This window comes from Litoreibacter janthinus (assembly GCF_900111945.1).
Classification (GTDB): Bacteria; Pseudomonadota; Alphaproteobacteria; order Rhodobacterales; family Rhodobacteraceae; genus Litoreibacter; species Litoreibacter janthinus.
Genome location: NZ_FOYO01000001.1, coordinates 1272359 through 1384657, shown reverse-complemented (window position 1 = coordinate 1384657; position 112299 = coordinate 1272359). Strand labels below are relative to the sequence as shown.

Genomic DNA, 112299 nt, shown 5'->3' with positions numbered 1-112299 from the left:
TGCTATTGCGCGACATCGACGGTTGCAGCATGATCTGCCCCGTGGAGGGCTTTGGCCATGCGTAAGTTTCTTGTTGTCCTTGATGACAGCCGCGAATGTCTGAATGCGATGCGTTTCGCAGCCATGCGCGCGGCGCGCACTGGCGGCGGGGTCGAAATTCTGGCGGTGATCCCTCCGGATGAGTTCAACCACTGGGTCGGTGTTGGCGAAATCATGCGCCAAGAGGCACGTGACCGGATCATTGCGCATTTCGAAGTCTTCGCCAAATGGATGCGCGACAAGCAGGGCGTTGATCCCGAACTGGTCATCCGAGAAGGCGAAGCTGTGCCGGAAATTCTGGCTCAGGTGAAAGAGGATCCCGAAGTCGGCGTGCTGGTTCTTGGGGCGGGCACAGGCAACAAGGGCCCTGGCCCTCTTGTGACAGAACTGACCCGGCGCTCTGGCACCTTGCCGATGCCGGTGACAATTGTGCCCGGTGAGATGACGAAAGAGCAGCTTGAAGCTGTGAGCTAGGCTCAGCGGCGAGCCACTTTAGAATTATTCCAATCTATTGACTTCGCGGCGGCGGAGTCTCATATCTAGACTCTGCACAAAAGAGGCCCAGTCATGTTTATTCAGACAGAATCCACTCCTAACCCAGCAACGTTGAAATTCCTTCCCGGACAGACCGTTCTGGAAATGGGAACCGCGGATTTCCCATCGGCGGACACTGCTGGAAAATCGCCCCTCGCCAATCGTATTTTCGCGGTAGATGGCGTGACAGGCGTATTCCTTGGCAATGATTTCGTGACCGTGACCAAGGCCGACGCAATGGATTGGGATCACATCAAACCTGCCATTCTTGGCGCGGTGATGGAGCATTTCCAATCCGGCCAACCCGCCCTTGAAGGTGACGGCGCAGGCAATGGCGGCCATGCCGAACACACCGGCGAAGACGGCGCGATTGTGAACCAAATCAAAGAGCTTCTCGACACCCGTGTGCGCCCTGCTGTAGCGCAAGACGGCGGCGACATCACGTTCCACGGGTTCGAGCGTGGTGTTGTCTATCTGCACATGCAAGGCGCGTGTGCCGGTTGCCCGTCCTCGACCCTGACGCTGAAGATGGGCATCGAGAACCTGCTGCGCCACTACATCCCCGAAGTGGTTGAGGTTCGCCCCGTCGCGGCCTAAAGCTGCCAATATGGCTGACCAACTGACATTGGCATTCGACACATCGGCCGCGCATTGCGCGGCCGCTTTGCTGTTGGGCGACACCTTGCTCGGATCGCGGGTTGAGGAGATGCAGAAAGGGCAGGCCGAGCGGCTTATGCCCTTGCTGGATGAGCTTTTGGCACAGGCAGGCAAAACGTGGGTCGACCTTGACCGAATTGGCGTCGGTATCGGACCGGGCAATTTCACTGGTATCCGCATTTCCGTTAGCGCGGCACGGGGTCTGGCTTTGTCCCTTGGCATTCCGGCAATCGGTGTCAGCGCGTTAGAGGCAATGGCATCTGGCCCTGCGCAGTCCGGTGAAACGCTCGCCCTGATCGACGCACGACAGGGCAATGTTTACACACAAAGTTTTGCCAAGGGTGGCGCGGCATTGGGCGCTCCGTGCTTGTGCCCAAAGGACGAAGTTGCCCAGCGTTCCCCACGGGGAACCCATAGCATCGTGGGGCATCACAGCGACGACTTGGCGGCGCAGATGGGCGCGGTTTCAGTTATGTGCAGTGCGGGTAATACGGTTCGCGCGATTGCATTTATTGCGTCCCGTCGCGCTACCGACGGCGCACGCCCTGCCCCGCTTTACCTGCGCCCCGCCGACGCGGCCCCGCCCCGCGACCCGGCCCCTGTCATCCTATGACTGCTGACGATCTTGCCAAACTTCATGCCAAATGCTTCGAGACCCCGCGCCCTTGGTCGGCGGCGGAGTTTTCCAGCTTTGAAGACAGTGCTTTTCTTCTGACCTCGCCGAACGGCTTTCTGCTGGGCCGTGTCGTCGCGGACGAGGCGGAATTGTTGACCCTCGCGGTTGATCCCGTTGCACGGCGACAAGGCGCTGCACGTGGGCTCGTTGATCAGTTCAAAGGTCGCGCCTACGCCGAAGGTGCGACTGTGGCCTTTCTCGAAGTCGCTGCTGATAACACGGCTGCACTCGCGCTCTATCACAACTGCGGGTTTGAAGACGCAGGCCGCAGGCGCGGCTATTACAGGCGTCCAGATGGGTCGGGGCTGGATGCTTTGGTGATGCGCTGCCTGCTTGATCACCAATGACCTTGGGTAAGCGACTGAAATCACGCCATTTGCGCGGAAACCTGACAAGAATCGGTTGACCCCTCCCCCACGCTAGGGCGTTAATATGCGATGATCTGCGGGCGAGCCTCGCCCGATCACTGCTTTTATGCTCCCGAGGGTAACGGCCTCGGGCAAAACAAAAACATCTGGGAGACCATCATGACCATCATGCAAAAATTCCTTGGCGCGGCAGCGACCATCGCGCTGTCCGCAGGCGCTGCGCTGGCCGATCCGGCGATCATCTTCGATCTGGGTGGCAAGTTCGACAAATCCTTCAACGAGGCTGCTTACAACGGTGCGACCCGTTGGGCCGAAGAAACCGGCGGCAAGTTTGCCGAGGTTGAGCTGCAATCCGACGCTCAGCGCGAGCAAGCCCTGCGCCGCTTCGCTGAGGCCGGTTCCAACCCGATCGTCATGGCTGGCTTTGCGTTCGGCAACGCTTTGGGTGAAGTCGCCGGAGACTACCCTGACACCTCTTTCGTCATCATCGACATGGTCGTTGACGCACCAAACGTGCGTTCGGTGGTCTTCAACGAGCATGAAGGCTCCTATCTTGTGGGCTATATGGCGGCGCAGACCTCCAAAACCAACACTGTCGGCTTCATCGGCGGCATGGACATCCCGCTGATCCGCAAATTTGCCTGTGGCTATGCCCAAGGCGCCAAAGCGGCGAACCCTGACACCAAAGTGATCTCCAACATGACCGGCACCACCGGCGCGGCTTGGAACGATCCGGTTAAAGGCGGCGAGCTGACCCGTGCGCAAATCAGCCAAGGCGCTGACGTTGTGTACGCGGCTGCTGGCGGCACCGGTTTGGGTGTTTTGCAAACGGCTGCTGACGAGGGCATCCTGTCCATCGGCGTCGACAGCAACCAGAACTACCTGCACCCGGGCAAAGTTCTGACCTCCATGATGAAGCGCGTCGACAACGCTGTTTACAACGCGATGAAAGACGGCCCCGGTCTGGAAACTGGCTTCAATGTCATGGGCTTGGCCAATGAAGGTGTCGGCTACTCGATGGACGAGAACAACGCCGAACTCGTCTCCGACGATCTGAAAGCAACCGTTGATGCGGTCGCGGCCAAGATCATCTCGGGCGACATCACAGTGCACGATTATATGTCCGACGAAACCTGCCCGTCCCTGACATTCTAAACTGACCAGAGGGGCCGCCCCATTTGAGGGCGGCCCTTTGCTATTTTCTGGGGGCATGGCATGAGCGAACCGGCGATTGAGCTAAAGGGCATCTCGAAGGCTTTCGGGCCTGTGCAGGCCAACAAGGACATCTCCATTCGCGTGATGCCCGGAACGATCCACGGGATCATCGGCGAGAACGGAGCAGGAAAATCCACGCTCATGTCGATCCTTTACGGCTTCTACAAAGCCGATAAGGGCGAGATTTTCATCGCTGGCAAAAAGGTCGCTATCCCTGACAGCCAAGCCGCGATTGCCGCGGGCATCGGGATGGTATTCCAGCATTTCAAGCTGGTCGAGAATTTCACTGTGCTCGAAAACGTCATTCTGGGCGCCGAGGATGGCGCTCTTTTGGCGCCGTCTTTGCGCAAGGCCCGCAAAGAGCTGACCGAGCTGGCCGCCGAGTATGAATTGAACGTCGACCCAGATGCGTTGATCGAGGAGATCGGCGTGGGCATGCAGCAGCGGGTCGAAATCCTCAAGGCGCTGTATCGGCAAGCCGATATTCTAATTCTGGACGAACCGACGGGGGTGTTGACCCCCGCCGAAGCTGACCAGTTGTTCCGCATTCTTCACCGCCTGAAGGATGAAGGAAAAACCATCATCCTGATCACCCACAAACTCCGCGAGATCATGGACGCTACCGACACGGTATCCGTCATGCGGCGCGGAGAGATGACTGCAACGGTGAAAACCTCCGAGACCTCCCCACAGGAGCTGGCGGAACTGATGGTCGGTCGTAAGGTTTTGTTAAGGGTTGATAAAACCCCTGCCCAACCCGGCAAGAAGGTACTGGAAGTCGAGAACCTTCGCGTCATCGACAGCAAGGGCGTGGAGCGGATCAAAGGAATTTCCTTCGAGGTGCGTGCAGGTGAAATCCTTGGTATCGCTGGCGTGGCCGGAAACGGCCAGTCAGAGCTTTTGGAAGTTCTGGGCGGCATGGAAAACGGCACGGGCACCATCCGCGTGAATGGGCAGGAGTTGGACCTGACTGGTAAGTTCTCCGACGCGCGGTCCCGCCGCAAGCGTGGCATCGCCCATGTGCCGGAAGACCGGCAGCGCGAGGGTCTGATCATGGATTTCAAGGCGTGGGAAAACACCGCCTTCGGGTATGACGATGACGACGCTTACCAATCAGGCATCTTGATGGACAACACCGCAATCCGGCAGGATGCCGAGGGCAAGATCGAACGCTTTGACGTGCGCCCTGCCAATTGCGATCTGGAGGCCAAAAGCTTCTCGGGCGGCAACCAGCAGAAGCTCGTTTTGGCCCGCGAGATCGAACGCGACCCCGATTTGCTGCTGATCGGCCAACCCACGCGTGGCGTCGACATCGGCGCTATTGAGTTTATTCACCAGCAAATCGTCGCCTTGCGCGACAAGGGCAAAGCGATCCTGTTGGTCTCGGTCGAGCTTGAGGAAATCCTATCCTTATCGGACCGCATTGCAGTGATCTTTGACGGCAAGCTGATGGGCGAACGCCTGCCCGCAAACACGGACGAAAAAGAGCTGGGCCTGATGATGGCCGGTATGACTGGGGAGGACGCCTGAGATGGAGCAATTGCCAAAATGGGCTGACTTGATCGTCGTTCCCCTCGTGGGACTGATTATGGCGTTTGTGCTGTCCATGCTGATGGTTCTGGTGACGGGTCATGACCCGATGCAGGCGTTGAAGCTGATGGTTTCGGGCGCGCTCGGGTCCACCTATGGGTGGGGCTACACGTTGTATTATGCCACCAACTTCATTTTCACCGGGCTCGCTGTTGCGGTGGCATTCCACGCGTCGCTGTTCAATATCGGCGGCGAGGGTCAAGCCGCCCTTGGCGGGCTTGGCGTCGCTATAGTCTGCTTGTTCATCCCGTGGCCGCATTGGAGCATCGCACTGGTCGCGGCCTCCCTTGCCGCTGGGCTGTTCGGGGCGCTTTGGGCGTTGATACCGGCCTATCTGCAAGCCAAACGCGGCAGCCATATCGTGATCACCACGATCATGTTCAACTTCATCGCAGCCTCATTGTTGAACTACGTGTTGGTCAACCAGTTGCGCCCGAAAGGGTCGATGGATCCGGCCACCGCCAAGTTTCCTGAACCTTCGCATCTTCCGTCTTTAGGAGACATGTTGAACGCCGTCGGGATTCCTTTCGCAAAGGGCACCCCTGCCAATGTCACGCTGATCGTGGCCCTGCTGGCATGCGTGTTCGTCTATTACCTGATCTGGCGCACGCGGCTTGGCTATCAGTTGCGTGCCTTCGGCAAGTCGCAACCAGCGGCTGTTTATGCAGGGATCAACCCTGTGAAAATCACCATCATTACGATGATGATCTCGGGCGCTCTGGCCGGTCTTATGGCGATCAACAACGTGATGGGAGAGGCCGAACGGCTGATCTTAGGCTCGGTCGAAGGGGCGGGGTTCATCGGGATCGCGGTGGCGCTGATGGGGCGGTCCCACCCGATTGGAATTCTATTCGCGGCATTGCTGTTTGGTGCGCTTTATCAGGGTGGCGCGGAGCTTGGCCTGTGGACGTCGATCCCACGTGAACTGGTGATCGTTATTCAGGCGCTGGTCATCCTGTTTACTGGCGCGCTGGACAATATGGTGCGCTCGCTTGTGGCCAAGGTGCTGGTGCGGCCCAAGAAAGTGGAGGTGTAAGATATGGATTATCTGACCGTCCTCCAAATTCTCGACAGTGCGTTGCGCCTTGCGACGCCGTTGTTGTTTGCCTGCCTCGCGGGACTGTTTTCCGAACGCGCGGGCATTTTTGACATTGGCCTTGAAGGTAAAATGCTCATTGCTGCGTTCTTCTCGGCGGCGACAGCGTTTTCCACCGGTTCTGTCTGGCTTGGGCTTTTGGCGGGTGTTGCCGCGTCTTTGGCGCTGTCTGCCATCCACGGGCTGGCGTCGATAACTTTCCGTGGCAACCAGCTGATCTCCGGCGTCGCGATCAACTTCCTTGCCTCCGGCCTGACGGTTCTGATCGGGTTGAGCTGGTTCAAACTTGGCGGGCAGACCCCCGCCCTGCAAGGTGACGCCCGTTTCCAAGGGATTGACCTGCCGCTCGCCGAAACGCTGTCCGGTGTGCCCGTGCTTGGCCCGCTCTATGCGGAGGTCCTTTCCGGCCACACCTTCCTTGTCTATGTCGCCCTGCTTTGCGTGCCAGCAACGTGGTACATTCTGTACCGCACCCGATTTGGTCTGCGTCTTCGTGCCGTCGGTGAAAACCCTGCGGCGGTGGATACGGCCGGGATTTCTGTCGTTGGCTTGCGTTATGCCGCAGTGGCGATTTGTGGTGTGCTTTGTGGGTTGGCTGGAGCGTATCTGGCAACCGGTCTTGGGGCCAGCTTCGTCAAAGAGATGACCGCCGGGCGCGGATACATCGCGCTGGCGGCGCTGATCTTTGCCAAATGGCGGCCTTGGTATGCACTTTATGCGACGTTCCTGTTTGGCTTGCTGGAGGCAATTTCCAACCGTTACCCAAGTCTGGACCTTGGGGTTGTTACCTTGCCCTCGCAATTCATGCAGGCTTTGCCCTATATTCTGACTGTGGTGATCTTGGCGGGCTTCGTTGGCAAAGCGACTCCTCCGCGTGCAGGGGGGGAGCCTTACGTTAAAGAGCGTTGATGTTGGACGTCCAACCCCTGAATTCGACGTCACGGAGAGCGAATAGTTTGTTTTTGTAACTGGATCTATCTTTTTGATTTGCTCAGTCCAGTTGGCGGGGTCTAAGGAACGTTTATGCAGATCTACCTTCCCATAGCCGAGGTTTCGGTCAACGCCTTCCTCTTGCTGGGACTGGGTGGGATTGTGGGCATTTTGTCAGGCATGTTCGGCGTTGGCGGCGGGTTCCTGATGACGCCGCTGTTGTTCTTTATCGGTATCCCACCCGCTGTGGCCGTCGCGACCGAGGCCAACCAAATTGTGGCGTCTTCCTTTTCCGGCGTGCTGGCACATTTTCGAAGGCGCACGGTCGATCTGAAGATGGGGCTTGTACTGCTGGTCGGCGGGCTTATCGGCGCGGCGATCGGTGTTCAGGTCTTCGCCATGCTGCGCGAAATCGGCCAAGTCGACCTGCTTGTGAAGCTTTGCTATGTGCTGTTTCTGGGCATCATCGGAAGCTTGATGTTCTTCGAGAGCCTGCGCGCCATCCGCAGATCCAAAAACCCGACCGCTGTGCCTGAGCGCAAGAAGCATGGCTTGGTCCACGCGCTTCCGTTTAAGATGAAGTTTCGCACCTCGGGGCTGTATATCTCTGTCATCCCCCCGATCATCGTCGGGCTGCTGGTTGGCATTTTGGCGGCGATCATGGGTGTGGGCGGCGGCTTCGTCATGGTTCCTGCGATGATTTACATCTTGGGAATGCCCACCAAGGTTGTCGTGGGCACCTCGCTTTTTCAGATTATTTTCGTCACAGCCTTCACGACGCTTCTGCATGCGACCACGAACTACACGGTCGACATGGCGCTCGCGGTGCTACTGCTTATCGGCGGTGTCGTCGGAGCGCAAATTGGCACGCGTATCGGGGTGAAGCTGAAGGCCGAGCAACTGCGCATCTTGCTATCTTTGATAGTTATCGCGGTCTGTGCCAAGCTGGCGCTGGACCTGCTGATCGAGCCGTCGGAGCTGTTCACCTTGGGAAGCGGTGGGCACTCATGATCCGTGCCCTTGCCTTCCTGTTTTGCCTTGTCGCGATGCCGCTTGCCGCCGAGGAAGTTGTTGCGGGCCTGTCGCGCGACGAGGTTGCGATCACCGCGAATTTCGACGGCTCCGACATCCTGATCTACGGCGCTGTCAAACGCACGTCCCCGATTGCGGACGGGCCGTTGGATGTGATCATAACGGTCGCGGGCCCGGAGCAGTCCGTGAGTGTGCGAAAGAAGGCCCGGCGGCTTGGCATCTGGGTCAACACCAGCGCTGTCGAAGTTGATAAGGCCCCAAGCTTTTATGCCGTCGCCTCCAGCGGCGTGTTGACCGAGGTGATGACCCGCACCGAGGACTTGCGCCACAAAATCTCTATCCCGCGCGCAATCCGGTCTGTTGGCGCCCCCTCTACGGTCGCCAATTCGATGGATTTCACCAACGCTCTGATCCGCATTCGGACCGCCAACAATCTGTATCAGCGGCTCGACAGCACGGTGAAGCTCTATGATCAAACGCTGTTTTCGACGACCATCGACCTGCCAGCCAATCTGGTAGAAGGCCCGTATAACACTCGCATTTTCTTGGTGCGCGACGGTGTAATCGTGGATGACTACCAAACCGTGATTAACGTCAACAAAGTCGGGCTGGAGCGCTGGATTTACGATCTGGCGCACCAAAAGCCGCTAATCTACGGCCTGTTGTCCTTGTTTATTGCGATTGCCGCTGGTTGGGTTGCGTCCGCCGTGTTCCGCTACATCCGCTTCTAAACAAGGCTAATCCTGTGTCTCTGGGGCTGTGAGCTCCAGACGAGACGGGCCTTTGGGCAGATCGTCGGTGCGCAAGGCACCGGTCGGGCGGGCGAGCATGCTTCGGGTCACCCACATCAGTCTGTTTTCCGCCCGTGTGATTGCCACATATGCCAGCCGTTTCCACAAGGGTTGGCCCGCCTCCTCGCGCCCTGCGCGTGCGGCGGCATAGAGATCGGGTGCGAAGACCTGAACCGTGTCCCATTGGGAACCTTGCGCCTTGTGGATCGTCACCGCTGCCCCATGTAGGAAGGCCGCCCCCATTCGGGCCGCGAAGGGTATAAATGGTTCTTCCTCGCCCGGAGCCTCGATCTTGATAATGGACGCAGCGGAGACTTGCGGGTCTTCTGCGCCGATGACATGCAAGCGCGAGAAGCCCGGCTTGTTGCCCGGCCCCATATAGACCACCTGCGCGCCCTTGATCAGGCCGCGCGCCTCTAGATCAATCCGCTTCTTTCGGTGTTTCAGCGGCAGCTCGATCCCGTCGCAGATCAGCGGCTCGCCCGGAAGAAGTGTATCCACCGTTGCGCCGTAAGCGCCGCGAAAGGCTTGGATCAACCGGATGCGCGTGGCGTTGCGCCAGACCAAGACAGGGGAGCGGGCCATCAAATCGGCCTCGACCCGCTCGGCATAGACGACGCGGTCGTCCTTCGCAGCGGCTTCGCGCACGAGGGTTTCGAATTGGCTGAAGTTCACGTCGGGGTCTGCCAGCGCGTGGGCAAGGTCAAGGATCGGGTTGTCCTGAGTTTGCCGGTGCACGCGAGACAGCTCCAGCTTGCGCCCTTCCTTCAGCGTGTCGAACACCATCGCACCGGACTGCCCGACTGGGGCCAGCTGCGCCGGATCACCAAAAAGCACGAGGGTCGGAAAAATCTCGCGCAGGTCGTCGTATTGCTTTTCATCCAGCATCGAGGATTCATCGATGAAGCCGATATCAAGCGGGTCTTCGCGCCTCTTCCAGCCTTGGATGAAGTCAGAGCCTTTAAGCCCCGCAGCAGCCAAAGCGCCGGGAATGGACTTGTTGATCTCGTAAAACAAGCGGGCCCGTTCAAGTGCGATCTCGGTCAGGCCCTCAATCTCGGGCTTGTCTCCCTGCCCCGCAAGCCAGTCTGCGATCCGTTCGTATTCAGGATCATACATCGGCGTATAAAGTATCCGATGAATGGTGGTCGCAGGGACGCCGCGGTTGCGCAGAACGCTCGCGGCTTTGTTCGTTGGCGCCAGCACGGCAATGGTGCGACGGTCTTTGCGCGGCTTGCCGTCATAGTCGCCGGAAATCAGGTCAACGCCCGCTTCCTGCACAGCCTCGACCATCTTCGCGAGCAGCAAGGTCTTACCAGAACCGGCCTTGCCCACGATGGCCATCACTTGGCTTTTGGCCTCGTTCAGCGGCGTCGTATGACCTTCCACTAGGTCGACGCCCGCCTTCGCCATCATCTCGGTGATCGCGTCAAAGGCCTCTGCCTGATCTTCGGAAAATGTGACGGTGGTAGGGGCTCTCGACATGCGGCGGACCCTACCTTGCGGCCCAGGACTTTGCCAGAGAGATCAGGCAGCAATCCCCGTTGCCGGATGCCCGAACGCGCGGTGAAACCAATGCGCAGACAGTTCGCGGGAGACACCTGCCTTTGCGGCCATTCGGGGCAGGTTTTCCGGGCTGAACTTCCACAGCCCGGCACTGATCATTTTGCGCCCCTGCCCCTCCGTGCCAAGGATCTCTGGTAGCCATCCGAGCTTACGGTAGATGTGAATCATCCGTGTGTCGAATACGCCGACGGCATGGGTCAGGCCGAAGCCGACCCCGATCTGCGCGCCCGCCAACATCAAAAGCGCTGCAATCCGTCCGCTATTTGGAGCGGTGGGAGACACACAAAAGCGCGTTGTTTCCCAAATGCGAGGTGATGTGACACGTATGCCTGTCACATGGGAAAAGAAGTCGTTCACCATAGTTGCGCCGGTTGTCGGAAGAAACCGCATGGAACCACCATGGCTTCCGTCCGGGTTTTCCCAAATGGCGTAAAGCGGGTTCAGCGCGTCATATTGATCCGTTTCGAAACCGTTTGCGTCAACGGACACCTCCCATTTCAGCCTGTCATGGAACTGGGCGGCCCTGTCCTTAAGCATGGTGTGGTGTAACTTTCGACAGGCAGAAAGCTGGTCGGCATAGGCATATCTGATCATGTTGAACTCCATCCGCTTTGGGATGGTGGTTCTTACAATCCGGTTAATTCCACGTCAGAGCGCCGCTCGCCTTTCACTCAAAAGACGCAACAAACTACACCACGATCAGCCCGTGAGTCAGCGCCAAAGCAACCGCATGGGTGGTGTTGGACGCGCCCAGTTTGAAACGCGCGCCCTCGATATAGACCCTCAATGTGCTTTCAGAAATCTTCAGCACATCTGCTATATTGGCGCGGTTGGCACCTGTCGCAAGCAGCGTGAGGGTGTCTTTCTCGCGCGGCGACAGTGCACGAATGGGCCCCCTGTCCGGGCGCCCTTCAATCTGAAGCGCCTTTTCGTTCAGGTAATGGGAAATCAGGATCAAGTCTTCAATCCGCTCGTTTGTGAAAGCGGACCAAGTATCGTCACTGCACTTATGATTGATCGTGAATAGGGCAAACTGGCCACTAGGTCCGCGGATGGGAACGCTAAAGCCCTGATTGCCAAGCCCTGCCTCTGTTGCTTCCCCTAGAAGCGCGCGCGCCGATTTGGAAGACCAATCGAGCGCTTTCCAATCGATTGGATGAAACTGCTGGTAGCACCCCTGAATGACGGGGTCGATGCGGGCGTAGTCATTCTCGATATACCGATCAACCCAATCCTGGCTGTAGGTTAGCGCCGCATATTGCCCGCCTACACAGTTTACTGAATGGTAGACCAAGTGTTCCAAGTCGTAGACATCGCGTAGGCCTTCGACAAATCTCTGGACCTCCTCAAGCGTTTTCGCCTGTGAAAGCACCTCCTGCATGTCCACCAGCTTGTTCACGCTCACCTACCACACGGCGTCTCACTGGAGCGGGCGACGCGAGCTCGGTTGATGCAACCATGATCGTGTCATCAAGATGCTCGGCCAAATAATTGAAGTTATTCTTGGCGGAGAATTTCTTGAGATCCATTAAAACGTCGATAATCCAGTCATTCTTCATTAGCACTATCCTCTTGAAGGGGTTAACCAACCATTAACAAAAGGCTAGCAGCGGATATTTGCCTAAAATATTCGCCAATTATTCCTCCTCAAAAAGAGCGAGGGCAGCTGATGTAACTGTCTGTTTTTCCATTCTACTGACGTCCTGAAAACAGAAAAGCCCGCGAACCATTGCGATTCGCGAGCTTTCCGGATGGTCTTAGAACGCGTTAGGCTTGACGGGTTGCCTCAAGCGTATCTTCGAATGTGGTCAGGCCCGTGCGCGGTGCTGTGACCAGCACTGCCATGTTGCCAGGCTTGTGCTCGTTGCGCAGCATCTTGGTGTGGGCCTGAGGCAGCTCGTCCCATGGGAACACTTCGGACATGCAAGGGTCGAGGCGGCGTTCGCACATCAGCTTGTTCGCAGCCGACGCTTGCTTGAGGTGGGCGAAGTGGGAGCCTTGGACGCGCTTCTGGTGCATCCACAGGTAGCGGGCGTCCATCGTCAGGTTGAACCCGGAGGTGCCTGCACAGATGACGACCATGCCGCCTTTTTTGCACACGAACACCGACACTGGCATTGTGGCCTCGCCCGGGTGCTCGAACACCATGTCGACATTGTTGCCTTTGCCGGTGATGTCCCAGATGGCCTTGCCGAATTTGCGCACTTCACCGAACCATTTTTTGTATTCCTCGGAATTCACTGTCGGCATCTGACCCCAGCAGTTGAAGTCCTTGCGGTTGATGACGCCTTTTGCGCCAAGGCCCATAACGAAATCGCGCTTGTCTTCATCGGAGATGACGCCGATGGCGTTCGCGCCAGCGGTGTTTGCCAACTGGATCGCGTAGGAACCAAGACCGCCCGATGCGCCCCAGATCAACACGTTCTGGCCTGGCTTCAATTCATGCGGGTGGTGGCCGAACAGCATCCGGTACGCAGTTGCGAGGGTGAGCGTATAGCAAGCGGACTCTTCCCAGCTCAAGTGCTGCGGGCGCGGCATAAGCTGCTGCGACTGCACCGTGGTGAAGGACGCGAAAGAGCCGTCGGGCGTTTCGTAGCCCCAAATGCGCTGAGATGTGGAGAACATCGGATCGCCGCCGTTGCATTCTTCGTCATCACCATCGTCTTGGTTGCAGTGGATGACCACCTCGTCGCCGACCTTCCAGCGGGTGACTTTGTCGCCCACAGCCCAGACGATGCCGGACGCGTCAGAGCCAGCGATGTGATAGGGCTCGCCATGCACGTCGAACGGGCTGATTGGAACACCAAGGCCTGCCCACACGCCATTATAGTTTACACCAGCGGCCATCACGAGCACGAGAACCTCGTTGCTGTCCGGCTTTTTGACGTCGACGACTTCGCGCAGGAAGCTCTGCTCTGGCTCGCCGTGACGTTCGCGACGGATCGCCCACGCATACATCTGTGTCGGCACGTGGCCCAATGGTGGAATTTCTCCGACCTCATAGAGGTCTTTCTTCTCGGCGGTGTAGTCCATCAGTTTGTCCTGCGTATCTAGAGCCATTACCGGCGCTCCCCATCTTAGTCAGTGCCGCGACGCAGAATCAAATGCTGCACCGCCAATAAAGAAGGGATACAAACGCAAAAGCAACAATACAACCCGAAAGTTGGTTTTTTTGTAATTTTATGTCGCGACGAAATGAGCCAAAGACGCGGCGTAGTAAGAAATGACTTCTGGTGCCTTGTCGGTGACCTGCACCTCGCCAGAGACCAAACGCACAAGTCCACGCACTTCCAACATGCGCAAGGCTTCTTTCACCGCACGTATCAACGGATCCCCGTCGCGGGCCGACGGAAGACACACCTCTCGGTGCGCGGCTCGGAATGCGGCGATGTCTTCAGCAAAACGCGCCTCAAGCTCGGACAGGGCCAGCTTACCGCCCGCAACCTCCAGATGGCGGCACACCAAGGGCACGGGCAGAACTGGCACAACCATTCCCACGCGCTCCATAAGCTCTGCGCCCAAACGCTCCGTTGCGGAATCAGCCGATTGGGCCAGAAAATCTTTCAATGACACGGGACGCCCGAATGCCACCGCCGCAAATCCCAACCTATGAAACTTGCCGGTAAGGCGTTGCCAAAGATGGCGCCCCACATAGCGCGTTACATGGCTGATGCGGAATTTGAAGCGCTTGGATTTGTCGCCAGCTGCGGCAACAAGAACGCGGTCCTCCAAAACACGGTCGTAGTTCAGCCCGACCGGCACGAACACGACATCCCGTGCGCCTTTCGGATCGAAGCCGTCGATAATATAGCTGATCAAACCAAGTTTCGGTGCACCAAGCCCGCCAGTGCGCGACAAGCCACCTTCGGGGAAAACCGCCTGAGCCACGCCTTCTTTGGTTGAAAGCTGCACATAGCGGGCAAGCACCTTGCGGTAGAGCGGATTCAGAGATCTACGCCGAATGAAGTAGCCGCCCATCATTTTGATGAGCGGGCGCAAGGGCCAGACGCGCGCCCATTCTCCAACGGCGTAGGACAACGCGCTTTCACGGGCGGCCAGATAGGTCACAAGGACGTAATCCATGTTGGACCGATGGTTCATGATGAAAACCACAGTTGCATCGGGATCGATTGCGGCCATCGCGTCACTGCGTGGGTTCACCACCCGCACGCGATAAAGCGAGCGCGATACCCATTTGGCAAGCCGCGTCCCTAGCCCAAAATAGACCGACGCACTGAACGACGGCACAATCTCACGGGCATATCGCTGCGCGGTCTCAAAGGCCACGTTGTCGGGAATGGCCATTTCATCAGCATAGTCGTTCACCGCGCGGATGACGTCTGGGTCATACAACACGTTCTGGATCATGTCGTGACGCCGCGCCAGTTTGAACGGCTGGATCGGGCGCGCCAGTTTGGAATTTAGTCGCGCTACGACCCGTTCTGCCCGTCGCCGGAAAAACCACCGCACGGACGGAAATAGAAAATGCGAAGCTGCTGTCACTGCGGCCAGCAACCCGATTAGTACCAGCGCCCATACGGGCAGTTCGACGGTGTTGAACATTACGACACCTTCAATTTACTGCACGGATCATACTCTCTGACACCACTCGCAAAGGATCTTGATCGACAGAAATAATGCCACGGCGAGGCCTGTCGAGATCAATGATAACAAAGACCAGCGCCACAATCAGGAACATCATCGCGTAAATCGGAAAACCCGCCTTCACCGATGTCAGCCCCGAGCTGTAACCAAGGATGCACCCCAACAAGACAAAGGTTGCAAACATCAGAAATAACACGGGTTCCGGCACATGGCGTTTGATCGCGGCGTCGCGGGCGCCCAAAGAATCTATCATATCGTTCAAAGACGTTGCAAAGCTGACAGCTGCCGGACCACCGACGTCTTGCACCTCGGCGCCTGCGATGTCCCATATCTTCGCGAAAATCTCCTCAGCGGCCAGTACCAAGCCGTCACGGCGCTCTAGCTCGCTGGCAGGAACGCGGCCAGCCTCGAACCGCGTCAGGCCGTAGCGACTCAACAGTGACTTGGCCTCGCCCCGCCGCTGCTCGCTTAACAGGTCAGTTCGAAGCCACACCGTACCAATTGCGTTCGCTTCATCGACCACGGCCCGCGAACGATCATCGAAACGGCTCAAAGCCAGCGAAAAAGTGAAGCCGAGCAAAAGCGCCAACATGCCCAAAAGCGAACCCTGTACGGCGCTGATTTGCGACTTGCTTTCGTCGGTATGATGTCCGGCACCGCGCTTCCCTACGACCCGCCCCAGTCTCATGGCGGCGCCCATTGCGACTAAAAGCAGCACCGCGATTACAATTGAATTAATGTCGTACATAATTTCCGTCTGCCCCATACACTGCGGCTCCTTCTTCTAGACAGGGCCAGTTCCCGAACTTATGCCACAGATCGCGACGGAGGTAGATGAAAAGCGTGGCGAAGCTGCAGGGGTGCGCGAAATTTCTGCATTGCAGCGAATTGACAGTGGTATAAAATTCCACGTATCAATCGCTACGCGCAAGAAAATTACCAACCACGATTCAAACGAGGCCGCCATGTCAGACCTGCCCAACACGCCGCAAAAAGATCGCCCTTGGCTGTTCCGCACCTACGCGGGTCACTCGACCGCCAAAGCGTCGAACGCCCTGTACCGCGGAAACTTGGCAAAGGGTCAGACGGGCCTTTCCGTGGCTTTCGATCTACCGACTCAAACCGGTTATGACAGCGATCATATCTTGTCCAAGGGTGAGGTTGGCAAGGTCGGTGTGCCAGTGGCGCATCTCGGGGATATGCGGACATTGTTCAACGACATCCCGCTGGACCAGATGAATACCTCCATGACAATCAATGCGACGGCCCCTTGGCTTTTGGCTCTCTATATCGCGGTGGCGGAGGAGCAAGGTGCGGATGTGTCCGCGCTGCAAGGCACAGTGCAAAACGACATCATCAAGGAATACCTGTCGCGCGGCACCTATATTTGCCCGCCCAAACCATCCTTGCGCATGATCACCGACATCGCCGCCTATACGCGCGAGCATCTGCCCAAATGGAACCCGATGAACGTCTGTTCATATCATCTGCAGGAAGCTGGTGCGACGCCAGAGCAGGAACTGGCCTTCGCGCTTGCCACCGCCACAGCGGTGCTGGACGACCTCAAGGGCAAGGTGCCGGCCAAGGACTTCCCGCAGATGGTCGGCCGCATCTCGTTCTTCGTAAATGCAGGCATCCGCTTCGTGACCGAGATGTGCAAAATGCGCGCCTTCGTGGACCTGTGGGACGAAATCTGTCTCGAACGCTACGGCGTCGAAGACCCCAAATTCCGGCGCTTCCGCTACGGCGTTCAGGTGAACTCCCTTGGCCTGACGGAGCAGCAGCCCGAAAACAACGTCTACCGCATCCTGATCGAAATGCTGGCCGTGACCCTGTCCAAGAACGCCCGTGCGCGTGCCGTGCAATTGCCCGCGTGGAACGAGGCCCTTGGCCTGCCCCGCCCTTGGGACCAACAATGGTCGCTTCGGATGCAGCAAATCATGGCGTTTGAGACCGACTTGTTGGAATATGATGACCTGTTCGACGGCAACCCTGCCGTGGACCGCAAGGTTGAAGCCTTGAAAGAAGGCGCCCGTGCCGAACTGGCGACCATCGACAGCATGGGCGGCGCCAATGAGGCCATCGAATACATGAAGTCGCGGCTGGTAGAGGCCAATGCTGAACGCCTGGGCGGCATTGAGACCGGTGAGACGACCGTGGTTGGCGTGAACAAATTCCAGCAGCACGAAGAAAGCCCACTGACCGCAGGCGACGAGGCGATAATGGTGGCCGACAAAGACGCCGAAGCCGACCAGATTGCACGGCTTGAGGCATGGCGTGCATCTCGCGATTCAGGCGCGGTTGAGGCCGCACTGGCGAGGGTCCGTGCCGCTGCGCAGGACGGAACCAATATAATGGAAGCGACGATTGAAGCCGCCAAGGCAGGCGCCACGACCGGCGAGTGGGGCGATGTGATCCGGCAAGCCTTTGGCCAATATCGCGGCCCAACCGGCGTGTCGCGCAACCCGTCCAACCGCACCGAAGGGTTAGACGAAATTCGCGAACGTGTGGACGCTGTTTCCACCAAACTGGGGCGCCGCTTGAAGTTCCTCGTTGGCAAGCCGGGCCTAGACGGTCACTCCAACGGGGCCGAGCAAATCGCTGCCCGCGCCCGCGACTGCGGCATGGATATCAGCTACGAGGGTATCCGCCTGACTCCCGACGAAATCGTCGAAGCCGCTGTAAAAGACGAGGCGCATGTCGTGGGCCTTTCAATCCTGTCCGGCTCGCACATTCCGTTGATCGAGGACTTGATGGGCAAAATGCATATTGCCGGCCTCGGACACATCCCAGTCGTTGTCGGCGGGATCATCCCCGAGGATGACGCGCAGCGTCTGCGTGCGATGGGTGTAGCCAAGGTCTACACCCCCAAGGATTTCGAGCTGAACCGTATCATGATGGATTTGGTGGCGCTGGTGGAGCCTTCAGGCATCGCAGCGGAGTAATCCACTACTTGATCATGGCGGCGGGCTGGGCCAAAGTCCGCGCTCAAGGAATTGCGACCAAAGGTATTTCCAATGAGCAATGCTGCTGCGAAACCGCGCCGTCCGGCGCGGGAATGGGTCCCTATTCTTAAAGAGTATCGTGAACCGTCGTTCACACGTTCGATGTTTGAACTGCTGACGACTTTTGTTCCTTATGTTTTCCTATGGGCCACCGCTTGGTGGTCCCTTGCCGCCGAGCTGTATTGGGTCACCGTCCCATCGGTGATCCTGATTGGTATGCTGATGATGCGGATGTTCGCAATCCAGCATGACTGTGGCCACGGGGCGATCTTCAAATCATGGGCGGCGAACCGTTGGCTGGGCCGTTGTCTTGGCGTAATCTGCATCGCGCCGGCGGCGGTTTGGGCGAAGAAGCACGATGTCCACCACGCGACCCATGGTAATTTGGACCGGCGCGAGATGGGCGACTTGCTGACGCTCACCGTTGCCGAATACAACGCCAAGAGCCCTTTCGTGAAGGCCGCTTATCGTCTGTATCGAAACCCTTATTTCCTGCTGGCGTTCGGGCCGTTTTATTCGTTTTTCCTCGAATACAGGCTGCCTGTGCGTCTGATGGATCGGACCGAATACTGGATTAGTGCGATGGGCACCAACTTTTCCATCGCTATCGTGCTTGGCGCTATCTACTCTTTCGGAGGCTGGGATCCGATACTGTACATCTTCGTGCCCTCGACCTTAATCGGAGCGTTCTGCGGGGTCTGGGTGTTCTACATCCAACACCAGTTCGAAGGCGTGGAATGGGACCATCAAGGCAACTGGTCGGTGCATGATTCAGCGCTGTATGGCTCCAGCTATTACGTCCTGCCCGGGTGGCTGAACTGGTTCAGCTGCAACGTGGGCATCCACCATGTTCATCACCTCTATTCGCGTATCGCGTTTTACCGTTTGCCTGAAGTTCTGCGCGACCACCCAGAATTGGCGGCCACCAACCGAGTGACCTTCCGCGATAGCCTTCAATGCATGAAGCTGAAGCTCTGGGACGAGGACACCCGCCGCATGGTTAATTTCGCGACAGCGGATCAAATCGCCAATCAAGGGACGCTCGCCCCTGCCGAGTAGTCCTGATATAAATCCGCGTAATCTGGCGCAGAGGAGCTTTGCCAAATGACCATCCACATCGGTGCCAAACCGGGCGACATCGCTGAAACCGTTCTGCTTCCGGGCGACCCCTACCGCGCCAAATGGGCGGCTGAGACCTTTCTTGAGGATGTCAAACTGATCAACGAGGTGAGGGGCATGTTGGGCTTCACCGGCACATGGAAGGGACACCGCGTCACCATCCAAGGGTCTGGCATGGGAATGCCATCCCTGTCGATCTACGCAAACGAACTGATCAAGGAATACAACGCGCAAACGCTAATCCGCATCGGCTCTTGCGGGGGGATGCAAAACAAGGTCGCCTTGCGTGACGTTATCCTAGCGACCACATCCTCAACCTTGTCGACGCCATCGCGCGGCATCTTCAAGGAACTGCAATTCGCGCCAACATGCGATTTCGACCTGTTGCATAAGGCCTATCACGCCGCCGAGGCGCGAGGTGTGCCCACCCATGTGGGCGGCATCTATTCCGCCGATGTCTTCTACGACGAACGCCCGGATCTGAACGAGCAAATGACGCGCCACGGTATTCTTGCTGTGGAGATGGAAGCGGCAGAGCTTTACACCCTCGCTTCCCGCTACGACCGTCGCGCATTAGCTGTTCTGACCGTGTCAGACCATCTTATCACCGGCGAGGCGCTCCCGTCTGAAGATCGCGAAAAGAGCTTCGGGGATATGGTAGAAATAGCTCTGGAAGCGGCGTTCACATGAAGCAGCGGCAGCTTGGAAATGGCGGGCCACTGGTCGGGGCCGTTGGCCTTGGTTGCATGAGCTTTGCCGGCTTTTACGGCGAAACCGACATTGCGACCTCTCATGACACGCTTGACGCCTGCCGTGATCACGGGGTCGATTTTCTCGACACCGCGTTGATCTATGGCATGGGCAAGTCCGAGGAAGTGATCGGCAGCTACCTCAAAGAAAATCCCAACCACGGGTTCAAGATCGCCACGAAAGGCGGCATCGAAACGAAGCCCACCCGCCATTTCGACAATTCCGAAGGCGCGCTTCGCCGCGCATTAGAAAGCTCGATGACGCGCCTCGGGGTGGATTATATCGACCTGTACTACATTCACCGCCGCGAACAGGAGCGCCCGATCGAGGACGTAACCGAGACGCTGGCGAAGTTCATCAAAGAGGGCAAGATCGGCGGGATCGGCTACTCCGAGATCGCACCTTCCTCGCTGCGCCGCGCTCATGCGGTTTACCCCATAATGGCAGTGCAAAGTGAATACTCGCTTTGGACACGCCAGCCTGAAATGGGCATGATTCAAACTTGCGAAGAGCTAGGTGTCGCATTCGTTCCTTTCTCCCCCGTCGCGCGTGGTATGTTCGCCGACACCCTCCCGAATCCGGAGACCTTTGGCGGCAGTGACTTCCGTAAGGACCAGCCAAGATTTACTGGTGAGAATTTTACCGCCAACTGCGCAAAGCTGGATCGTTTTCGCGATTTCTGCACTTCGCGCGGGTGGAGCCCTGCAGGTGCGGCGATTGCATGGACGCTTGATCAAGGTGACCATCTAATTCCGATCCCCGGCACGCGTAGCCGTGCGCATCTGGAGCAATTGGTCGACGGCGACGCGATTGAATTCACCGATGAGGACCGCGCCGAGATCAAGCGGATCCTGCCCATAGGATGGGCACATGGGGACAGGTATTCAGATGCCCAGATCGTCGGCGTAGAGCGCTATTGTTAGGCCGAAGAACAGTCTGTTTCCTTAAATTCGGCGCATTCACCCCCAAATATGAGGTATGCGCCGCTCTTTGATCTCTTTGTATGTTTTGCTGACAACCCGCCTGCCCATCCCCAAGGGCCTGCTGGCGCGGGCCACGGCCGTCATTTTTGCCTACATGGTTGCTAAGGTCATCGTGCCACAATTGGCGCTGAATATTGCGGTGGCGATGGGACTGGCCGCGACGCTTTGGGTGCGCCTGCCACAAGCGTGGTTCGAGGGCGAAAACCGCGACGCCAGCACAGGCGCAACCTTAGTCGCAATCAGCCTAAGCCTCATTGCAATTTGCCTCTTCCTGCCCGCCAACATGCTGCAAATCTCAATCTCTTTGGGTTTCTTTACGATGGCTGCGCTCTACGGCCTTATCTGGGTTCTGGACTCGGACTTGCTCGACAAAATGGGCTGGGACGCGAAAAACTGGGGCGTTGAGGGTCGCGCAAATGCAGTGCGCTGGCAGGTCGTACGCTGCGTCGGGCTTGGCGTGGCAAACGCATACACCAGTTTGCACTATCCGCCACACGAGTGGGTTGTGGCCCATGCTGCGCTGCCCCTCATCGCCTATCTTCTCTACCACTGGACAGTGATTGCCACTCACCCATACGAGGACGCATAGACGCCCAAATTTTGGCCGATTTGCGTGGTTTTATCGCCTCTGAAAGGGGCAAAAGACCATGCGGATCACGTATCTCGACCATTTGCGCGCCATTTGCATGGTGTTCGTCGTGGTGCTGCACGCGTATTACCTGATCGACTATGCCCCCGCCGCGCCCTTTGCGGTGTTCATCTACAATTTCTGCATGGGCACGTTCTTTATCATCTCCGGCTATGTGATGGCGGCAACCCTCCCCGAAGGCCCCATATGGCCGCATTTAAGGGACCGGTTGCGCCGCCTTGCCTGGCCATTGGCGACTGGCCTGCTTCTGGTCAATCCCGCGACGCTCGCGATGATCCATGGCGGCTTTACGGCAAACTGGGCACAGGATGTCCTTAGTCGCGCCGTCTCGGGGCGGCTTTTCGTACATCTGTGGTTCTTGTTCAGCCTTATGGGCTTCATCATCGCTGTGCCGCTGATCTTATGGGCGTTGCGCTCGTCCGCTTGGGCCCGCGTGACAAAGACCCGCATTCCGATGGTGCATATCGCTACTGCGATCACTGTGGTCGCTGTGGCGGTGCAAATGCTGATCGCCGGAACTGTTGGTCTTGATCTGCCGGTGCCCTTCGACGGGTTCACCAAATACGCATGGGCCTATGTGGCAGGGCTAGCACTGTTCCAGCACCCCAAAGCGTGGGAGGCTGTCCACCGCCCCGGCCCAATGCCGTTCGCCATCGCAGGCCTGTTCTGGCTCGCCATGATCGACGGGTGGGCCACGCAAGGCACCACGCTTCACCAGATGCTCCATGCGGCGCGGATCGCGTCCAGCACGGCTGCCATTAGCTTCGGGCTGCTTTGGGTCTTCCGCCGCTACTTCAATCGCAGCACTGCTATCTGGTCCTTCATCTCGGCAGGGGCGCTGACGACATATATCCTGCAATGGCTGGTGCTGCATGCGCTACTTGCGCCGCTGACAGCACTTGGGCTGGAAGGTGGCGCGTTGTTCGCCGCGCTGATCGTCGGCACGCTGGCTATCAAGCTGCCAACGCATCATCTGATCGTAAAGCGCGTGCCTGTGCTAGCGCTCATGCTAAATGGGGCGCCGCTTGCACGACGCCCCGCTTCATCTGAAAAACTGGCCGCTGCTTAGACCTGACGTTCCACCATCATTTTCTTGATTTCGGCAATCGCCTTGGCGGGGTTCAGACCTTTCGGGCAGGTCTTGGCGCAGTTCATGATTGTGTGGCACCGGTAGAGCTTGAACGGATCTTCCAGCTCGTCCAGACGCTCGCCCGTGGCTTCATCTCGGCTGTCGATGATCCAGCGATAGGCGTGCAGCAAGGCGGCTGGCCCGAGGTAGCGGTCGCCGTTCCACCAATAGGACGGGCAAGAGGTCGAGCAGGACGCGCACATCACACACTCATACAGGCCGTCCAGCTTTTTGCGATCGTCGATGGACTGGCGCCACTCTTTCTTCGGGCGGTTGGTCTTGGTTTCCAACCACGGCATGATCGATGCATGCTGTGCGTAGAAGTGGGTCAGGTCAGGGATCAAATCCTTAACGACCGGCAGGTGCGGCAGCGGGTAGATTTTCACGTCGCCGGTGATCTCGTCCATGCCGTAGATGCAGGCCAGTGTGTTGATCCCGTCGATATTCATCGCGCAAGAGCCACAGATGCCTTCGCGGCAAGACCGGCGGAAGGTCAGGGTCGGATCAATCTCGTTCTTGATCTTGATCAGCGCATCCAGAACCATCGGGCCACATTTGTCCATGTCGACAAAGTAGGTGTCGACGGACGGGTTTTTGCCGTCATCAGGGTTCCAGCGGTAAATCTGGAACTTGCGGACATTGGTCGCGTCTTCGGGCTTCGGCCATGTCTTGCCGCCCATGATTTTCGAGTTCTTGGGAAGGGTCAGTTGAACCATGTCGCTCTCCTATTTCAAAAACGGCGCGAGGCCGTCTTTCAAAAGACATTCAATTGTTTCTTTGCGGGTGGCAATTTCGATCACCAGCTGAGTTTCTTCTGGGCCAACTCCGGTGACGCCAGCCCGCGCCAACTTCAGGATTTCGCCAGCTGATGCGTTGTCGATGACGCAATCCGTGGCAGGTTCCAGCGGCACGCCCGGGAAACGCTGTGCGAGAACAGGGCGCACCGCGTCTTTGGCTTCCTTGCGGGCAAGTTGGTCGGCCAAGCCATCATCGCCGCAAGCGCTCAGGCCCATGAGGGCGGCCAGCGCCAGTGTTGCCAAGTGTTTCATTCGGCCCACCTCGTAAAAAGCACATCCATATGACGCGGCTGCGCCTTCTTCCCCGCATGTGCAGCAAGCGCAAGCACATCGCGAATTTCTAGTCCCGCCTTGGCCAACTCTGAGATAATCGCGGAGGGAGGGGCCACCCCTTTGAAACGGTGTGTGACAGACATCTCAAGGATCACGAAATCGCAGCGCTTCAACGTCTCGCAGCCACCCTTCAGCACCTCAAGCTCAAACCCTTCGGTGTCAATCTTGAGGCCGAGACGCCCCGGCAAATTCACCGCCAGCATATCCAATGTGATGACAGGCACCTCGCGCTTGGCGACGTCGGTGAACGTGTCAGCCAGCTTTTCGGTGCGTTCCTTAAGGCTGGCCATGGCGCCACCTTTGCCGGGATCCGTTTCCGGCACGCTCAACATTGCTTTGCCCTGCGCGGCACCCAAAGCGACGGCGCGAAAGTCGAAACTCTTGGGGGCAACGCGCGCTTTCACTGCAGCCTCACATTCGGCTTGTGGGTCGACCAGCACGAAATGCGCATCTGGAAAGCTGCGATAGAGCCACGGCGTGCCGTCATGCACGCCTACGTCAATCACACAGTCCGGTGTGAAGCCGAAAGCCTTAAGGTATGGTGGGCGCATCTTGATCGGGTGAAGGGCGAACCCTTCGTCCCGCGCGGCGCGGCGTATGTCGGACATATCGCTCAGAGCATCACCCCGTTTGCATTCAAGCACGCAAGCGTCGTCTCGCGCGTCATGATTTCAGAGACCATTCCGGTCGTCGCGGCATCTAAAGGGCGGCTCACAGACGACAATACCTGCATCTCTTCAGGTGTTGCGCTTTGCGCACCGCAACTCGCCGCGATGGCTTGCGCCTCAGGCGACAGGCTAGGCGACACATCTGCCACAAACTGCGAAATGCCAGTGACCCGAGCCGACGATGCAGCGGGAGGATTTGGCTGGTTTCCACATGCGGCCAACGCCATCAGGACCACCAGCGCTCTCATGTCGACGCCCCGATCTTGACGCCAAAGGTCGTTGGCTGCGGCTTGCCGTTCACGCGGCGATCAATACACGCTGAAAAAGCGTCGTCCGCAGTTTGCGGTTTGAACACCTTGTCCGTCACAGTGATCGACCCACGGGCCTTGCCGCCGCCGGTGCCGACACCCACGCCGATATTGCCCTGCACGCCATCGGCCAGCCCCACCTCTTCGCGGCACAGTTGCGCTGCCCGCTCCGGCGAAACCGGGGCCGGGGCGCAGGCTGCAAGCACCAAGGGAAGGGCAGCCCAACGCATCAGTAAACGCGGGCTTTCGGCGCGATCTTCTTGAGGTCGATGCCACCTTCTTTTTGGGTAGTCAGTGGACCCAGATGAACGCCACGGTAGCTCAGTTTGACCTTGTTGCCGTCGACATGCGCCAGCGAGTGCTTGCGCCATTTCTTGTCGTCACGATCAGGATAGTCCTCATGGGCATGTGCGCCGCGGCTTTCCTTGCGCGCTTCAGCGCCCACAATCGTGGCCATAGCGTTCGGCATCAGGTTGTCGAGCTCCAAGGTCTCCATCAGATCCGAGTTCCAAACCAAGGAGCGGTCGGAGACCTTGATGTCGTCCATCTTGGCCGCAACTGCGGTCATCTTCTCGACGCCTTCGGCCAGCGTTTTGTCCGTCCGGAACACGGCTGCATCGGCTTGCATGGTTTTTTGCATCTCCAAGCGAAGCTCTGCGGTGCTGGTATTGCCTTTTGCGTGGCGGAAGCTGTCAAATCGGTCGATCGCCGCGTCGATGGCCTTTTGAGGCATCTCCGGATTCGGCGCACCTGGTTTGACAATTTCAGCGGCGCGGATCGCAGCCGCGCGGCCAAAAACCACCAAGTCGATCAGCGAGTTTGAGCCGAGGCGGTTCGCCCCGTGAACAGACGCACAGCCCGCTTCGCCAACAGCCATCAGGCCGGGCGCGATCGCTTCGGAATTGTCCTTGGTCGGGTTCAGAACCTCACCCCAATAGTTGGTCGGAATGCCACCCATGTTGTAGTGCACGGTCGGGATCACAGGGATCGGTTCTTTGTGCAAATCAACGCCCGCGAAGATGCGTGCCGATTCCGAGATACCTGGCAAACGCAGTGCCAAAGTTTCCGGCGGAAGGTGATTGAGGTGCAAGTGGATGTGATCCCCCTGCTCGCCCACGCCACGGCCTTCGCGGATTTCCATCGTCATACAACGTGAAACCACATCGCGGGACGCGAGGTCTTTATAGGTCGGGGCATAGCGCTCCATGAACCGCTCGCCTTCGGAGTTGGTCAGATAGCCACCCTCCCCGCGCGCGCCTTCTGTAATCAAGCAGCCCGCGCCGTAGATGCCGGTCGGATGGAACTGCACGAATTCCATGTCCTGCAAAGGAAGGCCCGCACGGGCCACCATGCCACCGCCATCGCCGGTGCATGTATGTGCGGATGTGGCAGAGAAGTAGGCGCGGCCATAGCCGCCTGTTGCCAGCACAACCATCTTGGCGCTGAACAGGTGCAGGGTGCCGTCGTCCAGCTTCCAACACAGAACGCCGGTGCAGACACCTTCGTCATTCATGATCAGGTCGGTCGCGAAGTATTCAATGTAGAATTCAGCGTTGTTCTTCAGGGACTGGCCATAGAGCGTGTGCAGAATGGCGTGGCCGGTGCGGTCCGCTGCGGCACAGGTCCGCTGCACGGGGGGGCCTTCGCCGAACTCAGTGGTGTGGCCGCCGAAGGGACGCTGGTAAATCTTGCCCTCTTCTGTGCGCGAGAATGGAACACCGTAATGCTCCAACTCGTACACGGCCTTGGGGGCCTCCCGCGCCAAATATTCCATAGCGTCGGTGTCGCCCAGCCAATCGGAGCCTTTGACAGTGTCATACATGTGCCACTGCCAGTTATCCGGCCCCATGTTCGACAGCGACGCGGCAATGCCGCCTTGGGCTGCAACCGTGTGGGAGCGTGTCGGGAAAACCTTGGTCACGCAGGCGGTGCGCAGGCCTTGTTCGGCCATGCCCAACGTCGCGCGCAGGCCAGCGCCACCGGCACCAACCACAACAACATCGTATTCGTGAGTTTCGTATTCGTAAGCAGCCATGTCAGACGGGCCTTCCGATTAAAGAGCGATGCGGGCAATGGCGAAAAGGCCAGTCCCGGCGATGGCGTAGCATAGGCAGATCGACAGGATGATCGCGATCTTGCGCGCTGTGCCTTGCACATAGTCCTCGATTGCGGCTTGCACACCGTTTTTGAAATGCATCATGCCGACTACGATTGTCAGGGCGGCCACGATTGCGGGGAATGGGCGGCTGTAATAGGCGATCACGTCCTCATATGGTGCACCCAAAATACGGCCGAAGGTGAAGATGAACAGCGGCACCAGAATGGCCATAGCCACGGCGGACACCATCATCGACCAGTGATGCTCGGTGCCGGATTTGGCGGAGCCCATGCCGACGGCGCGTTTACGGTCTGTCAAATAAGCCATGTCAGATCCCTCACAAAATGATTGCTGTGATGATGGTCAGAACAAAGCTGCCACCGACGACGCCATAAGCGAGCTTTTTGGCAGTCTCCAACTCGAAGCCTCGCCCGCTGTCCCAGTACAGGTGACGCAAACCGGCGAGGAAATGATACCAAACTGCCCAGAGAGAGCCGAACATGACCAGATCGCCGAACCAGCTGGTGACGAAGCCGTTCGCGGTGTTGAAGTAATCCTCCCCGTAGCTGGCGGCGAGGAACCACCAGACGATCAGCACTGACGCGACCATAAGCGCGTTGCCGGTGAGACGTGTCAGGATTGACGTCATGGACGTCCATTGAGGGCGGTAGATCGAGATATGGGGGGAAAGTGGTCTGTTTCCCCGATTGACGTCAGCCATGGCGCGTCCTTCGTTTGCTACGGTGTTTGCGGGCTATCATTAGACTAATAATAGAATGAGTCACGCCCCATAGGCGAGGAAATGCGCGGTGAAATGTAGCAATTTCGCGCAAATTCAGCATTTGTGATCACGCATTTCGCGAGCGTGATCACAAATTTTTTCTGGTTAGCGCAAACGGCCCCAGCCTTGCAGGCGGCCGCTTGCGAGCTGCCCTAAACCGGCATTAGCGCCCAGTAATCCAAATCGAGCAAAACATCCGGGAGGTATTTTCCATCGTCGCCTTTCAGGGAAAACGGCGCGGCTTCGGCCTTTTGCGCCACAAGCCTCAAGCGGATCGCACCGATACCCTGCGCGCCGGTTTCGGCAATGTCCAAAACCTCAGACCACGCCTTAACCGTGTCCCCCGCCCCGCATGGATTCGCGTGCGCACCCGAGTTGAGCCCCACAATGATCTGCGCGTTGGCCAAGCCGTTGAATGACAACGCCCGCGCCAGTGAGATCACATGGCCGCCATAGATCAGCCGCCCGCCGTCGCGTGCAGTCGCGTCGAAATGCACCTTGGCGGTGTTCTGCCACATGCGGGTGGCGAGCATATGTTCGGCTTCCTCAATGGTGACGCCGTCCACGTGGTCGATCTTTTCGCCTACGGTGTAGTCGCCCAACCGATGTGGCTCACCAGCTTGGGTGAAGTTGTAATTCTCGAAGCTTAGCCCGTCCGGCACCACCAAGTCGCTGGCCCTGACTGACTCGGCCAAGTCTGGCACTACAGTTTCCGGCGCGGGCGCGTCCACATTGCCTTTGCGCACCATCACCCAGCGCACGTAGCTCAGCACGTCTTCGCCCAGTTGATTGCTGCCCGTCGTACGCACCCAAACAACGCCGGTCTTGCCGTTGGAGTTCTGCTTCAACCCGATCACTTCGGAGCGGGAATTGATCGTATCGCCCATATGCACAGGCTTCAGAAAGCGTCCTTCGGCATAGCCCAGATTCGCCACAGCATTCAGCGAAATGTCGGGCACTGTTTTACCAAACACGGTATGGAATGCGATCAGGTCATCCAGTGGAGCTTCGTGCAGTCCACAATCGCGTGCGAATTCATCGGACGAATAGAAGGCGTGCCGTGCAGGATAAAGCGCGTGATACATCGCACGTTCACCGCCCGACAGCGTGCGTGGAACGGCATGTTCGATGACCTCACCCACGGTGTAATCCTCGAAAAATCGCCCCGCGTTGGTCTTGCTCATCATTGCGCCCCCAGCTTCATGTCGGGACTGTATTTGCCCTCAATCTCTTTTGTCACGGCCTGCCCGCACCGCATCACCCCGTTGGAGGCGTCAAATGCGTAGGTCGGGTCGCCGTATAGCTCCCACCCTTTCGACAGGGCTTCCGACACCTTGTGGCAGAAGGCAGAGGTGTCGTCTTCAGTCAGCAAACGGTAGATTTTCATTACACCCCTCCGAACGGGTTTACGCCCAGCCAAGCGTGGATGCCCGCAACGACGCTGAACAGGACCAGCGTGATCACAACCAGAACGATCTCTTTCTTAGCCGGGGCTTGTGCTGGTGGTGTCCATGGCCCTTCGGCACGGTTGATCAGGATCACCGAAATGACCGCCCACGCCAGCATGCCGCCGAACAGGATGATTGAGGCCAGATCACCATTGGCCAGCAGGTGAGCCACGGCCCAAATCTTGACGGCGGTCAATTGAGGATGCCGAAGCTTAGTGCCCAGCCAGACTTTCGCGGGCTTCGCCGCCGAGGCTCCGAACACGTAGAAGGCCAACAACATCAGAAGGTTATTGATATGACCGAAGAAGCTCGGGGGATACCAGACTTGGTCTGAGTCCGCCCCTCGGTAGCCAACAACCATCAGTACGATAGACAAAACCAGGGCAGCAGTAATGACGCCTTTGGAGGCCTCGCCCATTTTGGCGGTCATGGATTGGCGAAGATCAGGGGCGAGCCGCTTGATCCAATGTGCAAAGGCCCAAATCAGGACTCCGAGAATTAATAGCGTCATGCGCCCTCCAGCAGTTTGATAGCGTCCGCTTTGGCCAGAAGCCGCGTCGCCGTTTCAACATGCAGGTTTTCCACGATTTTACCATCGACAACCGCAACGCCCTGCCCGTCGGCTTTGGCTTGCTCATAGGCTGCGATCTGACGGCGGGCGAGGTCCAGCTCTTCTTCAGACGGACCAAACACAGCGTTCGCAACAGCAACCTGCGCGGGATGGATCAACGTCTTGCCGTCAAAGCCCATGTCGCGCCCCTCTTCGCATTCCATGCGAAGACCATCTTCGTCTTTGAAGGCGTTATACACACCGTCCACACAGATAAGTCCTTCGGCACGGGCAGCCAGCAAGGAAAGCTGCAGGCTCGTCAACATGGCGCGCCGCCCGCGAGAGCCCAGATCTTTGGCGAGGTCATTTGTGCCCATCACGAATCCCTCCATCTTCGGCGCTGCTGCCAGAGCCGCAGCGTTCAGGATGCCGCGGGGAGTTTCCATCATAGCCCAAATCGTCGTCTCGCCTTTCAGGCGGGCGGCCAAGTCGGCGATGACTGCGGTGTCTTCGACTTTTGGCAATAGGATCGCATCGGGTGCCACATCAATGAAGGTCTCAAGATCGGCGGCCCCCCATTCGGTATCGCCACCATTCACGCGCACGATACGTTTGCGCGGACCGTAATCCGTTGCCCGTAGAGTTTCGGCCAGCAACGCGCGGGCGGTGGCCTTCTCGTCTGGGGACACGGCATCTTCGAGGTCAAAGATAATGGCATCAACGGGCAAGCTCTGTGCCTTTTCCAAAGCGCGCGGCTTTGACCCAGGGATATAGAGCACCGAACGATAAGGCTGCGCGACGTTTTGCATCGAATCCAACTCCTGTTTTGTTATTTTATTACTCACCACAGCAACGTCGCCGCTGCAACCGCAGATTTGCCGCGACGCAGCAAAAAGCCTGCTTTCGCGAGCGCGCCTTAGGTTACGTCAAATTTTCAATAGTTATCTTTGATAAACCAGAAGCAACGCCCGCAGCCTTAACGCGATGTTTTCCGCTTTTGCCAATTCTGGGTCCGTTGTTTCGTCCACCGGCGCCGAGAAGACGTGATGCCCCAGCCCGCCGCGACGATATTCACGAAGCCCCTTCAAAGGAACGTTGAAATGATGAATTATATCTCCGCATTTGCGCTTGGCCTTGCCGCGCTCGTTTCGGCAAGCGATGGCGCCGTTGCGCAAGCTCGCAACATGTGCGCCGCACGGGATGTAGTGCTGGAAAAGCTGACGCAGCAATATGGTGAAACACGCCGATCGATGGGGCTGGCAGCCAATAACGGCATCGTGGAACTGCATGCATCCGGCGCAACCGGATCATGGACCATCACCGTGACACATCCCAATGGGTTAACCTGCCTTGTGGCCGCTGGCACCTCGTTCGAGACTGTCGACGAGGAGCTTCCCGCCTCGCTTGGCGCTCCGACCTAGGTCAGCCCGTCATAAATCAATTTGCCGCCCGCACCCAAAAGCAAAGCGTAGGTCAACAGAAAGAAGTAGCGCTCCGGCATCGCCCGGTGTGCATAGACGCCCAAGGCCACGCCAATTAACAGGGGCGGCAGCATGTAAAGGTCGGCGCGCAGGGTCTCCCAACTGAACACCCCCAGAAACGCATAAGGAACCGCCTTCATGGCATTGATCGCCCAGAACGCGATCACCGTCGTCGCCTGATAAGTGGTTTTGCTCATCCCTTGTGCCAGCAAGAAGATCGCCGCAGGCGGGCCGCCCGCGTGACTCACGAAGCTGGTAAACCCAGACACGATCCCAGCGATCAGCCCATTACGATTGCTGAAGCCCGTTTGAGCTACAGCAATCCATTCCTGCGCACGTGCGATTTGGAAACCGACAAAACCTAAAGAAATCGCTCCTATCAGCACGCGAAGCACATCCGGGTTTGTTGCTTTGTAAAGGAGCGCTCCCAGAACCACGCCGGGCACGCCGCCGATCATCAAGGCCTTGGCGCTTGGCCAATGCCACTTGCCCCAGAACGGGCGCAATGTCGCTACGTCGGCGATCATCAACAGGGGCAACATGATGCCCAAAGCCGTCGCGGGCGGAATAAATAACGCAAGAATCGCAGTCGCGACAAAAGCCGCCCCACCACCAAAACCCCCTTTGGCCATTCCCGAAATAAAGGCGGCTGGCAGCGCTAACGCGAAAAAGGTGAGGTCAAACTCCATGTTTTGCAGCTAGGTCAAAAAATGCCTTTAGTTCAACACCTAACCGCGCAGCCCCGCCCCTCCGCCGCTTCACAATCGCCATTTCTGCACTGCGGCACACTTGCGCGACTCCTTCGCAAGCGCTACCCATCGCCCCCAACATCAACCGCACCAAGGACCATTCACATGGCCAGACCTAAAATTGCCCTGATCGGCGCCGGACAAATCGGCGGCACGCTTGCTCACCTTGTAGCTCTGAAAGAGCTTGGCGACGTCGTTCTGTTCGATATCGCTGACGGCACTCCTCAGGGTAAGTCGCTCGACATCGCCGAAGCCGGTCCATCAGGCCATTTTGACGCGACGCTTAAAGGCACCACCGATTACGCAGATATCGCCGGCGCCGACGTGTGCATCGTCACTGCGGGTGTTCCTCGCAAGCCGGGTATGAGCCGTGATGACCTGCTGGGCATCAACCTCAAGGTTATGAAATCCGTGGGCGAAGGCATCGCTGCCAATGCGCCAAACGCGTTCGTGATCTGCATCACCAACCCGCTTGATGCTATGGTTTGGGCGCTGCGCGAATTCTCCGGTCTGCCCCACGAGAAAGTCTGCGGCATGGCAGGGGTGCTGGATTCCGCCCGCTTCCGCCACTTCCTCGCGACCGAGTTCGAAGTCTCCATGAAGGACGTCACCGCGTTCGTTCTGGGCGGCCATGGCGACACCATGGTGCCACTGACCCGTTACTCCACCGTCGCAGGCATCCCGCTGCCGGATCTGGTGGACATGGGCTGGACCACGCAAGAGAAGATGGACGCAATCGTTCAGCGCACCCGTGACGGTGGCGCAGAGATTGTTGGCCTGCTCGGCAACGGCTCCGCCTTCTACGCTCCTGCGACCTCGGCAATCGAGATGGCCGAAAGCTACCTGAAAGACCAGAAACGTGTACTGCCCTGTGCGGCCTACGTTGAAGGTGCCTACGGTCTCGATGGCTTCTACGTAGGTGTGCCGACCGTGATCGGTAAAGGCGGCATCGAGCGCGTGGTGAACATCAAGCTGTCCAAGGACGAGCAAGCGATGTTCGACAAATCCGTCGACGCCGTGAAAGGCCTCGTGGCGGCTTGTAAAGAAATCGACGGCTCGCTGTCTTAAGCCGTCGCGTCCTATACGAAAAAAGAAGGCCTGCCCATAACTGGGTGGGCCTTTGTGCCTAATTCGGCATCTCGAGACGGTGCCGCGCGGCCAGACCAATTTGACGTCGTGACCCTTGCGGCCTTCACGACACAGATTGATTTTTCGAGGGTGCGCCCGTCGTGTCCCGGATGATCAACTCTGCCGAGACTTCAGACACAGTGACGGGCATATCGGGGTCGCGGATGCGGTCCAGCAGAATTTGTGCCAGCTTGCGGCCTAACTTGTGGGGGGACACGGCCATCGTGGTCAGCGGCGGTGTCGCGACGGCAGCGTCCTGAATGTTATCAAAACCTGTGACGGACACCTCCTTGCCTGGTGTTTGCCCTGCCCGTTGCAAGGCCAGACAAGCGCCAAGCGCCACCATGTCGCCATTGCAGACAACCGCTGTGATCTCCGGATGGGTGCGTCTCAAACTCAGCAAGGCTTCGAGCCCCGCCAGCTTGTTGTCCTCGGAATCCCAAATAACGCCAGCGCCCATGTCGCTGTCCGAAAGCGCCTTTTGATATCCCGCAATACGATCCCTTCGAACCAGAGTCATTTCGGTCCCACCAAGATAGGCAATTTTGCGGTGGCCTAATTCCAAAAGATGCCGTGTCGCGGTTGCGGTCGCTTCTGCATTTCGGATGCCCACGTGATCAAAATCCGCACGCACGTTACGCAGGAAGGTAACTGTCGGGATTCTATGCGCCGCCAAGAGGTTGAATGTCTCGTCTGGGGTCGCAAGCGCTGGCACCCAGATCAGCCCTCCACGGCCGTGCCGGATAAAAGCTTCAAGATGACGGGTCTGGCGATCGGCATCGTCGCGGGTGTCAAGAATCGACACAAGATAGCCTTCGGCCTCAAGCAAATCGACGACCCCGCTTATGACTTCGGCGTTGAACGGGTTTGAAAGCTGATTGATCACGAAACCGATCTCGCGGTTTTCACCGGACCGCATCGCGGCGGCCCTTTGATCGGGAACGTAATGCAAGGTTTTCGCCGCTTTCAGCACGCGATCCCGCGTCTTTTCTGATATCCGGCCCGTGCCGCGCAAAACTTGACTGACGGTAGGAATCGACACCCCAGCTTCTTTCGCAACAGTTCCCAGTGTTGGCTTACCTGACATACTACGCCTTCATCTGATATAACGTTATGCCTATGAGATCAGTTACTCCCAGTCAATAAATTTAACAAGTATAGGAGCTTACTTAAGAAAGCGCCCTCCATATCCGACTTCAGCACTCAAGAGTGTTGACGAAAGGTATATCGTTATATCATGATCAACACCATCGGGCCGATTCGACTCACGGACAAACATTGTCGTCGCGGCATCGACCAAAGCTTGCTCTGCCAACTTGGCCATCAAGATAGCCTTACAAGGATGCTGACTGGGAGGTCGGCTTCGAAAACATATTTCTGGGAGGAAACATGACCCTACTTTCCAAACTGGCCGGCGCAGCGTCCGGCATTGCGATTTCCTGCACCGCGATAGCGGCACAGGCCGAAGTCTTGTTCTGGTCCACGCAGGCCAAACCCGTCGAAGAAGCCCAAGCCATGCGCGAGCAGGTTCTATCCGGCTACACCGATGGCGTTGACTATCAGCCAAACGATGGCGGTCCTTGGATCACCCGTCTGAACGCTGAATTGCAGGCCGGTTCAGGCACCATCGGCGTTTTAGGTGCGCTCCACGGTGATTATTCGGCCATGGACCCCGACAACCTGGTTGATCTGAGCGATCTGGGCGTCACGGCAAGCAGTGACACCTTCAACAATCTTTCCAAGCTGGGCACCGACCAGATGCAATACGTCCCTTGGATGCAGGCCAGCTATATCATGGCAGCAAACAAAGAAGCGCTGCAGTATCTGCCAGATGGCGCCGATATCAACGCGCTGACATATGACCAACTGATCCAGTGGGCCGCCAACACGCATGAAGCCGTAGGCGAGCCGAAGTTCGGCTTTCCAGCTGGCCCCAAAGGTTTGAAGCACCGCTTCTTCCAAGGCTATCTGTACCCGTCCTACACCAACGGCGTCGTGCGCACATTTGCGTCGGATGCGGCCGTAACAGCATGGGAGAAATTTGCCGAGCTTTGGGAGCACACGAACCCTGCTTCGACGAACTTCTCTTTCCTGCAAGAGCAGCTTCTCTCTGGTGACGCATGGATTGTCTTCGATCACACATCGCGTCTGGCTGGTGCCTTCAACGAACGCCCAGACGACTTCGTAGCGTTCCCAGCGCCTGCTGGCCCAACTGGGCGGGGCTTCATGCCGGTTCTTGCTGGCGTCGCGATCCCGAAGACAGCACCTGACATGGATGCCGCCAAGGCTTTGGTCGCCTACATGCTGAAGCCAGAAACTCAGATTGCGACACTGCGCGCGACGAACTTCTTTCCTGTCATCGACGTAGAGCTACCGAGCGACCTGCCGCCATCTGTGCAAGCTGCCGGTGCAGCTATTGCCAAGATGAGCAGCGCGGCTGATGCCAACCCCGGCCTGCTGCCTGCAGGTCTTGGCGACAAGGGCGGTGACTTCAACCGTGTCTTCGTCGATAGCTTCGAGCGGATCATTCTGGGCGGTCAAGACATCCGCACGGTTCTGGACGACCAGAAAGCAACGCTGGCCGCGATCATGCAAGAGACCGGCGCACCTTGCTGGGCGCCTGACGCACCATCAGAGGGTGCCTGCCCGGTCGAGTAACCGCGCTTTCGGCTGACAATAGCCATCTGTCCGGGCCCTTATGGCCCGGACACCTTCCTCCCCGTAAATCGAGACAGCGCCTTGGCGCAAAGACGGAGTGATGCCGATGAATGCTCGTATTTTGCCCTATGTACTGATCTTACCGGTCACGCTGTTCCTGTGCCTGTTCTTCATTTACCCCTTTATTCTGGTGTCCCAACAGGCCTTCGGATCGTCTGACGGATGGTCGCTGGACAACTTCCGCGAAGTCGTAAACCACTGGAAATTTCCGATCTCGCTGAAGAACACATTGTTGCTGGCAGCAGCTGTGGTTCCGCTTCAACTGGCGCTGGCACTTTTGATGGCGACAATGGTCAGCAAAATGGAAAAGGGCCGCGATATGGTCCTGTATATCTGGACGATCCCGCTTGGCATTTCTGATTTGGCCGCCGGAATCATCTGGCTGGCGATCTTTGAGCAATCTGGCTTCTTGAATTCCATGCTCAACGGCATTGGTGCGATCGACAAGCCCGTGAACTTCCTGACATACCAGAATCCCTGGATTGTTTTTCTGGCAATCGCGCTGGCCGAAATATGGCGCGCGACAGCGATCATGCTTGTGATCCTCGTGGCGGGCATCGGCCTGATCCCGAAGGAATATTACGAAGCTGCCGACGTCTTTGGCGCCTCCAAATGGAAGCAGTTCACCCGCATAACCTTCCCGATGCTGCGTCCGAGCTTGCAGACAGCGCTGGTGCTCCGCGTTATCCTCGCTTTCGAGATTTTCGCTGTGGTCGCGGCCCTAGGCGGGACGCTGTTCCCAGTGCTGATGGGCGAGACCTTTGCTTACCAGTTTGACCTACTCAACAGCGGTGCTGCGGCGGCGATGGCGCTCATCATCCTCGCCATCTCAATCGGCTTCACCCTGATCATCTTGCGCGTCCTGCGCGTTCCGAAAGGAGCCTCGATATGACCGATGCAACCGTCATGGACGTATCCACCGACACGCGCAAATCCGGCCGGTTCTTGTATGTGGCCTCTGTCGTGTTCCTTTGCGCTTGGGTGATCGTCCCGATCTATTTCTTGCTGGTAAACACGCTGTCCTCGCCTGAAACGGTGAACAGTTTCCCGAAATCGTTCGTTCCTGAGTTTGATTTTGGCAGTCTGGCATTCTTCGCAGGGTTCGCAGGCATGCTGACTGCATTGAAGAACTCAATCATCGTAGCGCTCATGACGATGATCATGTCGATCATTATCGGCGCGCCGGCGGGCTATGCCTTGTCGCGGTTCGACTTCCCCGGCAAAGGCTTGTTCCGGTTATTGATCCTCCTGACCCGCGCCTTTCCCTTGCCTCTCTTGGCGCTCCCGCTTGCTGTGATGTTTATCCAGACGGGGTTGGATGATACGACCTTCGGCTTGGCACTGGTCCACACGACGCTTGCAATCCCCTTCGCGGTGTTGATCACTTTCTCGCTGTTTTCCGGCATCCCCATTGAGCTGGAAGAGGCCGCATGGACCTTAGGGTGCACGCGTCTGACCGCCTTCACCAAAGTTGTGCTGCCTCTCATCCTGCCCGGCATCACGGCTTCTGCGATCTTCGCCTTTGTGATTTCGTGGAACGAGGTGTTCGCGGCAGCCGTGCTGACGATTGAGAACCGCACGCTGACAGCGTTTTTGCTCCAGAACCTCGACACCTCTCCGCTGCACCTGAAATTCGCAGGTGGCTTTATCCTCGTCGTACCTGCGCTGATCTTCATCTTTGCTGTACGCAAATATCTCTTTGCCATGTGGGGCATCGCGAACCGCTAGGCGGCGCGATCAAGAAAAGGAACCAACGAAATGGCTGAAATCCAGATCAAGAACATTGCCAAGACCTTTGGGGCGTATCAGGCTCTGAATGATATCAACCTGACCATCGCAGATCAGGAGTTCATGGTTCTGCTGGGCGCATCGGGCTGCGGTAAATCCACCCTTTTGCGGATCATCGCCGGGCTGGAAACTGCGACCTCGGGCGAGGTTTGGATCGGCGGCAAACGCATCGACCACCTCTCGCCGAAAGATCGCGGCATCGCGATGGTGTTCCAGAACTACGCAGTTTTCCCGCACCTAACGGTATTCGAGAATATCGGCTTCGGTTTGCGGATGCAGAAGCTGCCCAATGACGAGGTCACCCGTCGGGTCGAGCGTGTCGCTGAACTGATGCACATTGAAATGCTGCTGAAACGCTATTCCGGCGAGCTGTCGGGCGGTCAAAGACAACGCGTCGCAGTCGCCCGCGCTTTGGCTATGGAGCCAGACGTTATTCTTATGGACGAGCCGCTGTCGAACCTCGACGCCCTGCTGCGCATGGAAATGCGGGCTGAACTCAAGGGTGTGTTGGCGGAAAGCAAGACCACCGCGATCTACGTGACCCACGATCAGGTCGAGGCAATGAGTATGGCCGACCGCATCAGCGTTATGCATCAAGGCAATATCGTTCAGGCGGCCTCTCCCATCGAAGTCTACCGCAACCCGTCGGCCAAGTTTGTCGCAAGCTTCATCGGCAATCCACCGATGAATTTCCTTCCGGCAACCCGTGAAGGTGGCGGCAAGTGGCAAGTGGCAGGCCAGTCATTTGATGGACCAAACGCCGACAAACCCGCTTTGCAATTTGCCATTCGGCCAGAAGATATGCAGCCCGCTGAGACTGGGATTCTGGCGACCGCCAAGATCGTGGAGCCGCTCGGCGCGCATTTGCTGGTTACTTGTCAAATCGATGACGCGCTGTTCCGCGTCATTCTGGACAGCGACACTGTCGTTAAAGCCGGTCAAACCCTGACACTTTCCCCACAACCGGATCGCGTGCGGTGGTTCGACCCCGAAACCACCCTTGCAGTTGCCTGAGAGACACCCATGACACAGCAAATAATTGATCAGGCCAAGGCCGTTATGCGCAAAAACGACCATGGCACTTATACCGTGCCAACCCACGGGCTTTATCCGTTCCAGTGGAATTGGGACAGCGCCTTAAGCGCGCTTGGGTTTGCCCATTTCGACGAAGCCCGTGCATGGACCGAGATCGAAACCCTGTTCGCCCATCAATGGGATGACGGCATGGTTCCACATATAATCTTTCACAAGCACGATGACGGCTACTTTCCCGGGCCCGAAGTTTGGGGCACGGGGCGCGAAGTCCCAACCTCTGGCATCACCCAGCCACCGGTTGCAGGCTTTGCGGTGCGCAGGATTTTTGATCGCGCGCGGGACAAGGAATTGGCCGCTGCGAAGGCACGCACGCTCCTGCCCCTTATTCATGCCTGGCACCAGTGGTTCTTTTCGAACCGAGATCCAAAAGGCACGGGACTTGTGGCCATTATCCACCCCTGGGAAAGCGGGCGTGATAATTCGGTCGATTGGGACACTGCCTTTGAACGGGTTCCGACCGACGGCGTCCAACCCTTTACCCGTCGTGACACCAGCCACGCAAACCCAGCACACCGGCCCACGGATGAGCAGTACAAACGCTACATATGGCTCGTTGAAAAGTTCCGCAGTCTTGGCTGGGACAACTCCAAACTGCATGACGCCTCGCCGTTTCAGATTGTGGATCCGGGCTTCAACGCGATCCTGATCCGGTCATGTTCTGATCTGGCCGTTCTTGCAGAGACGCTTGGTGAGACCGAGATCGCAGCCCAATCCCAAGCGATGGCGGATAAAGCAATCGAGGCAATCGAAACCCTTTGGAGCGATGCGCGCGGGCAATATCTGTGCTTCGACCGATCGGTCGGCGCATTGGTGGACAGCCCCTCGATCGGCGGCATTCTTGCAGCCTTTGCGCCGATCCCGAAGGCCCGTGCCAAAGCCGTTTCCGACCGGATTGAAGTGCTTGCAGCAAGCTGCAACTTTCTCGTGCCAAGCCACGATCCCACCGCGCCCGAATTCGATGCGCTTCGCTATTGGCGCGGTCCGATCTGGCTGATCGTGAACTATATGATCGCCGACGGTCTGGAATGTGCGGGCCAAACCGCAATGGCTGACCGGATCAACCGGGATTGCTTGCGCCTGATTGAACTGGGCGGATTTGCCGAATATTACGGCCCTATCAACGCAGAACCTTGCGGGGGCGACGCCTTTACATGGACCGCTGCCATGGTCATCGAAATCCTCAACACCCACGAGATTGCCGCATGAAACGCTCAACCATAAACTCTATCATGGCCGAGGCCGATGACCTGATCCGCAAACACGGATTTGTATTGCCACCTTTTGCCAAATGGTCACCGGATGAGTTCAAATCCCGCAAGGACATTGCCCTCAACGTGATCGAAGCCCGCTGTGGCTGGGACATTACCGATTACGGCGCTGGCGACTATGACAAGATGGGCCTGTTCCTGTTCACGCTGCGCAACGGTCGCTTGGCTGACCTGCAACGCGGAGGCGGCATGTGCTACGCCGAAAAGCTGCTGATTTCGCGTCAGGATCAACTGAGCCCGATGCACACCCACGTGATCAAGGCCGAGGATATCATCAACCGTGGCGGTGCGACGCTGGTGATTGAGCTCTATGGCTCTGACGATCAGGGACAGTTTGCCGAAGACCGCGGTGGCACCGTTTTTTGCGACGGCATCCGGCGCGACTATGAGCCCGGCGAAAAGCTGCAGTTGGCGCCCGGTGAAAGTGTCACCCTCATGCCCGGAGACTGGCACGCCTTCTGGGGCGACGGTGGCGACGTGCTGATCGGCGAGGTTTCCACCGTCAACGATGACGAAACAGACAACATTTTCCGCGAGCCCATCGGGCGCTTTGCCAATATCGAAGAAGATGTAGCCCCAACACACTTGCTGGTCAGTGACTACGCAAGGTGGTTGACCTAAGCGACGCCATTGGCCCGCGTCCCAGAAACGGGATCGCGGGCTTCATGCTTCCGGCCGCAAGACCGCGGTGACGAAGGCAAGCACTGTCTATTTGGTTTGATATCGCTGGACGGTCGCGGGCATTCGTCGCGCCTTCTAGATAAACCTAATCTCGTCCATAGAAGCGCGCCATTTTCCCGCTTCAACGTCTGGTTCTGGGTGCACCCAATCGAGATTGGGGCAGTATCCAAAGCCCAAAGTCCGCTTAGGGGACATCCGTTTGATCCCGGGTGTCTATCCGACGCCTTCAAAGAACTCTGACTTTTGCTCCATCAACCACGCGTCGAACCCCGCTGCGGACAGGTCAAAATTCTCGTGCGGCAGCAATGCATTCAGGCCTCGTGTCGCGTCAAATGGAACGTCCATTAGCAGGTCTTCCGCCCTCAACGGATCAGCCAACTTACCCAGAACCTTGATCCGGTCGTGTAGTGCGTTGGCGGCAGCCATATCGCCCCCGCCCGCGTCGATAGCGTCGATTTGCGCCTGCATTTGTTCGGTGATCGGCTGGCCAACCTGAGTAGCGCGAAACAACGCCTTGCGCAGCCGCTTGTAGACCCAGTGGAGGCGCGTCATCCCGTCGAAATGCAAAATGACAGAAGATCGCGACCGCTTGACGCCTGGAAACGTCCAAGGCCGGTCTGTGTCATGATGCGGGCGATGGATACCCAGAATGTAGTCATATCCTGTCGGACTACAGGCCTTCCCCTCGCTGTGGCCCGTCAACCCGAACCGCGTCAGCCCTTCGCCATCAAGCACCAAGCGGCTGAAATCCCCCTCCATTCGCTTGGTCGAGGCGCGGAACGTCTGGCTGAACATGCTGTCCTGTGGTTCGCCTTCGAGCCACACTCGTTCCAGATTGGGGATGTTCAGGTAATCGCCCGGCCGCATTTTGCGGAGGCGGGCAAGTTCTTTTTCCAGTGGTTCGACCTGATGAATGAACTCGTCCGCGTCAAGATGGACCAGATAGTCCACATCCGTCGATCTGTAGGCATGGGTCGCGTTCAGGGTTTGACGGCGCTGATGCGTCTTTGGCACCTTGATGTCGAAGGCAGACCGCCAGTACGCGGCATCCGCGATGGTGACATGCACCCCCGCCAACGGGGCCAAAAGCGCGCGGGTTTTCGGGTCATCGCGATCCAGATAAATGTGCACCGAAGAGGCGCCGGACCACAGATGATGGGCGGCATAGGCGGCGACCAATTGCGGCGGCTCGTCCATTGTGCCGACCACGCCCCATTTAGGCGCGGCCATTGCACAGGCTTTCAATCATGCGAATCTTCATGTTTTATAAGTCCCAGTGAGCGCCCATCACGTCAACGGCTATTGCGATTCGCTCTGATAGGTTGATTTGTGATCACAGCTTTAAAACGTGTGATCACAAATGTCGCTTTTCTGCCCTTACGGGTAAATTGAGCGTTTGCGCATGGCTTCGGGCATGCAATCACCGTTAGGAACCCCTGACTCAAGGAGAGAGTTTTGAACATCCATGAATATCAGGCGAAGGCCCTTCTTCGCTCCTACGGCGCCCCGGTCTCGGATGGCCGTGTCGTTCTCGCTGCTGAAAATGCTAAATCCGCTGCAGGCGAATTGGACGGCCCGCTCTGGGTTGTGAAAGCTCAAATCCACGCAGGGGGCCGCGGTAAAGGCTCCTTCAAGGAAGCTGATGCGGGCGAAGCAGGCGGCGTGCGTCTATGCAAATCCGTTGAAGAAGCTGCCACCGAGGCAAAGAAGATGCTGGGCCGCACATTGGTCACACATCAGTCCGGCCCTTCGGGCAAACAAGTGAACCGCATCTACATCGAAGACGGCTCCGGCATCGAGACTGAGCTTTATCTGGCTCTGCTGGTAGATCGCCAAACATCGCGCGTGTCCTTCGTCTGCTCCACCGAGGGCGGCATGGACATCGAAGAGGTCGCCGCGTCGACCCCTGAAAAAATTCTTTCGTTCTCTGTTGATCCGGCCACCGGTTACCAAGCCTTCCATGGCCGCCGCATCGCATTTGCTCTGGGCCTCAAAGGCGGTCAAATCAAACAATGCGTTCAACTGATGGGCACACTCTACAAAATGTTCGTCGAAAAAGACATGGAGATGCTGGAAATCAACCCGCTGATCGTGTCCGACAAGGGCGATCTTAAATGCCTCGACGCCAAGATGGGCTTCGACGGAAACGCCATCTATCGCCACCCCGACGTGGCAGAGCTGCGCGACGAGACCGAAGAAGACCCCAAAGAGCTGGCGGCGTCCAAATATGACCTGAACTACATCGCGCTGGACGGGGAAATCGGCTGCATGGTGAACGGTGCGGGTCTGGCTATGGCGACCATGGACATCATCAAGCTTTACGGTGCCGAGCCTGCCAACTTCCTCGACGTAGGCGGCGGTGCGACCAAAGAGAAGGTTACCGAGGCGTTTAAGATCATCACCTCCGACCCCAACGTCAAAGGCATCCTCGTCAACATCTTCGGCGGCATCATGCGCTGCGATGTGATCGCCGAGGGCGTAGTCGCGGCCGTGAAAGAGGTGGGACTGAAGGTGCCGCTGGTTGTTCGTCTCGAAGGGACCAATGTTGAAGAGGGCAAAGCCATCATCAACGGCTCCGACGTGGACATCATCGCAGCGGACGACTTGAAAGACGGCGCCGAGAAGATCGTGAAAGCGGTTAAAGGTTAAGGTCGGACAATGGGAATGGCGAAACTGGACACATCGGCGGAGATGGCGATTGGTCGGGATTGGGTGAAGAGCCTAGCCCTGATCGGTATCTGCGTCTTCGTGTGTGTGTTCTTCGTACATGCCATCCAATCCGAAGCGTCAGGATACTATCAGCAACGTGCCAAAACCGGCGGCTATCTTATCCTGCCTCTCATGGTTCCCTTCACACTCTGGGTGGTTTTTCGGCTGTTCGTTCCCTTTGGCCCCCTTTTGCGGATCAGCCCAGACGGCTTCGCGGACAGGCGGGTCAATACCCGTTTGGTTCCGTGGTCCGAGGTCAAGAACATCGTGGCGCGGTCAGAGTTCGTAACTTTGACACTGTCACGGGGCTTCACGAAGTCCTACTCGATGTCACTTGGTCAAAGGCTATTGAAATGGAAACGCAAGGCCGGACCAAGTCATCTGGTGGTGGCCTACTGGTTCATCAAACCGACCGAGACCAACCTCAAAGACATCCTCTCCGCCTACCGGGCGGCGCACATAAACACACAGACGGCGGCAGCGACCTAGGCGCAGCCACAATTTGCAAGGAGGCCCACATGGCCATTCTCATCGACGAAAACACCAAAGTGATCTGTCAGGGCTTCACCGGCTCGCAGGGCACGTTCCACTCTGAACAGGCCATTGCCTACGGCACCCAGATGGTCGGCGGCGTGACGCCCGGCAAGGGCGGTCAAACGCACCTGAACCTGCCCGTGTTCGACAGCTGCCACGAGGCGGTCGAGCGCACCGGCGCCGACGCCACCGTGATCTACGTGCCGCCCCCCTTCGCGGCAGACTCGATCCTGGAAGCCATCGACGCCGAAATCCCCTTCATCTGCTGCATCACCGAGGGCATCCCTGTGCTCGACATGATGAAGGTCAAGCGCGCGCTGGAAGGCTCCGCCTCGCGGCTCATCGGCCCCAACTGCCCCGGCGTGATCACGCCCGATGCGTGCAAAATCGGCATCATGCCCGGCCACATCCACAAGCGCGGCTCCGTCGGCGTGGTCTCCCGCTCCGGCACCCTGACCTACGAGGCGGTGAAGCAAACCACGGATTCCGGCCTCGGCCAGTCCACCGCCGTGGGCATCGGCGGCGACCCCATCAAAGGCACCGAGCATATCGATGTGTTGGAAATGTTCTTGGCCGATCCAGAGACCCACTCGATCATCATGATCGGCGAGATCGGTGGCTCCGCCGAGGAAGAAGCCGCGCAATTCCTCGCAGACGAGAAGAAAAAGGGCCGCTGGAAGCCAACCGCTGGTTTCATCGCTGGTCGCACGGCCCCTCCCGGCCGCCGCATGGGCCACGCTGGCGCGATTGTTGCCGGTGGCAAAGGCGACGCGGAAAGCAAGATCGAAGCCATGAAGTCGGCTGGTATCATTGTGGCTGAGAGCCCCGCAGGTCTGGGCGAAGCCGTTCTAAAGGCGATCGGGTAAGTGGCCCGCTGGCCGCGCATAATCGCATCCTGCGCGGCGGGCGTCTTCATGACGCTCGCCGCGCAAGGCGTTTTCGCGGCCGAGTCCACGGTCGCAGCAAAACTCATCAACACGTGCCAAAAGCCGATCACCAGCGACCTTCCGCATGACATCATCCTGAAGCAGAGCGGCTGGATCACAGTGCATGGCGGACAGCTTGAGGAATTTGCCAAGATCCGCTCCGAAGCACTCGTCGCGCAGACACTTGTCATGGGGTTCAACGACGCAGAGAGCGTGGACGCCCTGTATGACGAGTTTGCTCGGCAATCTCTTGACTATGTGACCAACAGCGCCCCGAAAGATGCCCCCTTCTTTTTCCGGCATCCCAAGGGGCAAGGCTGGTTCGCAGAGGTGTATTTCGAGACGCCAAACCATTGGGTCTGCGCCCTGTATGGCACCGATGTCAGTGCGGGCGATGCCTTCATCAAGGAGATGGCATCTGGGCTGAGCCAGATGGACGATCCTGCGGGCTCCGGCCTCGACAGGATGCCTGATCGCGATGCGCTGAAAGCGCTCAGCCGTGGCGGTATCCCCGAAGACGAACCCGGAGCGGAGCTGGCCTATGTCGGCCACTACAACCTGAATGGCGACCCTTTCGGGTGCCACAGCGTCCAAGCAGTAGCTTTGTCGCCCGCTTGGCTGAAGGCCGAAACCAAACGTGAGGTCGAAGGCGTCTTTCTTCTAACTGTTGACGTGGATTTCCGCGCAGGGAACCGAAGATCATCGGCCAAACGCATACTGACTGGCGGGTGCTAACACATGCTGAAACGGGCCTTTCTCGCGAGTCTTCTGGCCGCGACACCTCTCCAAGCGCTGACGCTGACTGAAATGTCTGACTCGATCGAGGCATGTCACCTGCCCCACGCAGAGGTGGATGCGACTGTTGACGCGTTGGCGGCCCAAGGTTGGGTGCCAGTTCCACAAGGCGACCTTGCCCCCGAAATTATCGAGCTACTGATCTGGCCCCAAGTGGCCTTCTACGCCACAGGCGACACGGGCGGTGAGCAGATCAAGGCCATCGTCGAACTACAGCGAAAAACCGTTGCAGGCTTTGCCAAGAAAAAAGACATTCCCCAAAGCAAAACGCGCATCCTGACCCGACAGATCGGCACGGATGTTGAGGCTGCTTTGGTGTTCTGGCTGCAACCTGACCCCGCGCAGACCAACATCATCTGCCGCTTTGCTCTATCCTCCACCTCGCTGATCGGCCACACGGCTGGCGGCTTTGCGGCCCCGCAGGTCGTTGACCAGAGCGATGCGACCGCTACCAAATCCTTCTCTGTCACCGTTATGAACGCGGGGCATCTGGCCAACCAGATTGCGGCCCCCGTCAATGTTAGTGGCGTGGTGGAGACCCAAACCAGTTTTGCGACGGGGGGCAACTGATGGCGCTCTACGCATACATCGGGCTGTTCTTATGCTCGCAACCCGAACCTAATTCCTACGGTCCCAACCCTAACGAGGTCCCAATATGACCGACCAGTCCTCTAACGACCAGTTCCACGCCTCCTCCTTTATGCAAGGCCACAATGCCGAGTATCTGGAGCAGCTCTATGCGCGCTACGCCAATGACCCGAATGCGGTCGACGAGGGCTGGCGGGACTTCTTCAAAGCCTTGGGCGACGCCGATCAGGACGTCAAACAAGAGGCTGCCGGCCCATCTTGGGCACGTTCTGACTGGCCCCCAGTCCCCAGTGATGACCTTACCCAAGCATTGGACGGTCAATGGGCAGAGCCAGAGAAAGCCGCCGAAAAGATCAAAGGCAAAGCCGCTGAAAAAGGCATCTTAGTGTCCGATGATCAGGTCAAGCAAGCGGTGCTGGACAGCATCCGCGCCATCATGATCATCCGCGCCTACCGGATCCGTGGCCACCTTGCCGCGAACCTTGACCCGCTTGGCATGAAAGAGCCGGAACCGCACCCAGAGTTGGAGCCGAAGAACTACGGCTTCACGGAAGCCGACATGGACCGCCCGATCTTCATCGACAACGTGCTGGGACTGGAGACCGCTTCCATGCGCGAGATTGTGGGCATCCTGAAGCGCACCTATTGCGGCACCTTCGCGCTGCAATACATGCACATCTCCAACCCCGAAGAAGCGGGCTGGCTGAAAGAGCGTATCGAAGGCTGGGACAAGGAAATTACCTTCACCCGCGAGGGCCGCAAAGCGATCCTGAACAAGCTGGTCGAGGCCGAAGGGTTCGAGAAATTCCTGCACGTCAAATACATGGGCACCAAGCGCTTCGGCCTTGATGGCGGCGAAAGCCTCGTGCCTGCGATGGAGCAGATCATCAAGCGCGGTGGCTCTTTGGGCGTCAAGGATATCGTCATCGGCATGCCGCACCGTGGCCGCCTGTCGGTCTTGGCCAACGTGATGAGCAAGCCATACAAAGCGATCTTCAACGAGTTCCAAGGCGGCTCGTTCAAGCCTGAGGATGTCGACGGCTCCGGCGATGTGAAATACCACCTCGGCGCCTCGTCCGATCGCGAGTTTGACGGCAACTCTGTACACTTGTCGCTGACGGCCAACCCGTCCCACCTTGAGGCGGTGAACCCTGTTGTTTTGGGCAAGTGCCGCGCCAAGCAAGACCAGAACCACGATCCCGACCGCACGACGGTTATGCCGATTCTGCTCCATGGCGACGCCGCGTTCGCGGGCCAAGGCGTTGTGGCAGAAGGCTTCGGCTTGTCCGGCCTGAAAGGTCACAAAACTGGCGGTACGATGCATATCGTGGTGAACAACCAGATCGGCTTTACCACTGCGCCGCACTTCTCGCGCTCCTCGCCGTATCCGACGGATATCGCTCTGATGGTGGAAGCCCCGATCTTCCACGTGAACGGCGACGACCCAGAAGCGGTGGTTCACGCCGCTAAGATCGCGACCGAGTTCCGCCAGAAGTTCCACAAAGACGTGGTCATCGACATTATCTGCTACCGCCGGTTTGGTCATAACGAGGGCGACGAGCCCATGTTCACCAACCCGTTGATGTATAAAAAAATCAAGAAGCAAAAAACGACGCTGACGCTTTATACAGAACGCCTTGTGCGCGACGGCCTGATCCCAGAAGGCGAGATTGAGGACATGAAGGCGTCTTTCCAATCTTACCTCAATACCGAATTCGAGGCGGGCAAGGACTACAAGCCGAACAAAGCTGACTGGCTGGACGGCAAGTGGTCGCATTTGGATCGCCGCGCCGAAGATGATTATCAACGCGGACAGACCTCTATTTCGAAAGAGACGTTCGATCAGGTCGGGAAATCACTGGTGACTGCGCCCGAAGGCTTCCCGCTGCACAAGACTGTCGGTCGCCTGCTGGAATCCAAAGCCGAAATGTTTGAAACAGGCGAGGGCTTTGATTGGGCTACGGGCGAGGCACTGGCTTTTGGGTCCCTGCTGACCGAAGGCTATCCTGTCCGCCTGTCGGGGCAGGACTGTACGCGCGGCACGTTCAGCCATCGTCACTCCGGCCTGATCAATCAGGACACCGAGGAACGTTACTACCCGCTCAACAACATTCGCGAAGGGCAGTCGCATTACGAGGTCATCGACTCGATGCTGTCGGAATACGCTGTGCTAGGCTTTGAATACGGCTACTCGCTGGCCGAACCCAATGCGCTGGTCCTTTGGGAAGCCCAGTTCGGCGACTTCGCCAACGGCGCGCAGATCATGTTCGACCAGTTCATCTCCTCCGGTGAATCAAAGTGGCTGCGGATGTCCGGCCTGGTCTGCTTGTTGCCTCACGGCTATGAAGGGCAAGGCCCCGAGCACTCCAGCGCACGTCTGGAGCGGTTCCTGACCATGTGCGGCGGCGACAACTGGATCGTGGCCAACTGCACCACACCCGCCAACTACTTCCACATTTTGCGCCGCCAGTTGCATCGCGACTTCCGCAAGCCGCTGATCCTGATGACGCCGAAATCATTGCTGCGTCATAAGTTGGCGGTGTCAAAGGCGGAAGAGTTCCAAGACGGCTCCAGCTTCCACCGCGTGCTGTGGGACGATGCGCAGCACGGCAATTCCGACACCGAGCTGGTGGCGGACGACAAGATCAAGCGGGTTGTGATGTGTTCCGGCAAGGTCTATTTCGATCTGTTGGAAGAGCGCGACGCGCGCGGCATCAACGACGTATATATCCTGCGCTTCGAGCAGTTCTACCCGTTCCCTGCCATCTCGGCGGTCAAAGAGCTGGAACGCTTCCCGCAGGCCGAAATGGTCTGGTGTCAGGAAGAGCCGAAGAACCAAGGCGCTTGGTCCTTCATGGAACCAAATATCGAGTGGGTCCTGACCCGCATCAAAGCCAATCATTCGCGTCCGGTCTATGCTGGTCGCGCAGCAGCTGCGTCGCCCGCCACGGGTCTGGCCAGCCAGCACAAAGCACAACAAGCCGCGCTCGTGAACGACGCGCTGACAGTCAAAGGAAACTAAAATGTCTGAGATCCGCGTCCCAACCCTTGGCGAAAGCGTCACCGAAGCAACCGTGGCCACCTGGTTCAAAAAACCTGGCGATGCTGTCGCCGTAGACGAAATGCTGTGCGAGCTGGAAACCGACAAAGTGACCGTCGAAGTGCCCTCCCCCGTGGCGGGCACCCTGTCGGAAATCGTTGCGCAAGAAGGCGAAACAGTGGGTGTCGACGCCCTGCTGGCGCAAGTCAGCGAGGGCGAAGCCGCTCCTGCGCCTGCTGCCAAAGACGACGGGAAAGAAGACGCGCCAGCAGCAGCGCCTGCGGCGTCTGGCGGCGACAACGTTGACGTGATGGTGCCAACCTTGGGCGAAAGCGTCACCGAGGCGACCGTGTCCACTTGGTTCAAGCAGGTCGGCGACACCGTCGCACAGGACGAAATGCTGTGCGAGTTGGAGACTGACAAAGTGTCCGTCGAGGTTCCGGCCCCGGCTGCTGGCACAATCACCGAGATCCTTGCGCCTGAAGGTGCGACGGTTGACGCTTCTGCGAAGCTGGCCATTCTCTCCTCCTCAGGTGGTGCGGCTGCAGCCGCTGCGCCTGCGGCGTCCAAGGCCAGCGCCTCTGCACCCGCAGCAAGCGGCGCAAAAGACGTCGAAAATGCCCCGTCCGCCAACAAGATTATGGCCGAGAAAGGCATCGACCCTGCCTCAGTCCAAGGTTCCGGTCGCGACGGGCGGATTATGAAAGGGGACGTGCTGAAAGCCGCAACCGCGCCAGCCCCTGCGCCTGCAGCGCAAGCCCCACGTGCGCCTGTCTCGGCCGATGACGCTTCGCGCGAGGAACGGGTTAAGATGACCCGCCTGCGCCAGACCATCGCGCGCCGTCTGAAGGAAAGCCAAAACACCGCCGCCATGCTAACCACCTATAACGAGGTGGACATGACCGAGGTGATGGCTCTGCGCAACGAGTACAAGGATCTGTTCCTGAAGAAACATGGCGTGAAGCTGGGCTTCATGTCCTTCTTCACCAAGGCCTGCATCCACGCGCTGAAAGAAGTGCCAGATGTAAACGCAGAGATCGACGGCACCGATGTGGTCTATAAAAACTACGTCCACATGGGCATCGCCGCTGGCACGCCAACTGGCCTAGTGGTTCCGGTGATCCGTGACGCGGACCGGATGTCGTTCGCCGAGATCGAGAAAGCCATTGCCGAGAAAGGCGCCCGCGCCCGTGACGGCAAGCTCTCCATGGCCGAAATGCAGGGCGGCAGCTTCACCATTTCCAACGGCGGCGTTTACGGCTCGCTCATGTCCTCGCCCATCCTGAACCCGCCGCAATCCGGTATTCTTGGCATGCACAAAATTCAGGACCGCCCGATGGCGATCAACGGCCAAGTGGTGATCCGCCCAATGATGTATCTGGCGCTGTCCTACGACCACCGCATCGTCGACGGCAAAGGCGCCGTGACGTTCTTGGTCCGCGTAAAAGAGGCACTTGAAGACCCACGTCGGTTGTTGATGGATTTGTAGGTCAAGTGGATGGAGTTCGGGGCCGAAACTGCTGAAACGGATACCCCAGCGGCACGCGATCGGTTCACCAAGAGCGAACGGATCGCGCGCTGGAGCCTCGGTCTTGCCCTGACCCCCATCGGCTTCGGTGGGTTGATCCTCATGCACGGTATCAACGACCATCTGTTGATTGGGCTCGCGGTTACGTCGGCACCTGTGGCATTGATTCTTCTGGGTTCAAAAATGTTAGAGAAGTCTGACGAAGTGGCCCGTACCATAATCCGCTACGGCTCGATCCTTGCGCTAATAACTCAGATCGCTCTGCTACTTCTCGGGTTCGTTGTTCTTGTCACTCTCCCGACCAGCCTCATCGGATTGGCTTGCTGCATTGGCATATTCCGTGAGCTCAATTCAAAGGCCCGTAAAGCCCGTAAGGCGGTTCATTCTTCGCCAAAGGCGAACGGTTCACCCACCACAAACCCGTAAGGCGGGGTTCACCCCGCCAGCCCAGAAAGACTAAATGGCCTATCTAGACCCCAAAACCCTCACCTGCCCGAAATGCGATTTCAGCGATGAAATCCGCATCGTGGTCGGTGTCGGTCCGAGCTCCGAGCCGGGGGATACGCCCTACCGCCGCTTCCAGAACTCAGGCGGATTTATCAAAGGCACCAAAGAGGACGGCACCCGTGACGGTACACTGCTCTGCCCCAATGACGGCACTATCGTCTGGACCAACAAAGCTGGGAAAAAGGCCAATCCATGACAACTGAACTCACCATTCTAGCGCTGGCGGGCCTGCTGCAAGCCGTCCAGTTCAGCCTCTACTCGGTCACGGCGCAGATGCAGGTTGGCAGCAAAGCCGCCATGTCCCCGCGCGACCGCAAGATCGAGTTGACCGGCACCGCCGGCCGGCTGCAGCGCGCCTTGAACAACCATTTCGAGGGGCTGATCCTGTTCACCCTTGCCGTTGTGGTCGTCACTTTGGGCAACCAGTCCAGTACCACGACCCAAACCTGCGCCGTGATCTACCTGATCGCGCGCGTTCTCTACATTCCCTGCTACGCCTTCGGCCTGACACCATGGCGTAGCGTTGTCTGGGCGGTGGGCTTCCTCGCCACCGTGACCATGCTACTCTCAGCCCTGATCCCCTAAGGAGACCCCCCATGTCCGCATATGACGTCATCATCATCGGCTCCGGCCCCGGCGGCTATGTTTGCGCCATCCGCTGCGCACAGCTTGGCCTGAAAACCGCGATCGTCGAAGGGCGCGACACCCTTGGGGGCACCTGTCTGAACGTGGGCTGCATCCCGTCCAAGGCGCTGTTGCACGCATCGCACCAGTTGCATGAGGCCGAGCATAACTTCGCCAAGATGGGCCTGAAGGGCAAAGCACCGTCGGTCGATTGGAAACAGATGCTGGCCTATAAGGACGACGTTATTTCGACGAACACCAAGGGCGTTGAGTTCTTGATGAAAAAGAACAAGGTGGACTGGATCAAGGGCTGGGCCTCCATCCCTGCGGTGGGCAAGGTAAAGGTGGGTGACGACGTCCACGAGGCCAAGAATATCGTGATCGCGTCCGGCTCCGAAGTCTCCACTTTGCCGGGTGTCGAGATCGACGAGAAGGTCGTTGTATCCTCCACCGGCGCGCTGGAACTTGGCAAGATCCCGAAGAAACTGGTTGTCATTGGCGCAGGTGTGATCGGGCTGGAACTTGGCTCTGTCTACAAGCGCCTGGGCGCAGATGTGAAGGTGATCGAGTTCCTCGACGCGATCACGCCCGGCATGGATGCTGAGGTATCGAAAACCTTCCAGCGCCTGCTCAGCAAGCAAGGGCTGGAGTTCCAGCTGGGTGCCGCCGTGCAAGGGGTCGAGGTCAAGAACAACAAGGCCAAGGTCACCTACAAACTGCGCAAAGATGACAGTGAGCATGTCGAAGACGCCGATTGCGTGTTGGTGGCGACAGGCCGCAAACCCTATACTGACGGTCTCGGTCTAAGCGAGCTTGGAATCGAAATGGAACAGCGTGGCCAAATCAAGACCGACGCGCATTGGGCGACCTCTGTCAAAGGCATCTACGCCATTGGCGACGCCATCGTTGGCCCGATGCTGGCCCACAAGGCCGAGGACGAAGGCATGGGCGTGGCAGAAGTTCTGGCGGGCCAGAAGGGCCACGTGAACTACGACGTGATCCCCGGCGTGATCTACACCCACCCAGAGGTTGCCAATGTTGGCGCGACCGAAGAGCAACTGAAAGAGGCTGGTCGCAACTACAAGGTTGGCAAGTTCTCCTTCATGGGCAACGGGCGTGCGAAGGCCAACTTTGCGGGCGACGGGTTCGTAAAAATTCTCGCAGACAAAGACACCGACCGTATCTTGGGCGCACATATCATCGGGCCAATGGCTGGCGATCTGATCCACGAGATTTGCGTCGCCATGGAATTTGGCGCTGCCGCCGAAGATCTGGCCCGCACCTGCCACGCGCACCCGACCTACTCGGAGGCCGTCCGCGAAGCGGCCTTGGCCTGCGGCGACGGCGCGATCCACAGTTAGTCGCTGGACGGAGCAGTAAATACGTTCGGAAGCGCGTTTTGCGCTTCCGTCTCGGTCAGGAACCTTTCCTTTTCAACGTCGTAGTAAGATCCATCCGGCGCAAGAAACAGCCCTACCGACCTTAGAATTGGATCTGTCGTCAACTCTTTAGCCCAGTCGGACGCTTCGATGTTCGCCAGTGTTGTGTTCAAATCGGACAAGGACTGTCGGCTGATCTCGACCACGTTGAACCGATCCGCAGAAATCTGCGCGACGGTGTTTACAGCCGCGATCCCGTCATCCGACAAACGCTCCTGAAACTTAAAGAGGTTTTGCAAGGCGGCTTCGTACTCCTCGGAGAAACCGCCGAAGTGGCCCAAGGCATAAAGCGCTTCACCCGCAGCCATGCGGATGCGCAAGTATCCATTATCAATGATGTTTTGCGCTGCCTGAACGTCTTTGGAAAGGTCAGCCTTCTCAGTTTCCAGTGCGGCAATGTCGTTCGCAAGTTGGGTCCGTTGGGTGTCGAAATAGCCCGTGACCCAAGCTGCGAAGACCCCTGCCAACGCAATCAGAAGGGGTGAGAGGCTGGCCAATGAGCCGGGCCGCAACCATAGCGGCCGAGACGCATCGGCGATCTCGACACGCATTTTTTCCACCTCGAGCCTGCGGCGCTCCAGCTCAATCTTCTGGGTTTCGGCTTCAAAATCCATTTTGTTAATCCGTGCACTTGCGGGGCAAGCCTACCGCATGGCGTGCCAGTTCACCAAGCACTGCGATGCTATTGCGCCAACATCCGCAGGCCTTGGGTCACATCTGCTCGCACGGCCAGCCGCAAGCCCGGCTCGTCCCCCGCCTTCAGCGCAGCAACAATCAGGCGATGATGCCGAGGCAACTCAGAGCGGCGCAGTTTCTCGTAAAGGCTCCGCATAGTCGGCCCCATTTGAAGCCAGACAGTTTCTGCCATAGCCAGCATCGCAGGGGCTTGGGCGCGCAGATATAGCGTGCGGTGGAATTCGAGGTTTGTGCGGATATAGCCAACCGCATCCTGCCGCGCGATCGCCTGACCGATCACCCCGTTAATGGATTGCAAACGGTCGATCAGCGCGAAGTGGGCTCTTGGCAAAGCCCGCGCAGCCAGTTCCGGCTCCAACAACGCCCTTAGGGCCGCCAGTTCTTCGATCCGGTCATTGGAGAGCTCTGGTGTTGAAATTCGCCCTGAGGATGACAGGGTAAACGCGCCTTCCGCCACCAATCGGCGCATGGCTTCGCGGGCGGGTGTCATGGACACGCCGAACTCTTTACCGATCCCGCGCAAGGTCCTTGCCGAGCCGGGAAGGATCTCCCCGTGCATGACCTGCGCGCGCAGGCGGCGATACACCACGTCATTGGCGGCGCCGGTCGGCTCTGGCTTTGATGAATTCAGCAACATGGGCGCGACTGTGATCACATCGCTCCGTCGGGTCAAGCAGTCAGACGTCCAACTCGGCGACCAGCGCTGCAAATGAGGCCCCATGCATGTCGCGATCCTCGCGCGTGCCTTGAATTGCGGGGCGCGGCAGACTGAGCTTAAGCACATTCAGCGACGGCATCTCGTAACGGTCCACAACGGCCGGGTCGGCCTTAAATAGCACCGCGACACGATCAGAGGTGATCGAGCCGCAGACTTGAGAAAAGACCGCAGGTGTGCCGCAGAAAATGTCGACGGTCAGCCAGAATGGACCTGCATTTTTGGACCGCACTTTGACGGCGATATCCCCAAGCTTGCTCATGCACCCAACTCCTCGACCGTCAGGGCAAAAGCGTCCATCGGGTTCTCCAGCTCAAGCACGTGGTTCAGGCAGAACTCATAGACCGCGCCACGGTTCACCTCCGGCGGCGAGAACGGGAAGGCGAAGGTTGGCATTTCCTCGTCCTCGGTCAGAGGATGGTGCAGCAGGTAGGGGTTCAGAACCTTAGCAACTTCGCGCGACAACGCTTCGGTCGGCGCGGTGACCATTCCCAAAACACCCACTTCCGTGCCCGCTTTTGCTGCGCTGTCCAAATCGCCCAATGTAGCGTCCAGCCCGATCAGGCGTAATTCAATCTCGAAGCCCTCGCCGACACGCGCGCTGGCTTTGGCGGTAGCTTTGGTCACGATATCATCACACCAAGCGCGGATATTCGCGACATAACGCGGATCGCGCACTGTCACCAAAGACACCGTCTGGAACCCAGCCAGCCGCGCGCCCTCCAGCTTCACGGTATAGCGGTCAGAAACCACCCATTCGCTGCCAGTGACCCGCACGCGCTTGTCGTCCAGTGCTTCGTATTTCGCGCCGGTCACATCCAGATGCCCGCCGGGCTCATATAGAATGTCCGGGTTGGAGTTCTCGTAAAGCATATGCGCCGAAACCGTGTGCGGGGTCGCACGGGCCTCTGCACCCATCGGGGTGATGGTAAAGCCTTCGGCGTCAAACTCGATCAGGATCGTGCCGGAGTTGGGTGCCGTGGTCGCCAGCGCCCCGCACTCCCCGATTTTGGCGCCGTGCCAGACACCGCCCGCATGGCATCCCCGCGCAAGTGGCAGCGCTGATATGATGGCTGTATCCGTCGTCCGGCCCGCGATCACGATATCCGCGCCGGTGTCGATGGCCGCTTGTATCTGTTCCGCCCCCGCCAAGGCCACGATGTTGGAACAGGACGCGAGCACGTCCTCGGAAATCTCGGGCGCGGGGTTAAGCGGGGTGATCTTCCCCTGCCCCAACGCGTCGATCAATCCGTCCGGCCGCTGCCCGCTTTTGAGCACGGCCAGCTTCACTTTCATGTCCAGATCGGAGGCAATCTCGCGGGTGATGTCCACCAGCCAGTCAACCGCGCTGTCCGCGCCGCAGGTGCCAGCCGTGCCGATAATCAGCGGCACGCCCGCTTCGGCCCGGGCTTCCATTAACTCGCGCCATTCCGCCTTGGTGGAGCCGCGCGCGTATTTGGAAGTGCCCGTCCCAAGGTAATGGGGCCCACTGTCAGTGGAGCCCCCGTCGATAGCAATGATGTCAGGTTTCTCGCTTATTCCTCGCGCCAAAGCCGCACGATCATAGCCGAGCCCCAATGCCCCCGATGGAATAAGAACTTTGACCATTAGTCTGTGATCGCCTGTGGTTTCTTCAGAATGTTACGCAGGAACATGGGAGCCACGAAGCCTGCAATCGCTGCTACCCACAACCCGATCGCGATCGGGCTGGAGAACAGATATGTCGCGTCGCCATCCGACAGCGTCATGGCACGGCGCAGTGCGTCTTCCATGTTGCCGCCAAGAAGGATGCCAAGGATCACTGGTACCGTCGGGATGTCGAGCTTGCGCAAGATATACCCCAATGCCCCGAAGCCTACCATCATCAGCAGATCGAAGTAGCTGCCCGACAGCGAATAGATGCCGACGAAAGAGACCATCGTCACACCCGGAAGCAGAATCCACGCCGGAACCATCAGGATTTTGACGAAGATTTTCACCATTGGCACATTCATCAGCAGTAGCACGACGTTCGCAATCAACAGCGAGGCAATCAGGCCCCAAACGACCTCTGGACGGTCGGTGAAAAGGGTCGGCCCCGGTGTAATGTTCAGCGTCATCAGCAGCGCCAGCAGCACTGCAGTCGTACCAGAGCCGGGCACACCCAGCGTCAGCATCGGCACCAGCGCGCCACCGGCGGCAGCGTTATTGCCTGCCTCGGGGGCAGCGACACCTTTGGGAACGCCCGTGCCGAAACCGCCTTTTTCGCCGGCGATGGACTTCTCGGTCATGTAGGCCATGAAAGACCCCAAGGACGCGCCTGCACCGGGCAAGATGCCCGCGATGAAGCCCACACCAGAGGATCGCAGCATAGTCCATTTGGTGTCCCAGATGTCCTTCCAAGGCACTGTGACCTTGTCAAGCTTCACCCCGATGGCGGAGCCTTTGCCATGGCTTTCGATGAAGAAGAACACCTCGGCGATAGCGAACAGGCCGACAATGGCCACAAGGAAATCGACCCCGTCATATAGGTGCAGATTGCCGCCCGTTAGACGTGGCAATCCGGAAGAGGAATCCACGCCAATCGTCGCGATACCAAGGCCGATACAAGCCGCCAGTGCCGACTTCGCCTGGTTGTTAGACGCCATTCCACCAAGGGTACAGAATGCCAGAAGATAGAGCGCGAAGTATTCGGCGGGACCAAACAAGAAAGCCACTCGCGCTAGCGAAGGTGCCAGAAGCATCAGGCCGATGGTGGCCAGAAACGCGCCTACAAAAGAGGCCACCCCGGACAAAACCAGCGCGTCGCCCGCCCGGCCTTGCTTGGCCATCGGGTAGCCATCGAGGGTCGTCATCAACGCGGGCTCATCGCCTGGGATGTTCAGTAGAATTGAGGATATCCGCCCACCATACATCGCCCCGTAATACACCGACGTCATCAGCACCAACGCGCTGGTGGCATCAAGGCCAAGGGTGAAGGTAATCGGAATCAGGATCGCCACGCCGTTCGACGGCCCGAGGCCCGGCAGCGCGCCGATGATTGTTCCAAGAAAGCAGCCACAGACCGCGAGAAACAGGGTGTAGGGTGACAACGCCACACCGAAGCCCAGCGCAAGGTTTGATAGAATGTCCATCTCAGTGCCCCACGAACGGAATAAGAATTGAGATCGCGTCCCACAGCTTCGCGGGTGTCGGAATGCGGTAGGCAACGATGTTGCCAAGGCCAAGCGCGAACTTGAACAGCACAAAAAGTCCCAGAGACAGGCCAATACCTGCAAGCATTGCGGGCTTGGCGCGCGGCGAAATCTGATAGCTCAGGATGCCCGCGGCAAAGATTGTCGGTAGGATGAAGCCGAGCGGCTTCAACAGCACGGCATAGATCGACAGCACGGCCACAGCGACACCCATAGATATCCACGATCCTGCTGGAGGCCAGTCAGGCTCCGCGTCCGGCTTGAAAACCATGTACAACGAAGAAAGCGCCGCCACGCCTCCGATCAGCATCGGAAACAACTTCGGCAAAAATTCACCAGAGAACAGGTTTGTCTGAATCTGAGTGGCGGCCGCGAGATACGCGACCGCCGTGATCAGAGTGACCAGACCAAATATCCGGTCAGAGGCCATTACTGGGTAACTCCCAGTTCTTTGGACATTGCGGCGATGTCTGCAACAAGACCATCGACGTAGGATTGGAAATCGCCACCGACTTTGGTGAACGGGGCCAAGCCGTTGTCTTTCATCGCCTGCGCCCACTCATCGCTGTCAGCAACTTGCTGCAGCTTACCGGCCCATTCGTCGAACTTCTCGTCAGAGATGCCCTTAGGCACGTAGAGACCACGCCAGTTCACCGCAACCACATCATAGCCCTGCTCTTTTGCAGTCGGGATATCGTCAAAGCCCGGCACGCGCTCGTCAGTGAGCACCGCGATGACGCGGATGTCACCGTTGGACAAGAACGACACAACTTCGGACATGTCGCCAGTCATGGCTTGGGTGAAGCCACCCACGGTTTGCGTGATCGCATCCGCGCCACCGTCAACACCGATGTATTTAACTTTGGTGATGTCGGTGAAGCCTGCCTTCTGCAAAATCATCAGCGGCTTCATGTGGTCAAACCCACCCACGGCAGAGCCGCCAGCAAATGCAACAGAACCTGGCTCGGCCTTGATGGCATCAACCAGATCGCCCAATGATTTGAACGGGCTGTCAGCGGCCACAACGATAACACCCGGATCGGCACCGATTGCGCCAACAAAGCGCACTTGGTCAGCCGTCATGCCAGCGTAAGCATTTTGTGCCAGTCGCGTGGTGGTGGCGGAAGATGCGGCGACAATCAGGTCGCCATCATCGGAACGCTCGGAAACAACGTGGTTGTAAGCAAGACCGCCACCGGCACCCGGCATGTTGGTCACCTGAACAGGTGTATCAACGGCTTTGATGTCATACATGATCTTGCCGATTTGGCGGCAAGTGAAATCCCAGCCGCCGCCAGGGTTGGCAGGCGCGATACATTCAGCAGCGGAAATTGCGGTGGTGGCCGACAGGCCCAAAACGGCACTCGTCATGAGCGCCTTAAAAAGACGGTTCGTCATAGATTCCTCCCATTTGACATGGCGGGATTCCCCGCACATGGTCCCAGACAAACGCTGAAACCTGACACGAACCTGTCACGCCGCCCAAAAGGCTTCAACCCCATGCGCTACCTGCTGATCGAAGACAATCAAAAGCTGGCAGGCGCTATCGTGGAACGTCTTCAGCTAGATGGCCACGCGGTGGATCATGCCGATCGCCTCGATGCCGCAAGCGCATGTATGGACGTCGCGGATTACGACTTGATATTGCTGGACATTATGCTGCCGGACGGCGACGGGCGCGATTTTTTGCAAAACCAGCGCCGCGCCGCAAAGCGCACGCCGGTGATTGTCATCACCGCGCGGTCCGCAGTGTCGGACCGCATCTCATTGTTGGACCTCGGGGCGGACGATTACATTACCAAACCTTTCGATTTTGCCGAGCTGGAGGCCCGTTGCCGCGCTGTTTTGCGCCGCCAAGGCGGGGCTGCGGACAATCAAAAGACGTTCGAAGGGACGGTGCTAAACCTGACAACGGGTGAGTTGCAGTTCGGAGAAAGCACGACCACCCTGCGCAACCGAGAGTTGCGCTTGCTGGAGGTTTTCTTCGCCGCACCCGGACAGGTATTCTCCAAGTCGCACCTCATTGACCGGATGTTTTCATTCTCCGACGAGGCGTCGGAGAATGCCATCGAGGTCTATGTGGCCCGCCTGCGCAAACGGCTTGAAGGGTCTGGCGCGCGGATCGAGACCGTGCGCGGCCTTGGCTACCGTATGATCCCTGCATGAGACAGCCGACCTCCATTCGCAGGCGCCTGTTCTACCAGCTTGCCGCTGTGGCTGCGGTGCTGTCACTGGCCTTTGTGCTGGTGGTGCGCGGTGTCGCGTCCCGTGCGGCGGAGGGCACGCAAGACGACATCCTCGCGGCATCCGCCACCGCGATTGCGGACAGCCTGAGCTCCGAACAGGGGGAAGTTACGCTGGAGTTGCCCTACTCCGCTCTGTCGATGTTGGGCACGATCAACGAGGATCGTGTGTTTTACCGCGTCACCGTCGAAGGCGAGACCCTGACCGGCTATGCTGACCTGCCCGTCACCAACGTGCCCACGCGCCTAGACGCGCCGGCCTTCTCGACCGAGATCTACCGCAGCGACGAGGTGCGTTTGGCCTCCATCCTGCGCCGCGTCAGCAACACTGCCACAGGTTCCAGTGTCGTGGTTACCGTGGCGCAAACACGGTCAGGGCTTGAAGCCATATCGCGCCGGATCACCGTGACAGCCACGGGCGTCGGTCTGCTGTTCTTCTTGCTCGCGACGACCCTATCGCTGCTGGCCGCGAACTCTGCACTGCGCCCATTGCGGCGGATGACTGGCGCGGTTGCGCGGCGCGGACCGTCTGATCTGCGCCCGGTGACGGGCGACACCCCCGCCGAGCTCGCGCCGCTTGTCAGGGCGCTAAACTCTTTCATGGAGCGGTTGCGCACCTCTTTGTCGCGCACCGAAGATCTGATCACCGAAGCCGCTCACCGTGTTCGCACGCCGCTGGCCACCGTGCGTGCGCAGGCCGAAGTCACCCACCGCAAGCTCAACAAGCCCGAACACCGGCAAGCAATCCGCGACATGATCCGTGCGATTGACGAAAGCTCGCGGTCAGCGGGGCAAATTCTGGATCACGCCATGGTCACCTTTCGCGCCGACAGTCTGGCCCGTGATCCACTGGACTTGGCAGCACTAATCAGCGAGACCTGCGACCGCCTTGCCCCCACTGCCGACCTGAAGGATATCGCCTTGCTGCGCGACCTTCCCGACGACCCTGTCCCTTTCAAAGGCGATGGCATCATGTTGCAAGCCGCGCTGCATAACATTCTGGACAATGCGATCAAATACTCCCCCGAAGATAGCGACATCACCGTTCGCATTGAGGCCAATGCGGCATTGCATCTGTCAATTACCGACCAAGGGAGGGGCTTCGGGGATTCCGGATTTGAAAGCCTCACCGCGCGCTACTCTCGCGGAACCAATGTAGGGGACATTGTCGGCTCCGGCCTTGGGTTGACCATCGCGGATGAAGTGGCGCGCGCCCATGGCGGGCGGCTGGAACTTAGCCATAATACGGAAGGACAAGGCGCATGCGTGTCGTTGATTTTGCCCTACACCTGATCGTTGCTTTGGCGCTGTGGACTTCCTGCGCGACGGCCTTCGAGGTCGAAGATCGCCAGATATATTCAGCCACACCGGAGACATCCGTGTTGCGCATTATTTCGACCGCCGACCGTGCGGTGTTCGAACCGATCATCATGGCCTTCCAGAAATCCAATCCCGGCATCTCTGTCGACTATACGATCACTGGGACCACGGACCTGATGACCGCTCTTTATGACGAGGGTGCAGTGTTTGATCTTGCCATATCGTCAGCAATGGATTTGCAGACCAAGCTGGCCAATGACGGTTTCGCGCAAAGCTACTCCCCCGCGAACGCCGCTAGTCTGCCGGACTGGGCAATCTGGCGCGACCAGCTGTTTGCCTTCACACAAGAACCAGCGGTGATGGTGGTATCGGACAACTTCTTCAAAGACGGCGAGGCACCTCAAACACGCGACGCGCTGATCGCCTTGCTGCGCGAGAACCCCGAGACGTTCCGCGGCAAAATCGGCACCTATGATGTGCGGCGGTCTGGGTTCGGCTATCTGATGGCGACGCAAGACAGCCGTACCTCCGAGACGTTTTGGCGGCTGACGGAAGTCATGGGCCGCCTTGAAGCGCAGCTTTACTGCTGTTCGGGCGAGATGATCGCGGACGTGGCGGCGGGCAAGTTGGCCTTGGCCTACAACGTACTGGGCAGCTATGCTGCGTCGGAACTGGCCACGACCGAGGGTTTCCACATTGTGGAGCTGACCGATTTCGTCAACGTGATGCTGCGCACTGTTCTGATCCCTGCGAACGCAGAAAACATCGGCGATGCCCGTACGATGGTGGATTTTCTAACGGCCCTGCGCACGCGCCCTGATCTGGTCGAGGCGTCCGGCCTGCCCCCTGTCGACATGAACGCCTTGCAGAATAACCCTGCGTTGCGGCCAATCCGCTTCGGGCCAGGATTGCTAGTGTTCCTTGACCAGCTGAAGGAGGAAAAATTCCTGCGCAGTTGGGAGAACTCTATCGTGCAGCAAACACCTTAGGCGAAGCGGATCGCGGCCTTTCGGTTTCGCAGCGCCGCAACAACGCTCATAGCGGCAAGGGAAGAACTGCGCGGGTTGTCTGGAAGACTGTTACCGGTGACAGTGAAGTGCATCTGTCCGAATTCACCAAGCGCTGTGATCTCGTGCGTGTTTCCTGTGACATTGGGGTCGGCGATCAGTTCCACTTGCGTCGCATCGAACCCCAACCCTGCCAGCGCCACCGCAGCGGCCACATTGGCATTCTTGGGATAACGCAGCGCGGCTTCGCGGGCGGTGCCCTTGAAATGTGTGACGGCCTCGGCACCTGGATTGGCTAGATCCACAACCTCCTCCGCCGGGGAGCCTTGCCACCCTGCGGGCGGTTTTCGTCCGGTGTAGGTCACGTTGCGCAATGCCCCGACCTTTGCCGCGCGCAGGGTGTCCAGCGCACCGATCGCACCTGTCGCCAGATGCACCGTGGCACCGCCCTGTGCTGCGGCTTGCGTTAAGGCCTCGGCAAGACTTTTATCCGCCAACGCTCCGATGGAAACGGTCAGCACGTCGATCCCGCGCGACAGGGTGGAGGGACCGTGCTCCGCCAGCCCCGCGTGACCGGCGCAGTCGATCAGGAGCGTCGTCCGCTTTGGCAAATCCGACACCGCGCTGACGCATGTCAGGCCGGTCTGGGCTTGCAGGCCCGCCTGTCGCGCAGGTCGCGTGAGGATTGCGGAGATCTCGCCGCCAAGATGCGCTCGCACATAGCTGGCAATTGCTCCGTCCCCCAAAATTGCTATGCTCATGCCAGCCCCTTGCCACTCATGTTTCACCCACGATAACCGGCGAGGTGTCGCGCCGCCAGTTTCTGTTTGGCAGCGTCGGGCAGACATGTTGAAATGTAGGGACTCCAGACCCTGAACAGGCTCCGTGAATGCCCCCACGCCCACCCTATATCGGACGCCCTTTACCAGACCTGCGCTCCGAAAGGTCGTTGCGTGGACAAGGGGCCTATGTCGCGGATATCGAGTTGCCGGATGCGCTGCATGTGGCCTTCTTGCGCAGCCCTGTGGCCTTTGGGACCATCGTCGATTTGGACCTATCTTCCGCATTAGACGTGGCGTGCGTTTTGGCCGCGCATGGCGGCAAGGATGTCAGCGGGCTGGGCAAGTTGTCGGTCAATCCAGTCATCGAGATGTTGACCTCGCCCTCCTACCCGATCCTTGCGCAACAGGTGGTGCAAGCGGTCGGTCAGCCCGTCGCGGCAGTCTTGGGTACCAGTGCGGACAGCGCCTTGGACGGGTGTGAAGCGATCCGTCTCGCTGTGGATGAAAGCGGCCCGCCCCCTGCGCCCGATGCAGTGGCCCGGCAGGCTTGGAGCAATGGTGACACCAAGGATGCCTTCGCCAATGCTGACATTGTGGTGGAGTGCCAGTTGCAACACCCGCGCCTCGCGCCTTCCCCGATGGAGCCGCGCGGGATTGCCGTGCGCTATGAGCCCGCAACCGACGGTGTTACCATCTGGCACTCGACCCAGACCCCTCATCGGACACGCAAGGAACTTGCCGCGATCCTTGAAATCGCGCCAGAGCGCATCACCGTGATCGCGGATTGCGTGGGCGGGGCGTTCGGGATGAAAGCGTCGCTCTACCCCGAAGAGATTTTTACCGTTTGGGCGGCGTTGGAGCATAAGCGCAGCACGCGTTGGGTCGCCACCCGGTCGGAGGATTTTCTATCTGCCACCCAAGGCCGTGGCGTCACAAGTTATGGGCGGCTGGCGTTGTCCAAAGACGGGCAGTTCTTGGGGCTCGAGGCGCGGACGGATGCCCCTGTCGGGCGTTGGTTGCCCAATAGCGGGCTGGTGACCGCATGGAACGCTGCACGGATCCTGCCGGGCGGGTATGTGGTTCCCTCACTAGAGGTTGAGACCCAAGCCACTGCGCAGAATCTTGCCCCCACAGGCATCTATCGCGGCGCGGGACGACCGGAAGCCAATTGCCTGATGGAGCGGTTGGTAGACAAAGCCGCGAAAGCGTCGGGGATCGACCCGCTTGAGATACGCAAACGCAACCTGACACCCGCGCACTCCCTTCCATCGAAAACCGCGACAGGCAACGTGTTGGACTCGGGCGACTACGCCAACGCCCTCAATTTGCTAAGACAACATGCGGGCTATGACGAAGCGCTGCGCATACGCGATGAACGGAGGCAGCGCGGTGCGCTCGCGGGGGTCGGAATTGCGTTTTATCTGGAGCCGTCGGGCAACGGCTGGGAAAGCGCTGAGGTGTCGTGGCAATCCGACGGGACGATCATCGTCGCAAGCGGCAGCTCCAGCCAAGGCCACGGGCGCGAAACTGCGTTTGCCCAAATCGCTGCTGACACATTGCAGGTCGACTTCGACGCGGTCACCGTGCGGTGCGGGGATACCGCGCATTGCCCCGAAGGGATCGGCGCGCTTGCCTCGCGCAGCACGCCAATCGGTGGCAGCGCCGTTCTGCGCGCCTGCAACGACCTGCGCGCGCAGATTGAGGCCGGGGCGGATCTGCCGGTCACCGCGCGGTGCCAATACGAGAACGACGGGCAGGCTTGGGGCTACGGGTGCTACATGGTCTCGCTGGAGATCGACCACGAGACAGGCGAGATCACCTTGGATCGCGTGACTTGCGTGGACGATGCGGGCCGTATCATCAACCCCGCGCAGGTTCACGGACAGATCAGGGGCGGCTTCGCGCAAGGGCTGGGGGAAGCCCTGTTGGAACAGGTGATCTACGACGAGGACGGCCAGTTGGTGACGGGGTCATTCATGGATTACGCTATGCCACGCGCCGTTGATCTGCCGCCGTTGGACATTCACACAGCCCAAACCCCCAGCCCTTTGAACGCGCTTGGGGCCAAGGGTGTCGGTGAAGCGGGCACAATCGGAGCGCCGCCTGCGATACTGAATGCGGTGCTCGACGCGCTGGCACCGCTGGGCATTGAAGACATGGACATGCCGCTGACCCCGTCTAAACTCTGGCAGGCTATCACGTCCGCCGAACAGGAGACCGCCCGATGAAATACAGCAAGCTCGACGCTAAGGATTACGCCCGCGCGCACATGCGTGGCATCTGGGCTGCGGCGTTGAACCCTTTCAACACAGACGGGTCTTTTAACGAGCCGGGGCTGCGGTCGAACATCCGGCACTGGATCGACGATCTGGGCATCCAAGGCCTGTTTATTGCGGGCAAGCAGGGAGAATTCTTCTCCATGTCGCTGGCCGAACGCAAACGCAATTTCGAAATCGCGGTAGAGGAATGCGACGGCAAGGCGGCGACGATCATGTCCGCGTCAGACCAGAACTTCGACACGGTGGTGGAATTGGCAAAACATGCGCAGGCCTGCGGCGCGGATTACGTTGTTGTGCACGCCCCGATTTTGCATTTCGTCACGGATCAAGACGACACGGTGTTCAATTACTACAAGGAGCTGTGCGAGCGCTTGGATATCGGAATCGCCATGTGGTCCCACCCCGATAGCGGCTATTTAATGAGCCCTGAGCTTTGCGCACGGGTGGCCGAGCTGCCAAATATCGTGGCGATCAAATATTCAGTCCCGCGCGAGATGTATGTGAAGCTGACCCATATGGTCGGCGACAAAATCCATGTCTCGACAGCTGCCGAGGGCGAATGGCTCGACAATATCGAGGAACTGGGCTGGAAGCTGTATCTTTGCTCCTCACCGCCCTACCAACTTCAGACCAAAGCCGACCAGCGGATGAACGAATACACGCGTCTGGCCTTTGAGGGGAAGTTCGCCGAGGCGCGAAAGCTGCGTGACAGCCTTGATCCCGTGCGCGACGCGATCAAACGCACAAAGCCCGGTGGAAAGCCGCAGGCGCATGGCAAATACTGGCAGGAATTGCTGGGCCAAGTGGGGGGGCCGGTCCGCTCTCCCATGTTGCAATTGACAGAAGACGAGAGAGCGCGCACGCGCGAAGCGTTTGAGGCGTGCGGGCTGAAACTCTGACATAAGGTGTGGTCGGGTCGGCACCATTTTGCCCCGCGACCACCCCAAAGTTGACATAATCCATGTCCATTATCCTTAACACGCAGGCAAAAAACCGCGTGCAGTTTAACTATTTTACCCAAGTTTTGGAGGTCAAGGAAATGGAACATACTCGTCTTCAACCGATCAAGGGCACCTCGGCTCGGGAGAAAACCGCGTTCACCATGAAAACGATCAAGGAGTTGTTGGCCGAAGAGGGAACCGACGCGAGCCAAGTGCTCAACGCTGACCCAGCCCCGAAAGCCGCAGACCCGGCGCCTGAAGTCAAAGCAGCTCCTGCCGTGTCGTCTGAGCGTGTCGCTTCTCCTGCGCCAAAAGCAGCAACGCCTAAAGCAGCAGCATTGCCCCCGATCACACCCGCACCTTCGGCATCCGCCGAGACAGACGCAGACAAACCACGTTCGTTTTTGGGTCGTTTGATCGGCAGTTGATCTGCGGAAGCGACACGGCGCGAGACGGATTAGCCCCGCGTGGGCTTTTTAAGTTTGTCGTCGAGGCCTCGGTTGGTCATCGCATTTTTGCAACCTTGCCAAAGGTCTGGCGAAGTACGCCTGCTGCGTCGAGCGTGAGCCCGCCAACGCTTACAGGCTCTGCGTTATAATTGAACCAGAACCGCTCCGACCCGCAATCGCGAACGCGGACGCCGTCAGGCAACTCCAACGTATCAATCCTGGCGGCTTCGCAAGCGCGCGAGACGACGCGGCGCAAAGCGTCGTGGTCCAGCCACGCTCCGATATAGCTTAGGTGCCCGTTTCCGACGACGACAGGAGCGCCGTCGGTGGTCTGCTCCAGCGTCTCGGCGCTTCCTTCCAATACCTCGCGATACAGGTGCAGATAACCGCCGCCACTGAGCGCAACCGGCATGTCTGGCCGCAGACTTTCGACCTGCGCAACGGTCACCGCCAAGCCGTTAATGTTCGGCGGTAGTGGCACCGGTATCGCCATATCTTGATCGCGCGCCGCACTGCGCGGACCCAGCAGGACCTGCGCTTCAGACGACGTCAGAGCCTCTTTCAAGCCATCGTCCATATGCATCAAACCGGGTGCCACAATCAGTCTATACGCCGAAAAATCCCGCCTACTGGCAGGGACAATATCAAGCGATACACCGAGGCTGCGGAGCGCCTTATACCAGTCAAATACCAAACCGAAGTAGCTGAGGCCGCGACCATGAGGCTGCACCGTCCACGCGAAATCGGCATCGTAGTCGAACACCAACGCAACGGCGGCTTGGACTTGGGCCACCTCCGGCGCGTCGGCCAGTTCGGCGGCGACCTGACGGGCTTCGTCCAGTCCGGGCGCGTCGACGCTGTCGGGACGCAACAGGCCCGCGTGCATCTGTTCTTGCGCAAATGGGGCCTGCCGCCAGCGAAAAAAACAGACCGCTTCGGCACCGTGCGCGAAGGCTTCCCAGCTCCACAGACGGACCATTCCGGGCAGCGGTGTAGGGTTGTAGGGCGCCCAGTTCACAGGGCCGGGTTGCTGTTCCATTACCCACCAACGCCCCTGCCCTACGGCGCGATAAAGATCATGGTGCAGGGCCTGAAAATCGGGATCACCTTGCCGGGCAAAGCGGCGCTGCCATGCCTCGTCCGCGCCCACTCGGTCCTCCAAGAAGCCAAGCGGATAGCTGTCCCAAGACGCAATATCTAGATCGGCGCCAACTGCGAAATGGTCAAAATCGGTGATCCGCCCCATGTAATTATGCGCAATTGGCGCATTGGTGTGAGCGCGCAATATATCGACCTGCAACCGGTTGAACGCCACCACCTGATCGGAGCTGAACCTGCGGAATGCCAAACTGTGCGAGGGGTTCGGTTCCGTGACCGTTAGGTTCGGTAGGTCGACCTGCTCGAACCCGTCATAGTCCATAGACCAGAAGACGTTGCCCCAAGCCTTGTTCAGCTCAACGATATCGCCCGCGTTTCCCGCGCCCGGATAGCGGGCGCGCAACCAGTCTTGGAACGCGATACGCGCGGCGTCGCTGTAAGAAATTGTGGTGTCGTGGCAGCCATATTCGTTGTCGGTCTGCCAAGCGGCGACATGAGGATTGGTGCCGTATCGTTCGGCCATCGCGGTCACGATCTTCGCGCATTCGGCCTTGTACCCCTCGTGGCTGAAGCAATAGTGCCGCCGCGAGCCGAATTTGCGTGCGCGACCCTCTTCATCCACGGCGAGCATGTCCGGATGCAAGTCCAACATCCACCGTGGCGGTGTCGCCGTGGGTGTGCCCAGCACGACTTTCAGGCCAGCGTTGCCCAGAACCGCAATTGCGTCATCAAGCCATCCGAACTGATAGTTCCCTTGAGACGGCTCGAGACGGCTCCATGCGAATTCACCGATCCGGACCCAAGTGAGGCCGAGATCCGCCATTCGCCGCGCGTCTTCTTGCCAAATCTCGCGCGGCCAGTGTTCAGGGTAATAGCAGGTCCCCAGTGTGCGCTTCATTTGGTCGCTTCGTCATAGGCGGCGACAATTTCAGTGGCTCTGGCCGCCACATCCGAAGCTGAAAATCCGGGCTTGTAGATGCCTGTCCCGATGCCGAAACCCGCAGCCCCTGCTGCGATCCATTCAGCAAAATTCTTCGGGCCAACACCGCCCACGGCATAGGTGTCGGTTTCAGCCGGCAAAACCGCCGAAATGGCTTTCAAACCTTCGGGCCCCATCAAAAAGGAAGGGAAAATCTTCAACCCATCGGCACCAGCACGAAGAGCCGCAAAACATTCTGTCGGGGTCAGAACGCCAGGATAGGAGGCGAGACCAGCAGCCTTGGACGCGATGATCACCTCGGTATTTGCGTCAGGCGACACAATCATCCTGCCGCCCGAGGCCGCGACATTTTTCACGTCTTCCAAGCTGAGAACCGTGCCCGCACCAATCAACGCATTCTGTCCAAAGGCGGCGGCCATGCGGCGGATGCTTTCCAAGGGGTCAGGCGAATTCAGCGGCACTTCGATCCGATCGATGCCTGCTTGGATCAGCACATCGCAGATCGCTTCGGCCTCGTCGGGTTGGACGCCCCGCAAAATGGCAATGATATTGCGGCTCATAGGACCTGTTCCTTCAACGATTCATAAGCGGCCTTGAGGCCGTTAAGGGTGATGTCAGCGACGTCGACCAGAGTTGCGTCTACGCCTTGTGCGGCAAGGCCTTTGCGATACAAGTCCGACATCTTTGGGTCGCCAATGATAGCTACATTCTGCCCCAGCCAGTAGGGCCGCGCGCCGGATAGTTCCGCCCCGATCAGCAAACCTGACAGGCGCCCACGCACGGCGGCAGGCTTAAGATCGGCGACCAATGCGCCGGCTCGAAGGCCAAACAACTGTGCGGTCACAAGCTGCGGACGCCCAAGCGCATCTGACAGCCCTGCGTCAAAAGAAGACTGGTCGAACCCGCTGGAGACCAAGCAGTGGCGCAGCACCGACTGTTTGGACAGCAAAGCAAACATTTCGCCGGTCATGAAGGTCTGGAAACTGACAATCTCTTTCAGGCTTATATGGACCCATTTGGTATGGGTTCCCGGCATACACAGCACGCCGTCGAAGTCTGGATTGACGGCCAAATAACCCGCGATTTGGGTTTCCTCGCCGCGCATGACATCGGGGGGCGAAATTTGTTTGATGCCGGGTAGGATGAATACTGAAATGCGTGGGTCATTGACCGCAACTCGCGTGGCATTTTGACCGTCAGGCGGCGCACATGGAGTGCTGAGATACGCGGCTTCCGCCCAGCCCTGCCGAGAGCCAACCATGCCGCAACAGACAACCGGCAACACGCGACCTTGAGCCAAGTACGGAGTGATCAAGGACAGCAAGGCGGTTTCAAACCCTTCGCGGTCCAAAACTCCCATGCCTTGATCCGATCCATGGGTATCGACGACTTGACCAGAAGCATCCATCGCCCAAACTCGCAGGTTTGAGGTGCCCCAGTCGACAGCGATCCACGCAACTTCTGCCATTATCCAGTCACCACGACGCCACCATCGACGACAAGCGCCTGTCCGGTCATCATTCTGCTGGTATTAGAGGCCAAGAAAAGTACCGCATCGACCATGTCTTGCGGGGCGAGCGTGTCTTTCAAGCATTGGCGGGAGACATGTGCCTCCAAAGCTTCAGGCGTCACCCAAAGCTCTTTTTGCTTGTCGGTCAGCACCCATCCGGGGGCGAGCGCGTTTACGCGAATTTTGTCGGGGCCGAATTCGCGGGCCAAACTGCGGGTCATACCGTTGATGCCGGAATTGGCTGTGGTGTAGGCTGGATAGCCAGCGTTACCCATCATGTAGCTGATCGACGAGAAGTTGATGATCGAGCCGCCGCCCGCTGCGCGCATCCCTTCAATCACGGCCTGACAGGCGAAGAAATAGGCCTTCAGGTTGATCGCCATCGACCAATCCCAAAACGCCTCATCCACCTCTTCGGTGGTGTGACGTTTGTCGTTGGCAGCGTTGTTGACCAACACTGTTACGGGGCCGTGTGCCTCGTTGGTCTCGGCGATGCAGCTTTGCAGGCGTGCAATATCGGTGATGTCGCATTGCAGGAACAATGGGCGGGTGCCATGTTTGGCCTCCATCTCATCGGCGAAACCCGTGGCGTCAGAGCGCTGCACAAAGGCGACTTTTGCCCCTTGCGCCATCAGCCCGTCGGTGAGCGAGGCGCCAATGCCAGAGCCGCCACCGGTCACGAAAACCGATGCACCCTCCAGATCGTGGAATGTCGCTGTTTTCGTCATATGCGCGTTCCTTCAATGACCCACATTGTTTCCGGAAAGGACCATGGCAGGGTCAAGCCGTGGCTCATCAAATAGGATCCGCTGAGCACCAAAGGCTCGGACTTTACCGCCTGACCCCCACGCGACAATGCGACGGTATCTGTGCGGTTTACCAGTTCAATGCGGTATTTTGCGTCCGGCGTCAGACGGGTTAGGCGCAGGGGTCTTGGCGCGATCTGGCGGCTGGTGTCGGCTTTACCAGCGAAGACGATAAAGTTAGCACCGCCTTCGGCCAGTTGCTGTTCCGCGATCACAGCTGGATCGGCGCTATCGAGGCGCAGGATATCGGCACGGAACATCCAGTCGCGATTGGCTTTCCACCATGCCGTGACGCGGCTCAGAACTTGCGCCTCGTCCTCGGTCAACTCTCGCGGGTCCATCTCGAACCCCATATGTCGCTGTGCTGCGACCCAAGCGCGGAACCGGATGTCTAGAACGCGCCCCGAGGTGTGGCAGGTGCGCGGGCCGACATGGCTGCCGGTGACGGCCAAAGGCAGGAAAATTGCTGCGTTGTGCTGCATCCGCAGACGCTCAAGCGCGTCGTTGCTATCGGACAGCCAGACGCGGTGCGTGCGTTTGAGGATACCGAAGTCAATGCGCCCGCCCCCAGAGGCGCAGCTCTCGATTTCCACCTGCGGGAAGTCTTGGCGCAGCTGGTCGATAAGCTTGTAGGAGCCGCGCGTTTGCGCCGCGTCTGGCATAGGCAAAACGCGGTTGTGATCCCATTTGATGTAGTCGATCGGGTTGTCCCGAAGAACCTTACTGATCCGGTCTAGGAGGAAATCCTGCACCTCTGGCAGCGCCATGTTGAGCGCTTTCTGGTTGCGACCCAGCGTCTGATCTTCCGCGCCAAGGGCCCAATCCGGGTGCGCGCGGTGAATATTGCTGTCGGGGTTAATCATCTCTGGCTCGAACCAGATACCGAACGTCATGCCAAGCCCGTGGACATGCTCGATCAGCGGGGTGAGCCCGTCAGGATATTTGCGCGGATCGACTTCCCAATCGCTAAGCGCGCGCGTGTCATCGTCACGGCCACCGAACCAGCCGTCGTCCAGCACGAAGCGCTCTGCCCCCAACGCGGCGGCGCGGCTTGCGATATCTTTAAGTTCCGGAAGGTTGTGGTCAAAATAGACCGCTTCCCAGCAGTTGAAGTGCACAGGGCGCGGGCGGTTCGGGTTCGGGAATTGCACAATCTCGTCGCGCAGGTGGCGCTGGAAGGCGACGGCGCAGCCGTTGATCCCATCATCCGAAAACATCGCGTATAACGTTGCGGTCTCGAACCGTTTTTGTGGCGTGCTTTCGACCCGCGCGGCATGGCCGAACTGGATTTGACGGCGCCCGTCGGGCAGTTCCTCGGCGACCATGCGGTGCCCTCCGGACCAGCCGTAGTGGAATGCGTAAGCATGGCCTTGCACGTTGGTAGCGCCTCGACAGGGAACGATCAGTCCGGGGAAATGCTCGTGACCGGTGCGACCGGTGCGGTTCTCGCGGTAGCGGATGCCTGCGGACCACGGCGTTCGGTTCAACTGAAATTCGCCGCACCATCGTCCGGCCACGTCGATCATCTCATCAGACAGTTGCGGACCGGGGAAAACAGGCGCGCTAAGCCAGTGCAAATGCACCGGGTTCGCAGAGTCCAGCGTCGCGCGAGCCTCGATCATATGGGTACGGCCATTGATCGAGAACTGCGCGATATAGGTCAGCCCGTTGAGGTCGTCGGTATAGGTCAGCGTGAGACTATCAGCGCCCATATCCGCCTTGGAAAAGCAGAATTTCGGCAACAGCGGTGTGCCGTCCCGCGCGCGCAGGATAAGCCCGGGCTGGCCCGGGAAAGTGCGCGTGGATTCAGGACACAATGACAGCTCCGGGTTGGCATCCAGCATGCCGCCCGTCACATCAATCGCATAGGCTTGGTAGAGTGTCGTGAGGTCTTCATCCTCTGGAAGTCGGGGGCCCCAATAGACCACCTCAGCGAGGCGGTCATTGTAGGAGGCCAGCACCAGTGATTGACGATCGTCATCCAGTCGCCAGCTTTGGATCATTTAACAGCTCCAAGAGTGAGACCCGCGATGAAGTGCTTTTGCATCAGGAAGAACATCGCCACGGGTGGAAGTGCGGCTACAATCGCGCCCGCGCTCATCAAGTGGTACGCGGCACGGTATTGCGCATTGAACGACGTGATACCCGCTGTCACCGGCTGGGATTCCACCCCTTGCGTGAGGACCACTGCCCAGAAGTAATCGTTCCAGATGAAGGTGAAGATCAACACCGCGAGAGCGGCAATCGCTGGCTTCATCAGAGGCAGGACGACGTAGACAAATATCTTCCATTCCGCGACGCCTTCGACCCGAGCAGCTTCGATCAACGCGAAGGGCAGACCTTTGATGAAGTTGCGCATGAACAGGGTGCAAAATCCTGTCTGGAACGCGATGTGGAACAATACAAGTCCGGTCTTGGTATTGTAGAGACCAAGGTCGAGCGTCAGGTCGCGCACCGGCACCATCAGGATTTGAAACGGGACGAAATTGCCTGCCACAAACATGAAGAACAGCCACAAGTTGGACTTAAACCTGTAAATGCCTAGCGCGAAGCCCGCCATGCAGGAGAGGGCCACGGCGCCAATGGCGGTGGGCACTGTGATCAGCAACGAGTTCAGCAGGTAACGTGGCATGTCGGACTCAAAGAAGACCTTGCCGTAGTTTTCCCAGCCACCGAATTCTGACGGCAAGTTCCAGTAATTACCGGCGGAAAAATCGCCTGCCGGTTTGACCGAGAACAGGGCAACAGCGATCAGCGGCAACAGCCAAAGGATCAATGCCACGGGCAACAGCGACTGATAGCCGAGCTGGATGGAGCGGGAGGATTTCTCAATAGGTTTCGGAAACATCTCAGTGCCCCTTCTGATCTTTGTACATCGAGTATAGGAAGTACGCGATGAAGCAGAGCATGATCATAAACAGCACCACCGCGATGGCGGCACCATAGCCCATACGGAAGCCGTATTCGGACAGAGCGACCTCAAACATGTAGAAGCTGAGCACGCGGCTTTCGCCGAATGGCCCTCCATTGGTCATGATGGAAATCAGATCGAACGAGCGTAGCGCGCCGACGATGGTCACCACGAAGGCAATGAAGGTCGCAGGCTTGAGTTGTGGCACGATGACATACCACAGCATTTTCCAGCCCTTCGCGCCGTCCAGCCGAGCAGCCTCGACCTGCTCCGGATCGACGGCATTCAGGCCCGTCAGATACAGGATCATGCAATAGGCCGTCTGTGGCCAAAGGCCCGCAGCAATGATGCCGTAGGTCACATATGTCGGGTCACCTAGGACGTTAATTGGCCCAAGCCCGACTAAACCCAACACGGAATTGAGCAGCCCGAACGTGGGATCATAGAACCAGGTAAAGACAAGGCCGACGACCACTTGGCTAATGACGAAAGGGAAGAAAAACAGCGATTTATAAAGACGGATTCCCGTGACTGTTTGATTGAGAAACAGCGCGATGAAAAGCCCCGCGGGGATTGCCAGCAAATAGAGAACCAACCAGATCAGGTTGTTGCGCAGGGAGATATAGAAGGCCGGATCGTCCCAAAGTGCGCGGTAGTGATCCAAACCGACATACTCCTTTTCACCCAGACCGTCCCAAGCATAAACCGACAGGTTGAAGCTCTGGAGTATGGGGAAAACGACGTAGACGAGGAAAAACAGGATCGCGGGGAACAGGAACAGCCAAGGCGTGACTTTGATTTCGTTGCGCTTGTACCAAGATCGCCGTTGCTGCTCCGGCGTGGTTGGAGGGACTGCAGTAGTCGTCATGGGAACCTCGTTTCGCTAGGGCGCCAAAACACGACGGGCGCGGCTCGATCGGGTGATGCAGATGCGCAGAGATTTGGGGGCGGACGATCCGCCCGCCCCCAAATCGGCGTTACTTGTAAATACGCTCTGCGGCCTTGTCCAAACGGGCCAGTATCGCGTCCAAATTGTCAGGACGCACCATGAACTCCTGCAGACCCTCCATGCCGACTTTGGCCATTTCAGCCGGAGCGTCACGATCGAAAAACTGTGCGACGCCACCGGGCGAATTGGACGACAGCATAGCGAAGCCTTCTTTCAGGAACTTGTCGTCATCCACAGAAGACTTGGAGTTTACTGGAAGCTGGCCCAACGCGTCGCCCGCGTTGATCATGGTCTGGTTCTCGGCTGAGACCACAAACTTCAGGAATGCCTTGGCAGCTTCTTTATTCGAAGCACCTGACGGGATGTGGAAGGTGTCTGTTGGCGCATCTTCCGCCATTGCGACGCCTTCGGTGATCGCAGGAAACTGGTAGAAGTCCAACTGGTCATCGGTCAGGCCAGCGTCGCGCAGCGGAGCCACGGCGAAGTTGCCGATCAGGATCGCAGCGCTATCGCCCTGAGCTAGGAACGGCAGGGACTCCTGATAGCTGTAGGAGGTGTGGTTTTCGATGAACGCGCCCATGTCGAGCAGCGTGCGCCAGTTGGCGAAGGTCGCGCGAACCTCTTCGCTATCCCACTTCTTCTCGCCTGCGAGCAGGGCGGAGTGGAAGTCGTAGCCGTTGGTGCGCATGTTGAGGTAGTCAAACCAGCCGCCAGCGGTCCATAGGAACTTGGAGCCCAGAGTGTAGCAAGTGCGACCGGAATCGACGATCTTTTGGCAGTTCGCCAGCTCTTCCTCGAAGGTTGCAGGTTCGCTCAAGCCCAGCTCTTCGTAGATGTCTTTGCGGTAATAAACGCCCCATTGGTAGTAGGTGTACGGAACACCCCATTGCTTGCCATCGAGCGTCATCGCGCCCTTGGTGGAGGCCAGCTCTTCGCTCAGCTGCCCTTCCCAGACATCCGAGACATCTTCGAACAGACCTGCATCGACGTAAGGACGCATACGGTTGGCTGCGTACCAATTGGCAACATCCGGCGTGTTTGCCGTCAGAAAGTTGCGGATCTGGGTTTTATACGCTTCGCGGTCGATGATGGTCAGCTCGATGTTCAGATCGGGGTGCATTTCGCCGAAGCGCGCCGCCATGCCTTCCATCGTCGCTCGCGGCGCGGGGTTTGACATGTCGGAGAAAATCTTGAGATCGCCGGTCAATTGCTGAGCCGATGCACTGAACGTGCCGCCCGCCATGATGGCAGCCGTCGATAGCGCAGCAACTGACGCCTTATAAGTGAAACGCATGGTGTCCTCCCTTGGTGTTTCAAATAATGAAATGACAGTTTATATATTGAAACGAGACCACGAATCGACTAACTTTGTCAATAGAAGCTTCGCCGGCTGGAACCCATCGAAGCCGGGAGGAGAGACCAGAAATGCAAAGTGCGCAAACGGCCAGCGGAACCGTAAAGAAGGCGCTGTGCGTGCTGGATCAGGTCGCCTCGTTCGAACGGCCGGTACGGCTGAATGAACTCCTTGAAACGTCTCCCTATCCCAAGGGCACGCTCTACCGGATGCTGCAAACGCTCCGCTCCGAAGGGATGCTGACCTATGACGACGTGCTCCAGACCTATTCGCTGGGTATTCGTCTTGTGCGGCTGGCGCACGCGGCTTGGACACAATCGTCTCTGGCCCCTGTTGCGCGGCCCATTCTTGACGCGCTGAGCAAATCTATAGGCGAAACAATTCACCTGGCGCAGCTCGACAACGCGCAGGTGCTTTACGTCGACAAGCGAAACGCCCACCGCCCTGTCGAAATGTTCTCGCAAGCAGGTAAAGTCGGCCCCGCCTATTGCACAGGCGTAGGCAAGGCCATGCTGGCATTCTTACCGGACGGCGAATTGCAACGCGCGTTGGACCAGCAGTCCTACCACCGGTTCACACCGCACACACTGGCAAGCGTCGAGAAGCTGACCGAAGAGCTCACGAATATTCGGGCGCGCGGCTACGCCTTTGACCGCGAAGAACACGAACCGGGGATCATCTGCATTGCGATGCCCATTTTAACCCACAGCAAGCGGGTAATCGGGGCGATCTCGGTCACCAGCACAACTTCGCGCACGTCGCTAGACAAGTTGGAGGCCTTGGCCCCCAAGATGCGTCAGGCCGCCGACACGATAGCCGAAACAGCGGAGCATTGGCGCTTCCCTGTCGAACAGAAATCTAAAGAACCAATGGGGAGCTGAGATCATGTCAGGTGTAACGCTGAAAAACGTAATCAAGCGCTATGGCGACGTTCAGGTCATCCATGGGATCGACCTTGAAATCAACGATGGCGAGTTCTGCGTGTTTGTCGGCCCGTCCGGCTGTGGCAAGTCAACCTTGCTGCGTATGGTGGCGGGACTAGAGGAAACAACCGAAGGCGCGATTGGCATCGGCACACGGGACGTCACCGGCATGGATCCAGCGGAACGTGGCGTGGCCATGGTTTTCCAGACCTATGCGCTCTACCCGCACATGACGGTGCGTGACAACATGGGATTTGGGCTGAAAATGAACGGCCACCCCAAGGCAGAGATCGCGGAGAAAGTGGCAGAGGCGACCCGCATCCTGAAACTTGAAGACTATCTCAACCGCAAGCCCTCTGCGCTGTCGGGCGGTCAACGCCAACGGGTGTCCATCGGACGGGCCATTGTGCGCGGCCCCGAAGTTTTCTTGTTCGACGAGCCCCTCTCCAACCTTGATGCAGAGCTTCGAGTGGAGATGCGCGTGGAGATTGCGCGGCTTCACAAGGAAATCGGCGCGACGATGATCTATGTGACGCACGATCAAGTCGAAGCCATGACACTGGCAGACAAGATCGTTGTTCTGCGGGCGGGTCATATCGAACAGGTCGGCGCGCCACTTGATCTGTATCGCAACCCTGACAACAAGTTCGTGGCGGGTTTCATCGGCTCGCCCGCGATGAACTTCCTTGACGGCACTATCAAGCAAGGTGCCGTTGAAATTTCTGCACTTAATGGCAGCTTCAAGCTGCCGCTTAACACGCCTTCTGATGGCACCGAGGTGTCGTTCGGGATTAGGCCCGAGCATTTGGAAATCGACCCGAAAGGTGACACGCACATGGTCGACATGACGGAAGCCTTGGGTGGCGTGTCTTATGCGCATCTGCTCTCCGACACGGGTGAAAAGATCATCGTAGAAGAGCGCGGCGATGACCGCTCGCAAGAAGGCGCACGCGTCGGCCTCAAATTTCCGGTCGAACGCGCGATGCTCTTCGATCGCGCGAGCGAAGCGCGCATCAGGTAAACACCGACTTGGCGGAAACGCACAATGCCCGACGCATTGTCAGGCCAGACGTCTATCTTACTTATAAAGGGTGTTTGGTGGAGCCTAGCGGGATCGAACCGCTGACCTCCTGCATGCCATGCAGGCGCTCTCCCAGCTGAGCTAAGGCCCCAAACTGCAACCCTGCGGTTGCGAGGTGGTATCTAGAAGGGCGCGGGGATCAGTTCAAGAGAAAAATCCAACCGCGCCCCACTAATTAGCTATCGTCGTCGTCCGAGGCCACATCGGCCAGCTCGTCGAGGCTGACGGTGTCATCATCGTCGTCATCTTCAAGGATGTCGTCGCCCAGATCGGCGTCAACTTCTTCCTCGTCATCTTCCAAGATGACCTCATCTGCATCGTCTGCTTCGTTTTCTTTGTTCTGTGCATCAGGCTTGTCGGCCTGCATGGTCCGGGATTTGTTACCGGTCAGGCTTTCGAGCGTGAACTCGTGGGCGCAAGACGGGCAGGTCAACGGATCGTTCTGCAGGTCGTAAAACCGGGTAGAGCAGCTTGGGCAAACGCGTTTAACGCCCCATTCTTTCTTGGGCATAATCGTCCTCTTTCATCGGTGCAGCCAGTTGAGGCGCACATGCGGTTGAATATCAGAATTGCAGCCAGTTGCCACATGGGGAAAGGCGTGTCAAAGGCTTTCCCCCCATTGTTGCTTTCCATGGCTTATTGGCCGCGCTACCTTCGGACTTAAGCAGCAAAATGCAGGCACACAAGTCATGGCAGAAACGATTCAACTGGGAGAGCCCCCGATTGACGTCACGTTGAAGCACTCAGCGCAGGCGCGACGCATGTCGTTGCGGGTGTCGGGCGTGGATGGCCGCGTCTCCCTGACTCTGCCTCGCCGCGCGTCGTTGCGCGAAGCACAGGCCTTTCTGCGTGCGAAGGAAGACTGGATTCGCGGCCATCTGGACCGGCAGCCGGAGACCACATGGATTGCACCCGGTGCCGTGATTCCAGTTGAGGGCCGCCCCCGTCTGGTCGCCGAGACCCGCACACGTGCAGTGAAGCTGCTGGAGGACCACATTCTGGTGCCGCCGGGCAGTGACAAGGCTGGCGCGCGGGTGCGTGCACTGCTCAAGACCTTGGCTCGTGACAGGCTTGCCGAGGCCAGCGCACGCTATTCTACGCAGCTTGGACGCCCATTCGGCAAAATCACACTACGCGACACGCGGTCTAGGTGGGGATCATGCACCTCTGAGGGGAACCTGATGTATTCGTGGCGGCTGATTCTGGCTCCCGTAGAGGTGCTGGATTATGTCGCCGCACATGAGGTCGCCCATCTGGTCGAAATGAACCACAGCGCAGCGTTTTGGGGGAATGTGGAAAGTCTGATGCCCGAGTATAAAGCCCCGCGACACTGGCTGCGCACCCATGGCAGCGGATTGCATCGCTTTCAGTTTTAGAAAAGGGGCACCCAGCGCCACACTAAAACGCGCGCACAACCTCGCCTAAAGCTGCGGCTCACTGGGTAATTGACGCCGAGCGCCCCTCCCTCACTTGGGCAAAATAGCCCAGGTGATCGCTTTAGTGAGGGGGACAAATGCGATTACCCCCCTCACGATCTATCCGCCAGCCCATAAGGATGGTGTTTTGAACTCCCCCAAACGCGCCTTGAGTTGGACGTTCTTGACCGGATTGTCGAACTCGTAGGTCTGCGGCGCCAAGCCGGACATCGGATCCGATCCATCTGCAAGTGCGCGCACGATTTGGCGTGCGACTTGCGGCGCGGCACCGCTCGTCCCGATCAGGATGGACCGCGCCCCCGAATACACGCCCTGAGCGACTGTTCCGGGAAGGACCGGGCTGCGGTCCGACACCGCACAGATATCCACATGCTGGCCCCATGTCACTGGAACGGGCCCGTCTGTGTTCAACAGCCCACCCGCCGATGAGTAAGGCGCAGGCTGGTCGGTGCTTTGCACATAGCCCGCAACCCGCGTGACCAGATCAGCGTTCGCCACCCCATTCATGCTGCCAAAGCCGCGCACGAGGCTCAGCGGTTGCTTGTACTCCGGCAAGGCCGGCTTGTGCGTGGGTCCTTGGTTCGGATCGACAAGATAGCTTTGCCGCCCACCGGTTCTCAGTTCAGACGGGTCGTCGTCGCGTTGCGCCCAGATGTTCACGTAGCTGCCTTCGGGAAGCCGTTCAGCGGAGGCCGTACGCTTCAGTGTCAGCGTCCAACGCCCCGACGGTGCCCAGCGTGCAGGGTCATCATTGGGCATGGGAAGGGGCATGCTTGGTGCCAAGGCGACCATAGCCCGCCACCGCGTTCCACGGTTTTTGTCGACAGACATTTGCCCCACCACCGCGCCGCCCATGCGGAGGTTCGCAAAATTTCGCGGATCTCCACGTGGGAAGCGCGGGGCACCCCGCAAAGCCAGGGAAGGCGCGGCATCAAATGTGATACCACGTGGCGGGGTAACCTCGAATGTGTAGCCTTCAGGGTCGAGCCCTTCGGGCAGCCACATTTCTACGTAGCTGGACGTGCGGTCGTCGGGTTGCACCTGCCAGCCTATGCTGAATTCATCGTCCACGAATTCGCTCTCTTGGAAATTCGCGTGCATTTTGTCGAGATAGGTATTGCCGCTGGGCATGACCAAATAGGTCGGAGCAAGGGCGCGGCGCGACTCCAGCAGTTCCTGCATCGCGGTGTCCATTTCGGACTCGCCGTCATGGCGCCCGCCGGACCACCCGTAAGAGAAGTTGATGACCAAGGGTAACTCGTCCAGACCGTGCGACGCGGCGATGCGTTTGGCACGCTCGAACACGTAATGGAGGGCCGAGAGCATATACATCTCTTTGCCGAAGCCCGACGTGTCCCACGCGATGGTGTTGGGTAACTGGACGGCAATGATCTCGATGTCGTCTTGAGACGGCTCTTCGGCCCGCCCCAGTGTCTGCCCCGCGGCCATGGACATGATATGCGCGCCGTGTGTGGTTTCGCGCAGCAGATAGGTGCCCATTTCCGGCAGGTCCGCATCAATTGCACCAGCGGCAGTGTAAATCGCGCGTTCGTCGCGACCATGCGTTGCACGTAAACCGTCGATCTGTCCGTTGCTGAGTTCACGCCCGAACGGCACTGCGCCCGGCCCGGGACTGCGTGCGGATTGCAGCCAGCAATTGCTGACCCGCGTTTTGCCCGCGCTGTTTAGATAGGTGCGGTTGGCAAACGGGATGCCGTCATCAATGACTGCGATAATCGCCTTGGGTGCTTCCGTCTGCGGGACATATCCTTCCACCGCGCGCGTGGCGTCATAGTCTTGTGTCCAAGACTTCGGATTGATCGGAAAATTGATCCGGTAGCGGGCCCGAGACGGACGGCCCGTGTCCGCGTCCAGCGCTTCGGTGAATTGATCAAGAAGCTCTAATAACAAATCGATCCAATCACCGATGCTGTCCGGCGTCGGGTCTTCTTCCGCGATCGGGTCATAAAAGCAGAACGGGCGCACGCTGAGGCCTTGCCCGTTGTTCCACAAAGGCGGGTAGCGGACATCTACACGCTCCACCTGAGCGCCTGGTTCGGCAGTGAATTTGACTGTGGACACGTTCGGCAGGGGCGCGGGGCTGTCCATCAGCGCCGCAAAGTAGCGTGAGCTCCAGTTCCGTATTGCTGGAAAGCTGAAGGGGCGGCCCAAGTTTTGGCCGAAGACCCATCGCTCGTAGGGGCCCGTGTATTGCCAGACGCGTTGTGGCATCAGGCGATTGCCCCGTTCTGGGCCGTGTGCGCCTCTTGCAGGGCTTTATGCCAGAGCCACCCGAACAGGTCGGACGGAGTGGACTGAACGCCTGAACCAATCTGAACGCCGTAGTCGGTTGGCACGGTTTCACCCGCAATGAGAGCCTCGAAATCGTGGCCGAAAAAGTCTGTGTTCTGCGGGGTGTAGGTAATCGACTTGGCGTCTTGAGTGGCACTACAGCGACCTAGGATAGCCCCGCCGATCGCTTGGCCGAGCGACGCGCCAGCCCAAGTATCCATCGGATAGTGAACGCCCGCGACCGTACGGTTTACCGCGATGCGGTTGGCAAGTTGTTTGACCAATGCACGGCGATCGGTGCTGTCTGCAAAGCTTTGCCATGCGTCCATCAACCCAAGCATCACGGTAGCGACGCCGTAGGCTTCGGTCGCATGAGCAGACGGGAAGCTGCCGTGGCCGGGTGTAGCGATCATTGGCAAGATACGCGTGTCCACCTGGTCGGGACGCCGGATGGCCAGCGCGTATTTCGCCATCATCGCCAGATGAGCGCACATCAGCTGCGTCACAGTGATCAGCTCCAGCGTGTAGCGGTTATGTGCGGGATGCAGCGCCAAGATCATGGCGAAATACTCTGTCGGGAAACCCAGCTGGCTGGTGATTTCCGCCGCGCGGTCGGCCCGTAGGTCGGCATAGTCGCGCACGAACTTTGCTTGTTCCGACAGCAAAGAAGCTGACGGGCGATTGATGGAGACGAGGTTCTGCCCTTCAAAGCTCAGGGACACCTGATCGCCCACCACTGCGCTGCCGATGTCTTTCACGAAGTCGGTCAGATAGAGGGAGCCGCGCACCCAATCTGCCGAGCGTGCCAAGTTCGCGGTGGAGTTTTCTGGCAATTGCGTTGGAACCGGTGCCGGTCCTTCGCTGGTGACATGTTCAATGCCTTCGGCTGTGGTCTGCAAGCCGACAGTCAACGCCTGATCGTAGGCCCCAACGGCCCCTGCCCCGAGGAAGCCGCCAAGGCCGGACCCACCGATCCCGCCGATGCCGCCAATTCCCCCGATGCCACCAATACCACCGATCCCGCCGATGCCACCAATGCCTCCGATGCCGCCAATGCCACCGTATCTCGCCATAGTCGTTCTGCCTTATGTTTAAGGTACGCCAGCGGCTTTCAAAGCCGTCACCGCACGTTGCCCAAGCGCGCGACCAGAAGAAGGGTGCGCCTTGGCGTAATCGTTAAGCCGGAAACCAGGTTGCCGGCGCATCAGGTCTGTTGCCGCCGTGCGCGCTTCGTCGCCGCGGTCGAGGAAATGCAGCGCTATGATCTTTGCGCGAAGGGTCGAAAGATGCCTGTCATTGAACGCCAGCGACTTGTCAGCAAGCTCAAGCGCACGCTCGTAATTTTCCGCGGCAAGATAGGCGGTGCTGGACAGGCTGTCATAATAGTAACCGAACGGGTCGATCGGTGAGAGGCCGCGCGCCTGCTCGGCGGCGGCGATGGCGTCTTTGCCTTCGTCCTGAAACGCCAGCAACGCCCCGCGCAACAGCCATGACAGGCTTTCATTCGGGTTGATATCAATGGCGGTGTCATAGCGCTGGCTGGCGACATCCATGCGCTGCATCAGGTTGTTGTGTGCAAAGCCGTCAATCACGAGTGAGAAAGAGCTGTCCGGATTGATGTCGAGGGCCCGAGACGACGCGTCCAGCGCTTTCTGGGTGTCGCCCTGCTTGTCGGTCGTCCATCCGTTGAACACGCTCAGCACATACCATTTGGCCAGCCACGCATGGGTTTCTGCAACCATCGGCGCGCGCGAAACGGCTTCCTCCAGCAGTGTGCGCGACTTGGCGAAATCGCGGAAAGTCGGGCGGTGCATGAGGGACACTCCGCCAATGACAAGATGGTGGTCCTCCAGCTCTGGCAAAGGTCGGTCGTTGACATAAGCAATCGCCTCGTCCGCGATGGAGCGGCCGATGGCCCGCACGACGCCATCCAGACCGGTGGTTAGCTGCTCCCAGAAATTCGACTGGGGCCCCGCAATCTGGCGCGTCCACAAGATGCTGCCATCGCGCGCGTCCACGAAATCCATGTCGACGATAATGCGCCCCCCCATATCGCGGATGGAGCCTGTTACGAAATAGTCGACATCCAGTTCGCGTCGCACATCAAGCGTATCTGTCGTGCGTGCGGCAAGGGCCCGGCTAGATAGATGCGAGATAACCGACAGTAGGTTGGAGCGGGACAGGGAACGGCACACCTCTTCGGCCAGCCAGTCTCCGAGAACATTCAAATCTTCACCGCCCATAACCCGCTGGAACGGCAAAGCCGTGATACGCGGCAAGGGACGCCCCAGCTCTGTGCGGGGGGTGGTGCGGTAGAGGGCGGCGATCTGCGACTCGTCGGCGCGCATGGATGCGACCCATTCTTCGAACCCACGGTCGCGAATGCCGATACCTTCCATAAAAGCACCCGCCCCCGGCGCGCCGAGGAAGTTTATCAGCGACAGGTCGAGTTCGACGTCGCTGTTCGTACATTTTATAAACCGGTCAAAATCGGCACCCAGAAGACTGCGCAGATCGGACAAGGCGCGCCTGAGGTTTTGGCGTCCGCCATCATAGCAGGAAGAGCCCCAAAGGGTGCGCTGAAGGTAAGATCTCGTGCGACGACCGAGCGGTGCCGTTGCCAGCAGCGCAAACAACGCACGATGCTTGGCGCCGTTAACTTCGACGCCTTCTGGACCGTCCACGCGCACGACGCAGGAACCGAACAAAGATATGTTAAGTTTTTTAATGGCCACGATAAGCTCACTGCCTTCCCTAAGGGTAAGACTAACAAGGTTAAGCTAAGTTCACCAAGACCTTCACACTTTTTTCACATGTGGCTTGTCAGATCGGTTGATAGTTTGACTCAGGAACATTGATGATCACCGGAGCCACGCATGATGCCGCTTAAAAAGGGGCCAGAACCAATTACTGACCTGCTGGATTTTTACGACCGCTGGCCGTCCTTGCGCGGATCGATGACCGCTTTGAGCGAAGACGATTCTTTGAGTGAAGACGAACGCGAAACGCTGTCTTGGCTAATCTTGCTGGCAGACCGCGTCGGCCCTGCTGACTTGCGCGACTAACCTAACTCCCTTGCTGGACATTCGTGCGCGAGCTAAGGCTCGGTCATGTCAATTTCACTTCTCCGCACCTTAATCGCAGTTGCAGATAGCGGCAGCTTTGTCGCGGCGTCCGGTCGCGTGCATGTCTCCCAAGCCGCAGTCGGCCAGCAAATGCGCCGTTTGGAGGATGTTTTGGGGGTGGCGCTGTTTGACCGACACGCCAAGCCCCCGACCCTCACGCCGCTTGCCCTGTCCCTGATCCCGAAAGCACGAGAAGTGGTTGCTTCCTATGACGGGCTACTTTCAGACGCTGGTGGCGAGAGTTCACTCTCTGGAACCCTGACACTTGGCGCTGTTCCGTCCAGTTTGCACGGGCTGGTGCCTATGGCGCTAAAGCGGTTGATGCTGAGCACGCCGCAACTTCAAGTGCGCGTCGTTCCGGGATTGTCGACCGATCTTGTCGAGATGGTCGAGCGCGGCGCGGTGGATGCGGTGATCACCTCTGCCCTTACCATCCCGTCGCCCAGTTTGCGCACATATCATATAGCCCATGAGCCTCTGGTGCTGATCGCAGCACCGGACGCCCCGGACGGGACTCCCGAAGACCTGTTGTGCAGCTTGCCGTATATCCGCCATGCACGGCGCTCGGCGGCAGGGCAAATTGCCGAAGATTGGCTGGTTCGCAATCGGATCAACGTCCAAAGCAGCATGGAGTTGGAATCACTTGAGACCGTCGCGAGCGTCGTCGCCCACGGGCTAGGGATTTCAGTGGTCCCGCATATCTGTGTGCCCGACCCTGTTTTTGCAGGGCTGCGGCGTATGCCTCTGGACGCCGAAGGCCGTGACTTGAGCCTGCTCACACGCGCGGATTGCCCCAAGGCGCCGCTAATTGAACGGCTAGTGCAGGAAATTCTTGAGGCCGTCCGCTCATATAAAGAAACGCTTCAGAAAAACTAAAGTCGTTATGATTTGACGACAGTGGGTCTTTAGGTCAAATCCGTGTCAGACAGGATAAATGGGAGCCGACACATGTCAGTCGACAACGTCATCATCGACGGCTTTGTGAATAACAAAGTCGAGTTTATCACCACTGTGCCCTGCAAGCAGTTGGGCGGCGTCATCGACGCAGCGGAAAAGCACCCCGACATCTATCACATCCCGTCCAATAAAGAGGACGAGGGCATGGGCCTGTGTGCGGGTGCCTTTATGGGTGGCAAGCGCTCGGCAATCATCATGCAAAACACCGCCATCGGGGTGACAATCAACACGCTGGTGACTCTGACCCAGTATTACCGTATGCCATTGCCGATGCTGATTTCCTATCGCGGCGAGTTGGGAGAGCCTGTAGCGTGTCAGGCAGAGATGGCCGTTCACACAAAGGCCCTTTTGGCACAGCTCAACATTCCAACCTACCACTTCCACCGCCAGTCCGATGTGGAAGAGTTCGACAAAATCCTGAAATACACCTTCATGTGCAACAAACCGGTCGCGATCCTGACGGATGCGTCCTTCTGGGGAGGCTACTAATATGATCCGTTCCGACATCATCAAAGAGCTGGCCTCGACCATCAAAGACACGCTGACCATCTGCAACATCGGGCTTCCGAGCCAAGAGATGCACATGATCGACGACCAACCATCCAACTTTTACATGCTAGGGACTATGGGCTTGGCGTCCTCCATCGGCCTCGGGCTGGCCTTGGCGCAGAAATCCAAAGTTCTGGTTATCGACGGCGACGGCTCGGTGCTGACCAACTTGGGCACATTGCCCACTATCGCCAACAACGTGGCAGATAACTATGTGCTGCTGATCATCGACAACGGCTCATACGGTTCTACCGGCGACCAGCCGACATATGCTGGCAAGAAGACCTCTTTGACGGCCGTGGCGCAAGCTTGCGGCTGCGAGAATGTAATCGAGTGCAAGGCCGAGGACACCGTGCAGGTCGTCAAGGATGCGCTGGCGGGCGACAAAATGACTGTGATCGTCTCCAAATGCGAAAGCGGCAACATCAAAGTTCCGGTGATCACGATGGATCCAGTTGTGATCCGCGACCGCTTTATGAAAACGGTTGCCGCCCAGAACGCCTGATCAAAGTTCTTCGACATGTTCAGGGCCGTAGCGGAACTATCCGCTGCGGCCTTTTCCGTTCTACGTCAGGAAAACTCCTCGAACGCCTTCAGCGCCTTGGCGGAGTAGGCGTAAGACGGCCCGCCGCCCATATATGTGGCCATGGCCAACGCCTCGACCAGTTCCTCGCGCGAGATGCCCAAACGGATCAACGATTTGACATGAAAGCCGATGCAGCTGTCACACCGCGTGGCAATAGCGATGCCAAGCGCCATAATCTCTTTGGTCTTTTCATCCAGCGCGCCGGTCTTCTTGGCGAAGGTCCCCATGGTATTGAAGGCCTTTGCGGTTTCCGGAATCTCTTTGGCCAAAACCGCGATATTCTCGTTCGTTTCGTCCATAAACTTCGTCCAGTCCATCTCACTCATCCTCTCTCGTCCGATCCCATTCTACGCTCCAACCACCGGACACCAGCGCTGATGACAAGCACCAGGACAAGGTATTCGACGATCAAGAGTGAGTAAATTTCCAGTGGTCTGTATTCTGTCACAACCAGTTCATTGGCGCGGCGGGTTAGTTCTTGCATTCCGATCACACTGGCAAACGCAGACATTTTCACGATGTAGATGAACTGGTTCGCCAGAGGCGGCAAAATGCGCCGGATCGCCTGAGGCAGGATCACATAGCGCATAGTTTGTACATAGTTGAGGCCGATGGTTTTAGCGGCTTCGGCCTGCCCCTTGGCGATACTTTGTATGCCTGCGCGGTAAATCTCTGCAGTGAAAGCACTGTCGGAAATGGCTAAGGTAATGATCGCCCCCCAGAACGGATCAATCTGGATGCTGAGGCCCATGGATTTGAACACGATCGGCAAGCCGTAAAAGACCCAGAACAGCATTGGCAGTAACGGGATTGCGCGTATGAGTTCCACATAAATCCGGTTGATTGCGCGGATACCGCGCCGTTCGGAAAGGCCGGGTAACGCCACGAGCAAGCCCAGCACAATCGAGATCGATGCTGCGATAACCGAGAGCAGTATCGTCGCCCCCATGCCGTTCACCAGAAACTTGATGTTGGTCCAGCCTGAAGGGGTCATCGGGTTGACGACATACCACCCCCAAATGTCGGAGGAGCCGCAGCCGGTCAGCACCAAGAGCGCTGCGAGGGAAAACATGACCCGCATATCAGTGATGCAGTATCTGTTTTAGGAACGCTTGTGTGCGCTTGGATTTCGGAGCCTTGAAGAAATCTTCAGGCGTGCCGGTCTCTACGATCTCGCCTTGGTCCATAAAGACCATCTGGTCTGCGACTTTGCGCGCGAAGCCCATCTCGTGGGTGACGACGACCATGGTCATCCCCTCCTCTGCGAGCTCCACGATCACATCCAGAACTTCGGAGATCATTTCCGGATCAAGCGCCGAAGTGGGCTCGTCAAACAACATCACCTTCGGCTCCATACACAGGCTGCGCGCAATCGCCACGCGTTGTTGCTGGCCGCCGGAAAGCTGGCTTGGTCGCTTATGCGCCTGCTCGGGGATACGGACACGTTCGAGATATTTCATCGCCCGTGCTTCCGCATCTGCCCGTGACAGGCCGCGCGCCTTCATTGGACCCAGCACAAGGTTTTCCATGACGCTCAGATGGGGGAAAAGGTTGAACTGCTGGAACACCATTCCCACCTCGGACCGAATGGCCTCCAACGCTGCGGCGCTGCCATCTTGGACGACACCGCCGATCTTGATCACGCCTTTTTGATGCGCTTCAAGCCGGTTGATGCAGCGCACGACCGTGGATTTTCCAGACCCAGACGGCCCGCAAATCACGACCCGGTCACCCGGCTTCACGTTAAGATTAATACCTTTGAGAACCTGAAAGTCGCCAAACCACTTGTCCACATCGATCATTTCGATCGCGTTTTGTGTCACACTCGCGCCCTTCCGGCCTTGCCATGTATCACCTTGAGGTTATGTGGCAAGTGACCGAAACTTCAAGTCACGATCACCCGTGACCTTGCACGCTCAAAGACAAGGTCACTGTCCAACACCGGAGAACATCCCTGATATGAAACAATTTGCAAACGCCCTAGCGGCGCTGGCCTTTGGCGCCGTGATGACCACTGCCGCCGTGGCCCAATCGGCCCTGAATGAAATCCTCGATGGCGGTGTCATGAAAGTCGGCACAACTGGCGACTGGAATCCGATGTCGGTCCGCGACCCCGCCACCAACAGCTACAAAGGCTATGACATCGACATTATGACCGAGCTGGCCAAAGATCTTGGCGTCGAGGTCGAGTTCGTTCCGACGGACTGGAAAACATTGGTGAATGGCGTGACCGCTGGCAGCTATCACATGACCGGCTCCGCCTCAATTTCGCCTGCTCGGATGAAGGTTGCGGGCTTTTCCGACAGCTACATCGCGGTTGAAATCTTCCCATTCACCCTGAAGGAAAACGCCGACAAGTTTGACGGCTATGACAGTATTAACAAGCCTGAAGTCACCGTTGCCACAACCCTTGGCACCACGTTCGAGAGCTTGGCCAAGGAGTGGTTCCCGAACGCAACGATCAAGGTCGTGGAAGCGCCTGCCCGAGGCTACCAAGAAGTTATCGCGGGCCGCGCGGATGTGTTCATCACGTCCAACATCGAAGGCTCCACGCTGGATGACAAATTCCCGATCATGCGCGTGAACGGCGCGGAGCCACGCGCGCCATCACCGATCGCGATGCTTCTGCCGCAGTCGGATCAAGTCTGGATCAATTACGTCAACAACTGGATCAAAGTGAAAAAAGCTGGCGGTTTCTTTGACGTTACGGCGGAGAAATGGGGCCTTTAAGCCTCACTGTTCATGCTTTGTGATTTGCCCGCCTTGTGCCAGACTCAGGGCGGGCTTTTTGTATCACCAGGGAGGATGTCATCATGAAACGCTGGCTCGTCAGATTGATCACCCACGGGATCGCGGGGGGGATCGGCTTTGCCTTGGGCATCTACGCCCTGCCAATCCTGACGGCCCCGCCCTCCCCCGATGCGGCGATGCTTGAGGCGCGGGCAGAAACTGCGTTGTATTCTGCGGCATTTGTTCGCGACCTGCGCGGGAGTGATTTTTTGCACTGGGGCGAGGGGATCGTATCAGTCACCGACAACCAGATCATCCACGAAGGCAAGCTGGCCCCCGGTCCCGACTACAAGCTGTATCTGACAACAGAATTCGTCGAACATGAGGATGAGTTTAATCCGATCAAAGTTGACGCTGCCCTCATCGGCGATGTGAAAACCTTTGGTGGCTTTCTGCTGGATATTCCGCAGGGCGTCGATCCTTCCGCGTATACGACGGTCGTCGTGTGGTGCGAAACCTTCGGCGAGTTTATCACTTCCGCAAAGTACCGCTGACGATTTCGCCCATTCGTTCAGACCGTCGGAAAGGCCTGGCTGAAGATGTCTTCTGCGCGCTCCAAAGCGCCTTCCAAAAAGCCGCCCTGCGTGGCGGCGACTTCGGATGAGCCAAAAAAAAACGCTCCATCCCAAAGCCCATTCAAGGCGGGCGGGCATCCGTAGCGAGGATGTGGCCCGTTGAAATCCCAATCGGGCCGCGTTGCGGTGAATGGTTCTTGTGCCCAGTCTTTAAGGATCAGCGTTTCTGGCGTCGCGGCTTTGGGGCCAAACAGGCGTTCAAGCTGGGCCAAGCCAGCGGCACGCAAAACATCTGACTGCCCTTCGCGTTGCGGTGCGGAGACACCTAGAAACCCGAAGAGTGCGCCTTTGCCGCTCACTGGGTCAGAGGCATCGTGGATTTCCACCATCGGGCCTGCGCGGCTTACCGCGTCGCCGGACAACCCATCCGAGCGCCAAAACGGCGTCGGGTAGATCGCCACAAGTTTCGCCTGTCCCGCCATCCAGCCGGGGATGTCGCCCAACGGTTGCCGCACCGCGACAGGAAGCGCTGGTGAGAACACTAGCCCCGCAGCTAGACGCGGTGGCATTGCTAGCACGACATGCCGCGCCTCGTAGTCGACGCCATCGCGCGTTGTTAGGATCACATTGTCACTTCGCGTGATCGTTTGCACCGGCGTGTCCAAGCTCAATGAGGACGCCTCAAGCCGAGCTACCAGCGCGTTGATCAAAACCGACATACCCCCAGCGATGCGATACGTTCCCGCCATGGACGCAAAGCCCTGTCCGCGCTGAATTGCGGAATGGTCTTCAAACAGGGCATCTCCGCTGCTCCACTGCTCGAACACCTCGACACCCAGTTTGCGCGTCAAAGCCGCCATCCGATGATGTCCGGGCCAGAACCAAGATGGGCCAAGATCCACTCCTTCAAAGCCGTCAACACGGCCACCGAAACGGCCCCGCGCCTCGAATAGATGATAGCTGAGCCCACGCGACTGGGCGAGGCGGGCCAATTCCAAGCCGGACAGGCCGCCACCTACGATAGCAAGATCAAGGGTCATTGGGCGGGCAATTCAACGATGCACGAAGCGTGCCAGATCGACACCATCCCAAGTGTCGAAGCATTCGTCTGTGCGCAGACCTTCAACTGGCGTGGGTTGGTAGCCCCCCGTGAAATAGGCGAACGACATCTCGGCAGCGCGGGCAGTGCGGAAATCGGTGATGCTGTCGCCGACGTAAAGGCATTCCTTGACGCTCAGACCCAGCGCCACCGCGGTGTGCACCAACGGCAAGGGATCTGGCTTCTTGGCCTTGGTGCTATCCCCGCCCGTAATCACGGTGAAATAGCGTGTGAGGTCCAGCTGGTCGCATAGATCACGCGCAGGAATTTCCGGCTTGTTGGTGCACAGTGCCATGGGCAGGTCAATCGCGTCCAACGTATCACGCACTCCATCGAACAAGCGTGTCAGCGTGGTGAGGTCTTGCGCGTAGGCGCGGTTCATTTCGACGTAGTGCGGTGCCATGTCGTCCGGCACATCGCCAGTGGCGCGCATGCACCGTTCCACCAATTTTTCGATACCATTCCCGATGAACCCTATCACCTGCTCGAGCGTTACCGGATCGCGGCCTGCATGGGCCAGCATGACATTGGCAGCGGCGTGGATATCGGGGGCGGAGTGAACCAGCGTCCCGTCGAGGTCAAAAATGATAGCCTTCATACGAATTCAATCTGTGTTTTCATGGCTCGGGTGCGGTCGGATGCGATTTCAAACGCCTCTACCGCGTCTTTCATGGGCAAGGTCTGGGTTATAAAGGGCTTTACGTCGATCAGCCCTTTCTGCATCAGCGACACACCGGTGCCAAATTCCTCGTGGAAGCGGAAGGAGCCTTTGAGGTTCAGCTCTTTTGCGGTGATCGCCATCATCGGCAGCGACATATCTCCGCTCAGGCCAAGCTGAACGATCGTGCCACCCGGGCGCATCGCGTGGATACCCGCAGTCAAAGCTGACACCGCGCCGGAGCATTCGAACTGCACATCGCACAAGCCTTTGTCGACCATGTAGGGCTGCAACGGCTTATCCACCTTGGTCACGTTAAAGCTAACATCGGCACCAGCCTCTCGCGCTTTTTTTAGCGTGAAGTCGGACATGTCGGTGGCGACGATATGATCCGCGCCTGCCCGCCTTGCCGCGAGGATGCACAAAACGCCAATCGGGCCACAGCCGGTCACCAGAACTGATTTGCCAAGCATTGGCCCCGCCTGCCGAACCGCGTGCAGACAAACGGCAAGGGGTTCAGCCATCGCGGCCTCCCCCGCTGTCAGACCGTCCGCCACAGCACATTGGGAAGCGTTCGCGTTCAAGACCTGACGGAACGCCCCTTGGATATGGGGGAATGGCATGGCCGAGCCGTAGAAGCGCATATTCAGGCATTGGTTCGGCTGGCCCGCGAGGCAGAATTTGCAGTCCGAACAGGGCCGCGATGGCGAAACTGCGACCAACTGACCGACGCTTAGGTTGGTCACCCCGTCGCCCAGTGCAGTGACATGCCCCGAGACCTCGTGCCCCAATACCATCGGTTCACGCAGCTTGATCGCGCCGAAGCCGCCATGTTGATAGTAATGAAGGTCCGATCCGCAAATGCCACCGGCCGCCATGGTGACTTGCACCTCACCCGGTCCAGGAGGCATGACCGGCTGCTCTTCAATGCGAAGATCGCGGGGGGCGTGAATGACCAGAGACTTCATAGCTTGCGCCTTTCCAAAGAGGAAAATGTTAGCGCAAGCTATGCCTGTTTTTGTAGAGCTTCCAGCCTAATTCGTGATCAGCTCCGGCCCCATGACCAGTGTCGGCAACCAAGTCGACAGGAAGGGGATGTAGGTGACCATGACCAAGAACACGACGAGGATCATCAGGAACGGCAAAGCCGCGCGGACGACCGCCATCATCGGCATACCCGCCACACCGGAGGTCACGAAGAGGTTCAGACCCACCGGCGGTGTGATCATCCCGATCTCCATGTTAACGACCATGATGATGCCCAGATGGATTGGGTCAATGCCAAGCTCAATTGCAATTGGGAACACCAGAGGTGCGACGATAACCAGCAGGCCCGACGGCTCCATGAACTGGCCACCGATCAGCAAGATCACGTTGACGATCACAAGGAACATGACCGGCCCGAAGCCCGCGTCGAGCATGGCAGCGGTAATCTGCTGCGGGATTTGCTCGTCGGTGAGGACGTGTTTCAGGATCAGAGCGTTGGCAATCACGAACATCAGCGTGACCGTCAGCTTGCCCGCATCGAACAGCGTGCGCTGCGTGTCTTTATGTACGAACGCGGTCAGCAGGGCTTGCGGCTTCGAAAAGAGAGAGATGTTCTTCTCTCCCTCCTTTGTCGCAAGCGGACCCATGTCGCGGTAGACGAAACATGCGATGATCCACGCGTAGACGGCCGCCACCGCTGCGGCTTCGGTTGGGGTGAACGCCCCGCCATAAATGCCACCCAGAATGATAACGATCAGGAACAGCCCCCAACCGGCTTCCTTGCCCGTCTCGATGATACGCGCCCAACCGGCCCAGTCGCCTTTCGGCAGGTCTTTGACGCGCGCCATGACGTAGATACCGACCATCAGCATGAAACCCGCCAGAAGGCCCGGGATTACGCCCGCAAGGAACATGCGGCCAACGGAGACCTCAACGGCCGCCGCATAGACCACCATTACGATGGACGGCGGAATCAGGATGCCCAAGGTGCCCGCGTTACAGATCACGCCTGCTGCGAACTCCTTGGTGTAGCCAACCTGCCGCATCGCCGCGATGACGATTGAGCCGATGGCAACCACCGTCGCGGGGGACGAGCCAGACAATGCAGCGAACATCATACAAGCGAAAACCGACGCGATGGCCATGCCGCCGCGCAAGTGACCGACGCAAGCAATTGAGAAGTTGATGATCCGCCGCGCCACGCCACCAGTGGACATAAAACTGGAGGCCAGAATGAAGAATGGGATAGCCAGCAGGGTGTAGTGACCTGCAAAGGCTTCGAACAATGTCCCTGCGACTGACGCCATTGAGGCGTCCGAGAACCACAGCAGGAACAGCACAGAGGAGAAGCCGAGCGAGACTGCGATTGGCACACCAATCAGCATCAGGCCAACGACCATGCCAAAAAGAAGAATAACTTCCATGGATTAGGTTTCCTTCAAATCAGCGGCGAGGCGTGCAGCGGCCTCTTCGACATCGTCTTCGGCCTCGTGGCTGACGATGAGCATATCAATTTTACCTGTGGCGAGCGCGATAGCGGCTTGCACCGAGCGCAGCAGGAACAGCGCCATGGAGAATGGCAGCACGAAATAAGGGATCAGCAACGGGATTTTTTCGTATTCATCGCCGTCATTGAAGGCGCCCTCCAGCCATGTCAGCCAGAACGGGACGGGAATGTCGTTGGTTTCATACCAACCTTTAGGGCGATAGCTTTCCTCGAACCCGATTGGGAACCAGCGGCCGATATTGTAGCCGGCAAGGAAACCCTCGTCTTTGAAGGCGGGCAGGTTTGCGTAGTTGGCGTAGTAGTCCCAAGCTCCCTTGAACAACATCAGCGCAAACAGCACGCAGACGGCGGCAGCGATGAACCCGCAGATCCGTTTCAGCTTTGGCGAGACCATATTGAGGATCGCGTCGACGCCTAGGTGGGCGGTCTTCTTCACGGCGTAGGATGCCCCAAGCAACACCAACCACGCGAACATGAACACAGTCAGTTCAAGCGCCCAGAGGATATTGGAATTGAAGACATATCGCGCCACTACATTGGCGAAAGTGATCAGCGTCATCATCCCCAGCAGGAATGCGATGATTGTCTCTTCGATACTGTCGATGAATGATCGTGCCTGATGGCTACTCATGGTCGCCTCCCCCGCTTCCATCTCTGTAAATGCTCGGCCCCGGAGCCCCCGGAGCCGAGCGTATCGCGTCAGACCAGCTTACTGGGTCATCTCGTTGATTTTTTGAGCGGCAGCGATGTTCTCGGCGCCTACGTCGGCTTCGAACTGGCTCCAGACTGGCTTCATCGCTTCGACCCAAGCTGCACGCTGGTCAGCGTCCAGTGTGCGCACAACACCGCCAGCGGCGATGATGGATTGCTTGGCGTTCTCGTTCACTTTGGTGGACTCGGCGTTACGCGCTTCGGTCACCTCGGCGAGGATTGTCAGGAGCTGGTCGCGCACGTCTGCGTCCAGGCTGTCGAGCCAGTCAACGCTCGACACAACCATGTAGTCGATGATGCCGTGGTTGGTTTCGGTTACACCGTCCTGAACTTCGAAGAACTTGCGGCCAAAGATGTTGGACCACGTGTTCTCTTGCCCATCAACAACGCCTTGTTGCAGCGCACCATACACCTCTGCGAAGGCCATTTTCTGGGGTGAGCCACCGATCGCTTCCATTTGCGCAACCAGTACGTCAGATGGCTGCACACGGAACTTCAGGCCGTTCGCATCAGTTGGCAAAAGCAGCGGTTTGGACGCGGACATTTGCTTCATACCGTTGTGCCAGAATTGCAGACCTTGCAGACCGCGTTTCTGCATAGCGTCTTTCATAGCCTGACCGGTTTCGGAGGCTTGGAACGCGTCGACTGCTTTGATGTCGCGGAACATGAATGGCAGATCGAAAATGCGGTACTGTTTGGTGAACTTTTCGAACAGGGACAGCGACGGAGCGGCGAGTTGGATGTCGCCTTGCAGCAGTGCTTCCAGCGCCTTTTCGTCGGTGTAGAGCGTGGAGTTCGGGAACACTTCCATGCAGGCTTTGCCGTTCATCTCGTCGTTCACGCGCTGCTCAAGCAGCGAGGCGGCGATGCCTTTTGGGTGTTTGTCAGTGTTGGTGACGTGGCTGAACTTGATGACCACTTCGCCTTCGTCACACGCCGCCGCAGCGACAGACGGAACAAGTGCAACGGCAGCGACGCAAGCCGCTTTCAAAAGATATTTCATTGGTTTCCTCCCATTGGAACTTCATCGAACGGACTGATCCGTCGGATGAGCAGAGCATTGCAAGAACGTCGCGACCTGCGCAAGCGGATCGCTCAAATCTTGCTTTTTCTTTTATTTACAAATACTTTCACGCGTCTTCCTTTGACTTTCGTCTAAAAAGTCCGAAATTTCAGACTTTTTGCAGTGCTTTTCTTGCGAAAATTGCGATATTTCGCACAAAAGCTTCTGACGAATCGAGATCACATGCCCCTTGCTCCCCGTTCGCAAAGACTGCGGGCATTCATTGTCAGCTATCTCGCTTTATCCACTGCGCTGGTATTTGCTGTGCATCAGGTCACGATGACGAATGGTTTGGAGCGATTGTCCCGCTCTGGCAGCGTCATTGCTGAGCAATCCGCAGACCGCCTAATTGCGCAGCTTGAAAGCTACCGAGAACTCACAGACCTGACCGCCCGACACCCTCAGATCGCGGCGCTGATCGAAGGGCGTTCAACTGCGATCCGCACGTCAGAGTTTTTACTGCGCACGGCCTTAATTACCGGTGCAAAAGAAATACACGCATTGGACTCTAAAGGTCAGGTGTTGGCATCCTCGACCTTCGAAGAGACCCCGTCGGACATCGGAGAAGATTGGTCAGAGCGTGCTGATGTCGTTGCTGCAAGAACCCGGCGCATGGGCGTCTTTCATTCGGCGGACGAGGACGGGCTTCGCAGCTATTATTTCGCCCGCAGCGTGCTACGAGACGACGCTAGCCCTCAGGGCTATATGGTCATCAAGGTGAATATGGATGAACTTGAGGGCGAGTGGCGGATTGACGAAACCGTCGTCGCTTTTTTCGACTCTGCTGGCGTCGGCTTCGTCTCGAACCGCCCTACGCTGGCGCTTACCTACGACGCATCGCTTGCGCAGGTGCCAATCGGCACCTTCGACTACCCCGAAAAACTGCTATCCCCGCTTGCCGATCATAGTGTCACTGCTGGCAACGGCAGAACTATTTGGAAGTTTTCCAACGCCACCGCCATGCCAGATCACGCTTTGGTCGTGTCAAAGGATGTCCCCCTCATCGAGATGACTGTACGCGCATTCATGGACGCCGGGCCTGCCCTTGGCGAAGCGCGGCTGATGGCAGCATTGGTCGCGGCGATCTTGTCGCTCTTCGGGCTCGGTTTTGCGATTTTCGTTCAAAGCCGCGCGCGACTGGCGGACCAACTTCGACTTGAGGCAGAAGCCAATTCGAAGCTTGAAGCCCGTGTCGCCACTCGGAATGCACAGCTCCAGAAGGCGCAGGACGACCTTATTCAGGCCAGTAAGCTGACCGCCCTAGGACAGATGTCGGCAGGGATCAGCCATGAGTTGAACCAGCCGCTGTCGGCCATTCAAAACTATGCCGTGAATGCCCAAAAACTGCTAGAGCGCGGTCGAGAGCCGGAGGCCCAAGAGAACCTGACGCTGATCTCGGAGCAGACACAGCGCATGGGGCGCATCATCCATAACTTAAGAGGGTTTGCGCGAAAAGAGACCGAACCTTTGGAAAGAGTTAACGTCGCTGAGGTGCTTGAGGCGTCCCTTGGACTTGCTGCGCAGCGGGCCAGATCCGAAGGCGTTTCGGTTAAGGTCGAAACCCTGCCCGAAGCATGGGTCGACGCCGGGCAAGTGCGGCTGCAACAAGTGATTGTCAATCTTCTGTCCAATGCGATGGACGCGATGACACATAGCGTGCCCAAGGAAATCACGGTCTCCCTGTCGCAAAGGCGCGGACAAGTCCAACTGGTCATCACGGACACAGGGCCGGGACTTGCGGATATTGAGCGGGCGTTCGAGCCGTTTTACACTACGAAGGAGATTGGAGCCTCCAAAGGGCTGGGGCTGGGGCTGTCAATTTCCTACGGGATTATTGGCAGCTTTGGCGGATTGCTGAGCGTTGAGAACATGGATCACGGCGGCGCGGCATTCACCATCACCCTGCCCGCCCTTACAATGCAGGAGGCTGCGGAATGACACCGACCCTACTGCTGATCGAAGACGACGCGGCGTTGCGGCGTTCACTGGCTCAGAGCTTCGAGTTGGAAGACATCACCGTGATCGCTGCGTCCAGCTATGTGATGGCCAAATCGCACATCTCTCGCGACTTTGAGGGGGTGATCCTGTCCGACATCCGAATGCCCGGCAAAGACGGCTTCGACGTGCTGGCCCGCGCTCGCGAGGTGGACCCCGACCTTCCAGTTGTGCTTTTGACCGGACAGGCTGACGTGCCGATGGCCGTCCGCGCCATGGCTGAAGGCGCATATGACTTCCGACAGAAGCCTTGCCCACCGGAACAGCTTATCGAGGTCGTGAACCGTGCAATGGAACACCGAAACCTTGTGTTGCGGTCGCGCGAGATGGAAAGGCAGTTGCAATCCGGCGACGCGGCCGCTGCCAACTTTCCAGGCACCTCCGCTGCGGTCGAACGGCTACGCGAAGCGCTGCGCCAAGCAGCCGGACTGCCGGTGCACATTTACCTGCATGGTCCCGCTGGTGCCGGAAAACGGCTTGCCGCTCACACGATCCACGCGCTTGCTACGGAAAGGCCGCGTTTCATTTCCCTGTCCTTGCGGGACACGACTGCAGAGGCTTTGCGCACGCTGGATCTCACCTCCCAACCGACGGATCTGTCAATCAAATCTCTTGAGCTTGCGACTTCGGCTCAGCAGGCCGCGATTTATGAATTGATGGAGCGCTTTCCGGAGTTGCGCGTAATCGCATCCTCCGCCCAATCGCTTGAGGAATTGCGGCAGGCGGGTCTGCGGGACGACTTGTTCTACGCCTTGGACATGATGCAAATCGAAGTGCCGTCTCTGGCGCAGCGTCGCAAGGATCTTGCGGTGGTGTTCGAGGCGCTGGTGCGTCAAACCGTACGCGGCATGAACGGCGATATGCCGGAAATTCCCGAAAGCCTTTATGCGCAGGTCATCGCCAGAGCCTGGCCGGACAACCTGCCCGAATTGCGCAATTTTGCCCGCAGCTTCGCATTGGGACTAAACGTTCAAACGGATGCGGCATCGCGGGCGAACTTGAGCCTTGCCGACCAGATGAACGCGTTTGAGAAACTGGTTCTAACAGACACACTTCGTAGGTTTGGTGGAAAATCGACAGCGGTGGCTGACGCGTTGGGACTTCCACGAAAGACCCTTTACGACAAGCTGGCAAAGCACGAACTGAAGGCAAAAGACTTTCGGAGCTCGATCTAGTCGTCAGATCGAACGTGCCGTTGTGATGGTGAGGCATAATCGACGCGCCTCACCATCACGACATCTCTCTCAGTCGGCGTTTTTGAGGTCCGCCAAAGCTTGGTTGAGCGTTGCAATCAGATCGGCATCTGTCAGGACGCCTGCTTCGCTGTCAAACTTATCGCCGAATGGGCCGACAGAAAAACTGCCTTTCAAGTCAGCACCGAAGAAGCCGATTGAATTCGTCGCTATGCCCAAAACGCTGGCGCCTCCCTTTTGTCCGGGAGATGCCGACATGGCGACCATCGGCGTGTTCTGGAAAACTTTGGCATCGATCCGAGACGTCCAATCAAATATGTTTTTCCAAGCGGCAGTATAGTTGCCATTGTGCTCGGCGTAGGAAATCAGAATAGCGTCCGCCTGTCCGAACTTCGCATAGAGACGCTGGGCTTGCTCTGGGATGCCATCTTTAGCTTCGCGATCAGAGCTATAGATCGGCATCTCAAAATCATTCAGATCAAGAATCTCGACCTCAGCACCGAAGTCTCTTTGGAAAACCTCGCTCGCGTGCGTCACGAGGCGCTTGTTGATGGATGTGCTGCTGTTAGACGCTGCAAGTGCGATGGCTTTCATTTCGGAGCCCCTTGATTGAAAGATGAAGTTGACGCCAATCTGATCGAATTCACAGTTGCACACAACATCGACTCACGCGCAGAGTCTGTGCGTTCATGCAAAAGTCCGGCGCTTTGGCCGGACTTTCAAAAGAAGTTGCATGGTTGGCAGACGATTACCGTACGACGTAGACGGAGCAGGTCGCGTGGCGCACGATCCGCGCAGCATTCGGCCCCAGCAGATAATCCGCGAAATCCGATTTGCTTGCGCCCACCACGATCAAGGCAGGCTTGGACTTTTTGGCAAGCTTCAGGACTTCCTCATAGGCGCGCCCTGTCGCCACGACATGGCGCACCTTAGCGTTTTGAGCAGCATCAAGTGCCGCGCTTACAAGTTGGTTCAAATGCACCTTGGCTTCCGCCACCATCTTGTCGTGGTGGTCTTTGCTGAAGAAACTTCCGACCGTACTCATGCCGTAGTCCGGCACGACAGCGACGACATCGAGCTGCGCGCCATCCAAGGCCGCCAGTCGCGCGGCGGTCTGGATTGTTTTGAGGTCATCTTGACCGTTGCTGATGTCGACAGCGCATAGAACAGAGCTTGTCATGCCGGAACTCCTTCACGTGAGATGCGGGCGCGTTGCAGTAGCGCCACCAGTGCCAAAAGGATCAACGCCGGAATGAAGACCCATTCCTTGGCCATCTGGTTCGCAGGGGCCTGAACCGTTGCGATCTGCACGGGAGTGTCCGCGTAGAAATCGAAGCTGCTCATGGTGTCTGCAAACGGGGTGCCAAACATCGGCTCGTCCATTTTAACCACGCCGTCTTCTTCCAACAGCATGAGTCCGAACTCGTTCATCCGATCATCGCCTGTGCCGTCGCCAGTGATTGGCATGACCAGAGTGGTCTCTTTCGCCTCGCCGGTATCAAAGTCAGGGCCAGAGACAACAATGCGCAACTCCTGCCCATCGCTTGCATTGGCAACCGCATTCGCAAAGCCTGCCGGCTCGACCACCTCAAAGGGCGGCTGGATACGGTCCATCACGAAGTCAGGACGGAACAGTGCAAAGGCGATCAGGACCAAAGCGACGCTTTCATAGATGCGGCTTTTGGTGAGGAACCAGCCCATGGTGCCCGCGGTAAACACGAGAATGGCGATGGAAGCAGTTATGAACACCAGTATCCCTTGGGCCCACGTCACATCAATCAACAACAAGTCGGTGTTGAAGATAAACACAAACGGCAATGCCACCGTCCGCAAGCTGTAGAAGAAAGCCACAAACCCTGTTTTGATTGCATCCCCCCCCGACACAGCGGCCGCAGCAAAACTTGCCAAGCCAACGGGCGGCGTCACATCGGCCATGATGCCGAAGTAGAACACGAACAGGTGCACAGCGATCAACGGAACGATCAGGCCGGACTGCGCGCCCAACTCCACCACAACGCCAGCCATAAGCGAGGAGACCACGATGTAGTTGGCTGTGGTCGGGAGACCCATGCCCAACACAAGGCTCAGCAAGCCAACCATGACCAGCATCAAGATCAGGTTGCCACCGGACAGGAACTCGACCAAATCGGCCATCACCTGACCCACACCTGTCAGGGTCACGGTGCCCACGATGACACCCGCAGTTGCGGTCGCAAGGCCAATGCCGATCATGTTACGCGCGCCATCGATCAAACCTTGGACCAGATCGCCGACGCCCGCCTTAATGGCGTTCGCTGTGTCGCTTTCGCCTCTGAAGATGGCCTTCAACGGACGCTGCGTGAGCAAGATTACAAACAGCAGCATTGTTGCCCAGAAGGCTGACAGACCAGGCGACTTTTGCTCGATCATCAGGAAGTAGACCAACACCACGATGGGAAGCAGGTAGTAGAGGCCGGATTTGTAAATTTCACCGACGACGGGAAGCTCGACCTCTTCGGCGTTGGGATCATCAGGCTCCAGATCAGGAACGCTGGATGCCAGCCACAACAGGCCTGCATAAGCCGCGAAGATGAGCAGCGACATCACGGTTCCGGACATATCCGGAACTGCGGCAACGATCCAGCCGACTGGGTACTGAACCCCGTAACATAGCCCCGCGAAGCCGGCGAAGAATAGCGCCATACCCCCTATGGTTTTCCCCATCGATACGACGCGGTTGCCCAGAGTTGGCATGTTGCTTTTCACCGCTTCGAGGTGAACGATATAGACCAGCGCGATGTAGGAAATCGTTGCTGGCAAGAAGGCGTGGGTAATCACTTCGACGTAAGAGATGCCCACATATTCCACCATCAAGAAGGCTGCAGCCCCCATAACTGGCGGCATGATCTGACCGTTGACGGAGCTTGCCACTTCGACGGCGCCAGCCTTCTCGGACGAAAAGCCCACGCGCTTCATAAGTGGAATGGTGAAGGTGCCGGTGGTGACCACGTTTGCGATGGACGAGCCGGAGATCAAGCCGGTCGCGGCAGAGCCGACAACCGCGGCCTTAGCTGGGCCGCCTTTCAGGTGACCCAAAGCGCCAAACGCCATCTTGATGAAATAGTTGCCCGCGCCCGCTTTATCGAGCAGTGCGCCGAACAGCACAAAAAGGAACACGAACTTGGTGGACACACCCAAGGCGATGCCGAACACACCCTCCGACGTGATCCACATATGGCTCATGGCCTTTTTCAGCGACGCGCCTTTCCAGCGGATCACATCCGGCACCAAATCGGAGGCACCAAAGAAAACATACGCAAGGAAGATCGTCGCAATGATCGCCATTGCAGGGCCAAGTGCGCGTCGTGCGCCCTCGAACAAAATCAGCAGACCTGCAAGCGCGAACCACTTGTCCATGTCGTCTGCCAGCCCTCCAGCGTCGACGATCTTTTGATAGAAAAAGAAGCCGTACATGGCGATGAATGCACCGACCAAACCCAATATCCAATCCGCGATGGGAATGTAATGGCGCGGGCTGGATTTAAACGCAGGGTATGCCATGAAGGCGAGGAAAACCGCGAAGGCAAGGTGAACCTGACGTGAATTGTTAATGATGTCCCCGGGCAGGATGTAGTTCGCCAAGGGAGAAGCCAGGAGCACCTGAAACAGGGACCATACCACGGCCACGACTGCGAGCAGCATGCCCACGCCACCCGCTGGATCACGTGCACCGGCGTCAGAAGACGCTACAAGATCCTGTAGCTCCTCTTCGCTCAAGGCGCGGCTTTGAGATTGATTGTCTGTCATGTGTCCCCCGGTCGGAATGCCTGAAATTTATCAGCGCTTTTGTTCTAGTGAGGCGGTGTGGGAGGGGCGTTGCCGCCCGCTCCCGGAAGCTATGATCTTACTCGATCAGGCCTTTTTCTTTGTAGTACTTCGCGGCACCATCATGCAGCGGAGCGGACAGACCAGCGGACGCCATCTCTTTGGGATCAAGGTTTGCAAACGCAGGGTGCAGCTTTTTGAAGTCTTCGAAGTTTTCAAAAACTGCGCTGACCACGGCGTAAACCGCATCGTCCGACACGGCCGTCGACGTCACGAAGGTCGCACCAACACCGAATGTAGCAACATCACTGTCATTGCCGCGATACATTCCACCTGGCACTGTAGCAGTCCGGTAGAAGGAGTTCTCGTCGATCAGCTTGCTGACCGCGTCGCCATCAACAGTCACAAGAACCGAGTCACACGCGGTGGTCGCCTCTTGGATCGTGCCCGAAGGGTGGCCAACGGTAAAGACCATCGCGTCGATCTGGTTGTCACACAAGGCAGCCGACTGCTCTGCCGGTTTCAGCTCTGAAGCCAGCGTGAAGTCGTCCGTGGTCCAGCCTTTGGCTGCCATCAACACTTCCATAGTGCCGCGTGCGCCCGAACCTGGGTTGCCGATATTAACCCGCTTGCCCTTCAGATCTTCAAAGTTGGTGATGCCTGAATCGGCACGCGCCACAACAGTGAACGGCTCTGGGTGGACGGAGAAAACGGCGCGCAGGTCTTCGAATGGACCGACATCCTCGAATTTGGATGTGCCGTTATAGGCGTGATACTGCCAGTCGGACTGGGCCACACCGAATTCCAGCTCCCCTTCGCGAATGGTGTTGATGTTGTAGACCGAGCCGCCGGTAGATTCGACAGAGCAGCGAATGCCGTGTTCTTTGCGACCCTTGTTGACCAAACGGCAAATCGCGCCGCCGGTTGGATAGTATACGCCAGTCACACCGCCGGTGCCGATCGTGATGAACTCCTCGGCGAAGGCGGCTGGTGCCATCATGGCCCCTACGGCAAAGCCTGCAACGGACAGTTTCAAATTAATAGACATCAATATTCTCCTCTTTTGATGTTAATTCCGAGTTTGAGCCCCTAATGATCCCAAACCTCGTTTAGTGTGCGATTCCGGTCTTCGACCTCAGCAATTCTGGCGCGCGCGGGTGCCCCTGCGCGACTGGCCAACATCCCGATCATGACCTCGCAGAGAACAAGAGTCGACGCATAAGACGAAAAGAAATGCGAGCTTTCCGTTGGGGAAATGAAACTGGCCGTCGCGAAAGCAAGGGCCGGACAGGTGTGCGTATCGGTGATGACAATCACGTAAGCACCTGACGCAGAAGCTTCTTCTGCGGCTTTGATGGTAGGTTTGGCAAATGGCGGCTTGGTGATGACGATCAACACGTCTTGGTCGGATATTCCGACCAACCCGCTGGCCATAGATGCCCCCATACGGTGCGCCATGGACCATTTGTCGGATATGAAGCTCGCCATATAGGTCAGGTATTCGGCGGCGCCTGTTGAGCCCAAAGCCCCCGCCACCAAAACGCGGCGGGCATTGTGAAGGCGCTCAACGCAGAGCTCTAGCGTAGCAACATCAACACTGGTGCTCAGTCGTTCCAGATTGGAGGTGCAAGACACCAAATGGTTCGCGAAAAAACTCTCCCCCCCGTCTTGATGAAGCTTCTGAAGCTCTTCAACACGGCTGGAAAATGACCCCGCCTGACGCGTCATGGAATGGCGCAACACATCGCGAAGCGCGTCGTAGCTTTCATAACCAAGCGCCGTCGACATGCGTGAGAACGTCGCCGGAGACAGCTTGGCGTCTTTGGAAATCGTACGCAGACTACGGGTGGCGACGTCCACGGGATTGGACACCACATAATCTGCGGCCTCCTTAAGTTTGACGCTGAGACTCCCGTATTTCCCCGAGAGTTGTTGTTCAAATGATTGCAGCAAAAATCGCCCCCCGGTCGATCTCGATTAATGAAGATGTTTCATTTGTTTCACACCTAGTCAACTCACGACCCGCATGTTTCAATGCGAACGAAAGGCTCTCAGAACAGGAATCGGTCAGTGTCACACATATTTCCAAGGCACACGAAAGCGCGGCTGCCCACGGTCGCACGCGGCGAAGGCGTGTATCTATACGATCAAAACGGTAAGGCCTATCTCGACGGCTCCGGTGGCGCAGCGGTGTCTTGCCTTGGACATGGCGACAAGCAGGTGACGGACGCGATCAAGGCTCAGCTTGACACCGTTGCGTTTGCACATACCAGCTTCTTCACATCCTATCCGGCGGAGCAGTTGGCCGATAAGTTGATCGAACACGCCCCCGAAGGACTTGATCGTGTCTATCTTGTGTCGGGAGGATCAGAAGCCATGGAAGCCGCCTTGAAGCTTGCGCGGCAGTATTTCGTTGAAACGGACCAGCCGCAGCGGCGTCATATCATCGCCCGCAGGCAGAGCTATCACGGCAATACCTTGGGCGTTTTAGCCACGGGCGGCAATGAGTGGCGGCGCGCGCCCTTCGCGCCTTTGCTGGTGGAAACCTCGCATATTTCCCCCTGCTTCGAGTATCGCGGAAAGCACCCTGACGAGACGAGGATTGACTACGGCCTGCGCGTCGCCAACGAGTTGGAAACCGAAATCCAGCGGCTTGGCGAAGACAGCGTCATCGCTTTTGTGGCTGAGCCCGTCGTTGGCGCGACAACTGGCGCGGTTCCGGCGGTTGAGGGCTATTTCAAACGCATCCGCGAGATTTGCGACAAATACGGCGTCTTGCTGATTCTCGATGAAGTGATGTGCGGCATGGGACGAACCGGAACGCTTTTCGCCAGCGAGCAAGAGGGCATCAGCCCCGACATCGTTGCCATCGCCAAAGGTCTTGGCGCAGGATATCAGCCGATCGGGGCGATGCTTTGCTCCGCCAAGATATATGCTGCAATTGAGGCAGGGAGTGGCTTTTTCCAGCATGGCCACACTTACGTTGGTCATCCCACAGCAAGCGCGGCCGCCTTAGCAGTTCTGACCAAGCTCACGGATGGCGGACTGGTAGAGCGCTGCGCGATGATGGGCGATAAGCTACAAAACGCGCTTCAGCAAGAATTCGGACAGCACGCCAATGTCGGAGACATTCGTGGGCGCGGGCTTTTTCGAGCGTTGGAAATTGTCGAGGACCGCGAAACAAAAGCCCCTTTCGCCCAGCAGCGAACGATCCACAAGGCGCTGAAACAAGAGTGCTTCGACGCGGGCCTCATCTGTTACCCGATGGGAGGAACCGTTGACGGGCAACGGGGCGACCATATTCTGCTCGCCCCGCCATTTATCATCGAAGAGTCCCATGTCGACGAAATCGTGGGCAAGTTGAAAGTCGCGATCGGCAGGGTTTTGTAGTGTCACGGCGCCGTCGCGAGGCCTGCTTTTCCTAGACGAAATCGATATACTTGTTGAACGGCATTTCGCGGATGCGTTGACCAGTCGCGGCGAAAATTGCGTTGGCCAAGGCAGGCGCTGCGGGCGGCACCGGAGGCTCCCCGATGCCTTTTACCGCGCTGCCATTTTCCAGTCCTATTACGAAGATTTCAGGGCACTGGTTCAGACGCATTCCTTCGTGGGTGTAAAAGTTCGACTGCTCCGCCATGCCGTCCGAATACGTAATCTCACTGTTCATTGCGTGTCCCAGCCCCCAGATCACGCCGCCCTGCATCAGATTCTCGAAATTGACTGGATCGATGACTTTGCCGACATCGGCGGCAACCCAAACCTTGTCGATCTTGATGCCTGCGTCCGTGTTGGTCACTTCGACGACCTCCGCGACCGGAACTCCAAAGGACAAGACAAACGCGACGCCACGGCCACGATTCGGACCAAGCGGACTGCCCCAACCAGACATCTCCCCCACAACTTCGAGCACCTTGCGAGATACATCATCATTCATCAGGCGCAGTCGCTCTTCTAGCGGGTCCGCCCCCGCCGCATGAATCAGCTCGTCCAGCGCGCAATCCGAGAAGAAGCCGCCGCTAGACGCCCCGACCGACCGCCATGACGACGTCGGCGCAAGCTCTGGAACGGCATAGGCGCGCACGCGGAAGTTCGGGATTGAATAAGGCTGTTCCCATGCGCCCGCGACGATCTGGCTATCTGGGCCGGGTACGGATTGCCCAAGGCGCCCCATCTGGGAACGCGACGATGACACGGTGGCTATCTGCAAATCATGTGCGATCACTTTGCCGTCTTTAACGGCCCCTTTGGAGCGGCTCATGCCGATCTGGCGGGTGAAATCCTGCGCAAAATCTTCTTCGCGGCTGAAGGTGATCTTGATCGGTGTGCCGCGCATTTGGTTTGCTGCTTCAACCGCGACTTTGACGTTCTCGAATTCCAGACGGTGCCCGAAGCTGCCGCCGCCGTATTGGTTGTGCAGGTGGATTTGGGTTTCGTCATGGCCTGTAATCGCCGAAATCTGTTGTAAAGCGAAACGCGGCATCTGGTGGGTCACCCACACATCAACGCGGTGCTCCGCTACTTTGGCGATGGCACTAAGCGGTTCCATCGGCTGGTGGGCAACATACGGCGCGCGGTATTCAGCTTCGACGATCTGCGCGCCTTCCAGGGCCGCTTCAATGTCGCCATCGTTCCGCCACTGCGAATCCAGACGGTCCTCCGTGAAAGACGCTGCGACTTCGTCCCAATGCACGTCCTGTTCCGCCGGATAAGGCGCCTCAGCCCAGTCATATTCAATCGCATCAGCAGCCTGAAAAGCGGTCCAGGTGTTGTCCGCAAGCACGGCCACACCGTTGGTGATTTGCAGCACCTTCCGCACGCCTTTCATTGCCTCGGCGGCGGTTGCGTCAAAGCTGTTCAGCGGCGCGCCTTTGCGGGGGTTCATCCGCACGGTGCCGTTGATCATGCCATCCATAAAGAGATCGATCCCGTAGGTCATAGTCCCTGTGGATTTGGCGACGACATCAAGCCGCTCCATCTCTTTGCCGATCATGCGCCACGTCCTTGGGTCGCGCAGCGGAACGTCAACCACTGGTTCTAGCTCGGCTGCGTCAGCGGCCAAATCGGTATAAGCCAGCGATGTGCCGTCAGGGAAAACAACTGCACCGCCCGATGTTGTCAAATCAGCAACCGCAACGCCCGTCCTTTGAGAGGCAGCCAATTTCAGGGTTTCGCGGGCAGAAGCCCCCGCCGCGCGGAGCTTATCGTAGCTGTCCGGCGTCGAGCTGGACCCACCTGTTACCTGCGCCCCCAGAAGCTTGATGATGCCGCCCATGACGGAGCGTGTGGTTTCAGCCGCAAAGCTTTTATCTGTCGGCATGAAAGGCACCGCTTCACCCGCCATAGCCGTGTTGTAGTAGGCTGCACTTGGAACACCGAAACTGGTTTCGAACTGGCCGAATTCAATATCCAGCTCCTCGGCGATCAATGCCGCCTGCATCGACGCGACGCCTTGACCCGTGTCCGCGTGAGGCACGATCAATGTTACGGTCTCGTTGCTGATAAGCACCCAAGGATTAAACGTCGCCTCACCCGCTTTGAGGTCATTCGCCAGTGGGTTGTCATGTGGCTTGCGAACCATGTAGGTGCCAAACGCGACGCCACCGGCCAATGCGACAGAACCGATCAGGAAGGACCGGCGTGCTATTTTCGCTGCCTTACCCATGACCTAGCTCCCCATCTTTGCTGCTGCGGTTTTCACTGCGGCGCGGATGCGAGGGTAGGTTCCGCAGCGACACAGATTGCCCGACATCGCGTCATCAATCTCTTCATCTGTGGGAGAAGCTGTTTCAGACAATAGCGACGCCGCTTGCATCATCTGGCCGGATTGGCAGTAACCACATTGCGCGACCTGATGTTCAATCCATGCCTCTTGCACCGCATGAAGTGTGTCCGGCGAGCCAAGACCTTCGATGGTGGTAACCTCACCCTCCAGATCGCCGACTGGCACTTGGCAAGACCGCACGGCCACACCATCGACATGCACTGTGCACGCACCGCATTGCGCGATGCCGCAGCCGTATTTGACGCCGGTGATTTGAAGTTCGTCACGAAGAACCCAAAGGAGCGGCATATCGGGGGATACGTCGACATCATGCGTCATTCCATTGACTGTAAGCTTCATAGATCTCTCCGCTGCTGGCGCTGTCTGGCTTGCAACTTGACATTCGAACTTCTTTTGTCAAGTTGTAAACATGTCTGATAAAGAAGCTCTTATCCTCGAAGCTGCGATCGAGTTGTTCACGCGCTACGGCATTCGCCGCACAACGATTGGTGATATCGCGAAACTGGCGGGCACCTCCCGGCAGACGCTTTATGCCAGCTTCGCAAACAAGGAAGAGGTGATCGTCGCGGCAATTACCCATTATTCAACGCAATCGCTGCTGGCACTGGAACGGGTGTGGGTCTCAGACGCGCCGTTGGCGCAAAAGCTGGACGACCATTTCAGGATTGCCATTGTCGAGCCGTTCGAGGCGATGGCTAGCTCGCCCGATATGAAAGATATTCTACTAGGGCCTAGCAAAGACGCGCAGGCAGCGGTGCAATGCGGTAATGACGCAAGATTAGAACTGCTGGCGCACGCATTCCAAGGCTACGCGCCGCAGCTAGAGCGCAACGGGCAAACTGTCGAAGACTTCGCGAACTTCGCTCAGACCGCATCGATCGGGTTCAAGTACAACGCTGCATCGCGAAGTGATCTGGACACACTTCTGCAATCGCTCAAAACGATCATCTTACGAACATTACAATAAGGCTGAGCGTCAGATCGCCCGAACTAGGCGTAACGCATCATAAATAGCGGCATGAGTGTTGCGAGACGATACGGCATCCCCGATCCGGAAAAGCTGGAATAAACCATCAGGATTGCGAACGGTGGTTTGAGGCGCACAGGCGATCAGGGCATCATGGTCCACCGCCCCGTCGTTAGAGCTTTGCGGTCGCAGTTCATGATACAATTCATCCATTGGCATTGTGCCGTAATTTACCACAACTTGATCGTAGTCTTGCTTGAACGAATAGTCGCTATAGTCCGTGCCTATTGTCGCTGTAAGCTTATTGCCCGCCCTCTCCACGCCCAGCAAGCGGCGGGTCACGGTGAAGGTGACATCTTTGTCCTGAAGCGCGCGCATGTAGGGGACGAGGTTCATCGCCATGATGTCTGGCGCAAAGACCCGGTCGGGCGTCATCACCTCGACCTTCGCGCCAGAGTTTGCCGCGACTTCTGCGGCTTGCAGACCGGGATGGTCGCCACTTTCATCATAGATGAGGACATGATCCGCTGGCTTAACGTCACCTGAAATGATGTCCCACGCGGTAACAACATGCGCCGCGTCTTTGCCGGCCTCAAACAGTTCGATGTTCGGCATGCCGCCTGTTGCAACGATCACCACATCAGGGTTCATGGCGGTGATGTCCTCCGCTTCGGCCCAAGTGTTGAAGCGAAAGCTCACATCGCGCGCCGCGCATTGGGCCATGCGCCAATCGATAATGGAGATCATCTCTTTGCGGCGCGGATTTTGAGCAGTCAGCCTGATCTGCCCACCGGGATCGGGTTGCGCTTCGAACACAAGAACCTCGTGTCCCCGCTCCGCCGCCACGCGCGCAGCCTCTAAGCCAGCAGGGCCCGCGCCAACAACAACCACGTTGCGCTTTGTTGAGGCAGGTTCGATCACATGCGGCATGGTCAGTTCGCGTCCGGTAGAAGGGTTATGGATACAAAGCGCCTCGCCCGCTTGATAGATGCGATCCAAGCAGTAGGTCGCGCCGACGCAGGGGCGGATATCATCCTCTCGACCTTCCATGATCTTGGTGACGATATGCGGGTCCGCCATATGAGCGCGTGTCATCCCAACCATGTCCAACAGGCCTGACGCGATTGCGTGCCGCGCCGTGGCAACGTCGGGAATGCGCGCGGCGTGGAAGGTGGGCATTCCCGTTGCTTTGCGCACCTCTCCGGCGAAGTTCAAATGCGGTGCGCTGGCCATCCCTTGCACGGGGATTACGTCCGTCATGGCTGGGTCCGTTTGGATACGCCCGCGAATGACGTTCAGGAAGTCCAATTTTCCGCATGCGGCGAGCTTTTTGGATATCTCGATCCCCTCAGCCGCTGAGATGCCGCCTTTCTGCGCCTCATCGGCGGTGTAGCGGAAACCGATGATAAAATCGTCGCCAACTCGCTTACGGACCGCGTCCAAAACATCCATCGGAAACCGCATCCGGTTTTCCAACGTGTCGGCCCCGTATGGTCCGACAAGATCATTGGTCAGAGGAGACCAAAACTGATCCAGCAAATGGCCATAGACCTGCAGTTCGATCCCATCCATACCACCAGCTTTCATGCGATCAGCCGCGTCAGCGAAATCGGTTATGATGCGCTCGATATCCCAGTCTTCGATTAGCTTTGGAAAGGCGCGGTGCGCAGGTTCTCGATGTTTTGAAGATGACAGCGAAGGGAGCCAATCGCCCTTGTTCCAGTTTGTGCGTCGCCCCAAATGTGTGAGCTGGATCATCGTCGCGCATCCGTGCTCATGGCAGCTATCTGT

113 protein-coding genes and 1 tRNA gene (1 of these 114 running past the window's edge) are annotated in these 112299 nt (G+C 58.1%); 54 read left to right on the top strand and 60 right to left on the bottom strand.

Annotated features, from left to right (window positions below; all coding sequences use genetic code 11):
- Positions 1–57: 57 nt before the first annotated feature.
- The 10 genes from BM352_RS06920 (at position 58) to BM352_RS06875 (ending at position 8868) form a co-directional block, all read left to right on the top strand.
- Positions 58–513 carry a universal stress protein gene (locus BM352_RS06920; protein ID WP_090214231.1) on the top strand — a complete coding sequence of 152 codons (456 nt, stop codon included), beginning with the start codon at positions 58–60 and terminating at the stop codon, positions 511–513.
- A gap of 93 nt (positions 514–606) precedes the next feature.
- The gene (locus BM352_RS06915) at positions 607–1170 is read left to right on the top strand and encodes a NifU family protein (protein ID WP_090214229.1); all 564 of its coding nucleotides are present in this window, start codon (positions 607–609) and stop codon (positions 1168–1170) included.
- A gap of 10 nt (positions 1171–1180) precedes the next feature.
- On the top strand, positions 1181–1843 hold the full coding sequence (gene tsaB, locus BM352_RS06910; RefSeq protein WP_090214226.1) for a tRNA (adenosine(37)-N6)-threonylcarbamoyltransferase complex dimerization subunit type 1 TsaB: 663 nt from the start codon (positions 1181–1183) through the stop codon (positions 1841–1843).
- Positions 1840–2253 (top strand): GNAT family N-acetyltransferase, encoded by a 414-nt coding sequence (locus tag BM352_RS06905; RefSeq protein ID WP_090214223.1) that lies wholly within the window; start codon positions 1840–1842, stop codon positions 2251–2253. Before tsaB ends, BM352_RS06905 begins: the two co-directional genes overlap by 4 nt.
- Positions 2254–2433: 180 nt before the next feature.
- Positions 2434–3429 (top strand): BMP family lipoprotein, encoded by a 996-nt coding sequence (locus BM352_RS06900; RefSeq protein ID WP_090219909.1) that lies wholly within the window; start codon positions 2434–2436, stop codon positions 3427–3429.
- 60 nt (positions 3430–3489) lie between these two features.
- Positions 3490–5019, top strand: coding sequence for an ABC transporter ATP-binding protein (locus BM352_RS06895; RefSeq protein ID WP_090214221.1), 1530 nt, complete (start codon positions 3490–3492; stop codon positions 5017–5019).
- Position 5020: 1 nt separating this feature from the next.
- Positions 5021–6115, top strand: coding sequence for an ABC transporter permease (locus tag BM352_RS06890; protein ID WP_090214218.1), 1095 nt, complete (start codon positions 5021–5023; stop codon positions 6113–6115).
- 3 nt (positions 6116–6118) lie between these two features.
- Complete coding sequence (locus tag BM352_RS06885; protein WP_090214215.1) at positions 6119–7084, top strand: ABC transporter permease; 966 nt, start codon at positions 6119–6121, stop codon at positions 7082–7084.
- Between the two features lie 114 nt (positions 7085–7198).
- Positions 7199–8116: a sulfite exporter TauE/SafE family protein gene (locus tag BM352_RS06880; RefSeq protein ID WP_090214212.1), complete on the top strand. Its 918-nt coding sequence runs from the start codon at positions 7199–7201 to the stop codon at positions 8114–8116.
- Entirely contained in the window at positions 8113–8868 is a 756-nt protein-coding gene (locus tag BM352_RS06875) for a TIGR02186 family protein (protein ID WP_090214210.1), read from the top strand. The genes BM352_RS06880 and BM352_RS06875 overlap by 4 nt, the downstream gene beginning before the upstream one ends.
- Positions 8869–8874: 6 nt before the next feature.
- Here BM352_RS06875 and BM352_RS06870 read toward each other — a convergent pair whose 3' ends face one another.
- The 7 genes from BM352_RS06870 to BM352_RS06840 form a co-directional block, all read right to left on the bottom strand.
- Positions 8875–10413 (bottom strand): ATP-dependent DNA helicase, encoded by a 1539-nt coding sequence (locus BM352_RS06870; protein WP_090214208.1) that lies wholly within the window; start codon positions 10411–10413, stop codon positions 8875–8877.
- Between the two features lie 42 nt (positions 10414–10455).
- On the bottom strand, positions 10456–11088 hold the full coding sequence (locus BM352_RS06865; RefSeq protein WP_090214205.1) for an acyl-homoserine-lactone synthase: 633 nt from the start codon (positions 11086–11088) through the stop codon (positions 10456–10458).
- 94 nt (positions 11089–11182) lie between these two features.
- Entirely contained in the window at positions 11183–11893 is a 711-nt protein-coding gene (locus tag BM352_RS06860) for a helix-turn-helix transcriptional regulator (RefSeq protein ID WP_342713595.1), read from the bottom strand.
- Complete coding sequence (locus BM352_RS06855) at positions 11841–12053, bottom strand: hypothetical protein (RefSeq protein WP_090214200.1); 213 nt, start codon at positions 12051–12053, stop codon at positions 11841–11843. The genes BM352_RS06860 and BM352_RS06855 overlap by 53 nt, the downstream gene beginning before the upstream one ends.
- A gap of 208 nt (positions 12054–12261) precedes the next feature.
- The gene (gene ccrA, locus BM352_RS06850; protein WP_090214197.1) at positions 12262–13554 is read right to left on the bottom strand and encodes a crotonyl-CoA carboxylase/reductase; all 1293 of its coding nucleotides are present in this window, start codon (positions 13552–13554) and stop codon (positions 12262–12264) included.
- A 120-nt stretch (positions 13555–13674) separates the two neighbouring features.
- Complete coding sequence (locus tag BM352_RS06845) at positions 13675–15057, bottom strand: 1-acyl-sn-glycerol-3-phosphate acyltransferase (RefSeq protein WP_090214195.1); 1383 nt, start codon at positions 15055–15057, stop codon at positions 13675–13677.
- Between the two features lie 10 nt (positions 15058–15067).
- On the bottom strand, positions 15068–15865 hold the full coding sequence (locus tag BM352_RS06840; RefSeq protein WP_090214192.1) for a bestrophin-like domain: 798 nt from the start codon (positions 15863–15865) through the stop codon (positions 15068–15070).
- A 199-nt stretch (positions 15866–16064) separates the two neighbouring features.
- Between BM352_RS06840 and BM352_RS06835 the strand changes: the two genes are divergently transcribed.
- The 6 genes from BM352_RS06835 (at position 16065) to BM352_RS06810 (ending at position 22674) form a co-directional block, all read left to right on the top strand.
- Complete coding sequence (locus BM352_RS06835; RefSeq protein WP_090219906.1) at positions 16065–18044, top strand: protein meaA; 1980 nt, start codon at positions 16065–16067, stop codon at positions 18042–18044.
- Positions 18045–18116: 72 nt separating this feature from the next.
- Positions 18117–19163 (top strand): fatty acid desaturase family protein, encoded by a 1047-nt coding sequence (locus BM352_RS06830; protein WP_090214190.1) that lies wholly within the window; start codon positions 18117–18119, stop codon positions 19161–19163.
- Between the two features lie 45 nt (positions 19164–19208).
- Positions 19209–19913: a purine-nucleoside phosphorylase gene (gene deoD / locus BM352_RS06825; RefSeq protein ID WP_090214187.1), complete on the top strand. Its 705-nt coding sequence runs from the start codon at positions 19209–19211 to the stop codon at positions 19911–19913.
- Complete coding sequence (locus tag BM352_RS06820) at positions 19910–20896, top strand: aldo/keto reductase (protein WP_090214185.1); 987 nt, start codon at positions 19910–19912, stop codon at positions 20894–20896. Before deoD ends, BM352_RS06820 begins: the two co-directional genes overlap by 4 nt.
- Positions 20897–20951: 55 nt before the next feature.
- Positions 20952–21545, top strand: coding sequence for a hypothetical protein (locus BM352_RS06815; RefSeq protein ID WP_090214182.1), 594 nt, complete (start codon positions 20952–20954; stop codon positions 21543–21545).
- A gap of 58 nt (positions 21546–21603) precedes the next feature.
- Positions 21604–22674 carry an acyltransferase family protein gene (locus tag BM352_RS06810; RefSeq protein WP_090214178.1) on the top strand — a complete coding sequence of 357 codons (1071 nt, stop codon included), beginning with the start codon at positions 21604–21606 and terminating at the stop codon, positions 22672–22674.
- Here the strand turns inward: BM352_RS06810 and BM352_RS06805 are convergent.
- The 12 genes from BM352_RS06805 to BM352_RS06750 form a co-directional block, all read right to left on the bottom strand.
- The gene (locus tag BM352_RS06805; protein WP_090214176.1) at positions 22671–23450 is read right to left on the bottom strand and encodes a succinate dehydrogenase iron-sulfur subunit; all 780 of its coding nucleotides are present in this window, start codon (positions 23448–23450) and stop codon (positions 22671–22673) included. The two genes, BM352_RS06810 and BM352_RS06805, sit on opposite strands and share 4 nt — an antisense overlap.
- A 9-nt stretch (positions 23451–23459) precedes the next feature.
- Complete coding sequence (locus BM352_RS06800; protein ID WP_090214174.1) at positions 23460–23783, bottom strand: hypothetical protein; 324 nt, start codon at positions 23781–23783, stop codon at positions 23460–23462.
- A complete protein-coding gene (locus BM352_RS06795; RefSeq protein ID WP_090214171.1) occupies positions 23780–24472 on the bottom strand; it encodes an FkbM family methyltransferase in 693 nt (230 codons plus the stop codon). Before BM352_RS06795 ends, BM352_RS06800 begins: the two co-directional genes overlap by 4 nt.
- A gap of 5 nt (positions 24473–24477) precedes the next feature.
- Positions 24478–24780 (bottom strand): hypothetical protein, encoded by a 303-nt coding sequence (locus tag BM352_RS06790; RefSeq protein WP_090214168.1) that lies wholly within the window; start codon positions 24778–24780, stop codon positions 24478–24480.
- Positions 24777–25070 (bottom strand): hypothetical protein, encoded by a 294-nt coding sequence (locus tag BM352_RS06785; RefSeq protein WP_090214165.1) that lies wholly within the window; start codon positions 25068–25070, stop codon positions 24777–24779. Before BM352_RS06785 ends, BM352_RS06790 begins: the two co-directional genes overlap by 4 nt.
- Positions 25070–26875, bottom strand: coding sequence for a succinate dehydrogenase flavoprotein subunit (gene sdhA, locus BM352_RS06780; RefSeq protein WP_090214162.1), 1806 nt, complete (start codon positions 26873–26875; stop codon positions 25070–25072). The genes BM352_RS06785 and sdhA overlap by 1 nt, the downstream gene beginning before the upstream one ends.
- Positions 26876–26893: 18 nt before the next feature.
- Entirely contained in the window at positions 26894–27265 is a 372-nt protein-coding gene (gene sdhD / locus BM352_RS06775) for a succinate dehydrogenase, hydrophobic membrane anchor protein (RefSeq protein ID WP_090214160.1), read from the bottom strand.
- A gap of 10 nt (positions 27266–27275) precedes the next feature.
- Positions 27276–27659, bottom strand: coding sequence for a succinate dehydrogenase, cytochrome b556 subunit (gene sdhC, locus BM352_RS06770; RefSeq protein WP_090214157.1), 384 nt, complete (start codon positions 27657–27659; stop codon positions 27276–27278).
- Positions 27660–27871: 212 nt separating this feature from the next.
- Positions 27872–28903, bottom strand: a complete 1032-nt coding sequence (locus tag BM352_RS06765; RefSeq protein ID WP_090214155.1) for a MaoC family dehydratase — start codon at positions 28901–28903, stop codon at positions 27872–27874.
- Complete coding sequence (locus tag BM352_RS06760) at positions 28903–29106, bottom strand: DUF1737 domain-containing protein (protein ID WP_090214152.1); 204 nt, start codon at positions 29104–29106, stop codon at positions 28903–28905. Before BM352_RS06760 ends, BM352_RS06765 begins: the two co-directional genes overlap by 1 nt.
- Positions 29106–29678, bottom strand: coding sequence for an NnrU family protein (locus BM352_RS06755; protein WP_090214150.1), 573 nt, complete (start codon positions 29676–29678; stop codon positions 29106–29108). Before BM352_RS06755 ends, BM352_RS06760 begins: the two co-directional genes overlap by 1 nt.
- Positions 29675–30526 (bottom strand): HpcH/HpaI aldolase/citrate lyase family protein, encoded by an 852-nt coding sequence (locus tag BM352_RS06750; RefSeq protein ID WP_090214147.1) that lies wholly within the window; start codon positions 30524–30526, stop codon positions 29675–29677. The genes BM352_RS06755 and BM352_RS06750 overlap by 4 nt, the downstream gene beginning before the upstream one ends.
- Before the next feature lie 291 nt (positions 30527–30817).
- On the opposite strand from BM352_RS06750, the gene BM352_RS06745 reads away from it, so the two are divergent.
- The gene (locus BM352_RS06745) at positions 30818–31138 is read left to right on the top strand and encodes a hypothetical protein (RefSeq protein WP_090214145.1); all 321 of its coding nucleotides are present in this window, start codon (positions 30818–30820) and stop codon (positions 31136–31138) included.
- Here the strand turns inward: BM352_RS06745 and BM352_RS06740 are convergent.
- Positions 31135–31887, bottom strand: a complete 753-nt coding sequence (locus BM352_RS06740; RefSeq protein WP_090214143.1) for a sulfite exporter TauE/SafE family protein — start codon at positions 31885–31887, stop codon at positions 31135–31137. The two genes, BM352_RS06745 and BM352_RS06740, sit on opposite strands and share 4 nt — an antisense overlap.
- Positions 31888–32052: 165 nt before the next feature.
- On the opposite strand from BM352_RS06740, the gene mdh reads away from it, so the two are divergent.
- Positions 32053–33015, top strand: coding sequence for a malate dehydrogenase (gene mdh / locus BM352_RS06735; protein ID WP_090214141.1), 963 nt, complete (start codon positions 32053–32055; stop codon positions 33013–33015).
- 124 nt (positions 33016–33139) lie between these two features.
- On the opposite strand, the gene BM352_RS06730 is transcribed toward mdh, so the two are convergent.
- Entirely contained in the window at positions 33140–34162 is a 1023-nt protein-coding gene (locus tag BM352_RS06730) for a LacI family DNA-binding transcriptional regulator (protein WP_090214138.1), read from the bottom strand.
- A gap of 302 nt (positions 34163–34464) precedes the next feature.
- Here BM352_RS06730 and BM352_RS06725 point away from each other — a divergent pair, with 302 nt between their 5' ends.
- From BM352_RS06725 to BM352_RS06700, 6 genes are all read left to right on the top strand, one after another.
- Positions 34465–35733 (top strand): ABC transporter substrate-binding protein, encoded by a 1269-nt coding sequence (locus BM352_RS06725; RefSeq protein ID WP_090214135.1) that lies wholly within the window; start codon positions 34465–34467, stop codon positions 35731–35733.
- Between the two features lie 106 nt (positions 35734–35839).
- Positions 35840–36685 (top strand): carbohydrate ABC transporter permease, encoded by an 846-nt coding sequence (locus BM352_RS06720; RefSeq protein WP_090219904.1) that lies wholly within the window; start codon positions 35840–35842, stop codon positions 36683–36685.
- Entirely contained in the window at positions 36682–37521 is an 840-nt protein-coding gene (locus BM352_RS06715) for a carbohydrate ABC transporter permease (RefSeq protein ID WP_090214132.1), read from the top strand. Before BM352_RS06720 ends, BM352_RS06715 begins: the two co-directional genes overlap by 4 nt.
- Positions 37522–37551: 30 nt before the next feature.
- Positions 37552–38595, top strand: coding sequence for an ABC transporter ATP-binding protein (locus tag BM352_RS06710; protein WP_090214130.1), 1044 nt, complete (start codon positions 37552–37554; stop codon positions 38593–38595).
- A 9-nt stretch (positions 38596–38604) separates the two neighbouring features.
- On the top strand, positions 38605–39882 hold the full coding sequence (locus BM352_RS06705) for an amylo-alpha-1,6-glucosidase (RefSeq protein ID WP_090214125.1): 1278 nt from the start codon (positions 38605–38607) through the stop codon (positions 39880–39882).
- Positions 39879–40565 carry a D-lyxose/D-mannose family sugar isomerase gene (locus tag BM352_RS06700; protein ID WP_090214123.1) on the top strand — a complete coding sequence of 229 codons (687 nt, stop codon included), beginning with the start codon at positions 39879–39881 and terminating at the stop codon, positions 40563–40565. The genes BM352_RS06705 and BM352_RS06700 overlap by 4 nt, the downstream gene beginning before the upstream one ends.
- Before the next feature lie 273 nt (positions 40566–40838).
- On the opposite strand, the gene BM352_RS06695 is transcribed toward BM352_RS06700, so the two are convergent.
- Positions 40839–41855: a glycosyltransferase family 2 protein gene (locus BM352_RS06695; protein ID WP_090214120.1), complete on the bottom strand. Its 1017-nt coding sequence runs from the start codon at positions 41853–41855 to the stop codon at positions 40839–40841.
- A 225-nt stretch (positions 41856–42080) separates the two neighbouring features.
- On the opposite strand from BM352_RS06695, the gene sucC reads away from it, so the two are divergent.
- The 11 genes from sucC to lpdA all read left to right on the top strand — a co-directional run bounded on the left by sucC (position 42081) and on the right by lpdA (position 53237).
- On the top strand, positions 42081–43274 hold the full coding sequence (gene sucC, locus BM352_RS06690) for an ADP-forming succinate--CoA ligase subunit beta (RefSeq protein ID WP_090214118.1): 1194 nt from the start codon (positions 42081–42083) through the stop codon (positions 43272–43274).
- Between the two features lie 15 nt (positions 43275–43289).
- Positions 43290–43823, top strand: coding sequence for a hypothetical protein (locus tag BM352_RS06685; protein WP_090214115.1), 534 nt, complete (start codon positions 43290–43292; stop codon positions 43821–43823).
- A gap of 29 nt (positions 43824–43852) precedes the next feature.
- Positions 43853–44734, top strand: a complete 882-nt coding sequence (gene sucD / locus BM352_RS06680; protein ID WP_090214112.1) for a succinate--CoA ligase subunit alpha — start codon at positions 43853–43855, stop codon at positions 44732–44734.
- The gene (locus tag BM352_RS06675; protein WP_090214109.1) at positions 44735–45529 is read left to right on the top strand and encodes a hypothetical protein; all 795 of its coding nucleotides are present in this window, start codon (positions 44735–44737) and stop codon (positions 45527–45529) included.
- A 3-nt stretch (positions 45530–45532) separates the two neighbouring features.
- The gene (locus tag BM352_RS06670; protein WP_090214107.1) at positions 45533–46159 is read left to right on the top strand and encodes a hypothetical protein; all 627 of its coding nucleotides are present in this window, start codon (positions 45533–45535) and stop codon (positions 46157–46159) included.
- A gap of 85 nt (positions 46160–46244) precedes the next feature.
- Positions 46245–49199 carry a 2-oxoglutarate dehydrogenase E1 component gene (locus BM352_RS06665; protein ID WP_090214104.1) on the top strand — a complete coding sequence of 985 codons (2955 nt, stop codon included), beginning with the start codon at positions 46245–46247 and terminating at the stop codon, positions 49197–49199.
- Between the two features lies 1 nt (position 49200).
- The gene (odhB, locus tag BM352_RS06660; RefSeq protein WP_090214101.1) at positions 49201–50706 is read left to right on the top strand and encodes a 2-oxoglutarate dehydrogenase complex dihydrolipoyllysine-residue succinyltransferase; all 1506 of its coding nucleotides are present in this window, start codon (positions 49201–49203) and stop codon (positions 50704–50706) included.
- 9 nt (positions 50707–50715) lie between these two features.
- A complete protein-coding gene (locus BM352_RS06655) occupies positions 50716–51171 on the top strand; it encodes a hypothetical protein (protein WP_090214099.1) in 456 nt (151 codons plus the stop codon).
- A 34-nt stretch (positions 51172–51205) separates the two neighbouring features.
- Positions 51206–51448 carry a hypothetical protein gene (locus BM352_RS06650; RefSeq protein ID WP_090214097.1) on the top strand — a complete coding sequence of 81 codons (243 nt, stop codon included), beginning with the start codon at positions 51206–51208 and terminating at the stop codon, positions 51446–51448.
- A complete protein-coding gene (locus BM352_RS06645; RefSeq protein ID WP_090214094.1) occupies positions 51445–51837 on the top strand; it encodes an MAPEG family protein in 393 nt (130 codons plus the stop codon). Before BM352_RS06650 ends, BM352_RS06645 begins: the two co-directional genes overlap by 4 nt.
- A gap of 11 nt (positions 51838–51848) precedes the next feature.
- Entirely contained in the window at positions 51849–53237 is a 1389-nt protein-coding gene (gene lpdA / locus BM352_RS06640) for a dihydrolipoyl dehydrogenase (protein WP_090214092.1), read from the top strand.
- Here the strand turns inward: lpdA and BM352_RS06635 are convergent.
- The 7 genes from BM352_RS06635 to BM352_RS06605 form a co-directional block, all read right to left on the bottom strand.
- Positions 53234–53929, bottom strand: a complete 696-nt coding sequence (locus BM352_RS06635; protein ID WP_090214089.1) for a hypothetical protein — start codon at positions 53927–53929, stop codon at positions 53234–53236. The two genes, lpdA and BM352_RS06635, sit on opposite strands and share 4 nt — an antisense overlap.
- A 68-nt stretch (positions 53930–53997) precedes the next feature.
- On the bottom strand, positions 53998–54648 hold the full coding sequence (locus BM352_RS06630; protein WP_090214086.1) for a GntR family transcriptional regulator: 651 nt from the start codon (positions 54646–54648) through the stop codon (positions 53998–54000).
- A gap of 40 nt (positions 54649–54688) precedes the next feature.
- Positions 54689–54988 (bottom strand): DUF4387 family protein, encoded by a 300-nt coding sequence (locus BM352_RS06625; protein WP_090214084.1) that lies wholly within the window; start codon positions 54986–54988, stop codon positions 54689–54691.
- Complete coding sequence (locus BM352_RS06620) at positions 54985–56334, bottom strand: acyclic terpene utilization AtuA family protein (protein ID WP_090214081.1); 1350 nt, start codon at positions 56332–56334, stop codon at positions 54985–54987. Before BM352_RS06620 ends, BM352_RS06625 begins: the two co-directional genes overlap by 4 nt.
- Complete coding sequence (locus tag BM352_RS06615) at positions 56334–57839, bottom strand: tripartite tricarboxylate transporter permease (RefSeq protein WP_090214078.1); 1506 nt, start codon at positions 57837–57839, stop codon at positions 56334–56336. The genes BM352_RS06620 and BM352_RS06615 overlap by 1 nt, the downstream gene beginning before the upstream one ends.
- 1 nt (position 57840) lies before the next feature.
- Positions 57841–58329 carry a tripartite tricarboxylate transporter TctB family protein gene (locus BM352_RS06610; protein WP_090214076.1) on the bottom strand — a complete coding sequence of 163 codons (489 nt, stop codon included), beginning with the start codon at positions 58327–58329 and terminating at the stop codon, positions 57841–57843.
- Positions 58329–59297 carry a Bug family tripartite tricarboxylate transporter substrate binding protein gene (locus tag BM352_RS06605; protein ID WP_090214073.1) on the bottom strand — a complete coding sequence of 323 codons (969 nt, stop codon included), beginning with the start codon at positions 59295–59297 and terminating at the stop codon, positions 58329–58331. Before BM352_RS06605 ends, BM352_RS06610 begins: the two co-directional genes overlap by 1 nt.
- A 102-nt stretch (positions 59298–59399) precedes the next feature.
- Between BM352_RS06605 and BM352_RS06600 the strand changes: the two genes are divergently transcribed.
- From BM352_RS06600 to BM352_RS06590, 3 genes are read left to right on the top strand one after another with little or no spacing between them, the layout of a single operon-like run.
- Entirely contained in the window at positions 59400–60065 is a 666-nt protein-coding gene (locus BM352_RS06600) for a response regulator transcription factor (RefSeq protein WP_090219902.1), read from the top strand.
- The gene (locus BM352_RS06595; protein ID WP_090214071.1) at positions 60062–61435 is read left to right on the top strand and encodes a sensor histidine kinase; all 1374 of its coding nucleotides are present in this window, start codon (positions 60062–60064) and stop codon (positions 61433–61435) included. Before BM352_RS06600 ends, BM352_RS06595 begins: the two co-directional genes overlap by 4 nt.
- Positions 61405–62451, top strand: coding sequence for an ABC transporter substrate-binding protein (locus tag BM352_RS06590; protein WP_090214068.1), 1047 nt, complete (start codon positions 61405–61407; stop codon positions 62449–62451). Before BM352_RS06595 ends, BM352_RS06590 begins: the two co-directional genes overlap by 31 nt.
- On the opposite strand, the gene BM352_RS06585 is transcribed toward BM352_RS06590, so the two are convergent.
- Positions 62448–63230 carry an aspartate dehydrogenase gene (locus tag BM352_RS06585; protein WP_090214066.1) on the bottom strand — a complete coding sequence of 261 codons (783 nt, stop codon included), beginning with the start codon at positions 63228–63230 and terminating at the stop codon, positions 62448–62450. The genes BM352_RS06590 and BM352_RS06585 overlap by 4 nt on opposite strands.
- 128 nt (positions 63231–63358) lie before the next feature.
- Between BM352_RS06585 and BM352_RS06580 the strand changes: the two genes are divergently transcribed.
- The 3 genes from BM352_RS06580 to BM352_RS06570 all read left to right on the top strand — a co-directional run bounded on the left by BM352_RS06580 (position 63359) and on the right by BM352_RS06570 (position 66899).
- Positions 63359–65479, top strand: a complete 2121-nt coding sequence (locus BM352_RS06580; RefSeq protein WP_090214063.1) for a xanthine dehydrogenase family protein molybdopterin-binding subunit — start codon at positions 63359–63361, stop codon at positions 65477–65479.
- Positions 65476–66429, top strand: a complete 954-nt coding sequence (locus BM352_RS06575) for a dihydrodipicolinate synthase family protein (RefSeq protein ID WP_090214061.1) — start codon at positions 65476–65478, stop codon at positions 66427–66429. The genes BM352_RS06580 and BM352_RS06575 overlap by 4 nt, the downstream gene beginning before the upstream one ends.
- Before the next feature lie 62 nt (positions 66430–66491).
- On the top strand, positions 66492–66899 hold the full coding sequence (locus BM352_RS06570) for a hypothetical protein (RefSeq protein WP_090214059.1): 408 nt from the start codon (positions 66492–66494) through the stop codon (positions 66897–66899).
- 76 nt (positions 66900–66975) lie between these two features.
- Here BM352_RS06570 and BM352_RS06565 read toward each other — a convergent pair whose 3' ends face one another.
- From BM352_RS06565 to BM352_RS06530, 8 genes are all read right to left on the bottom strand, one after another.
- A complete protein-coding gene (locus BM352_RS06565; RefSeq protein ID WP_090214058.1) occupies positions 66976–68916 on the bottom strand; it encodes a beta-galactosidase in 1941 nt (646 codons plus the stop codon).
- Positions 68913–69518, bottom strand: coding sequence for a 2-dehydro-3-deoxy-6-phosphogalactonate aldolase (locus BM352_RS06560; protein WP_090214055.1), 606 nt, complete (start codon positions 69516–69518; stop codon positions 68913–68915). The genes BM352_RS06565 and BM352_RS06560 overlap by 4 nt, the downstream gene beginning before the upstream one ends.
- Entirely contained in the window at positions 69515–70426 is a 912-nt protein-coding gene (locus BM352_RS06555; protein ID WP_090214051.1) for a 2-dehydro-3-deoxygalactonokinase, read from the bottom strand. The genes BM352_RS06560 and BM352_RS06555 overlap by 4 nt, the downstream gene beginning before the upstream one ends.
- Positions 70426–71196: an SDR family NAD(P)-dependent oxidoreductase gene (locus BM352_RS06550; RefSeq protein WP_090214048.1), complete on the bottom strand. Its 771-nt coding sequence runs from the start codon at positions 71194–71196 to the stop codon at positions 70426–70428. Before BM352_RS06550 ends, BM352_RS06555 begins: the two co-directional genes overlap by 1 nt.
- Positions 71193–73277 carry an alpha-galactosidase gene (locus tag BM352_RS06545; RefSeq protein WP_090214045.1) on the bottom strand — a complete coding sequence of 695 codons (2085 nt, stop codon included), beginning with the start codon at positions 73275–73277 and terminating at the stop codon, positions 71193–71195. Before BM352_RS06545 ends, BM352_RS06550 begins: the two co-directional genes overlap by 4 nt.
- A complete protein-coding gene (locus BM352_RS06540; protein WP_090214043.1) occupies positions 73274–74122 on the bottom strand; it encodes a carbohydrate ABC transporter permease in 849 nt (282 codons plus the stop codon). The genes BM352_RS06545 and BM352_RS06540 overlap by 4 nt, the downstream gene beginning before the upstream one ends.
- 1 nt (position 74123) lies before the next feature.
- On the bottom strand, positions 74124–75053 hold the full coding sequence (locus BM352_RS06535) for a carbohydrate ABC transporter permease (RefSeq protein WP_090214040.1): 930 nt from the start codon (positions 75051–75053) through the stop codon (positions 74124–74126).
- A 109-nt stretch (positions 75054–75162) separates the two neighbouring features.
- A complete protein-coding gene (locus tag BM352_RS06530) occupies positions 75163–76428 on the bottom strand; it encodes an ABC transporter substrate-binding protein (RefSeq protein ID WP_090214038.1) in 1266 nt (421 codons plus the stop codon).
- Between the two features lie 131 nt (positions 76429–76559).
- Here BM352_RS06530 and BM352_RS06525 point away from each other — a divergent pair, with 131 nt between their 5' ends.
- Both BM352_RS06525 and BM352_RS06520 read left to right on the top strand, forming a co-directional pair.
- The gene (locus tag BM352_RS06525) at positions 76560–77369 is read left to right on the top strand and encodes an IclR family transcriptional regulator (RefSeq protein ID WP_090214035.1); all 810 of its coding nucleotides are present in this window, start codon (positions 76560–76562) and stop codon (positions 77367–77369) included.
- A 4-nt stretch (positions 77370–77373) separates the two neighbouring features.
- Positions 77374–78432 (top strand): ABC transporter ATP-binding protein, encoded by a 1059-nt coding sequence (locus BM352_RS06520; protein WP_090214032.1) that lies wholly within the window; start codon positions 77374–77376, stop codon positions 78430–78432.
- 75 nt (positions 78433–78507) lie between these two features.
- Here BM352_RS06520 and BM352_RS06515 read toward each other — a convergent pair.
- Both BM352_RS06515 and BM352_RS06510 read right to left on the bottom strand, forming a co-directional pair.
- Positions 78508–78583, bottom strand: a tRNA-Ala gene (locus BM352_RS06515).
- A gap of 84 nt (positions 78584–78667) precedes the next feature.
- A complete protein-coding gene (locus BM352_RS06510; protein ID WP_090214029.1) occupies positions 78668–79003 on the bottom strand; it encodes a TIGR02300 family protein in 336 nt (111 codons plus the stop codon).
- A gap of 178 nt (positions 79004–79181) precedes the next feature.
- On the opposite strand from BM352_RS06510, the gene BM352_RS06505 reads away from it, so the two are divergent.
- Positions 79182–79868, top strand: a complete 687-nt coding sequence (locus BM352_RS06505) for a M48 family metallopeptidase (protein ID WP_090214026.1) — start codon at positions 79182–79184, stop codon at positions 79866–79868.
- 159 nt (positions 79869–80027) lie between these two features.
- On the opposite strand, the gene BM352_RS06500 is transcribed toward BM352_RS06505, so the two are convergent.
- Genes BM352_RS06500 through BM352_RS06490 form a run of 3 tightly spaced genes read right to left on the bottom strand, consistent with a single transcriptional unit; the run spans position 80028 to position 84955 of the window.
- A complete protein-coding gene (locus BM352_RS06500) occupies positions 80028–82160 on the bottom strand; it encodes a S8/S53 family peptidase (RefSeq protein WP_090214023.1) in 2133 nt (710 codons plus the stop codon).
- Positions 82160–83293: a phosphatase PAP2 family protein gene (locus BM352_RS06495; protein WP_139229800.1), complete on the bottom strand. Its 1134-nt coding sequence runs from the start codon at positions 83291–83293 to the stop codon at positions 82160–82162. Before BM352_RS06495 ends, BM352_RS06500 begins: the two co-directional genes overlap by 1 nt.
- 18 nt (positions 83294–83311) lie before the next feature.
- The gene (locus tag BM352_RS06490) at positions 83312–84955 is read right to left on the bottom strand and encodes a hypothetical protein (RefSeq protein ID WP_090214018.1); all 1644 of its coding nucleotides are present in this window, start codon (positions 84953–84955) and stop codon (positions 83312–83314) included.
- 141 nt (positions 84956–85096) lie between these two features.
- Between BM352_RS06490 and BM352_RS06485 the strand changes: the two genes are divergently transcribed.
- The 4 genes from BM352_RS06485 (at position 85097) to comE (ending at position 87356) form a co-directional block, all read left to right on the top strand.
- Positions 85097–85285 carry a hypothetical protein gene (locus BM352_RS06485; RefSeq protein WP_090214016.1) on the top strand — a complete coding sequence of 63 codons (189 nt, stop codon included), beginning with the start codon at positions 85097–85099 and terminating at the stop codon, positions 85283–85285.
- A 45-nt stretch (positions 85286–85330) separates the two neighbouring features.
- Positions 85331–86221 (top strand): LysR family transcriptional regulator, encoded by an 891-nt coding sequence (locus tag BM352_RS06480; RefSeq protein WP_090214014.1) that lies wholly within the window; start codon positions 85331–85333, stop codon positions 86219–86221.
- 72 nt (positions 86222–86293) lie between these two features.
- On the top strand, positions 86294–86791 hold the full coding sequence (locus BM352_RS06475; RefSeq protein WP_090214012.1) for a thiamine pyrophosphate-binding protein: 498 nt from the start codon (positions 86294–86296) through the stop codon (positions 86789–86791).
- Between the two features lies 1 nt (position 86792).
- Complete coding sequence (comE, locus tag BM352_RS06470; protein WP_090214010.1) at positions 86793–87356, top strand: sulfopyruvate decarboxylase subunit beta; 564 nt, start codon at positions 86793–86795, stop codon at positions 87354–87356.
- Positions 87357–87421: 65 nt separating this feature from the next.
- Here comE and BM352_RS06465 read toward each other — a convergent pair whose 3' ends face one another.
- Genes BM352_RS06465 through BM352_RS06455 form a run of 3 tightly spaced genes read right to left on the bottom strand, consistent with a single transcriptional unit; the run spans position 87422 to position 89260 of the window.
- Positions 87422–87754 (bottom strand): carboxymuconolactone decarboxylase family protein, encoded by a 333-nt coding sequence (locus tag BM352_RS06465; protein ID WP_090214007.1) that lies wholly within the window; start codon positions 87752–87754, stop codon positions 87422–87424.
- Positions 87755–87759: 5 nt separating this feature from the next.
- Positions 87760–88509: an amino acid ABC transporter permease gene (locus BM352_RS06460; protein WP_425434510.1), complete on the bottom strand. Its 750-nt coding sequence runs from the start codon at positions 88507–88509 to the stop codon at positions 87760–87762.
- A gap of 10 nt (positions 88510–88519) precedes the next feature.
- Positions 88520–89260, bottom strand: a complete 741-nt coding sequence (locus BM352_RS06455) for an amino acid ABC transporter ATP-binding protein (RefSeq protein WP_281245107.1) — start codon at positions 89258–89260, stop codon at positions 88520–88522.
- A gap of 136 nt (positions 89261–89396) precedes the next feature.
- Here BM352_RS06455 and BM352_RS06450 point away from each other — a divergent pair, with 136 nt between their 5' ends.
- A complete protein-coding gene (locus BM352_RS06450; RefSeq protein ID WP_090214002.1) occupies positions 89397–90167 on the top strand; it encodes a transporter substrate-binding domain-containing protein in 771 nt (256 codons plus the stop codon).
- Between the two features lie 83 nt (positions 90168–90250).
- Positions 90251–90721 carry a DM13 domain-containing protein gene (locus BM352_RS06445; protein ID WP_090214000.1) on the top strand — a complete coding sequence of 157 codons (471 nt, stop codon included), beginning with the start codon at positions 90251–90253 and terminating at the stop codon, positions 90719–90721.
- A 17-nt stretch (positions 90722–90738) separates the two neighbouring features.
- On the opposite strand, the gene BM352_RS06440 is transcribed toward BM352_RS06445, so the two are convergent.
- The 6 genes from BM352_RS06440 to BM352_RS06415 form a co-directional block, all read right to left on the bottom strand.
- Positions 90739–91782 carry a flavin monoamine oxidase family protein gene (locus BM352_RS06440; protein WP_090213998.1) on the bottom strand — a complete coding sequence of 348 codons (1044 nt, stop codon included), beginning with the start codon at positions 91780–91782 and terminating at the stop codon, positions 90739–90741.
- 12 nt (positions 91783–91794) lie between these two features.
- Entirely contained in the window at positions 91795–92439 is a 645-nt protein-coding gene (gph, locus tag BM352_RS06435) for a phosphoglycolate phosphatase (RefSeq protein ID WP_090213996.1), read from the bottom strand.
- Positions 92436–93467 carry an L-idonate 5-dehydrogenase gene (locus tag BM352_RS06430; RefSeq protein ID WP_090213993.1) on the bottom strand — a complete coding sequence of 344 codons (1032 nt, stop codon included), beginning with the start codon at positions 93465–93467 and terminating at the stop codon, positions 92436–92438. Before BM352_RS06430 ends, gph begins: the two co-directional genes overlap by 4 nt.
- A gap of 66 nt (positions 93468–93533) precedes the next feature.
- Entirely contained in the window at positions 93534–94910 is a 1377-nt protein-coding gene (locus BM352_RS06425; protein WP_090213990.1) for a TRAP transporter large permease, read from the bottom strand.
- 3 nt (positions 94911–94913) lie between these two features.
- The gene (locus tag BM352_RS06420; protein ID WP_090219898.1) at positions 94914–95624 is read right to left on the bottom strand and encodes a TRAP transporter small permease; all 711 of its coding nucleotides are present in this window, start codon (positions 95622–95624) and stop codon (positions 94914–94916) included.
- Between the two features lie 78 nt (positions 95625–95702).
- Positions 95703–96707, bottom strand: coding sequence for a DctP family TRAP transporter solute-binding subunit (locus BM352_RS06415; RefSeq protein WP_090213988.1), 1005 nt, complete (start codon positions 96705–96707; stop codon positions 95703–95705).
- Between the two features lie 243 nt (positions 96708–96950).
- Between BM352_RS06415 and BM352_RS06410 the strand changes: the two genes are divergently transcribed.
- Positions 96951–98705, top strand: a complete 1755-nt coding sequence (locus BM352_RS06410) for a sensor histidine kinase (RefSeq protein ID WP_139229799.1) — start codon at positions 96951–96953, stop codon at positions 98703–98705.
- The gene (locus tag BM352_RS06405; RefSeq protein WP_090213980.1) at positions 98702–99937 is read left to right on the top strand and encodes a sigma-54-dependent transcriptional regulator; all 1236 of its coding nucleotides are present in this window, start codon (positions 98702–98704) and stop codon (positions 99935–99937) included. The genes BM352_RS06410 and BM352_RS06405 overlap by 4 nt, the downstream gene beginning before the upstream one ends.
- A 69-nt stretch (positions 99938–100006) precedes the next feature.
- Here the strand turns inward: BM352_RS06405 and BM352_RS06400 are convergent, their stop codons facing one another.
- The 5 genes from BM352_RS06400 to BM352_RS06380 all read right to left on the bottom strand — a co-directional run bounded on the left by BM352_RS06400 (position 100007) and on the right by BM352_RS06380 (position 105712).
- Positions 100007–100549: an NADPH-dependent FMN reductase gene (locus BM352_RS06400; RefSeq protein WP_090213977.1), complete on the bottom strand. Its 543-nt coding sequence runs from the start codon at positions 100547–100549 to the stop codon at positions 100007–100009.
- A gap of 154 nt (positions 100550–100703) precedes the next feature.
- Positions 100704–101135: a universal stress protein gene (locus tag BM352_RS06395; protein WP_090213974.1), complete on the bottom strand. Its 432-nt coding sequence runs from the start codon at positions 101133–101135 to the stop codon at positions 100704–100706.
- On the bottom strand, positions 101132–103741 hold the full coding sequence (locus BM352_RS06390; RefSeq protein WP_090213971.1) for a TRAP transporter permease: 2610 nt from the start codon (positions 103739–103741) through the stop codon (positions 101132–101134). Before BM352_RS06390 ends, BM352_RS06395 begins: the two co-directional genes overlap by 4 nt.
- Positions 103742–103838: 97 nt before the next feature.
- A complete protein-coding gene (locus BM352_RS06385; RefSeq protein WP_090213969.1) occupies positions 103839–104807 on the bottom strand; it encodes a TAXI family TRAP transporter solute-binding subunit in 969 nt (322 codons plus the stop codon).
- 41 nt (positions 104808–104848) lie between these two features.
- Entirely contained in the window at positions 104849–105712 is an 864-nt protein-coding gene (locus tag BM352_RS06380; RefSeq protein WP_139229798.1) for a MurR/RpiR family transcriptional regulator, read from the bottom strand.
- 117 nt (positions 105713–105829) lie between these two features.
- Between BM352_RS06380 and BM352_RS06375 the strand changes: the two genes are divergently transcribed.
- Positions 105830–107149 (top strand): aspartate aminotransferase family protein, encoded by a 1320-nt coding sequence (locus BM352_RS06375; RefSeq protein WP_090213965.1) that lies wholly within the window; start codon positions 105830–105832, stop codon positions 107147–107149.
- 31 nt (positions 107150–107180) lie between these two features.
- On the opposite strand, the gene BM352_RS06370 is transcribed toward BM352_RS06375, so the two are convergent.
- Together BM352_RS06370 and BM352_RS06365 are read right to left on the bottom strand one after the other, a co-directional pair.
- The gene (locus tag BM352_RS06370; RefSeq protein ID WP_090213962.1) at positions 107181–109421 is read right to left on the bottom strand and encodes a xanthine dehydrogenase family protein molybdopterin-binding subunit; all 2241 of its coding nucleotides are present in this window, start codon (positions 109419–109421) and stop codon (positions 107181–107183) included.
- Positions 109422–109424: 3 nt separating this feature from the next.
- Positions 109425–109880: a (2Fe-2S)-binding protein gene (locus BM352_RS06365; protein ID WP_090213960.1), complete on the bottom strand. Its 456-nt coding sequence runs from the start codon at positions 109878–109880 to the stop codon at positions 109425–109427.
- A gap of 70 nt (positions 109881–109950) precedes the next feature.
- Here BM352_RS06365 and BM352_RS06360 point away from each other — a divergent pair, with 70 nt between their 5' ends.
- Positions 109951–110508: a TetR/AcrR family transcriptional regulator gene (locus tag BM352_RS06360; protein ID WP_090213958.1), complete on the top strand. Its 558-nt coding sequence runs from the start codon at positions 109951–109953 to the stop codon at positions 110506–110508.
- A gap of 9 nt (positions 110509–110517) precedes the next feature.
- Here the strand turns inward: BM352_RS06360 and BM352_RS06355 are convergent, their stop codons facing one another.
- Positions 110518–112299: the 3' portion of an NADH:flavin oxidoreductase gene (locus BM352_RS06355; protein ID WP_090213955.1), read on the bottom strand. It continues 264 nt past the right edge of the window; only the last 1782 of its 2046 coding nucleotides appear in the window; the start codon falls outside the window, past its right edge; the stop codon is at positions 110518–110520.

Excerpts from the sequence above, each read along its gene's own strand:
- BM352_RS06920 (WP_090214231.1), top strand. The coding sequence starts at position 58 with ATGCGTAAGTTTCTTGTTGTCCTTGATGACAGCCGCGAATGTCTGAAT.
- BM352_RS06915 (WP_090214229.1), top strand. The coding sequence starts at position 607 with ATGTTTATTCAGACAGAATCCACTCCTAACCCAGCAACGTTGAAATTC.
- tsaB (WP_090214226.1), top strand. The coding sequence starts at position 1,181 with ATGGCTGACCAACTGACATTGGCATTCGACACATCGGCCGCGCATTGC.
- BM352_RS06905 (WP_090214223.1), top strand. The coding sequence starts at position 1,840 with ATGACTGCTGACGATCTTGCCAAACTTCATGCCAAATGCTTCGAGACC.
- BM352_RS06900 (WP_090219909.1), top strand. The coding sequence starts at position 2,434 with ATGACCATCATGCAAAAATTCCTTGGCGCGGCAGCGACCATCGCGCTG.
- BM352_RS06895 (WP_090214221.1), top strand. The coding sequence starts at position 3,490 with ATGAGCGAACCGGCGATTGAGCTAAAGGGCATCTCGAAGGCTTTCGGG.
- BM352_RS06890 (WP_090214218.1), top strand. The coding sequence starts at position 5,021 with ATGGAGCAATTGCCAAAATGGGCTGACTTGATCGTCGTTCCCCTCGTG.
- BM352_RS06885 (WP_090214215.1), top strand. The coding sequence starts at position 6,119 with ATGGATTATCTGACCGTCCTCCAAATTCTCGACAGTGCGTTGCGCCTT.
- BM352_RS06880 (WP_090214212.1), top strand. The coding sequence starts at position 7,199 with ATGCAGATCTACCTTCCCATAGCCGAGGTTTCGGTCAACGCCTTCCTC.
- BM352_RS06875 (WP_090214210.1), top strand. The coding sequence starts at position 8,113 with ATGATCCGTGCCCTTGCCTTCCTGTTTTGCCTTGTCGCGATGCCGCTT.
- BM352_RS06870 (WP_090214208.1), bottom strand. The coding sequence starts at position 10,413 with ATGTCGAGAGCCCCTACCACCGTCACATTTTCCGAAGATCAGGCAGAG.
- BM352_RS06865 (WP_090214205.1), bottom strand. The coding sequence starts at position 11,088 with ATGATCAGATATGCCTATGCCGACCAGCTTTCTGCCTGTCGAAAGTTA.
- BM352_RS06855 (WP_090214200.1), bottom strand. The coding sequence starts at position 12,053 with ATGAAGAATGACTGGATTATCGACGTTTTAATGGATCTCAAGAAATTC.
- ccrA (WP_090214197.1), bottom strand. The coding sequence starts at position 13,554 with ATGGCTCTAGATACGCAGGACAAACTGATGGACTACACCGCCGAGAAG.
- BM352_RS06845 (WP_090214195.1), bottom strand. The coding sequence starts at position 15,057 with ATGTTCAACACCGTCGAACTGCCCGTATGGGCGCTGGTACTAATCGGG.
- BM352_RS06840 (WP_090214192.1), bottom strand. The coding sequence starts at position 15,865 with ATGGGGCAGACGGAAATTATGTACGACATTAATTCAATTGTAATCGCG.
- BM352_RS06835 (WP_090219906.1), top strand. The coding sequence starts at position 16,065 with ATGTCAGACCTGCCCAACACGCCGCAAAAAGATCGCCCTTGGCTGTTC.
- BM352_RS06830 (WP_090214190.1), top strand. The coding sequence starts at position 18,117 with ATGAGCAATGCTGCTGCGAAACCGCGCCGTCCGGCGCGGGAATGGGTC.
- deoD (WP_090214187.1), top strand. The coding sequence starts at position 19,209 with ATGACCATCCACATCGGTGCCAAACCGGGCGACATCGCTGAAACCGTT.
- BM352_RS06820 (WP_090214185.1), top strand. The coding sequence starts at position 19,910 with ATGAAGCAGCGGCAGCTTGGAAATGGCGGGCCACTGGTCGGGGCCGTT.
- BM352_RS06815 (WP_090214182.1), top strand. The coding sequence starts at position 20,952 with ATGCGCCGCTCTTTGATCTCTTTGTATGTTTTGCTGACAACCCGCCTG.
- BM352_RS06810 (WP_090214178.1), top strand. The coding sequence starts at position 21,604 with ATGCGGATCACGTATCTCGACCATTTGCGCGCCATTTGCATGGTGTTC.
- BM352_RS06805 (WP_090214176.1), bottom strand. The coding sequence starts at position 23,450 with ATGGTTCAACTGACCCTTCCCAAGAACTCGAAAATCATGGGCGGCAAG.
- BM352_RS06800 (WP_090214174.1), bottom strand. The coding sequence starts at position 23,783 with ATGAAACACTTGGCAACACTGGCGCTGGCCGCCCTCATGGGCCTGAGC.
- BM352_RS06795 (WP_090214171.1), bottom strand. The coding sequence starts at position 24,472 with ATGTCCGACATACGCCGCGCCGCGCGGGACGAAGGGTTCGCCCTTCAC.
- BM352_RS06790 (WP_090214168.1), bottom strand. The coding sequence starts at position 24,780 with ATGAGAGCGCTGGTGGTCCTGATGGCGTTGGCCGCATGTGGAAACCAG.
- BM352_RS06785 (WP_090214165.1), bottom strand. The coding sequence starts at position 25,070 with ATGCGTTGGGCTGCCCTTCCCTTGGTGCTTGCAGCCTGCGCCCCGGCC.
- sdhA (WP_090214162.1), bottom strand. The coding sequence starts at position 26,875 with ATGGCTGCTTACGAATACGAAACTCACGAATACGATGTTGTTGTGGTT.
- sdhD (WP_090214160.1), bottom strand. The coding sequence starts at position 27,265 with ATGGCTTATTTGACAGACCGTAAACGCGCCGTCGGCATGGGCTCCGCC.
- sdhC (WP_090214157.1), bottom strand. The coding sequence starts at position 27,659 with ATGGCTGACGTCAATCGGGGAAACAGACCACTTTCCCCCCATATCTCG.
- BM352_RS06765 (WP_090214155.1), bottom strand. The coding sequence starts at position 28,903 with ATGAGCAAGACCAACGCGGGGCGATTTTTCGAGGATTACACCGTGGGT.
- BM352_RS06760 (WP_090214152.1), bottom strand. The coding sequence starts at position 29,106 with ATGAAAATCTACCGTTTGCTGACTGAAGACGACACCTCTGCCTTCTGC.
- BM352_RS06755 (WP_090214150.1), bottom strand. The coding sequence starts at position 29,678 with ATGACGCTATTAATTCTCGGAGTCCTGATTTGGGCCTTTGCACATTGG.
- BM352_RS06750 (WP_090214147.1), bottom strand. The coding sequence starts at position 30,526 with ATGCAAAACGTCGCGCAGCCTTATCGTTCGGTGCTCTATATCCCTGGG.
- BM352_RS06745 (WP_090214145.1), top strand. The coding sequence starts at position 30,818 with ATGATGAATTATATCTCCGCATTTGCGCTTGGCCTTGCCGCGCTCGTT.
- BM352_RS06740 (WP_090214143.1), bottom strand. The coding sequence starts at position 31,887 with ATGGAGTTTGACCTCACCTTTTTCGCGTTAGCGCTGCCAGCCGCCTTT.
- mdh (WP_090214141.1), top strand. The coding sequence starts at position 32,053 with ATGGCCAGACCTAAAATTGCCCTGATCGGCGCCGGACAAATCGGCGGC.
- BM352_RS06730 (WP_090214138.1), bottom strand. The coding sequence starts at position 34,162 with ATGTCAGGTAAGCCAACACTGGGAACTGTTGCGAAAGAAGCTGGGGTG.
- BM352_RS06725 (WP_090214135.1), top strand. The coding sequence starts at position 34,465 with ATGACCCTACTTTCCAAACTGGCCGGCGCAGCGTCCGGCATTGCGATT.
- BM352_RS06720 (WP_090219904.1), top strand. The coding sequence starts at position 35,840 with ATGAATGCTCGTATTTTGCCCTATGTACTGATCTTACCGGTCACGCTG.
- BM352_RS06715 (WP_090214132.1), top strand. The coding sequence starts at position 36,682 with ATGACCGATGCAACCGTCATGGACGTATCCACCGACACGCGCAAATCC.
- BM352_RS06710 (WP_090214130.1), top strand. The coding sequence starts at position 37,552 with ATGGCTGAAATCCAGATCAAGAACATTGCCAAGACCTTTGGGGCGTAT.
- BM352_RS06705 (WP_090214125.1), top strand. The coding sequence starts at position 38,605 with ATGACACAGCAAATAATTGATCAGGCCAAGGCCGTTATGCGCAAAAAC.
- BM352_RS06700 (WP_090214123.1), top strand. The coding sequence starts at position 39,879 with ATGAAACGCTCAACCATAAACTCTATCATGGCCGAGGCCGATGACCTG.
- BM352_RS06695 (WP_090214120.1), bottom strand. The coding sequence starts at position 41,855 with ATGGCCGCGCCTAAATGGGGCGTGGTCGGCACAATGGACGAGCCGCCG.
- BM352_RS06685 (WP_090214115.1), top strand. The coding sequence starts at position 43,290 with ATGGCGAAACTGGACACATCGGCGGAGATGGCGATTGGTCGGGATTGG.
- sucD (WP_090214112.1), top strand. The coding sequence starts at position 43,853 with ATGGCCATTCTCATCGACGAAAACACCAAAGTGATCTGTCAGGGCTTC.
- BM352_RS06670 (WP_090214107.1), top strand. The coding sequence starts at position 45,533 with ATGCTGAAACGGGCCTTTCTCGCGAGTCTTCTGGCCGCGACACCTCTC.
- BM352_RS06665 (WP_090214104.1), top strand. The coding sequence starts at position 46,245 with ATGACCGACCAGTCCTCTAACGACCAGTTCCACGCCTCCTCCTTTATG.
- odhB (WP_090214101.1), top strand. The coding sequence starts at position 49,201 with ATGTCTGAGATCCGCGTCCCAACCCTTGGCGAAAGCGTCACCGAAGCA.
- BM352_RS06655 (WP_090214099.1), top strand. The coding sequence starts at position 50,716 with ATGGAGTTCGGGGCCGAAACTGCTGAAACGGATACCCCAGCGGCACGC.
- BM352_RS06650 (WP_090214097.1), top strand. The coding sequence starts at position 51,206 with ATGGCCTATCTAGACCCCAAAACCCTCACCTGCCCGAAATGCGATTTC.
- BM352_RS06645 (WP_090214094.1), top strand. The coding sequence starts at position 51,445 with ATGACAACTGAACTCACCATTCTAGCGCTGGCGGGCCTGCTGCAAGCC.
- lpdA (WP_090214092.1), top strand. The coding sequence starts at position 51,849 with ATGTCCGCATATGACGTCATCATCATCGGCTCCGGCCCCGGCGGCTAT.
- BM352_RS06635 (WP_090214089.1), bottom strand. The coding sequence starts at position 53,929 with ATGGATTTTGAAGCCGAAACCCAGAAGATTGAGCTGGAGCGCCGCAGG.
- BM352_RS06630 (WP_090214086.1), bottom strand. The coding sequence starts at position 54,648 with ATGTTGCTGAATTCATCAAAGCCAGAGCCGACCGGCGCCGCCAATGAC.
- BM352_RS06625 (WP_090214084.1), bottom strand. The coding sequence starts at position 54,988 with ATGAGCAAGCTTGGGGATATCGCCGTCAAAGTGCGGTCCAAAAATGCA.
- BM352_RS06620 (WP_090214081.1), bottom strand. The coding sequence starts at position 56,334 with ATGGTCAAAGTTCTTATTCCATCGGGGGCATTGGGGCTCGGCTATGAT.
- BM352_RS06615 (WP_090214078.1), bottom strand. The coding sequence starts at position 57,839 with ATGGACATTCTATCAAACCTTGCGCTGGGCTTCGGTGTGGCGTTGTCA.
- BM352_RS06610 (WP_090214076.1), bottom strand. The coding sequence starts at position 58,329 with ATGGCCTCTGACCGGATATTTGGTCTGGTCACTCTGATCACGGCGGTC.
- BM352_RS06605 (WP_090214073.1), bottom strand. The coding sequence starts at position 59,297 with ATGACGAACCGTCTTTTTAAGGCGCTCATGACGAGTGCCGTTTTGGGC.
- BM352_RS06600 (WP_090219902.1), top strand. The coding sequence starts at position 59,400 with ATGCGCTACCTGCTGATCGAAGACAATCAAAAGCTGGCAGGCGCTATC.
- BM352_RS06595 (WP_090214071.1), top strand. The coding sequence starts at position 60,062 with ATGAGACAGCCGACCTCCATTCGCAGGCGCCTGTTCTACCAGCTTGCC.
- BM352_RS06590 (WP_090214068.1), top strand. The coding sequence starts at position 61,405 with ATGCGTGTCGTTGATTTTGCCCTACACCTGATCGTTGCTTTGGCGCTG.
- BM352_RS06585 (WP_090214066.1), bottom strand. The coding sequence starts at position 63,230 with ATGAGCATAGCAATTTTGGGGGACGGAGCAATTGCCAGCTATGTGCGA.
- BM352_RS06580 (WP_090214063.1), top strand. The coding sequence starts at position 63,359 with ATGCCCCCACGCCCACCCTATATCGGACGCCCTTTACCAGACCTGCGC.
- BM352_RS06575 (WP_090214061.1), top strand. The coding sequence starts at position 65,476 with ATGAAATACAGCAAGCTCGACGCTAAGGATTACGCCCGCGCGCACATG.
- BM352_RS06570 (WP_090214059.1), top strand. The coding sequence starts at position 66,492 with ATGTCCATTATCCTTAACACGCAGGCAAAAAACCGCGTGCAGTTTAAC.
- BM352_RS06565 (WP_090214058.1), bottom strand. The coding sequence starts at position 68,916 with ATGAAGCGCACACTGGGGACCTGCTATTACCCTGAACACTGGCCGCGC.
- BM352_RS06560 (WP_090214055.1), bottom strand. The coding sequence starts at position 69,518 with ATGAGCCGCAATATCATTGCCATTTTGCGGGGCGTCCAACCCGACGAG.
- BM352_RS06555 (WP_090214051.1), bottom strand. The coding sequence starts at position 70,426 with ATGGCAGAAGTTGCGTGGATCGCTGTCGACTGGGGCACCTCAAACCTG.
- BM352_RS06550 (WP_090214048.1), bottom strand. The coding sequence starts at position 71,196 with ATGACGAAAACAGCGACATTCCACGATCTGGAGGGTGCATCGGTTTTC.
- BM352_RS06545 (WP_090214045.1), bottom strand. The coding sequence starts at position 73,277 with ATGATCCAAAGCTGGCGACTGGATGACGATCGTCAATCACTGGTGCTG.
- BM352_RS06540 (WP_090214043.1), bottom strand. The coding sequence starts at position 74,122 with ATGTTTCCGAAACCTATTGAGAAATCCTCCCGCTCCATCCAGCTCGGC.
- BM352_RS06535 (WP_090214040.1), bottom strand. The coding sequence starts at position 75,053 with ATGACGACTACTGCAGTCCCTCCAACCACGCCGGAGCAGCAACGGCGA.
- BM352_RS06530 (WP_090214038.1), bottom strand. The coding sequence starts at position 76,428 with ATGCGTTTCACTTATAAGGCGTCAGTTGCTGCGCTATCGACGGCTGCC.
- BM352_RS06525 (WP_090214035.1), top strand. The coding sequence starts at position 76,560 with ATGCAAAGTGCGCAAACGGCCAGCGGAACCGTAAAGAAGGCGCTGTGC.
- BM352_RS06520 (WP_090214032.1), top strand. The coding sequence starts at position 77,374 with ATGTCAGGTGTAACGCTGAAAAACGTAATCAAGCGCTATGGCGACGTT.
- BM352_RS06510 (WP_090214029.1), bottom strand. The coding sequence starts at position 79,003 with ATGCCCAAGAAAGAATGGGGCGTTAAACGCGTTTGCCCAAGCTGCTCT.
- BM352_RS06505 (WP_090214026.1), top strand. The coding sequence starts at position 79,182 with ATGGCAGAAACGATTCAACTGGGAGAGCCCCCGATTGACGTCACGTTG.
- BM352_RS06500 (WP_090214023.1), bottom strand. The coding sequence starts at position 82,160 with ATGCCACAACGCGTCTGGCAATACACGGGCCCCTACGAGCGATGGGTC.
- BM352_RS06495 (WP_139229800.1), bottom strand. The coding sequence starts at position 83,293 with ATGGCGAGATACGGTGGCATTGGCGGCATCGGAGGCATTGGTGGCATC.
- BM352_RS06485 (WP_090214016.1), top strand. The coding sequence starts at position 85,097 with ATGATGCCGCTTAAAAAGGGGCCAGAACCAATTACTGACCTGCTGGAT.
- BM352_RS06480 (WP_090214014.1), top strand. The coding sequence starts at position 85,331 with ATGTCAATTTCACTTCTCCGCACCTTAATCGCAGTTGCAGATAGCGGC.
- BM352_RS06475 (WP_090214012.1), top strand. The coding sequence starts at position 86,294 with ATGTCAGTCGACAACGTCATCATCGACGGCTTTGTGAATAACAAAGTC.
- comE (WP_090214010.1), top strand. The coding sequence starts at position 86,793 with ATGATCCGTTCCGACATCATCAAAGAGCTGGCCTCGACCATCAAAGAC.
- BM352_RS06465 (WP_090214007.1), bottom strand. The coding sequence starts at position 87,754 with ATGGACTGGACGAAGTTTATGGACGAAACGAACGAGAATATCGCGGTT.
- BM352_RS06460 (WP_425434510.1), bottom strand. The coding sequence starts at position 88,509 with ATGTTTTCCCTCGCAGCGCTCTTGGTGCTGACCGGCTGCGGCTCCTCC.
- BM352_RS06450 (WP_090214002.1), top strand. The coding sequence starts at position 89,397 with ATGAAACAATTTGCAAACGCCCTAGCGGCGCTGGCCTTTGGCGCCGTG.
- BM352_RS06445 (WP_090214000.1), top strand. The coding sequence starts at position 90,251 with ATGAAACGCTGGCTCGTCAGATTGATCACCCACGGGATCGCGGGGGGG.
- BM352_RS06440 (WP_090213998.1), bottom strand. The coding sequence starts at position 91,782 with ATGACCCTTGATCTTGCTATCGTAGGTGGCGGCCTGTCCGGCTTGGAA.
- gph (WP_090213996.1), bottom strand. The coding sequence starts at position 92,439 with ATGAAGGCTATCATTTTTGACCTCGACGGGACGCTGGTTCACTCCGCC.
- BM352_RS06430 (WP_090213993.1), bottom strand. The coding sequence starts at position 93,467 with ATGAAGTCTCTGGTCATTCACGCCCCCCGCGATCTTCGCATTGAAGAG.
- BM352_RS06425 (WP_090213990.1), bottom strand. The coding sequence starts at position 94,910 with ATGGAAGTTATTCTTCTTTTTGGCATGGTCGTTGGCCTGATGCTGATT.
- BM352_RS06420 (WP_090219898.1), bottom strand. The coding sequence starts at position 95,624 with ATGAGTAGCCATCAGGCACGATCATTCATCGACAGTATCGAAGAGACA.
- BM352_RS06415 (WP_090213988.1), bottom strand. The coding sequence starts at position 96,707 with ATGAAATATCTTTTGAAAGCGGCTTGCGTCGCTGCCGTTGCACTTGTT.
- BM352_RS06410 (WP_139229799.1), top strand. The coding sequence starts at position 96,951 with ATGCCCCTTGCTCCCCGTTCGCAAAGACTGCGGGCATTCATTGTCAGC.
- BM352_RS06405 (WP_090213980.1), top strand. The coding sequence starts at position 98,702 with ATGACACCGACCCTACTGCTGATCGAAGACGACGCGGCGTTGCGGCGT.
- BM352_RS06400 (WP_090213977.1), bottom strand. The coding sequence starts at position 100,549 with ATGAAAGCCATCGCACTTGCAGCGTCTAACAGCAGCACATCCATCAAC.
- BM352_RS06395 (WP_090213974.1), bottom strand. The coding sequence starts at position 101,135 with ATGACAAGCTCTGTTCTATGCGCTGTCGACATCAGCAACGGTCAAGAT.
- BM352_RS06390 (WP_090213971.1), bottom strand. The coding sequence starts at position 103,741 with ATGACAGACAATCAATCTCAAAGCCGCGCCTTGAGCGAAGAGGAGCTA.
- BM352_RS06385 (WP_090213969.1), bottom strand. The coding sequence starts at position 104,807 with ATGTCTATTAATTTGAAACTGTCCGTTGCAGGCTTTGCCGTAGGGGCC.
- BM352_RS06370 (WP_090213962.1), bottom strand. The coding sequence starts at position 109,421 with ATGGGTAAGGCAGCGAAAATAGCACGCCGGTCCTTCCTGATCGGTTCT.
- BM352_RS06365 (WP_090213960.1), bottom strand. The coding sequence starts at position 109,880 with ATGAAGCTTACAGTCAATGGAATGACGCATGATGTCGACGTATCCCCC.
- BM352_RS06360 (WP_090213958.1), top strand. The coding sequence starts at position 109,951 with ATGTCTGATAAAGAAGCTCTTATCCTCGAAGCTGCGATCGAGTTGTTC.